112 protein-coding genes and 1 tRNA gene (2 of these 113 cut by a window edge) are annotated in these 111,615 nt (G+C 65.3%); 64 read left to right on the plus strand and 49 right to left on the minus strand.

Annotation, left to right across the window (positions count from 1 at the left end; genetic code table 11):
* Positions 1-274, plus strand: the 3' portion of a protein-coding gene (locus ACWIKC_RS01930; protein ID WP_454598453.1) for an AAA family ATPase. It extends 1,262 nt beyond the left edge of the window; 274 of the gene's 1,536 nt are visible here — the last part of the coding sequence; the start codon falls outside the window, past its left edge; its stop codon occupies positions 272-274.
* 275 nt (positions 275-549) lie between these two features.
* On the opposite strand, the gene ACWIKC_RS01935 is transcribed toward ACWIKC_RS01930, so the two are convergent.
* Positions 550-810, minus strand: coding sequence for a hypothetical protein (locus ACWIKC_RS01935; RefSeq protein ID WP_454598454.1), 261 nt, complete (start codon positions 808-810; stop codon positions 550-552).
* Between the two features lie 449 nt (positions 811-1,259).
* Between ACWIKC_RS01935 and ACWIKC_RS01940 the strand changes: the two genes are divergently transcribed.
* Positions 1,260-2,567: an Nramp family divalent metal transporter gene (locus ACWIKC_RS01940; RefSeq protein WP_454598455.1), complete on the plus strand. Its 1,308-nt coding sequence runs from the start codon at positions 1,260-1,262 to the stop codon at positions 2,565-2,567.
* Between the two features lie 67 nt (positions 2,568-2,634).
* On the opposite strand, the gene ACWIKC_RS01945 is transcribed toward ACWIKC_RS01940, so the two are convergent.
* Both ACWIKC_RS01945 and ACWIKC_RS01950 read right to left on the minus strand, forming a co-directional pair.
* On the minus strand, positions 2,635-3,918 hold the full coding sequence (locus tag ACWIKC_RS01945) for a spinster family MFS transporter (protein ID WP_454598456.1): 1,284 nt from the start codon (positions 3,916-3,918) through the stop codon (positions 2,635-2,637).
* Between the two features lie 13 nt (positions 3,919-3,931).
* Complete coding sequence (locus ACWIKC_RS01950) at positions 3,932-4,582, minus strand: TetR/AcrR family transcriptional regulator (protein ID WP_454598457.1); 651 nt, start codon at positions 4,580-4,582, stop codon at positions 3,932-3,934.
* A 121-nt stretch (positions 4,583-4,703) separates the two neighbouring features.
* Between ACWIKC_RS01950 and ACWIKC_RS01955 the strand changes: the two genes are divergently transcribed.
* Entirely contained in the window at positions 4,704-7,076 is a 2,373-nt protein-coding gene (locus ACWIKC_RS01955) for a TonB-dependent receptor (RefSeq protein ID WP_454598458.1), read from the plus strand.
* Positions 7,077-7,621: 545 nt separating this feature from the next.
* A complete protein-coding gene (locus ACWIKC_RS01960; protein WP_454598459.1) occupies positions 7,622-8,452 on the plus strand; it encodes a Crp/Fnr family transcriptional regulator in 831 nt (276 codons plus the stop codon).
* A 26-nt stretch (positions 8,453-8,478) separates the two neighbouring features.
* On the opposite strand, the gene ACWIKC_RS01965 is transcribed toward ACWIKC_RS01960, so the two are convergent.
* A complete protein-coding gene (locus tag ACWIKC_RS01965) occupies positions 8,479-8,778 on the minus strand; it encodes an OmpW/AlkL family protein (RefSeq protein ID WP_454598460.1) in 300 nt (99 codons plus the stop codon).
* A gap of 47 nt (positions 8,779-8,825) precedes the next feature.
* On the opposite strand from ACWIKC_RS01965, the gene ACWIKC_RS01970 reads away from it, so the two are divergent.
* From ACWIKC_RS01970 to ACWIKC_RS02015, 10 genes are all read left to right on the plus strand, one after another.
* Positions 8,826-9,551 (plus strand): Crp/Fnr family transcriptional regulator, encoded by a 726-nt coding sequence (locus ACWIKC_RS01970; RefSeq protein WP_454598461.1) that lies wholly within the window; start codon positions 8,826-8,828, stop codon positions 9,549-9,551.
* Between the two features lie 80 nt (positions 9,552-9,631).
* Complete coding sequence (ccoN, locus tag ACWIKC_RS01975) at positions 9,632-11,290, plus strand: cytochrome-c oxidase, cbb3-type subunit I (RefSeq protein WP_454598462.1); 1,659 nt, start codon at positions 9,632-9,634, stop codon at positions 11,288-11,290.
* A 10-nt stretch (positions 11,291-11,300) separates the two neighbouring features.
* On the plus strand, positions 11,301-12,107 hold the full coding sequence (ccoO, locus tag ACWIKC_RS01980; RefSeq protein ID WP_454598463.1) for a cytochrome-c oxidase, cbb3-type subunit II: 807 nt from the start codon (positions 11,301-11,303) through the stop codon (positions 12,105-12,107).
* Positions 12,104-12,268 carry a cbb3-type cytochrome oxidase subunit 3 gene (locus tag ACWIKC_RS01985; protein WP_454598464.1) on the plus strand — a complete coding sequence of 55 codons (165 nt, stop codon included), beginning with the start codon at positions 12,104-12,106 and terminating at the stop codon, positions 12,266-12,268. The genes ccoO and ACWIKC_RS01985 overlap by 4 nt, the downstream gene beginning before the upstream one ends.
* Positions 12,258-13,169: a cytochrome-c oxidase, cbb3-type subunit III gene (gene ccoP / locus ACWIKC_RS01990; RefSeq protein WP_454598465.1), complete on the plus strand. Its 912-nt coding sequence runs from the start codon at positions 12,258-12,260 to the stop codon at positions 13,167-13,169. The genes ACWIKC_RS01985 and ccoP overlap by 11 nt, the downstream gene beginning before the upstream one ends.
* Positions 13,156-14,715: a cytochrome c oxidase accessory protein CcoG gene (gene ccoG / locus ACWIKC_RS01995; RefSeq protein ID WP_454598466.1), complete on the plus strand. Its 1,560-nt coding sequence runs from the start codon at positions 13,156-13,158 to the stop codon at positions 14,713-14,715. The genes ccoP and ccoG overlap by 14 nt, the downstream gene beginning before the upstream one ends.
* Positions 14,712-15,161: a FixH family protein gene (locus tag ACWIKC_RS02000; protein ID WP_454598467.1), complete on the plus strand. Its 450-nt coding sequence runs from the start codon at positions 14,712-14,714 to the stop codon at positions 15,159-15,161. Before ccoG ends, ACWIKC_RS02000 begins: the two co-directional genes overlap by 4 nt.
* Positions 15,158-17,293, plus strand: a complete 2,136-nt coding sequence (locus ACWIKC_RS02005) for a heavy metal translocating P-type ATPase (RefSeq protein WP_454598468.1) — start codon at positions 15,158-15,160, stop codon at positions 17,291-17,293. The genes ACWIKC_RS02000 and ACWIKC_RS02005 overlap by 4 nt, the downstream gene beginning before the upstream one ends.
* On the plus strand, positions 17,290-17,442 hold the full coding sequence (gene ccoS / locus ACWIKC_RS02010; protein ID WP_454598469.1) for a cbb3-type cytochrome oxidase assembly protein CcoS: 153 nt from the start codon (positions 17,290-17,292) through the stop codon (positions 17,440-17,442). Before ACWIKC_RS02005 ends, ccoS begins: the two co-directional genes overlap by 4 nt.
* Before the next feature lie 903 nt (positions 17,443-18,345).
* The gene (locus ACWIKC_RS02015; protein WP_454598470.1) at positions 18,346-19,983 is read left to right on the plus strand and encodes a DUF4153 domain-containing protein; all 1,638 of its coding nucleotides are present in this window, start codon (positions 18,346-18,348) and stop codon (positions 19,981-19,983) included.
* A gap of 58 nt (positions 19,984-20,041) precedes the next feature.
* On the opposite strand, the gene ACWIKC_RS02020 is transcribed toward ACWIKC_RS02015, so the two are convergent.
* Together ACWIKC_RS02020 and ACWIKC_RS02025 are read right to left on the minus strand one after the other, a co-directional pair.
* Positions 20,042-21,322 carry an MFS transporter gene (locus ACWIKC_RS02020; RefSeq protein WP_454598471.1) on the minus strand — a complete coding sequence of 427 codons (1,281 nt, stop codon included), beginning with the start codon at positions 21,320-21,322 and terminating at the stop codon, positions 20,042-20,044.
* Positions 21,323-21,562: 240 nt separating this feature from the next.
* Entirely contained in the window at positions 21,563-22,387 is an 825-nt protein-coding gene (locus tag ACWIKC_RS02025) for a flagellin N-terminal helical domain-containing protein (RefSeq protein WP_454598472.1), read from the minus strand.
* A 221-nt stretch (positions 22,388-22,608) separates the two neighbouring features.
* On the opposite strand from ACWIKC_RS02025, the gene ACWIKC_RS02030 reads away from it, so the two are divergent.
* The 19 genes from ACWIKC_RS02030 (at position 22,609) to ACWIKC_RS02120 (ending at position 38,395) form a co-directional block, all read left to right on the plus strand.
* On the plus strand, positions 22,609-23,865 hold the full coding sequence (locus ACWIKC_RS02030) for a sigma-54 interaction domain-containing protein (RefSeq protein WP_454598473.1): 1,257 nt from the start codon (positions 22,609-22,611) through the stop codon (positions 23,863-23,865).
* Complete coding sequence (fliE, locus tag ACWIKC_RS02035; protein ID WP_454598474.1) at positions 23,862-24,227, plus strand: flagellar hook-basal body complex protein FliE; 366 nt, start codon at positions 23,862-23,864, stop codon at positions 24,225-24,227. The genes ACWIKC_RS02030 and fliE overlap by 4 nt, the downstream gene beginning before the upstream one ends.
* Before the next feature lie 3 nt (positions 24,228-24,230).
* Positions 24,231-25,841 (plus strand): flagellar basal-body MS-ring/collar protein FliF, encoded by a 1,611-nt coding sequence (gene fliF / locus ACWIKC_RS02040; RefSeq protein ID WP_454598475.1) that lies wholly within the window; start codon positions 24,231-24,233, stop codon positions 25,839-25,841.
* Positions 25,838-26,857, plus strand: a complete 1,020-nt coding sequence (gene fliG / locus ACWIKC_RS02045) for a flagellar motor switch protein FliG (RefSeq protein ID WP_454598476.1) — start codon at positions 25,838-25,840, stop codon at positions 26,855-26,857. Before fliF ends, fliG begins: the two co-directional genes overlap by 4 nt.
* The gene (locus ACWIKC_RS02050; RefSeq protein ID WP_454598477.1) at positions 26,850-27,425 is read left to right on the plus strand and encodes a FliH/SctL family protein; all 576 of its coding nucleotides are present in this window, start codon (positions 26,850-26,852) and stop codon (positions 27,423-27,425) included. The genes fliG and ACWIKC_RS02050 overlap by 8 nt, the downstream gene beginning before the upstream one ends.
* Positions 27,413-28,744: a FliI/YscN family ATPase gene (locus tag ACWIKC_RS02055; RefSeq protein WP_454598478.1), complete on the plus strand. Its 1,332-nt coding sequence runs from the start codon at positions 27,413-27,415 to the stop codon at positions 28,742-28,744. The genes ACWIKC_RS02050 and ACWIKC_RS02055 overlap by 13 nt, the downstream gene beginning before the upstream one ends.
* Positions 28,734-29,117, plus strand: coding sequence for a hypothetical protein (locus tag ACWIKC_RS02060; RefSeq protein WP_454598479.1), 384 nt, complete (start codon positions 28,734-28,736; stop codon positions 29,115-29,117). Before ACWIKC_RS02055 ends, ACWIKC_RS02060 begins: the two co-directional genes overlap by 11 nt.
* A gap of 56 nt (positions 29,118-29,173) precedes the next feature.
* Entirely contained in the window at positions 29,174-30,601 is a 1,428-nt protein-coding gene (locus ACWIKC_RS02065; protein WP_454598480.1) for a hypothetical protein, read from the plus strand.
* Between the two features lie 36 nt (positions 30,602-30,637).
* Positions 30,638-31,225 carry a flagellar basal body-associated FliL family protein gene (locus tag ACWIKC_RS02070; RefSeq protein ID WP_454598481.1) on the plus strand — a complete coding sequence of 196 codons (588 nt, stop codon included), beginning with the start codon at positions 30,638-30,640 and terminating at the stop codon, positions 31,223-31,225.
* Positions 31,222-32,124 carry a FliM/FliN family flagellar motor C-terminal domain-containing protein gene (locus ACWIKC_RS02075; RefSeq protein ID WP_454598482.1) on the plus strand — a complete coding sequence of 301 codons (903 nt, stop codon included), beginning with the start codon at positions 31,222-31,224 and terminating at the stop codon, positions 32,122-32,124. The genes ACWIKC_RS02070 and ACWIKC_RS02075 overlap by 4 nt, the downstream gene beginning before the upstream one ends.
* A gap of 1 nt (position 32,125) precedes the next feature.
* A complete protein-coding gene (gene fliN, locus ACWIKC_RS02080) occupies positions 32,126-32,434 on the plus strand; it encodes a flagellar motor switch protein FliN (protein ID WP_454598483.1) in 309 nt (102 codons plus the stop codon).
* Positions 32,434-32,730 carry a flagellar biosynthetic protein FliO gene (locus ACWIKC_RS02085; protein WP_454598484.1) on the plus strand — a complete coding sequence of 99 codons (297 nt, stop codon included), beginning with the start codon at positions 32,434-32,436 and terminating at the stop codon, positions 32,728-32,730. The genes fliN and ACWIKC_RS02085 overlap by 1 nt, the downstream gene beginning before the upstream one ends.
* A complete protein-coding gene (fliP, locus tag ACWIKC_RS02090) occupies positions 32,727-33,497 on the plus strand; it encodes a flagellar type III secretion system pore protein FliP (RefSeq protein ID WP_454598485.1) in 771 nt (256 codons plus the stop codon). Before ACWIKC_RS02085 ends, fliP begins: the two co-directional genes overlap by 4 nt.
* Positions 33,498-33,502: 5 nt before the next feature.
* A complete protein-coding gene (locus ACWIKC_RS02095; RefSeq protein WP_454598486.1) occupies positions 33,503-33,775 on the plus strand; it encodes a flagellar biosynthetic protein FliQ in 273 nt (90 codons plus the stop codon).
* On the plus strand, positions 33,772-34,557 hold the full coding sequence (fliR, locus tag ACWIKC_RS02100; RefSeq protein WP_454598487.1) for a flagellar biosynthetic protein FliR: 786 nt from the start codon (positions 33,772-33,774) through the stop codon (positions 34,555-34,557). The genes ACWIKC_RS02095 and fliR overlap by 4 nt, the downstream gene beginning before the upstream one ends.
* The gene (locus ACWIKC_RS02105) at positions 34,554-35,717 is read left to right on the plus strand and encodes an EscU/YscU/HrcU family type III secretion system export apparatus switch protein (RefSeq protein ID WP_454598488.1); all 1,164 of its coding nucleotides are present in this window, start codon (positions 34,554-34,556) and stop codon (positions 35,715-35,717) included. Before fliR ends, ACWIKC_RS02105 begins: the two co-directional genes overlap by 4 nt.
* Positions 35,714-37,132 carry a flagellar filament capping protein FliD gene (gene fliD, locus ACWIKC_RS02110; protein ID WP_454598489.1) on the plus strand — a complete coding sequence of 473 codons (1,419 nt, stop codon included), beginning with the start codon at positions 35,714-35,716 and terminating at the stop codon, positions 37,130-37,132. The genes ACWIKC_RS02105 and fliD overlap by 4 nt, the downstream gene beginning before the upstream one ends.
* Before the next feature lies 1 nt (position 37,133).
* Positions 37,134-37,514: a flagellar protein FliS gene (locus ACWIKC_RS02115; RefSeq protein WP_454598490.1), complete on the plus strand. Its 381-nt coding sequence runs from the start codon at positions 37,134-37,136 to the stop codon at positions 37,512-37,514.
* Between the two features lie 197 nt (positions 37,515-37,711).
* Positions 37,712-38,395 (plus strand): response regulator transcription factor, encoded by a 684-nt coding sequence (locus ACWIKC_RS02120; RefSeq protein ID WP_454598491.1) that lies wholly within the window; start codon positions 37,712-37,714, stop codon positions 38,393-38,395.
* 19 nt (positions 38,396-38,414) lie between these two features.
* Here ACWIKC_RS02120 and ACWIKC_RS02125 read toward each other — a convergent pair whose 3' ends face one another.
* The 8 genes from ACWIKC_RS02125 to ACWIKC_RS02160 form a co-directional block, all read right to left on the minus strand.
* On the minus strand, positions 38,415-39,140 hold the full coding sequence (locus tag ACWIKC_RS02125; RefSeq protein ID WP_454598492.1) for a sigma-70 family RNA polymerase sigma factor: 726 nt from the start codon (positions 39,138-39,140) through the stop codon (positions 38,415-38,417).
* Positions 39,137-41,170 (minus strand): flagellar biosynthesis protein FlhA, encoded by a 2,034-nt coding sequence (locus tag ACWIKC_RS02130; RefSeq protein ID WP_454599419.1) that lies wholly within the window; start codon positions 41,168-41,170, stop codon positions 39,137-39,139. The genes ACWIKC_RS02125 and ACWIKC_RS02130 overlap by 4 nt, the downstream gene beginning before the upstream one ends.
* 65 nt (positions 41,171-41,235) lie before the next feature.
* Positions 41,236-42,108, minus strand: coding sequence for a transglycosylase SLT domain-containing protein (locus ACWIKC_RS02135; protein ID WP_454598493.1), 873 nt, complete (start codon positions 42,106-42,108; stop codon positions 41,236-41,238).
* A gap of 80 nt (positions 42,109-42,188) precedes the next feature.
* The gene (locus tag ACWIKC_RS02140) at positions 42,189-42,524 is read right to left on the minus strand and encodes a hypothetical protein (RefSeq protein WP_454598494.1); all 336 of its coding nucleotides are present in this window, start codon (positions 42,522-42,524) and stop codon (positions 42,189-42,191) included.
* Entirely contained in the window at positions 42,521-42,805 is a 285-nt protein-coding gene (locus ACWIKC_RS02145) for a flagellar biosynthesis anti-sigma factor FlgM (RefSeq protein WP_454598495.1), read from the minus strand. The genes ACWIKC_RS02140 and ACWIKC_RS02145 overlap by 4 nt, the downstream gene beginning before the upstream one ends.
* A gap of 80 nt (positions 42,806-42,885) precedes the next feature.
* Positions 42,886-43,398 (minus strand): flagella basal body P-ring formation protein FlgA, encoded by a 513-nt coding sequence (locus ACWIKC_RS02150; protein WP_454598496.1) that lies wholly within the window; start codon positions 43,396-43,398, stop codon positions 42,886-42,888.
* A 24-nt stretch (positions 43,399-43,422) separates the two neighbouring features.
* Positions 43,423-43,854 (minus strand): hypothetical protein, encoded by a 432-nt coding sequence (locus tag ACWIKC_RS02155; RefSeq protein WP_454598497.1) that lies wholly within the window; start codon positions 43,852-43,854, stop codon positions 43,423-43,425.
* Positions 43,851-44,507 (minus strand): MotA/TolQ/ExbB proton channel family protein, encoded by a 657-nt coding sequence (locus ACWIKC_RS02160; RefSeq protein ID WP_454598498.1) that lies wholly within the window; start codon positions 44,505-44,507, stop codon positions 43,851-43,853. The genes ACWIKC_RS02155 and ACWIKC_RS02160 overlap by 4 nt, the downstream gene beginning before the upstream one ends.
* 184 nt (positions 44,508-44,691) lie before the next feature.
* On the opposite strand from ACWIKC_RS02160, the gene ACWIKC_RS02165 reads away from it, so the two are divergent.
* The 14 genes from ACWIKC_RS02165 to ACWIKC_RS02230 all read left to right on the plus strand — a co-directional run bounded on the left by ACWIKC_RS02165 (position 44,692) and on the right by ACWIKC_RS02230 (position 57,602).
* Positions 44,692-45,039: a flagellar basal body rod protein FlgB gene (locus ACWIKC_RS02165; protein ID WP_454598499.1), complete on the plus strand. Its 348-nt coding sequence runs from the start codon at positions 44,692-44,694 to the stop codon at positions 45,037-45,039.
* Between the two features lie 2 nt (positions 45,040-45,041).
* Positions 45,042-45,446 (plus strand): flagellar basal body rod protein FlgC, encoded by a 405-nt coding sequence (gene flgC / locus ACWIKC_RS02170; protein ID WP_454598500.1) that lies wholly within the window; start codon positions 45,042-45,044, stop codon positions 45,444-45,446.
* Entirely contained in the window at positions 45,443-45,733 is a 291-nt protein-coding gene (locus ACWIKC_RS02175; protein ID WP_454598501.1) for a flagellar hook assembly protein FlgD, read from the plus strand. Before flgC ends, ACWIKC_RS02175 begins: the two co-directional genes overlap by 4 nt.
* Positions 45,733-46,545, plus strand: coding sequence for a flagellar hook-basal body protein (locus ACWIKC_RS02180; RefSeq protein ID WP_454598502.1), 813 nt, complete (start codon positions 45,733-45,735; stop codon positions 46,543-46,545). Before ACWIKC_RS02175 ends, ACWIKC_RS02180 begins: the two co-directional genes overlap by 1 nt.
* Before the next feature lie 5 nt (positions 46,546-46,550).
* Positions 46,551-47,291, plus strand: coding sequence for a flagellar basal body rod protein FlgF (locus ACWIKC_RS02185; protein ID WP_454598503.1), 741 nt, complete (start codon positions 46,551-46,553; stop codon positions 47,289-47,291).
* 21 nt (positions 47,292-47,312) lie between these two features.
* Entirely contained in the window at positions 47,313-48,101 is a 789-nt protein-coding gene (gene flgG / locus ACWIKC_RS02190) for a flagellar basal-body rod protein FlgG (RefSeq protein ID WP_454598504.1), read from the plus strand.
* Positions 48,102-48,112: 11 nt separating this feature from the next.
* The gene (locus tag ACWIKC_RS02195) at positions 48,113-48,766 is read left to right on the plus strand and encodes a flagellar basal body L-ring protein FlgH (RefSeq protein WP_454598505.1); all 654 of its coding nucleotides are present in this window, start codon (positions 48,113-48,115) and stop codon (positions 48,764-48,766) included.
* Positions 48,767-48,781: 15 nt separating this feature from the next.
* On the plus strand, positions 48,782-49,879 hold the full coding sequence (locus tag ACWIKC_RS02200) for a flagellar basal body P-ring protein FlgI (protein WP_454598506.1): 1,098 nt from the start codon (positions 48,782-48,784) through the stop codon (positions 49,877-49,879).
* Positions 49,876-50,196, plus strand: a complete 321-nt coding sequence (locus tag ACWIKC_RS02205; protein WP_454598507.1) for a rod-binding protein — start codon at positions 49,876-49,878, stop codon at positions 50,194-50,196. The genes ACWIKC_RS02200 and ACWIKC_RS02205 overlap by 4 nt, the downstream gene beginning before the upstream one ends.
* A complete protein-coding gene (gene flgK / locus ACWIKC_RS02210; protein ID WP_454598508.1) occupies positions 50,196-51,536 on the plus strand; it encodes a flagellar hook-associated protein FlgK in 1,341 nt (446 codons plus the stop codon). The genes ACWIKC_RS02205 and flgK overlap by 1 nt, the downstream gene beginning before the upstream one ends.
* A complete protein-coding gene (locus ACWIKC_RS02215) occupies positions 51,533-52,444 on the plus strand; it encodes a flagellin N-terminal helical domain-containing protein (protein ID WP_454598509.1) in 912 nt (303 codons plus the stop codon). The genes flgK and ACWIKC_RS02215 overlap by 4 nt, the downstream gene beginning before the upstream one ends.
* Positions 52,445-52,472: 28 nt before the next feature.
* Positions 52,473-53,336: a flagellar motor stator protein MotA gene (gene motA, locus ACWIKC_RS02220; RefSeq protein ID WP_454598510.1), complete on the plus strand. Its 864-nt coding sequence runs from the start codon at positions 52,473-52,475 to the stop codon at positions 53,334-53,336.
* Between the two features lies 1 nt (position 53,337).
* Positions 53,338-54,162: a flagellar motor protein MotB gene (locus ACWIKC_RS02225; RefSeq protein ID WP_454598511.1), complete on the plus strand. Its 825-nt coding sequence runs from the start codon at positions 53,338-53,340 to the stop codon at positions 54,160-54,162.
* A 107-nt stretch (positions 54,163-54,269) separates the two neighbouring features.
* Positions 54,270-57,602, plus strand: coding sequence for an amidohydrolase family protein (locus ACWIKC_RS02230; protein WP_454598512.1), 3,333 nt, complete (start codon positions 54,270-54,272; stop codon positions 57,600-57,602).
* Positions 57,603-57,626: 24 nt separating this feature from the next.
* Here ACWIKC_RS02230 and ACWIKC_RS02235 read toward each other — a convergent pair whose 3' ends face one another.
* The 8 genes from ACWIKC_RS02235 to ACWIKC_RS02270 form a co-directional block, all read right to left on the minus strand.
* Positions 57,627-59,495, minus strand: coding sequence for a methyl-accepting chemotaxis protein (locus ACWIKC_RS02235; protein WP_454598513.1), 1,869 nt, complete (start codon positions 59,493-59,495; stop codon positions 57,627-57,629).
* Positions 59,492-61,030 (minus strand): putative bifunctional diguanylate cyclase/phosphodiesterase, encoded by a 1,539-nt coding sequence (locus tag ACWIKC_RS02240; protein ID WP_454598514.1) that lies wholly within the window; start codon positions 61,028-61,030, stop codon positions 59,492-59,494. Before ACWIKC_RS02240 ends, ACWIKC_RS02235 begins: the two co-directional genes overlap by 4 nt.
* 139 nt (positions 61,031-61,169) lie before the next feature.
* A complete protein-coding gene (locus ACWIKC_RS02245) occupies positions 61,170-62,048 on the minus strand; it encodes a CheR family methyltransferase (protein ID WP_454598515.1) in 879 nt (292 codons plus the stop codon).
* Positions 62,039-63,184 carry a chemotaxis-specific protein-glutamate methyltransferase CheB gene (cheB, locus tag ACWIKC_RS02250; RefSeq protein ID WP_454598516.1) on the minus strand — a complete coding sequence of 382 codons (1,146 nt, stop codon included), beginning with the start codon at positions 63,182-63,184 and terminating at the stop codon, positions 62,039-62,041. The genes ACWIKC_RS02245 and cheB overlap by 10 nt, the downstream gene beginning before the upstream one ends.
* A gap of 14 nt (positions 63,185-63,198) precedes the next feature.
* Positions 63,199-63,564: a response regulator gene (locus ACWIKC_RS02255; protein ID WP_454598517.1), complete on the minus strand. Its 366-nt coding sequence runs from the start codon at positions 63,562-63,564 to the stop codon at positions 63,199-63,201.
* A gap of 62 nt (positions 63,565-63,626) precedes the next feature.
* Positions 63,627-64,061 (minus strand): chemotaxis protein CheW, encoded by a 435-nt coding sequence (locus ACWIKC_RS02260; protein WP_454598518.1) that lies wholly within the window; start codon positions 64,059-64,061, stop codon positions 63,627-63,629.
* On the minus strand, positions 64,058-66,178 hold the full coding sequence (locus tag ACWIKC_RS02265) for a chemotaxis protein CheA (RefSeq protein WP_454598519.1): 2,121 nt from the start codon (positions 66,176-66,178) through the stop codon (positions 64,058-64,060). The genes ACWIKC_RS02260 and ACWIKC_RS02265 overlap by 4 nt, the downstream gene beginning before the upstream one ends.
* Positions 66,179-66,241: 63 nt before the next feature.
* Positions 66,242-67,585 (minus strand): MATE family efflux transporter, encoded by a 1,344-nt coding sequence (locus ACWIKC_RS02270; protein ID WP_454598520.1) that lies wholly within the window; start codon positions 67,583-67,585, stop codon positions 66,242-66,244.
* Between the two features lie 107 nt (positions 67,586-67,692).
* On the opposite strand from ACWIKC_RS02270, the gene ACWIKC_RS02275 reads away from it, so the two are divergent.
* Together ACWIKC_RS02275 and ACWIKC_RS02280 are read left to right on the plus strand one after the other, a co-directional pair.
* A complete protein-coding gene (locus ACWIKC_RS02275) occupies positions 67,693-68,247 on the plus strand; it encodes a (2Fe-2S)-binding protein (RefSeq protein ID WP_454598521.1) in 555 nt (184 codons plus the stop codon).
* A 70-nt stretch (positions 68,248-68,317) separates the two neighbouring features.
* On the plus strand, positions 68,318-68,662 hold the full coding sequence (locus ACWIKC_RS02280; RefSeq protein ID WP_454598522.1) for an arsenate reductase family protein: 345 nt from the start codon (positions 68,318-68,320) through the stop codon (positions 68,660-68,662).
* On the opposite strand, the gene ACWIKC_RS02285 is transcribed toward ACWIKC_RS02280, so the two are convergent.
* Positions 68,659-70,038 (minus strand): MFS transporter, encoded by a 1,380-nt coding sequence (locus tag ACWIKC_RS02285; RefSeq protein ID WP_454598523.1) that lies wholly within the window; start codon positions 70,036-70,038, stop codon positions 68,659-68,661. The genes ACWIKC_RS02280 and ACWIKC_RS02285 overlap by 4 nt on opposite strands.
* 166 nt (positions 70,039-70,204) lie before the next feature.
* Between ACWIKC_RS02285 and ACWIKC_RS02290 the strand changes: the two genes are divergently transcribed.
* Positions 70,205-70,777 carry a class I SAM-dependent methyltransferase gene (locus ACWIKC_RS02290; protein WP_454599420.1) on the plus strand — a complete coding sequence of 191 codons (573 nt, stop codon included), beginning with the start codon at positions 70,205-70,207 and terminating at the stop codon, positions 70,775-70,777.
* 28 nt (positions 70,778-70,805) lie between these two features.
* Here the strand turns inward: ACWIKC_RS02290 and ACWIKC_RS02295 are convergent, their stop codons facing one another.
* Positions 70,806-71,639, minus strand: a complete 834-nt coding sequence (locus ACWIKC_RS02295) for a glycerophosphoryl diester phosphodiesterase membrane domain-containing protein (RefSeq protein ID WP_454598524.1) — start codon at positions 71,637-71,639, stop codon at positions 70,806-70,808.
* A gap of 68 nt (positions 71,640-71,707) precedes the next feature.
* Between ACWIKC_RS02295 and lipB the strand changes: the two genes are divergently transcribed.
* Both lipB and ACWIKC_RS02305 read left to right on the plus strand, forming a co-directional pair.
* Positions 71,708-72,379 carry a lipoyl(octanoyl) transferase LipB gene (gene lipB, locus ACWIKC_RS02300; protein ID WP_454598525.1) on the plus strand — a complete coding sequence of 224 codons (672 nt, stop codon included), beginning with the start codon at positions 71,708-71,710 and terminating at the stop codon, positions 72,377-72,379.
* Positions 72,376-72,690: a hypothetical protein gene (locus tag ACWIKC_RS02305; protein WP_454598526.1), complete on the plus strand. Its 315-nt coding sequence runs from the start codon at positions 72,376-72,378 to the stop codon at positions 72,688-72,690. Before lipB ends, ACWIKC_RS02305 begins: the two co-directional genes overlap by 4 nt.
* A 39-nt stretch (positions 72,691-72,729) precedes the next feature.
* Here ACWIKC_RS02305 and ACWIKC_RS02310 read toward each other — a convergent pair whose 3' ends face one another.
* The gene (locus ACWIKC_RS02310) at positions 72,730-73,821 is read right to left on the minus strand and encodes an alkene reductase (RefSeq protein ID WP_454598527.1); all 1,092 of its coding nucleotides are present in this window, start codon (positions 73,819-73,821) and stop codon (positions 72,730-72,732) included.
* Positions 73,822-73,875: 54 nt separating this feature from the next.
* Here ACWIKC_RS02310 and ACWIKC_RS02315 point away from each other — a divergent pair, with 54 nt between their 5' ends.
* Entirely contained in the window at positions 73,876-74,781 is a 906-nt protein-coding gene (locus ACWIKC_RS02315) for a DMT family transporter (protein ID WP_454598528.1), read from the plus strand.
* Here the strand turns inward: ACWIKC_RS02315 and ACWIKC_RS02320 are convergent.
* The 6 genes from ACWIKC_RS02320 to ACWIKC_RS02345 form a co-directional block, all read right to left on the minus strand.
* Positions 74,778-76,094 carry a DUF2254 domain-containing protein gene (locus ACWIKC_RS02320; protein ID WP_454598529.1) on the minus strand — a complete coding sequence of 439 codons (1,317 nt, stop codon included), beginning with the start codon at positions 76,092-76,094 and terminating at the stop codon, positions 74,778-74,780. The genes ACWIKC_RS02315 and ACWIKC_RS02320 overlap by 4 nt on opposite strands.
* Complete coding sequence (locus ACWIKC_RS02325; RefSeq protein WP_454598530.1) at positions 76,091-77,410, minus strand: DUF2254 family protein; 1,320 nt, start codon at positions 77,408-77,410, stop codon at positions 76,091-76,093. Before ACWIKC_RS02325 ends, ACWIKC_RS02320 begins: the two co-directional genes overlap by 4 nt.
* A 106-nt stretch (positions 77,411-77,516) precedes the next feature.
* On the minus strand, positions 77,517-78,506 hold the full coding sequence (nadA, locus tag ACWIKC_RS02330; protein WP_454598531.1) for a quinolinate synthase NadA: 990 nt from the start codon (positions 78,504-78,506) through the stop codon (positions 77,517-77,519).
* 73 nt (positions 78,507-78,579) lie between these two features.
* Positions 78,580-79,281, minus strand: a complete 702-nt coding sequence (locus ACWIKC_RS02335) for a hypothetical protein (RefSeq protein ID WP_454598532.1) — start codon at positions 79,279-79,281, stop codon at positions 78,580-78,582.
* Between the two features lie 174 nt (positions 79,282-79,455).
* Positions 79,456-80,178: a DUF4230 domain-containing protein gene (locus ACWIKC_RS02340; RefSeq protein ID WP_454598533.1), complete on the minus strand. Its 723-nt coding sequence runs from the start codon at positions 80,176-80,178 to the stop codon at positions 79,456-79,458.
* Entirely contained in the window at positions 80,163-81,035 is an 873-nt protein-coding gene (locus ACWIKC_RS02345) for an MBL fold metallo-hydrolase (RefSeq protein WP_454598534.1), read from the minus strand. Before ACWIKC_RS02345 ends, ACWIKC_RS02340 begins: the two co-directional genes overlap by 16 nt.
* A 90-nt stretch (positions 81,036-81,125) precedes the next feature.
* Here ACWIKC_RS02345 and ACWIKC_RS02350 point away from each other — a divergent pair, with 90 nt between their 5' ends.
* On the plus strand, positions 81,126-82,589 hold the full coding sequence (locus tag ACWIKC_RS02350) for a glycerol kinase (protein ID WP_454598535.1): 1,464 nt from the start codon (positions 81,126-81,128) through the stop codon (positions 82,587-82,589).
* A gap of 6 nt (positions 82,590-82,595) precedes the next feature.
* Here the strand turns inward: ACWIKC_RS02350 and ACWIKC_RS02355 are convergent, their stop codons facing one another.
* Entirely contained in the window at positions 82,596-83,069 is a 474-nt protein-coding gene (locus ACWIKC_RS02355; protein WP_454598536.1) for a DUF1465 family protein, read from the minus strand.
* Between the two features lie 78 nt (positions 83,070-83,147).
* Positions 83,148-83,345 (minus strand): YdcH family protein, encoded by a 198-nt coding sequence (locus ACWIKC_RS02360; protein WP_305928731.1) that lies wholly within the window; start codon positions 83,343-83,345, stop codon positions 83,148-83,150.
* Positions 83,346-83,521: 176 nt separating this feature from the next.
* On the opposite strand from ACWIKC_RS02360, the gene ACWIKC_RS02365 reads away from it, so the two are divergent.
* From ACWIKC_RS02365 to tilS, 5 genes are all read left to right on the plus strand, one after another.
* A complete protein-coding gene (locus ACWIKC_RS02365; protein ID WP_454598537.1) occupies positions 83,522-83,677 on the plus strand; it encodes a YdcH family protein in 156 nt (51 codons plus the stop codon).
* A 58-nt stretch (positions 83,678-83,735) separates the two neighbouring features.
* A complete protein-coding gene (gene ptsP, locus ACWIKC_RS02370) occupies positions 83,736-86,006 on the plus strand; it encodes a phosphoenolpyruvate--protein phosphotransferase (RefSeq protein WP_454598538.1) in 2,271 nt (756 codons plus the stop codon).
* Positions 86,007-86,131: 125 nt separating this feature from the next.
* Entirely contained in the window at positions 86,132-86,986 is an 855-nt protein-coding gene (locus tag ACWIKC_RS02375) for a helix-turn-helix domain-containing protein (RefSeq protein WP_454598539.1), read from the plus strand.
* Between the two features lie 123 nt (positions 86,987-87,109).
* Positions 87,110-88,069 carry a tetratricopeptide repeat protein gene (locus ACWIKC_RS02380; protein WP_454598540.1) on the plus strand — a complete coding sequence of 320 codons (960 nt, stop codon included), beginning with the start codon at positions 87,110-87,112 and terminating at the stop codon, positions 88,067-88,069.
* Positions 88,070-88,154: 85 nt separating this feature from the next.
* Positions 88,155-89,042, plus strand: coding sequence for a tRNA lysidine(34) synthetase TilS (gene tilS, locus ACWIKC_RS02385; RefSeq protein ID WP_454598541.1), 888 nt, complete (start codon positions 88,155-88,157; stop codon positions 89,040-89,042).
* Here tilS and ACWIKC_RS02390 read toward each other — a convergent pair.
* The 8 genes from ACWIKC_RS02390 to rimO all read right to left on the minus strand — a co-directional run bounded on the left by ACWIKC_RS02390 (position 89,039) and on the right by rimO (position 99,756).
* The gene (locus ACWIKC_RS02390; RefSeq protein ID WP_454598542.1) at positions 89,039-89,710 is read right to left on the minus strand and encodes a L,D-transpeptidase family protein; all 672 of its coding nucleotides are present in this window, start codon (positions 89,708-89,710) and stop codon (positions 89,039-89,041) included. The genes tilS and ACWIKC_RS02390 overlap by 4 nt on opposite strands.
* 90 nt (positions 89,711-89,800) lie before the next feature.
* Positions 89,801-92,572 (minus strand): phosphoenolpyruvate carboxylase, encoded by a 2,772-nt coding sequence (locus tag ACWIKC_RS02395; RefSeq protein ID WP_454598543.1) that lies wholly within the window; start codon positions 92,570-92,572, stop codon positions 89,801-89,803.
* Positions 92,569-93,162: a bifunctional 4-hydroxy-2-oxoglutarate aldolase/2-dehydro-3-deoxy-phosphogluconate aldolase gene (eda, locus tag ACWIKC_RS02400; protein WP_454599421.1), complete on the minus strand. Its 594-nt coding sequence runs from the start codon at positions 93,160-93,162 to the stop codon at positions 92,569-92,571. The genes ACWIKC_RS02395 and eda overlap by 4 nt, the downstream gene beginning before the upstream one ends.
* 17 nt (positions 93,163-93,179) lie before the next feature.
* Positions 93,180-94,166, minus strand: coding sequence for a glucokinase (gene glk, locus ACWIKC_RS02405; protein WP_454598544.1), 987 nt, complete (start codon positions 94,164-94,166; stop codon positions 93,180-93,182).
* Between the two features lie 31 nt (positions 94,167-94,197).
* The gene (edd, locus tag ACWIKC_RS02410) at positions 94,198-96,012 is read right to left on the minus strand and encodes a phosphogluconate dehydratase (protein ID WP_454598545.1); all 1,815 of its coding nucleotides are present in this window, start codon (positions 96,010-96,012) and stop codon (positions 94,198-94,200) included.
* A complete protein-coding gene (gene zwf / locus ACWIKC_RS02415; protein ID WP_454598546.1) occupies positions 96,005-97,447 on the minus strand; it encodes a glucose-6-phosphate dehydrogenase in 1,443 nt (480 codons plus the stop codon). Before zwf ends, edd begins: the two co-directional genes overlap by 8 nt.
* Before the next feature lie 76 nt (positions 97,448-97,523).
* Entirely contained in the window at positions 97,524-98,324 is an 801-nt protein-coding gene (locus ACWIKC_RS02420) for a transglutaminase-like domain-containing protein (protein WP_454598547.1), read from the minus strand.
* Between the two features lie 58 nt (positions 98,325-98,382).
* Positions 98,383-99,756 carry a 30S ribosomal protein S12 methylthiotransferase RimO gene (gene rimO, locus ACWIKC_RS02425; protein WP_454598548.1) on the minus strand — a complete coding sequence of 458 codons (1,374 nt, stop codon included), beginning with the start codon at positions 99,754-99,756 and terminating at the stop codon, positions 98,383-98,385.
* A gap of 83 nt (positions 99,757-99,839) precedes the next feature.
* On the opposite strand from rimO, the gene ACWIKC_RS02430 reads away from it, so the two are divergent.
* Positions 99,840-100,238 carry a DUF1761 domain-containing protein gene (locus ACWIKC_RS02430; protein WP_454598549.1) on the plus strand — a complete coding sequence of 133 codons (399 nt, stop codon included), beginning with the start codon at positions 99,840-99,842 and terminating at the stop codon, positions 100,236-100,238.
* 31 nt (positions 100,239-100,269) lie between these two features.
* Here the strand turns inward: ACWIKC_RS02430 and ACWIKC_RS02435 are convergent, their stop codons facing one another.
* From ACWIKC_RS02435 to serS, 3 genes are read right to left on the minus strand one after another with little or no spacing between them, the layout of a single operon-like run.
* Positions 100,270-101,349, minus strand: coding sequence for a potassium channel family protein (locus ACWIKC_RS02435; protein WP_454599422.1), 1,080 nt, complete (start codon positions 101,347-101,349; stop codon positions 100,270-100,272).
* A gap of 43 nt (positions 101,350-101,392) precedes the next feature.
* Positions 101,393-102,157, minus strand: a complete 765-nt coding sequence (gene surE, locus ACWIKC_RS02440; protein ID WP_454598550.1) for a 5'/3'-nucleotidase SurE — start codon at positions 102,155-102,157, stop codon at positions 101,393-101,395.
* Positions 102,154-103,434, minus strand: coding sequence for a serine--tRNA ligase (gene serS, locus ACWIKC_RS02445; protein ID WP_454598551.1), 1,281 nt, complete (start codon positions 103,432-103,434; stop codon positions 102,154-102,156). The genes surE and serS overlap by 4 nt, the downstream gene beginning before the upstream one ends.
* Before the next feature lie 249 nt (positions 103,435-103,683).
* Here serS and ACWIKC_RS02450 point away from each other — a divergent pair, with 249 nt between their 5' ends.
* The gene (locus ACWIKC_RS02450; RefSeq protein ID WP_454598552.1) at positions 103,684-103,908 is read left to right on the plus strand and encodes a hypothetical protein; all 225 of its coding nucleotides are present in this window, start codon (positions 103,684-103,686) and stop codon (positions 103,906-103,908) included.
* Positions 103,909-104,032: 124 nt separating this feature from the next.
* Here ACWIKC_RS02450 and ACWIKC_RS02455 read toward each other — a convergent pair.
* A tRNA-Val gene (locus tag ACWIKC_RS02455) sits at positions 104,033-104,107 on the minus strand.
* Positions 104,108-104,201: 94 nt separating this feature from the next.
* Positions 104,202-106,082, minus strand: a complete 1,881-nt coding sequence (gene sppA, locus ACWIKC_RS02460; protein WP_454598553.1) for a signal peptide peptidase SppA — start codon at positions 106,080-106,082, stop codon at positions 104,202-104,204.
* Between the two features lie 96 nt (positions 106,083-106,178).
* On the opposite strand from sppA, the gene ACWIKC_RS02465 reads away from it, so the two are divergent.
* Positions 106,179-107,207, plus strand: coding sequence for an aspartate carbamoyltransferase catalytic subunit (locus ACWIKC_RS02465; protein WP_454598554.1), 1,029 nt, complete (start codon positions 106,179-106,181; stop codon positions 107,205-107,207).
* Complete coding sequence (locus tag ACWIKC_RS02470) at positions 107,204-108,436, plus strand: dihydroorotase (protein WP_454598555.1); 1,233 nt, start codon at positions 107,204-107,206, stop codon at positions 108,434-108,436. Before ACWIKC_RS02465 ends, ACWIKC_RS02470 begins: the two co-directional genes overlap by 4 nt.
* 59 nt (positions 108,437-108,495) lie before the next feature.
* Here ACWIKC_RS02470 and ACWIKC_RS02475 read toward each other — a convergent pair whose 3' ends face one another.
* Genes ACWIKC_RS02475 through ACWIKC_RS02485 form a run of 3 tightly spaced genes read right to left on the minus strand, consistent with a single transcriptional unit; the run spans position 108,496 to position 111,191 of the window.
* Positions 108,496-109,857 (minus strand): SPOR domain-containing protein, encoded by a 1,362-nt coding sequence (locus ACWIKC_RS02475; protein WP_454598556.1) that lies wholly within the window; start codon positions 109,855-109,857, stop codon positions 108,496-108,498.
* A gap of 36 nt (positions 109,858-109,893) precedes the next feature.
* Positions 109,894-110,451, minus strand: a complete 558-nt coding sequence (locus ACWIKC_RS02480; RefSeq protein ID WP_454598557.1) for a hypothetical protein — start codon at positions 110,449-110,451, stop codon at positions 109,894-109,896.
* 23 nt (positions 110,452-110,474) lie between these two features.
* A complete protein-coding gene (locus ACWIKC_RS02485) occupies positions 110,475-111,191 on the minus strand; it encodes an AAA family ATPase (RefSeq protein ID WP_454598558.1) in 717 nt (238 codons plus the stop codon).
* Positions 111,192-111,395: 204 nt separating this feature from the next.
* Between ACWIKC_RS02485 and ACWIKC_RS02490 the strand changes: the two genes are divergently transcribed.
* Positions 111,396-111,615, plus strand: partial view of an SPOR domain-containing protein gene (locus ACWIKC_RS02490; RefSeq protein ID WP_454598559.1) — the 5' end (the start) only. Its footprint extends 908 nt past the window's final position; 220 of the gene's 1,128 nt are visible here — the first part of the coding sequence; it begins with the start codon at positions 111,396-111,398; its stop codon lies off the right edge, out of view.

The following is a 111,615-nucleotide window of genomic DNA, read 5'->3' on the forward strand; positions in this document are numbered from 1 at the left end:
GCTCGCCGAGAATGTGCCAGAGGATGTGCTGGCGCCATATCTTACGATCGCCGCCGCCGCAGCGCAGGGCCGCGCCGGTCCAGATGAGGAGGAGGTGGCACGCGTGTATGGCAGTTCGTCGCCAAGCCGTGTCCGTCGCCTGCTCGACCACCTCGAGCGTCAAGGTCTCATAGCCGTGCGCGAAGAATTCGGCGGCGAGCGGACGATTACCGTATTCGGTCTGGATGGGTCCGGATTGCGAAACGAAAGCACTGCCGCGGCCGGTTGCGATTAGGGGAGATCGGCAATGAATGTTGCCCGCCGGCAGGTCTCGAATTTCCTCGAACTTAGCTGAAAAGTCCACATGCGGCCGATTACCTGCCAGACTGCAGCGCGCTAACTTATCGAAAGTAAGCTGAGCGGCAGCCTTGATGGCATGGAGCCCCTGCCTGACGCGGCTAGAGCCGAATTCAACCTTCAAGCGGCGGTTCACCTGCTTTTGGACCATGGAAGCCTGTTTCGACCTGCCATGATCCAAGGAAAGGGCCCTGTGCGCTGGACTGGGGCCTGTCAGGCAGGCGCGCGCTTAAGGAACTGGAGCAAGTTTTGTCCGAACAGCCGGTCGACCTTGTCTCGCCAGAACGTTTGGTTCGCCGCCACTGCGCGAATCTGCGCGAGGTAGCCGCCGGCGCGCGGCTCGCGGCCGAGCATGATCCAGTCCGAGCCGAACAGGATATGCCTGCCATCGTCCGCCGCAGCCTCGCAGGCACTCGCATAGAAATCGAGGACGCGCTTCGCATTCCCTCTCAGGATCCCGGCATCGAAGTTCATATCCCACGTAGATCCGCGCGTCCGGCATCCCGCCGCTGGAAAGCGGCCGGTTCAGTTTGAGTATCTCGATCAGGTGGTGCCTGTTTGCCTCGTTTTTGGAAATGGCCAAGGCACACGCGCATAGGCATGGTGCAAGCCCGGTGGGCGTATCGAAACAAGTGCTTTCCACACTGACCCGAGTGTTTCCCTGCAGCGGCTTTTCGTGTTTGTTCGAGCCTGGCGGCCAAGCTCACGGAGAGCCTGTAATCCGTTCCCCCACAGTCAGCGCTATCCGCTATCTCGACGCATTGCCTGGTTCGACCAGTTTCTCCAGTGTGACAGCGTCTGCCGCTGGGCAGATCGATCTCGCTCCATGGAGTAAGACTAGATCCGCAGTTACAGGAGTGAGAGCTTGCCGATCTTAGTTGCTCCAGCTTCAAGCGAGGCGAATACCCATGGGAGTTTGGTCGATGCCCGAGAAAGAGCGCCGCTTGCCTGCTGTAGATGAGGCTCGCGCCGAAGTGCCGAGTGAACCAGTGAACGCGTCCCCACCGCGCTCCGTGCGCTGGAAGCTGATCGGTCCCGGCATTGTGGCCGCGGCAACCGGAGTGGGGGCGGGCGATCTGGTTGCCACTCTCATCGCAGGCTCACGCTTCGGCTATGCCCTGCTCTGGGCCGCCGTTCTGGGATGCGTCGTGAAGGTCGCTTTGTCCGAAGGCGCCGCGCGCTATCACCTCTCGACCGAAACGACGATCTTCGAGGGGTGGCGCTCCCTGGGAGCATGGACGAGCTGGTATTTCGGTATCTACATCCTCGTCTGGGGCTTCATCTACGGTGCGACCGCGATGAGCGCGACGGCGCTGCCGCTCGCTGCCCTGTTTCCCATCCTGCCGCTTCCGGCGTGGGCCGTCCTTGCCGGGATCACCAGCTTCCTTTTCGTCGCGCTCAATCGATACGAGACCTTCGAGCGGGTGATGAAGGTGCTCGTCGCGATCATGTTCGTGGTGATGACCGGGCTCGCCATTCTGGTTGCACCGCGCTTGGGCGATGTGGTCGGCGGGCTCGTCCCTGCGCTGCCCGAGGGCTCGATCTTCTTCACGCTCGGCCTGATCGGCGGCGTCGGGGGAACGATCACCACCGCCGCTTACGGCTATTGGGTCAACACGAAGGGGTGGCACGGTCCGTCGTGGATTCCGATGATGCGGTTGGACAATTATACCGCCTACACGGTGACAGGGGTTTTCGTCGTCTCGATGCTCATCGTCGGGGCCGAACTCCTGCACAGCGCGCAGATCGCTCTCGCAGGGGGCGACCGGGGATTGCTCAACCTGACCGATGTGCTGGAGGAGCGGTTCGGGCGTCCGGTGGCGGTCGCGTTTCTTCTGGGATTCGCGGCGACCGCGATGTCGTCGCTATTTGGCGTCTGGCATGGGGTCAGCCTGCTCTTCTCTGACTTCGTGGAGCATGTTCGTGGTCGGAGCGAGCGCAGCGAGCGCCCCGAACGCGAATGGCCGTTCCGCGCTTTCCTGCTGTGGCTTACTTTCCCGCCGATGACGCTGCTGTTCTTCGAGGAGCCCTTCCTCCTGGTCATCATCTACGGAGTGGTCGGCGCGTTCTTCATGCCGTTCCTGGCCGTCACCTTGCTGCTGTTGCTGAACTCCAAGCGTGTCCCGAAGGCCGACCGAAACGGCTGGTTGTCGAATTCGGTGCTGAGCGTAGCCGCGCTCCTGTTCCTGGTTCTGTCCGTGCAGCAGATCTGGTCTTTCTTCGCCAGCTGAGCGGCACGCAGCTGCGATGGCGGCAAGGCCGAACCAGACAGCCGATCCAGTCAGGTTGCCAAAGCGGCTACTCTTCGACCCAATCGCGTCTCAAGCTCGGTCCGGCGAGCGCCATCAGCAGTGCGGCAATGGCGTAGAGACCAAGCGAATACAGCATCGAGTAGCGCAGCGCCTCGTCTCCGTAATAGGGAATCAGGAAATCCGACAATGCACCCAGCGCGAAAATTCCGCCGCCGAGCCCGATCAGATTGTTGATCAAAAGGAACAGTGCCGAGGCGGTCGATCGAGCGGCCGGTTCGACCAGATGCTGGACTGCGGAGAGTACCGGACCGAGCCACACATAGGAAAGGGCCTGGGGGATCAGGAACAGCAGAAAGGCAAGCTTCACGTCGGTGCTGAGAATTCCGGCGGCAAACAGGGGCGCCCCCAAGAGAAAGGCGATACTCGGCAGCCAGCTGTAATAGGCGCGGTCGCGCTTGCCCAATTTGTCGCCCAGCCAGCCGCCGGCCAGCATTCCCGTGACGCCGCCCAGCAGCAGCAGTGCACCGATGAATTGCGAGGTACCCACCAGATCGAGGCCGAAGCTGCGAATGAGGAGACTGGGGAGCCAGAAGCCGATCCCGTAGGCCAATGCGGAGGAGGTCGCCGCCCCGAATGCCATGAACCAGAAGGCGGGCTTGGCAGCGAGAATTCTGGCGGTCGAAGCCAGGCTGGCGGAATTCGCTCCGGGTGAAGCGGCTGGCAGCGGCGCGTGTTTGGGCAGATCCTTGACCAGCAGCTTGAACGCCGGCGCGACCAGCAGGCCGGCCAGGCCGACGACGAAAAAGGCCAGACGCCAATCGACCTTTGCCGCGATATAGCCGCCTGCGAGCACGCCCACTGCCGATCCCACGGGTATGCCCAGCGAATAGATCGCCAGCGCGGATGCGCGCCGCTCGCTGGGGAAATAATCGCCGATCAGGGCATAGGACGGCGCCACCCCGCCCGCTTCGCCGACGCCCACGCCGACGCGGGCGAACAGGAGGTGCCAGAAGTTCTGCGCCAGCCCGCACAAGGCCGTGAACCCGCTCCACACCACCAGCGAAACGGTGATCACCCAGCTGCGGCTGGTGCGGTCTGCCAACACCGCGAGCGGTACGGCCAGGGTAGAATAGAGCAGCGCAAAAGCCAGCCCGCCCAGAAGACCCATCTGGCCATCGCTCAAGTCAAGCTCCGCCTGGATAGGAGCAGCCAGGATCGCGAGGATCTGCCGGTCGACGAAATTGAAGATGTAGACGAGCAACAGCATCGCCAGGACGATGCCCCGGCGCGAACTGTCGCGCGATTCCGGCACAACGGCCCGGTCGCTCATTCCTTGTGCTCCATTAGCTGCGCTTCGGGGTTGGTGCGGCGATGCCGTTGCGAAGCAGGTCTTCGGCAGCGCCAGCGATCTCTTCGCTGGGCCGCGAGTCCTCCCAGACGCCGTAACGCAAGCCGAGGAAGACGTTCATGCCCATGATTGCCCAGGCACGCACTTCATTGTCGCCGGGCCGAACGGAACGGTCGGCCACGCCCTGTTCGAGACGAGCCGCGATGCGGGTGGCAGCACCTTCATAATGCGCGCGGTAGCTTGCTGGATCCGCGAACTCGGCCTCGTCGATGATGCGGTAGATCGCCTTGTTGTGGCGCGCGAAATCGAGGAAGGCGGTCAGCACTTCGCGCTCCCGATCGACGCCGCTTGAATCCGGAGATACCGCAGCCGCGGCGGTCCGCGCGACGGTCTCGCTCATGTCGCGCACCAGCGCGGAGAAGATCGCCTCCTTGCTGTCGAAGTAGGTGTAGAAGCTTCCCAGCGCGGTGCCGGCCCGACGCGTGATGTCGCTGATGGAAGCCTCGTAAAAACCCCGATCGCCGAACTCCTTCGCCGCCGCGTCCAGCAGCTTGCGCATGGTCGCGCGACCGCGCGCCGTGCGCGGCTCCTTGCCTGGGCTGGCGGATCGCGTGTCGGGAGGGTCGGGGCGCTTCGCTGTTGCCATCGTGTCACGCTAGCTAAGGCATGTTATCCGGGCACGCAATTCAAAAGTTGAAACCTGGTTCATCTTACAATAACAAGAGGGCAAGCGTGGTTCGAAGACACGCGCAGGAGGAGAGATCGAAATGAGAAAATTCACCAGCACCGTCAGCGCGCTTGGTCTTGCCGTACCGCTCGCATGGGGCGCGCTTGCAGCGCCCGTGCACGCGCAGCAAGCAGCACCGGAACAGCCGGTTCCCGAAGAAACGGTCGCGACCGAGGCTGGCGAGGGGATGATCGTCGTCACCGCCCGCCGCCGTGAGGAAAGTCTCCTCGACGTGCCGATCGCGGTCACCGCCTATAGCGGCGCGGCATTGGAGCAGGCGGGCGCGATCGACATTACCGATATCGCGCAGACGACGCCGAACACGACGCTAGAGGCGTCGCGCGGCACCAATTCCACCCTGAGCGCCTTTATCCGGGGCGTGGGTCAGCAGGATCCCGTCTCCGGCTTCGAGCAGGGTGTCGGCATCTATCTCGACGACGTCTATCTCAACCGTCCGCAGGCGGCGGTTCTCGACATCTACGACGTCGAACGGATCGAAGTGCTGCGTGGCCCGCAGGGCACGCTCTACGGGCGCAACACGATCGGCGGCGCGGTCAAATACGTCACCCGCAACCTGCCGCAGGAATTTTCGCTTCGTGCTCGCGCGACCTATGGCACCTACGACCAGATGGACGGCGTGCTGAGTGTCTCTGCACCCCTCAGCGACCTGATCCGGGTCGGCGGTGCGGTCGCAAAACTGACGCGCGACGGCTATGGCGAGAACCTGACGACGGGGCTCGACAATTACGACAAGGATGTCTTCGCTGCCCGCGCGACATTCGAGATGGGCGGCTATGACGAACCGGTCCTGATCCGCATTTCGGGCGACTATACCAAGGACGACAGCAACCCGCGCGGCGGCCATCGCCTCATTCCCGGTCGGGCGACCGGGGCACCGGTGCTCGACAATGTCTTCGACACCCGCGGCGGGCTCATCGATCCGGAGCAATCGGTAGAGGGCTACGGTCTGTCGATGAACATCACTGCCGAACTCACCGATACGGTCACGCTTCGCTCGATCAGCGCCTGGCGCAAGGACGACACCTTCACTCCGATCGATTTCGATGCGCTTCCCGCGGTCGATGTCGATGTGCCGGGGATCTACCTTAACGAGCAGATCAGCCAGGAATTCCAGGTGCTCTACGAAAGCGACCGGCTTTCGGGTCTGGTCGGCTTCTACTATCTCGACGCCACTGCCGACACGCTGTTCGACGTGCGCATCTTCAACACTTTCGCCGGATTGACTGCGTTTACCGAAGCGGATGTCGATACCGAGACCTACGCGGTCTTCGCCGACTTCACTTACGATCTGACCGACCAGTTGAGCCTGTCGGTCGGCGGCCGCTACACCTGGGACGAGCGGACGGCCAGCATCCTGCGGCAGAACTATCTCGGTGGCGGCTCGCCCGTCTTCGGTGGTGCGGGCGTCCCGTTCGGGGCGCCGGGCACCAATTTCGACGGCACCCGCGAATTCAAGAAGTTCACGCCGCGCGCTTCGCTCAGCTTCCAGCCGACGCCGGACCACAACCTCTATGCGAGCTTCTCGCAGGGCTTCAAGGGCGGCGGGTTCGACCCGCGCGGTGTCGGCGTCAACGCACCCGATCTGGACGGCAACGGCGTGCGCAGCGATGATGAGATTGCGGCTTTCCTGAGCTTCGCCCCCGAGCAGGTCGACAGCTACGAACTCGGGTACAAGGGCAGCCTGATGGACGGCGCGCTCTATCTGGCGGCGGCGGCGTTCTACGCCGATTACACCGACGTACAGATCCCCGGCTCGGTCGCATGCCAGGTAGGCGGCCTACCCAGCTTCTGCGGCGTGGTCTCCAATGCCGGCGGAGCCACGTTCAAGGGGCTCGAACTGGAAGCGAATGCCCGGTTGGGCCGCGACCTGATGAGCGCCGGGGACCGCCTCTCGCTCGCGCTCACCGGTGGCTTCATCGACGCCGAATACACCGAGTACATCACCAATATCGGCGGTGTGCCGACCGATGTGGCCGAGTTCCGCGAAGTGCAGAACACCCCCAAATACACAGGCAGCGCAACGCTGGCCTATTCGACCCCGGTTGGTGCCGGCGATCTCGATTTCACGACCACCCTGTCCTACCGCTCGAAGACCTATCAGTTCGAGGTACCCAACCCCTTTATCGACCAGGGCGGCTATGCGCTGTTCGATGCGAACCTGGTCTACTCCGCGCCCGGGCGGGCCTGGAGCATAGGTCTTCATGGACGCAATCTGACCGATAAAGAATACAAGACCTCGGGATACACCTTCATCGTCGCCGATCCCGTGACCGGGGCAATTCCAATCGGAGCGAATGGTTTCCCGACTCCCTCGCTCGGTACCGAAGGCACGCTGACGGCGTTCTACGGCAACCCGCGGCAGGTCTTCGTAACCGGTACCATCCGCTTCTGAGAGCTCGCAGGTTTGGTTCAACAGGAGGCGACCAAGCGGCCGCCTCCTGTTTTAACAGCCTAGTCGATCGTTCATGTCAGGCGGTCACACCCTCGTCGCTTTTCCGGTTTCATCGCCGCTCGACGTTCCGAAATCGTGTTGTGCAGATCACCCGCCTGCATAAAAGGCCGCGTCTGGGCCCAGACGGTCAAACGGTCCTTGACCAAAATTTGACCCGCAGCGGTATTTCGGCCCCTTAGTCGCAAGCTGCCGGTCCGGCACTTCGGGCGCCAAAAGTTGCCGTTCGGCAGCCCAGCAAGACGAACGGGCTTTGTTTACAGGCACCGCCGGTCGAAGGCCGGCATCAGTATTCCGCTCAAGACTGGTCGTGGCCCCTTCGAGAGGTGGGGCTGGTGTCGTCCGGCGAGCGTGCGGGGCGTGCGAGGCGTGCGAGGACGCAGATAATTCACGGGTCGTAGCCATCCATAGCGGTCGTATGCTAGAAGTCGGGCTAGCATTTAAAGGCGAATTTCCGCTCGATAGCTTAGGACTTTGGCCGAATTGGAATGAGCTGCAGCTGGAGTCGCATCGACAGGATCGCCTCCGATCGATGCCCAAGCACCGAAGAGCCCCTTAGTCTTCGTCAACGAGGGCGTAGGTTTCGTTATGAAAGATCTTCCGACCCGAATGCAATTGCTGTGAACTTCTGCCAGGCCTGCGCGGTGCGAAATCGGGCGATCTGCGCCGAACTCGAGGATGACGAGATCGCGCTCTTGAACGACATTGGCCGGCCTATGCATCTGGAAACGGGCGAGCGCCTGCTCTGGGAAGGCGAGGATGCGGTCCTGGTGGCAAATGTCGTGGAGGGCGTCATGAAACTGTCGACCCAGACTGCGGATGGGAAGGAACAAATCCTTGGTCTGGTGTACCCCTCGGACTTCCTCGGTCGTCCGTTCGGGCTGATCACGCCCTATGACGCGGAAGCCCTTACCAGCACGCAGGTTTGTGTGTTTCCGCGCGCCGAGTTCGAGCGCTTTGCTCGCGAACATCCACGGCTGGAGCACAAATTGCTTGAGCGGACCTTGACCGAACTCGATCGCACGCGCCGTTGGATGCTGTTGCTCGGGCGGATGAATGCGGAGCAGAAACTGGCCAGTTTTCTGCTCGAAACCGCCGAGCGCCTCGCGCCCCCTGCCTGCGGTCCGGTGGTCGAGGGAGCTCCGCGTGAGTTGATGCTGCCGCTGTCGCGTCAGCAGATCGCCGACATTCTGGGACTGACGATCGAGACCGTCAGTCGCCAGTTCACCAAGATGAAGAACGACGGGTTGATCGAAGTTCTCGGTCGCAGGGAGATCGCGATCCTCCAGCCAGAAGCTCTGGAGGATCGCGCCGGATAGGCCTCTCCCACTGGCCGGTGCGCTATCTAGAACCGATAGGCCAGGCCCGTACTGACGACCCAGGGATCGAGCTTGTGCCCGGTCTGGATCGCGACCGTATTGCCGATGAACCAGCGGGCCTTGGTGTCGATGAAATAGCGCTTGGCATCGACGCTGAGGCCAAGACCGCGATCGTTCAGGGGAACATCCACGCCGGCTTGCAGAGCCAGGCCGAACTCGTCCGACAGTTTGAAACCGGTCACGCCGAGCGGGAGGGTGGCAGCGCCGTGCGGCCTATTCGTTTGCATCGACGCGCGCTCAATCGCGCCGATCCGCTGCGAGTTCATTGACCAGGATCAATGACCGGCAGGTTTTGCGCCTGCATAGCTTGGGCATGCAATACCACCGGATCCCGGCGACAACGACCTTTCCCGAGCTGTTCGAGCGGTTCGTCCAGGCTATCCTCCCCGAAAATCTGGCGGATGCGGCCTATTTACGGCTCCAGGCTATGGGTCGCTATGCCAGCGCGAGTGCCGGGGAAGCCATCCTCGAAGATGGCGACCAGGACCAGATCGTCTTCGTGGCACAAGGGGCGACCAAGCTCGTGGCGCATGCTTCCGGCGGACGCGAGCAGGTGGTGGCCTTCCATTTCGAAGGCGATCTCGTACCGGTTTCGGCGCGCGGTGCGCATTCCTATACGCTGTCCGCGTTGCGGGACTGCGAGTTGATCGCCTTTCCCGCCGCCGAGTTCCTCGGCTTCGCGCGGAGCGAGCCCGGCCTGTTGAACGAAGTGCTCGATCGCGTCGTCACCTCCTTGCGCCGCAGCCGCGAGAAATCGATCACGCTGGGGCGCAAGACTGCCCAGGAAAGGGTGGCGGGGTTCCTCGTCACCATGGCCGAGCGGATAGGGACGCCGAAGGATGGCGGCTGTCTGCTGCACCTCCCGATGTCGCGCCGCGATATGGCGGACAGCCTCGGCCTGACGATCGAAACGATCAGCCGCCAGCTCACCGAACTGCGGGAAGCAGGCCTGATCGAAACCTCGGGCCGCTCGGACGTGCACCTTTGCGATATTGCCGCCTTGCAGGCTCGCGCCGGCCATCTTGCTGCAGCCGTTTGAATATTTTTACGATTTGACCTGGATCAATGCGGCCTGCCTCAGCCCGCCATAGACGCGACCCCATCAGACGGAGAAACTGAATGCAAGCGGAAGCTGCGCTTGGCCGCGTAGGCCTATGGTTCGGGGTATTGGTGCTGGCGATTGTCGCTGCGGCAACTGCGGTCGACAGCGGATTTGCGGCGCACGCCTGGATCGTCGGTACGGTCGCCTTCGTGCTCATGTGGATGAGCGCGGCGCGTTTTGACCCGGTGGGCAAGGCGCAAGGCTTCTTCCGCATGCCCGAAGGGCCTTCGCGCTATGACGACGACGTCATTCGCTGGGGTGTGCTGGCAACGACCTTCTGGGGCCTCGTGGGGCTGCTCGCCGGCCTGTTCATCGCCCTGCAGCTTGCCTTCCCCGAGCTCAATTTCCAGCCCTATCTCAATTTCGGTCGCTTGCGCCCGCTGCACACTTCGGCGGTGATTTTCGCGTTCGGTGGCAACGCGCTGATCGCGACCAGCTTCTACGTCGTCCAGCGGACCTGCCGCGCCCAGCTTGCCTTCCCCAGTCTCGCGCGGTTCGTGTTCTGGGGTTACCAGATGTTCATCGTGCTGGCGGCCAGCGGCTATCTGCTCGGGATTACCCAAAGCAAGGAATATGCCGAGCCGGAATGGTATGTCGATATCTGGCTGACGATCGTCTGGGTTGCCTATGCGGCGGTGTTCATCGGCACGATCCTGAAGCGCAAAGAACCGCACATCTATGTCGCCAACTGGTTCTACCTCGCCTTCATCATCACGATCGCGATGCTGCACATCGTCAACAATCTGGCGATGCCGGTCAGCATGGTGGGATCGCGCAGCTACAGCGCCTTTGCCGGGGTGCAGGATGCGCTCACGCAATGGTGGTACGGTCACAATGCGGTCGGCTTCTTCCTGACCGCAGGCTTCCTGGCCATGATGTATTACTTCGTGCCCAAGCAGGCCGAGCGACCGATCTATTCCTACCGCCTGTCGATCATCCACTTCTGGTCGCTGATTTTCCTCTACATCTGGGCCGGGCCGCACCATTTGCACTACACGGCGCTGCCCGACTGGGCGCAGACGCTGGGCATGGTGTTCTCGATCATGCTGTGGATGCCCAGCTGGGGCGGCATGATCAACGGGCTGATGACGCTCAACGGCGCGTGGGACAAGGTCCGGACCGACCCGATCATCCGCATGATGGTGATGGCGCTGGCCTTCTACGGCATCGCAACCTTCGAAGGGCCGATGCTGAGCATCAAGGCGGTCAATTCGCTGTCGCACTACACCGACTGGACCATCGGCCATGTCCATGCCGGCGCGCTCGGCTGGAACGGAATGATCACCTTCGCGGCGCTTTACTACCTCGTGCCGCGGTTGTGGAAGCGCGAGCGAATGTACTCGCTACAGATGATCAACTGGCACTTCTGGCTCGCGACTGTGGGGATCGTTTTCTACGCCGCCAGCATGTGGGTAGCGGGGATCACCCAAGGCCTGATGTGGCGCGAATACGGGGCGGACGGCTATCTGGTGAACAGCTTCGCCGATACCGTTGAGGCGCTGTTCGAGATGTATGTCCTGCGCGCGTTTGGCGGGCTGCTCTACCTCGCCGGTTCGCTCGTGATGACTTACAACATCTGGATGACCCTCGCCGGTAAGCTGCGCGAGGAGAAGCCGATGAGCGACGCTGCCTACGACGCGGAGAAAGACCGTCCGTTCGTTGCAACCGCGAATTGAAGGCCGACCAATGACCACTCCATCGAACCTGCCCGACGACAAGGATCTGGCGAACGAGCCGCCGGATGTCTCGGCGACCGTCAAGGCGCACAAGAAGATCGAGCGCAACGTCACCCTGCTCGCGGTCGGGACCTTCATTGCGGTCGCCATTGGCGGTGTGGTCGAGATCGCTCCACTGTTCTGGGTCGACAACACGATCGAGGAAGTGGAGGGGATGCGGCCCTACACCCCGCTCGAACAGGCCGGGCGCGACATCTATGTCCGCGAAGGCTGCTACACCTGTCACAGCCAGATGATCCGCCCGTTTCGCGACGAGGTCGAACGCTACGGCCATTACTCGCTGGCGGCGGAGAGTATGTATGACCACCCGTTCCAGTGGGGCTCCAAGCGCACCGGGCCCGATCTGGCGCGAGTTGGCGGGCGCTATTCGGACGAATGGCATGTCCAGCATCTGCAGAATCCGCAAAGCGTGGTGCCCCAGAGCGTCATGCCGCAATACGGCTTCCTGCTCGAAACCGATCTCGCGATCGACGATCCGGCGGCGGCCCTCGTGGCGCTGCGCCGCGTTGGCGTGCCCTATACCGACAGGGACATCGAACTCGCGCTCAACGACATCGTCATCCAGGCCGACCCCGATGTCGATCCGGGCGACCTCGCCGAACGCTATCCCAAGACGCAGATCCGAGATTTCGACGGCAACCCCGATCGGCTGACCGAGATGGATGCGCTTGTCGCCTACCTCCAGATGCTGGGTACGCTGGTCGATTTTAGCAGCGCCGCGGCCCAGGAAGAGCTGGCCGAGGAGACCGGCCGATGAGCTTCTACGAGCAATTGCGCCACTTCGCCGACAGCTATTTCCTGATCGCCATGTTCGCGGTGTTCGTCACCCTGTGCGCCTGGCCATTCCGGCCCGGTTCGCGCCACCATGTCGATGCGGCGCGCCATTCCATCTTCGAGGACGATCACGATGGTGAATAAGCGGATCGACGAAGTGACCGGCACCGAAACCGTCGGCCACGAGTGGGACGGGATCGAGGAACTCGACACGCCGATGCCGCGCTGGTGGCTGTGGACCCTCTACGCGACGATCGCCTGGAGCCTGGTCTATGTCGTTCTCTACCCGGCCTGGCCGATGGTGGAGAAGGCAACCGACGGGGTACTCGGATGGAGCAGCCGCGGCCAGCTGGCCGAGGAAATGAGCGCTGCCGAGCTGGCGCAGGCCGGCGTGCGCGAGCAACTTTCGCGAATTTCGATCGAACGGCTGCCCGACGACAGCGCCCTGATGGCGCAGGCGGTCGCGGGCGGCGCGGCGGCGTTCAAGGTCAATTGCGTCCAGTGTCACGGCTCGGGCGCCGCGGGAAGCCAGACGCTCGGCTATCCCAATCTCAACGACGATGCCTGGCTGTGGGGGGGCGATCTGCGCGCCATCGAATACACCTTGGTCCACGGCATCCGCCAGGCCGGTCACGACCAGACGCGGACCAGTCTGATGCCAGCCTTTGCCGGGGTGTTCGCGCCGCAGCAGATGGATGCGCTGGTCGATCATGTGTTGTCGCTGAGCGGCAAGGCCGAATCCGGCTCGGTCGGCGCGCAGATTTTCGCCGACAATTGTGCGCTGTGTCACGGTCCGCAGGGTGGCGGCAATCGGGAGCTGGGAGCGCCGCGGCTGAACGATGCGATCTGGTTGCGGGGCGGCAGCCGCGAGGCGATCGCGCGCCAGGTCATCGACCCCAAGATGGGGATGATGCCCGGTTGGGGCGAACGGCTCGATCCGGTGACCATCAAGATGCTGGCGGCCTATGTCCATTCGCTCGGGGGAGGGGAAGACTTCCTGGAGGTCGCCGAGAACCCGGCGGTACAAGTCGATGAAACACCGTGATGGCAAGAATGTTCTAGGGGAGGACGGGATCGCCAAACCCGGAGATCCCGTCTCCAGCGCCGTTGCCAATCCCGACGCGACGGGCGAGCGTCACGAACCGCACGAGCCCGCGCGCAAGCCCCTGCCGGCCAAGCTGTTCGAGAAGGGCAAGCAGGTCCACAACAAGCGGATCGACGGGCCCTTCCGCCGCTTCAAATGGGCGATGATGCTCGTCACGCTGGCGATCTATTACGTCACGCCCTGGATCCGCTGGGATCGCGGGCCCTACGCGCCCGACCAGGCGGTGCTGATCGATCTCGCCAACCGCCGCTTCTACATGTTCGGCATCGAGATCTGGCCGCACGAATTCTACTTCGTCGCGGGCCTGCTGATCATGGCCGGACTTGGCCTGTTCCTGGTGACCAGCGCGGTCGGCCGGGCATGGTGCGGCTATGCCTGTCCGCAGACCGTCTGGACCGATCTGTTCCAGCATGTCGATCGCTTCGTCGATGGCGATCGCAACGCGCGCATCCGGCTCGACGCGGCGCCGTGGGGGCCGAAGAAAGTCGCGAGGCGCGGGTTCAAATGGTCGCTCTATCTCGCGATCAGCTTCGTCACCGGCGGCGCTTGGATCCTGTATTTTGCCGACGCGCCGACATTGTTCGAGAATTTCTTCGCCGGCGAGGCGGCATTCGTCGCCTATGTCACCGTCGCGATCCTGACCTTCACCACCTTCGCGCTGGGCGGGTTCATGCGTGAACAGGTGTGCATCTACATGTGCCCCTGGCCGCGCATCCAGACCGCGATGCTCGACGAGAAATCGCTGGTGGTCACCTACAAGGACTGGCGCGGCGAACCGCGCGGCAGCGTCAAGAAGGCGCACAAGGACCCCGAGCATTTCGGCGACTGCATCGATTGCAATCTGTGCGTGGCGGTCTGCCCCACCGGCATCGACATCCGCGAAGGGCCGCAGATCGGCTGCATCACCTGCGCGCTGTGCATCGACGCCTGCGACAAGGTGATGGCCGATATCGGCCGCCCGCGCGGGCTGATCGACTACGCCACGCTCGATGATTGCGAGCGCGAGGCCAGGGGCGAGGAACCGCGTCCGATCTGGAAGGCGCTGCTGCGTCCGCGCACCATCGCCTATTTCCTGATCTGGGGATCGATCGGTCTCGCGCTGCTGTTCGCACTCGGCGTGCGAAGCCACACCGAACTGACGGTGTCGCCCGATCGCAATCCGCCCTTCATGCTGATGAGCGATGGCTCGGTGCGCAATTCCTACACGCTCAGACTGCGCAATATGGAAAGCCGCCCGCGCGAGATGGAAATCGAAATCGAGGGGCTGCCCGGTGCCATGATGTGGTCCGACACCATCCGGCGTAGCGATGCTGCCGCGAGGCAGACGGTCACCGTTGCCGCCGATCAGATCGAGACGGTCCGTGCCTATGTGATCGTCCCCGAGGGAACTCAGGCGCAGGACTTTGTCTTTCGGGTTACCTCGCTGGACGAGCAGCGCGAGACCGACACCGCCGAAACGCGCTTCTCTGCGCCGGGAGACGAATGATGAAGCGCGAGTTTACGGGTCGCCACATGACCGCAGTCCTGGTTGGCGGGTTTGGGATCGTGGTCGCCGTCAACCTGTACATGGCGAGCTTGGCGACGCAGGGTTTCGGCGGCGTGGTGGTCAAAAACTCGTATGTCGCCAGCCAGAAGTTCAACAGCTGGCTGGATGCGGCGCGCGAGCAGGAAACGCTCGGATGGTCCGCCAGCGTCGAACGCGGCGCCGATGGACGCGTGCTTGTCACCACCCAGGGCGTGCCCGCCGGCGTGACGGTCGCGGCCGAACTGCGCCGTCCATTGGGCGCTGCAGAGATCACCGGTCTGGATTTCGAGGCGTCGGGTTCGGGAGTCTTCGTTTCGACGACTCCGGTTGCTGAAGGGCGCTGGATAGTGCGCGTCGCGATCGCGAATGCCGAGCGGCAGTGGGCGGGCGAGAGCCGGATCGAATGAGCGCGCCCGCGATCCTTGCCATCCCCGACGAGAGCGCCTTCATCGACACGCGCTTCACCGTCCCGGGCATGCGCTGCGCCGGGTGTATCGCCAAGATCGAGCGCGGCCTCGCCGAGGTCGAGGGCATCGAGGCGGCGCGGGTCAATTTCTCGGCCAAGCGGGTCGCGGTCCGGCATTCCCGCTTGCTCGACGAACAGGCGCTGGTCGGCGCCTTGCGCCAGCTGGGCTTCGAGGCGCAGACTGCCGCGGACAATCCGCTGGCGCAGGACGACCGCGAGACGAAGATGCTGCTCCGCGCTCTCGCGGTGGCCGGGTTCGGCATGATGAACATCATGCTGCTGTCGGTCAGCATCTGGTCGGGTTTGGGCGGAGTGACGCGCGAGCTGTTTCACTGGCTGTCGGCGCTGATTGCGCTCCCGGTCGTGGCCTATGCCGGCCGCCCCTTCTTCGCTTCGGCCCTGATGGCGCTGCGGTATGGCCGCACCAATATGGACGTCCCGATCTCGATCGGCGTGATCCTGGCGACCGGGCTCAGTCTCTACGAAACGGTGACGGGTGGGGAGCACGCCTATTTCGACGGCGCGGTGATGCTGCTGTTCTTCCTGCTCGCCGGGCGCGCGCTCGATGCGACCATGCGCAATCGGACCCGGGCCGGAATTGGGGCGCTGCTTGGCCGGATGGGGCGCAGCGCCGGGGTGATCCAGCCGGACGGCACGATCGTCCGGATCGAAGCGGACCGGCTCGAGCCCGGCATGGTCATGCTCGTCGCTGCTGGCGAGGCACTGGCGGCCGATGGCATCATCGAGCAGGGCCGCGGCACGATCGACAATGCGATGCTGACCGGGGAAAGCGTTCCCGAACAGGCTGGGGCAGGCGACACGATCTACGCCGGGGCAATCAATCTGCTCGACCCGATCCACGTCCGGGTGACCGCCGTGGCGGACGACACCGCCCTTGCCGGTATCGCCCGGTTGATGGACGAGGCGGGGCAATCGCGCAGCCGATATGTCCGAATCGCCGATCGCGCCTCGCGTCTTTACGCCCCGGTGGTGCATTCGCTGGCCGCGCTGGCGTTCGTGGGATGGATGATTGCCGGGGCAGGGTGGCACCAGTCGCTGGTGATCGCGATCGCGGTTCTGATCATCACCTGCCCCTGCGCAATGGGGCTGGCAGTGCCCGCTGCGCAGGTGGTGGCTTCGGGTGCCTTGATCCGCAATGGGCTGCTGGTGAAGGACGGCAGCGCGCTGGAGCGCCTGGCCGAAGTCGACACCGTGCTGTTCGACAAGACCGGGACCCTGACGCTGGGAGAACTGCGCGCCGATGTCGGCGGGCTCGACGAGGAGGCGAGGCGCATCGCGCTGGCGCTGGCGCAGCAGAGCCGCCATCCGCTGAGCGTCGGCCTCACCAAAACGCTGACCGCCTTGCGGATTGCACCGATAGAGCTGTCCGATGTGCGGGAAACGGGCGGCAGCGGGATCGCCGGGCGCTGGGGTGAGGTCGATGTCGCGCTCGAGCGTCCCGCCGTGCCGACCGCGAAAACCAGCGTGGCGTTGCGCGTCGGACAAACCAGTTGGACCATCGCGTTCCATGACCAGTTGCGCTTCGATGCCATAGCCACCCTGGCATCGCTCCAGTCGCTGGGCCTGCGACCGGCCATTGTCTCGGGAGACGACCCGGCGGCGGTTGGAGAAGTTGCGCAAGAATTGGGTATCGAGGGAACGGGAGCGATGAAGCCGGCGGAAAAGCTGGCCGCGCTCGAGGACCTCAAGCGCGCAGGGAATCGCCCGCTGATGGTCGGCGACGGGCTTAACGACGGACCGGCGCTCGCGGCCGCGCATGCCTCCATCGCGCCGGGCACCGCCAGCGACGCCAGCCGGCAGGCCGCGGATGCGGTATTTATCGGTGAAAGCCTCATGCCCGTCGCGCTGGCGATCCAGGTCGCGAGGCGGACGATGGCGATCGTGCGACAGAATTTCGGCTTCGCCGTTGGCTATAATATCCTCGCGGTGCCACTGGCGATTTCCGGTCTGGTCACGCCGCTGATCGCCGCCGTAGCGATGTCGCTCAGCTCGCTGGTGGTGGTCGGCAATTCGCTACGACTCGCAAGCGCATCAAAGGCACCGCCAGCGTGAACGTTCTGGCCTTCCTGATCCCGATCGCCTTGGGCATGGGAGCGGCGGGTCTGGCGTTCTTTTTCTGGGCGATGCGCGACGGCCAGTTCGAGGATCTCGATGGCGCCGCCAACCGCGTCCTGATCGACGAGGATGAGGAGCCGGATTGAGCCCGGTTTGATCCAGCGCAATGACCCGGCTGCGTCATAACGCTCAAACGGTGACATGTGGCTCTATCATCCCGACCTGGGCCAATTTCGGGGACATCGATCCCGCTGCCTATCAGACGGCTTTGGAGAGAGTAGAGGACGATGTGTCGCTCTACGTCCATATCCCGTCCTACGAGAATATCTGTTTCTGCTGCGGCTGCCAAACCGGCGCAGTGGGACGCAGGAGCCGTCTCGATTCCTACCTTTCCGCCCTGCATAGCGAGCTCGAGACCGTGTCGGCGACCTTACCCTCAGGTACACGGATCGGCCGCGAGGCCTTTGGCTGGGGGAAGCCCCAATGCGAACGCGCCGGGGGATTTCACCCGGCTGGTTGAAGCCCTGACGCTTCGCTTCGCACTCGCCGATCCCGTCATCTCCATCGAGCCCGATCCGCACACAATGATTGCGCAATATCGCAATCACCGGGGATGGGCTGCCCTATGCAAGGACCATCGCAGCCCTGTTCGATCCCTACCGGCAAGAGTCGAAGCGTCGGTTCAGTTGCGCGTTTTGAACGCGAGCGCCAAGCTGCAGGCGGGGCAGCTTGTTGCGCCCCGACCAATGCGCGCAGGAGTTTGATCCGGTCGTGGCGCAAATGGAAAATCGTGCATTCCCCTGGGTACGCGAGATTAAGACCATCAAGCCGGCTGGACGAAGACGCCGTTCGCCCTCGACAGCATTGGGTCCGGATTCGATGGCCAACCGTCCCGCAATCCGGCAGATATACTCGAGTTGATCGATAGTGTCCGAACGGTTCTTCGAGGCTGGCTTCGGATTTGCGGGTTCCGGCGTCCGAGAGGAACATCCAGTTTGGCTGAACGACTGAATTCACAGGTGCCACAATGGCCTCTGCGGCCATGGATCATGGCGAGCATGTGCGGGATCGGCGGTCTCCTTTTCTGGGGCATCACCGACCACGATTACTCCACGCCGTTGCCCCCTATCAGACAGGCGATGGCAACCTTCGTGGCGGTGGCCACGATCTCATTCGTGCTGACTGTCGAGCGTTTGCGCTGGACCTGGTCTGTCGGGTTCGCGCTGCTCTGGGCGCTGATCACGGCTTTCGTCGGCTGGTTCAGCGCCAGCTACGACCGTTCGGGTGACGTCTTCGAGTGGCCCTACTTTGTCGGGCTGTTTGCGACCCTGCTTGCTGCGCCCTTGTTCCAGACCGTCCGGGACGAAGGCGCATGGCGGTTTCCCTACCCGCGACTGCACGCGCATGTGTGGACCGACGCCGTGATCGGAGCAGCTGGCCTCTTCTTCACCGGGCTGACCTTCCTCCTCGCGTGGCTGATCGCCGGATTGTTCGACGTCATCGGAATAGAGGCGCTTAGCGACCTCTTGGAAAGAGAGTGGTTTGGCTGGACCCTTGCAGGCTTCGCTTTCGGGGCCGCGGTCGGGATATTGCGCGAGCAGGACCGGCTTGTCCCGGGCTTGCAGCGGCTCGCAGTGGCAGTGCTTTCGGTCCTTGCTCCGGTGCTCGCCTTCGCGCTCGTCGCATTCCTGGTCTCTATCGGCTTCACCGGCTTGCAAGGATTGTGGGACAGCTGGATATCCGCAGCTGCCCTGTTGCTCGCGGCAAGCGCTGGCGCAGTCCTGCTCATCAATGCGGTCATCGCGGATAGCCGCGACGAAGGTTCGCATAACGCGGTTTTGCGCATTTCGGCTCTCGTCCTGGCTGTCGTAATCCTGCCGCTTACCATTCTCGCCGCGCTCGCCATGGGGCTGCGTATCGGCCAGTATGGCTGGACGCCGGAGCGAATTTGGGGCGCCATCGCAGTTGGTGTCGCCGTCATATACGGCATCGGAGGCTGGTGGGCGATCATCAAGGCTCGACGCGATTTCGATGAGCCCCTGTGGCCGGTTCAGACCAGGCTTGCGATCGGTTTATGCGCATTGGCGTTGTTTCTGGCTCTCCCCATCCTCGACTTCGGCGCGATTTCTGCCCGATCGCAGCTTGCACGACTGGAGGAGGGCAAGGTCGAGCCGGCCCGGTTCGACTGGGCGGCGATGGCATTCGATTTTGGCCCCGCCGGCCGCGAGAACCTTGCCGAAATCAGTCGGTCCGGGCCCGCCACCTGGCGTGACCACGCGACAAGGGCCCTTCAGGCCGATCAGCGTTGGGCCCTGGCGGATCCGGCGCTCACCGCCGACGAGGAATCGGATGTGGCAGCAAGAGTACGGCTTGCGTCTGACGATCTGGAGCTCACGCCAGAGATTTTGCGTCGGATTGCTGCCCAACGGCAATGCCTGCCCCGGTCAAAATGTGTCTTGGTCAGACTGGACCAGAATCGCGTGCTGCTGGTGAGTGCCGTGGAAGGTCAGCGAGGCGTCTCGTCGACCGTTTTCGATCTCGACCGGCCTGCGAACCTCGGCCTGGCCCCACCGGGCCCGCGCGCGCCAGGAAGCGTGGACCTGGACTCCGCGACCATCGAATTGCGCCAAGTCGAACGCCGACAGCTCTACGTCGATGGTATGCCCGTCGGGGAGCCTTTCGAATGAGAACAACAATCTGGCGCGAGCATAAACGCACCAGTTCGTGGGCGTAGAGCTCTTTTCTTCAACCCGCTTCACGCGGAATCGAGAGATAGGCCACCAGCGCCAGCACAAGCCCACCCGCTGCCAGGCCCAGAGCCAGATCGTAGGACAGCGTCGCGTCGTAGAGCATCCCGAAGCCGACCACGCCCAGAGCCGTGCCGAGCAGTGAAATGGTCAATAGCATGCCGAACATCAGGCCGAATTCGTCCCGGTCGAAATGGCGACCGACGAAATAGCCGATCGCATCGAGTTCGAGGCCCTGCATCAGTCCGACGCAGACGATCGCCATGATAACCATCCATCCCGGCGCGCCGGAGTAGAACATCAAGCATCCGGCCGCCGCCGCCATGGTGACGATGGCCGCAACATAGCGGGCATCGGTACGATCGAACAGCCAGCCGATCCCGATGCGCGCGATCAATACGACTGCGGAATACATTGCGATCAAAGGCGCGGTTCGTTCTATGCCGTTGTGCCGCAGGAGCGGTTCGAGCTGGGTCAGGATTCCGGAGGTCGGGATGTTGGTGGCGAAGACCGCAAGGGCTAGGGCAATGAAGCTGCGACTTCGCAGCGAGGCCCAGATTTTCGCACGGTCGCCCGGTGCAGATCGTTCGATAATGGTGAGCGGACCGAGTGAGCCAGCGCTGCTTTGATCGTGCAGCTCGGCTTCGGGAGCCTCGCTCTCGGCTACCCTGTCTCTGAGCCCGAACAGGATAACGGGCGCGCCGAGAAAGGCGGCCAACGCCGCCAGGGTGAGCAACCCGCCCTCGGGCCCATATTGCCAGATCATATGCGCGATCAGCGGGGTGAACAGTAGTGCGCCGATCGAGGCGCCCGCCGCCATAATGCCGAGCGCCTGCCCGCGCGCGCGTTCGAACCAGCCGGTTACCGCGCGGGAAAAGGTCATGCCCGTGGCTCCTGGGGCGACGATCCCGAACAGGGCGGAGAGCAGCACGAAATGGAAATAGGGGCCCGGCATTTGCGACATTGCGGCGAACACCGCAGCAATCAACACGAAGCTGACCGCAGCGATGATCCGGGCCCCGAAGCGGTCCGTCAGCCGACCGATCAGCGGCGCGGTGAGCGAGCCGAGCAGGCCGAGCGCCGCGCCCATGGCGATATCGCCGCGGCTCCAGCCGTATTGTTCGGATAAAGGAATGACGAAGAGGCTGGAGGTGTAGAAATAGAGACCCGCCCCGGTGGCCATTCCCACATGCGCGCTCGCCACGACCGAGCCGCCGCGCTTCCATTCCTGGAGAGCGGTGGGTCTTGCAGCGAACAGGGACGTTGGCTGCCGGTTCATTGCCCGGCAGGCTCGATTGTCAAAGGCAAGCCTGTCGCTCCCGCTCCGTCAGCCAATTGCCGAGCCGGGCTCGACTGCACTCTTGTGCTTCATTTTCAGGCTAAACCGGCAACCTCGGTTGGGCAAGGCGGAGGGCAGGGGCGGCGCAAACAATGGATGGGGGTCTCCGAACATCAAACGGAAAGGCCCGCCGCCCCAGGGGGACGACGGACCTCTCCGCGTTCGATTGCTGTCTCGGGATTAACGAAGCAGCGAAAGGACGTTCTGCTGGCTCTGGTTGGCCTGTGCGAGCATGGCGCCCGAAGCCTGGCTGAGGATCTGCGCCTTGGCGAGCTGGGTCGTTTCGGCCGAATAATCGGTGTCTTCGATCCGCGAACGCGCGTCGGTCAGGTTCGTGATGTTGTTGTTGAGGTTGTTCACCGCAGAATCCAGCTGGTTCTGCGACGCACCGAGCCCGGCACGCGTGCTCGAGATGGTGGAGATGGCATCGTCGAATGTCGCAAGATCCGCACCAGCGGCAGCAAGCGCCGTCACGTCGACAGCAGCGGCCGCCGCGATCGTGGCTTCTGTGGTCAGATTCACCGACAGGTCGAGCGTCACGGTGTCAGCCGCATTGGCGCCCGCCTGGATGCTGACTGAGCCGGCCGAGCCGTCGAACAGCTTCTGCCCGTTGAATTCGCTGTTCGTCAGCACGCTGGAGATTTGCGTGTTGAGAGCGGTCATTTCGGAGGCGATGTTGGTCAGGTCGTCGGCCGAGTAGGTGCCGTTGGAGGCCTGGACGGTCAGCTCGCGCTGACGCTGCAGCATGTTGGTGACTTCGTTGAGCGCGCCTTCGGCGGTCTGCGCCATCGAGATGCCGTCGTTGGCGTTGCGAATGCCCTGGCTCATGCCCTTGACCTGCGAGGTCATTGAGGTGGCGATGGCGAGGCCGGCCGCGTCGTCCTTGGCGGAGTTGAGGCGCTTGCCGGTCGACAGGCGTTCCATGGCGGTTGCAAGCGCCTTGCCGGCGGTGTTCGAAGCGTTGGAGGCCTTCAGTGCCCCGATGTTGGTATTGATGACGTTCATGACAGATATCCCTCTTGGTCTACGATCACTGCCCCTGGTCAGGATGCGGCAGCCGATAACCAGACCGACCGGATCGAACGGGAATTAAGGTAAAAAGCGTTTCGGTCGCAGGGTTCCGTTAACCATATCCGTATTTCTACGGGGTCTAAATTTATCCATTTCTTGGACGTCCCGGTGGCAAATCAGCGCCTGTCGATAAGACATGCCAATTGGGGGCAAAGATGGACGGGATCACCAAGACCACGAATTTCGCACGGCGGCACGCGACTCTCGAGTCACGGCTGGCGGGAATTGCGTCGTCGCTGTTCATGGATCGACCGGTCACTCTGGCCGATGAGGGCGAGCCCGCGGCCAACCGCGACGCCCGGACGATCACCCTGGCCCGCCGCGAGGCACCCGAACTCGCCTTTGCCGGTACCGGCGGCTCACTCACTTACAAAGACCCCATCGCCGAGAGCAGCATCGCGGCACTGGTCGCGATGATCTATTCCGGCCAGGGTCCGGTCGCGGCCGATCCCGCCTCGCTATCGGTGATCGCGCTGGCCGACCGGCTCGCGCGGACCGACATCCCTGTACTGATCAACGGCCCCACGGGCACCGGCAAGGAAGTCCTCTCCACTTTCATCCATCGCCGCAGCGAGCGCCGGGACAAGCCGTTCATCGCCTTGAACTGTGCCGCAATCCCCGAGGCCATGCTCGAAGCCATGCTGTTCGGGCACGAGAAAGGATCCTTCACCGGCGCCAGCGCAGCAGGCGAGGGCTTCTTCCGCGCTGCCGATGGCGGCACGCTGCTGCTCGACGAGATCGCCGAAATGCCGCTCTCGCTTCAGGCGAAGCTGCTTCGCACGCTGCAGGAAGGCGAGGTCGTCCCGATCGGCGCGACCCGGCCGATCAAGGTCGATGTCCGCATCATCGCCTGCGCCAACCGCGATCTGCCGCTGGAAGTGGCCGAGGGCCGCTTCCGCGCCGACCTCTATTATCGACTCAACGTCTTCCCGATCGCCATGCTACCGCTGCGCGAGCGCCAGGCGGATATCGCGCCGCTCGCCTTTACCATGCTCATGCGCCATTCGGCCAAGGGCGATCGGGTGCCGTGGATCGACGATGCCGCGCTCGCAACGCTGCGCGCCTACCCGTGGCCGGGCAATGTCCGAGAGCTCGAGAACGTGATGCGCCGCGCACTGCTGCTTTCGGAGGGCGAGACCGAGATCGGGCCGCAGCACATCATCTTCGACATGACCGCACGCGCCGTTGCGCCGACCGCGACGATGGAGACCGAGACGGTCCCCGAAGAAGCGCCTGCGAAGCTTTCCAAGATCGTCAAGCTGTCAGAGGCGCGTGCGATCATGGAGACGCTGGATTCGGTCGGCGGGCACCGCGCCAATGCGGCCCGCGCGCTCGGCATCAGCGAGAGAACCTTGCGTTATCGTCTGGCTTCCTTCCGTGAAGCCGGCATTGCAGTGGGAGGCACACGATGAACCCCGTAGGCGGCATCGGCGGAGGCGGATCGATCGACCAGATCATCGCGCTGCGCCAGCAAATCATCGACCGTTCGAAAGTCCTGTCGGAACTCCACGAAACCAAGCCGGCGTCCCCTGTCGAAGGCGCGGCACCGCAGGGGGCGAGCTTCGGCAATTCGCTGCGCGACGCGCTCGACAACGTCAATTCCACGCAATCGCGGGCCAGCGGGATCACCGAGGCCTACGAGCGCGGTGAAGTGACCGATATCGCCAAGGTGATGCTGGCCCGGCAGGAAGCCGGGGTCGCCTTCGAGGCAACCCTCCAGGTGCGCAACAAGCTGTTGTCCGCGTACCAGGAAACCATGCGGATGGGCATCTAAGCCATGAATGGACTCGTTCCCATTGGACCCACGAGCGGCGGCGCGCTTTCCGCGCTTACGAGCGGTTCGGGCAGTTTCGCCGATCGTGCGCGCGCCTTCGTGGCGCAACCCTCGGTGCGCAAGATGCTGCCCTGGTTCGCCGGTACGGCGGCCCTCGGGCTGATGGCGCTCACCTGGGCAGCGCTCTCGACCGCGCCGCAACGGGTCCTCTATTCCTCGCTCGACGATGCAGGGCGCGCCGGGGTGGTCGCCTCGCTCGACCAGGCAGGCATTCCCTATCAGATCGACAACGGCTCGGGCACGCTCACCGTCAACGAAGACGATGTCTACCGTGCGCGCATGCTGGTCGCCGCCGATGGTTCGCTGGCTGCCCCGGCGAGCGGGACGGACCTGATCGACAATCTGCCGATGGGTGCCAGCCGGACGCTCGAGGGCGATCGCCTGCGCGCCGCACAGGAGCGCGAACTCGTGCTCACCATCATGGAGATCGACGGGGTCGAGGCGGTCCGCGTGCATATCGCCAAGGCCGAACGTTCCGTCTTCGTGCGCGACGATGTGGCACCTTCCGCTTCGATCATGGTGCGAATGGCCTCCGGGCGCCAGCTCGCCGACAGCCAGGTGAGCGCCATCACCAACCTCGTCGCCGGCTCGGTGTCGGGTCTGGCGATCGATGCGGTCAAGGTCATCGACCAGCACGGCAAATTGCTGACCCAGGCGCGCGATCCCAACAGCGGCCGGCTGGATCTGCAGGCGCAGATGGAGGCCAAGCTCAACGCGCAGGTCGACCAGCTGCTTGCCCCGATGTTCGGCAGCAGCGCCTTTTCGTCGCAGGTGCAGGTCGAGCTCAATATGGACGAGGTCACCTCGGCCCGCGAAACCTACGACAAGGACGGGTCGGTCCGTCGCGAAACCACGCAGCAATCGCAAAACGTCGCGACGCAGGCCGGCGGCATACCCGGCGTGCTCGCCAATGCACCGCCCGACGATCCGGAAGCGCGCCCCGGTGCGCCCGAGGATGCCGCGCAGGCGGAGCCCAACGGCATCGGCGAAAGCAGCGCCACCCGGGTCTACGAGATGGGCCGCGAGGTCTCGGTTTCGAACCTCACCCCCGGATCGATCAAATATCTCTCCGTCGCCGTCGCGATCGACGAAGCCGCGCTGGCCAAGGCAAGCGCAGCCGATATCGCCAAGGTCAAGGAACTCGTCTCCTCAGCCGTCGGCGCGAGGGTCGATCGCGGGGACCAGGTCACCGTGATGATGCGTCCCTTCGAGAAGGTCGAGGCCGAAGGCATCCCCTTCTACGAAACCAGCTGGTTCGGCATGGCGGTGCGCAATGCCGTGGCCATTCTCGCGGTCCTGCTCGTCCTGCTGCTGGCCGTAAGGCCCGCGATCAAGGCATTGCGCGGCGCCGCTTCGACCGGTGATGGCTCAGAGGGGGCTGAAGGAACGCCTGCACTCGGCAGCCCGTCGCAAGCGCTCGTGCCCTACGACCGGGAAGCGCTCGACAGCCAGATCGAACTCGCCCAGCGGATCGCGCGCGAAAACCCCGACGATGCGGTCCTCGCCTTGCGGCGGCTGCTTTCCGAAGACGCCAGAGCAGGGGAAGCGGCATGAGCCTGACCACCCCGCTGCCGCTCGGCGGCACCGACAAGGCGGCCATCATGGTGATGCTGCTCGCCGAAGACGATGCCTCGAAAATCCTTTCGCAGCTGACCCCGGATGAATTGCGCCAACTGGCCGGGACTATGTGCGGTATCGGCGAGGTGCAGCCCCAGTCGATCATCGACGCCATCTCGGGCTTCTCCCGCTCGACCGAAGGCAGCGGAATTGGCGATCATGGCCGCGTGGCCAGCGTTCGGCGGATGCTCGAAGGCGCAGTCGGCGAAGTCAAAACCGAAAACCTGATGCGCCAGATCGCGCCCGGTGCGGACGACGAGGGCCAGCCGGCCCTTGGTCTGCTGCGCTGGCTTGATCCAAAGGTCATCGGCGAAATCCTGGCGGACGAACATCCGCAGGCGATCGCGGTGCTGCTGCTCCAGCTCGACACCGAAGTCGCGGCTGCCGCGCTCGCGGCATTGCCCGAGCACCTGCACACCCCGGTGCTCCACCGGGTCGCACGGCTCGGACCCGTTTCGCGTCAGGCGATCAGCATCCTCGAGCAAACGCTCAACGCCAAGATCGAGAAACTCCATGGCACGATCCCGCTCACCATGGGCGGGATCAAACAGGCGGCCGAGATCATCAACCGTTCGCATCGCAGCATGGAGAAGCGCGTCATTCCGTCGATCGGCAAGGTCGACAAGAAGCTCGCCAAGGAACTCGAGAACGAGATGTTCAAGTTCGAGCATCTGTTCGCGCTCGATGTGAAGATGACCGGCGTCCTGCTGCGCGAGATCGAGAACGACACGCTGATCCTGGCGCTCAAGGGAATCGAGCCCGAACAGCGCGAACAATTCTTCGGCGCCATGTCCTCGCGCGCGGCCGACGGCCTGCGCGACGATATCGAGGGTCGCGGCCGGGTGAAGAAATCCGAGGTCGAACAGGCGCAGAAGGACGTGGTCGCGATCGCCAAACGGCTGATGTCCGATGGCGAGATCATCATGGGGGATGGCGACGAAGATTATGTCTAGAATAGCCTACTCCTCGCTCGGCAAGCCCGGCGGTTTCACCCCCAGCGCGCGCTATGCGCGAGCGGTGGTCGAAGAAGCTCCGGCCACTCCGGTCGACGCCGCTGCCGAAGCCTATCGCAGCGGTTTCGAGGACGGGCAGATCTCGGCCAAGGCCGATGCCGAAGCGCAGCTTTCCCGCGAACGCGCCGAGCGTGCGACGATCGAACTCGCTTTTGCCCGCTTCGACATGGAGAGCGCGCAGGCGCTGCGCGAAAGCTTGCGCACCACCGTCCATGCGCTGTGCGACGAAGCGGTGCTGCCGCTCGCGCTCGACAGCGAAGCGCTTGCGAGCCGGATCGAGCTGGCGGCGGCGATGCTCCAGCGCAAGCACGACCAGCGGATTATCCATATCCATCCCGAAGACCTCGCGCTGGTGCGCGACAGCGTCCCGCCCGAACTCGAGCTGCGACCCGATGCGACCATCGAACGTGGGGGCCTGCGCGTCGAAACCGACGACGGCGGGGTCGAGGACGGACCCCAGCAATGGCGCCGCGCGATCGCCGAAGCGTTCGATTCATGCACGCCCTGATCGACAGCGTTCTCTCCGAGGTCGCCATGGCGCCGATCGACCTGGCGCCGCGCCGCTTCGGGCGAGTTGTGGCGTGCGACGGCGGGCTGATCGAGGTCTCGGGACTGGGGGTGCCGATCGGCAGCCTGTGCCGGATCGCCCAAGGCAACGGCACCGAACATCGCGCCGAGACCATCGGCTTCCGCAACGGCCACACGATGATGATGATGCTCGGCGATACCGTCCTGCTGCGCCCCGGCGCTGTTGTGCGGCCCGAGGGGCAGCCCGGCATGCTCTATGTCGGGGAGGAATTCCTGGGGCGCGCCGTGGACGGCTCGGGCAGTCCGATCGATGGACGCGGGCCGGTGGGGTCTACCACTGCCTGGCCAGCGGGCGGGCACCGCGTCAGCGCGCTCGATCGTTCGCGCGTGACCAAACCCTTCGACAGCGGGATCCGTTCGCTCAATGCGCTGACCACCTTCGGCGTCGGCCAGCGGATCGGTATCATGGCGGGTTCGGGTGTTGGCAAGTCGGTGCTGATGGACATGATCGTCGAGGGCGCGCAGGCGGACGCCGTTGTGGTCGGCCTGATCGGCGAACGCGCGCGCGAGGTCTCGGATTTCGTCGGTCGCCACATGTCCGGACCCCGCGCGGCCACCATGGCGATCGTCGCGGTTCCGGCCGATCATGCAGCCAATCTGCGGTTGCGCGGGGCATTGCTGGCGACCTCGCTGGCCGAACATCTGCGCGGCCAGGGCAAGCGCGTGCTGCTGATCCTCGATAGCCTCACCCGCGTCGCGCATGCCGCGCGCGAGATCGGCATTCTTCTTGGCGAACCCGGCGCTGCGCGCGGCTATCCGCCCTCTGCGCTCGCCACCATCACCAAGCTGATCGAACGGGCGGGCAATTCCGGGGAAACCGGAGGCGCCGTCACCGGTGTCTACACCGTGCTCGCCGATGGCGACGATCAGAACGACCCGGTTGTCGACACCGCGCGCGCGATCCTCGACGGACATATCGTGCTTTCGCGCGAGATCGCGCAGCGCGGGCAGTATCCCGCAGTCGATGTCGGCGCATCCCTCAGCCGGGTGATGAACGATATCGTCTCGCCCGAACATGTGAAGTCTGCGCGGCGCTTCCGCGCGCTGAGCGCGACCTATGAAGCCAACCGCGACCTCGTGATGATGGGCGCCTACCGCAAGGGCACCGATCAGCTGCTCGACGAGGCGATCGCGCTCAACGCCAGTATGGTCGATTTTCTATCGCAGGAGGTCGGCAGTCATGTCGATATCCCGACTGCGGTGACGCAGATGAGCGGGCTCTTCGCCGGTGAAAATTGATCCCCGCAAGCTAAAGCGCGCGCGGCTGCTCGAGCGGATAAGGACCGTCGAACGCAGCCGCTCCGCGCTCGCCGCCTCCGAAGCCGAGGCGACCCGCCAGCGGCTGTTCGGCGTGGCAGAGAGAACCCGCTCGCTCGCTCGCCATTACGCCCAGCAGGACGACGCGATGATCGGCACCGATCTGCGCGGCGCGAAGGCGATGCAGGATCAGCTGCAGCAGCTCTGCGCCTTGAGCGAACAACACGCCGAAGAGGCCGAACAACGGTCCGAAGCGACCATGGACGAACTCGCGAGTGCGGAACGCCGTATGCGCCGCGCCGAAGAAGACAGACGAAGCCTGGCCCGCGCGATCGTCGCCGACCTGGAGCACTGAGCCCTGGATTGGCACGGTTCTTGAAGAGAGAACCCTGAACAGCAAACGGACTCACGATGATCGCTCCTCTTTCCTTTCTCGCTGCATTCGACAAACCGCAAGCGAAGCGCATTTCGGGTGAGGCTGAAGCGCAGGAAAACACGGAAAACGCAGGAAACGACGGCTTCGCGGCGCTTATCGCGCAGCTCATCCAGATCATTCCGACAGCAAACGGGCAAGACGCCGAGGCGAGCCTGCCGGCAGATGGCCAGACCGGCAATCCGGCAAGCGGCAAGATCTTGCCGGTCGATGGCCACAACCTTGCCGCTGCAACCGCAAGTCAGGCCGTCGGCGAGGCGCTCGCCAGTGCGTCGCCGCTGCCGGTTTCGGCCACGCTGATGAATTCTTCCGCCACGATCATATCCTTTGAGCAGGCACAAACGGCGCTGGCCGCCAAGCAGGGCGACCCGATCGCACAGGGCGCAACTAGCGCCGATCTTCCGCAGGCAGCCGCGAAGGAAGGCCTCGTTGCCCACGCGACGCCGCGAGCGAATCAAATCCGCATGACGATTTCGATCGCGCCTGCCGAAACGGCTGTGCTCCGCACCGCCGCGCCGCAGGATGCGTCTGCGCCTGTCGAAAAGCAGCTTTCGGCGGCGATCGGATCCATTCCGAAAGCAGTTCCGGAAACGGCCTCGGCACCATTGCAACCGCGCCTTGCAGGTCGCGAGGATGGCGTGCCGCGCACAGATGGCCCGGTGGCCGCAGCGCTGCCGACAGAGCCGAAGCAATCCGGGCGCGAGCCGCAGGCAGCGGCTGCGATGCTTCCCGAACGGACGCGGTCGGTCAGGGCGGCATCGCTTGAGAAGGACGCAAGCTCGGGCGAGCGGTCGGGCCAATCGTCCGCCGCGGAAAGCCCCGCTGGCGCCGCCCGCGCGCTTGCATCCTCGGAGAGCGCGAAACCCTTCGCAATGCCGGTCATCGCTGCACTCGAAACCGCTCCAGCGAACAGGGGTGACGGAATGCGGATGGCCGCCGCAGCGCCAACCAACGCGCTAACCTCGATCGACAATATCGAACGGCTGGTGGAGCGACTCTCGGTGGCGCGCGAGTTCGACATGACGAAATCCGCCAGCATCGCCGTCACTCATCGCGAATTCGGCGCGCTGACCGTCACCTTCGACAACGCCCGCAACGGCCTCGATGTCGAGATCGCGGCGAAGGACAACGACATGCAGCGCGCGCTGGCTCTCGCTGTCGCCGCCGATCGGCCGGCTTCGCGCGCGGGCGAACCGTTGCAGCAGTCGTTCCAGCAGACTTCGCAAGCCGCCTCCGCCGGCTCGGAACGCGGTGCGGGTTCGACGGGGCAGGGCGCCAACTCTTCGGGCGCCGGGGCGGAAGGCGACCGATCGCAAAACCAGCGCGGTCGCAACCTCTCTTCCTCGCCGCAGGACCCTCGCAACCCGGCGCGCTCTTCTCCGGGTGACGACGCGCTCTACGCCTGACCAACGCCAATATTTCTGAACCAATAGGACTGCTCAATGTCGGATGACAACTCCACCCCTGACCCCAAGCCCAAGAAGAAGGGCGGCGTCATCAAGGCTGCGCTGATCGGTCTTGTCCTGCTCGGCGCAGGCGGCGGGGGCACCTATGCTGCCTTCGCCAGCGGGATGATCGGCCAACCCGCCGAGAAAGCGGAAGATCTGAAGCCCAAGCTCGTCCTGAAAGGTGCCGAGGATCCCTTTCCTTACGCCTTCGATGGAAAGGACAAGGACAAGATCGAAATCGTCCACGGGACGGGCGGCAGCAAGTACCGCACCGCCTATTACAATTTCGGCGACGAGTTCACGTCCAACCTCGCCGGCGGCGCCGCGCTGATCCAGATCAGCGTGGCCGCCTCGACCCATCATGATGGGCGCGTGCTCATGTGGTTGCACGAGCATGAGACGGCGCTGCGCTCGCGAATTCTCGTCGAACTGGCTTCAACCGATGAAGCCGAGTTGATGGGTGTTTCGGGCAAGGAGCAGCTTCAGGAGCGGCTGGCAGGGGCGATCAACGAAGTGCTCGAAGAACGCGAAGGCTTTGGCGGCGTCGCAAACGTCTATTTTCGTTCGCTTATCATCCAATGATCAGCGCGACTTTCCCCGAAGCTGCGGCGCGCGCCGCCAGTCACTGCGACGAGCTGCTCAGCCGCGCGGCGACTCCGCCCGACTTCGCCAACGAGTTCGAGCGTTTCGCCCGGCAATTCGCCGAGCACGCGCAGTCCTCGCTAGGTGAGCTGTGCGATTGCCGCGCCCTGCAGGCCGAGATCGGCGAATTGGCGCAGCTTCCCGCCAGCGACTGGCTGACCCAGGTCGCCACCGGCAGCGTCCATTCCTTCTATGCGCTGGGGCAGGAGCGCTGCGGCATCCTCGTTTCCACCCCGGTGGCGGATCTGGTCGCCCAGTTCGAACGCATCCTCGGCGGGACCGGGGAGATCGACGAGGACTATGCGGTCCTTCCGGCTTCGGCGGCGCGGTTCGCGCAGCAGTTCGAAGACCGCATCGCCGAGACGTTGCGCCGCACCTGCGACCGGCGCGAGATCGCCGCGTCCGCCAGCGGTTCGGTGGTCGATCAAGTCGCGCCGTTCGAACCGGACGAGCGCATCTGGACCGCTACACTCTCCGCGACGATTGCAGGAAGCAAGCGGGTCTGGCTGGTTCGCCTGGCGGCCAGCGAAGCGATGCTGGGGAAGATCGTCGGATCGCGCGCGGTGTCGCCCGCCACCGGGCGCACGATCGGCGCGCGCGGTCTCGAAGGCTCGGCAATCGCCGAGGTCGAAATGCCGCTGCGCGCGGTGCTGGTGGACGTGCCAATGTCGATCGCCCGGCTGTCCCAGCTTTCGCCCGGCTCGCTGATCCCCGTCGCGGTGCATCGCAATGTGCCGCTGCTGATCGGCAATACCATCATCGCTCACGGAACCGTCGGAGAAATCGACGACCGCGTGGCGCTCGAACTCACACAAACTTCAATCTCGAAGGATAACTGACATGTCGCTTCATTCAGACGGCTTCGGCCTCATCCAGGATATCGACGTCCGCCTCACGGTGGAACTCGGACGCAAGCAGATGCGCCTGCGTGATGTGCTGGCGCTGGGTGAATCGAGCTTCATCGAGCTCGATCGCCTCACCGACGAACCGCTCGATATCCTCATCAACGGCAAGATGATCGCACGCGGCGAGGTGGTCGCCCAGGGCAACCGCTTCGCCATCCGCGTGCTCGAGCTCGTCGGGGCCTCGGGCAACAGCGGCTCCGCGTCCAATGCGATCGCCGAACCCAAAGTGGAAGCGCACCAGTAATGTTCTGGTACGTCCTCAAGCTGCTGATCCTGCTCCCGGTCATCTGCGCGATGATCTGGGGGACGCTCAAGCTCGCCAAGCGGTTGCAGGGCCAGTTCGGCGTCCCCGCAGGCGGTGAGAAATCGGTCAAGATCATCGAGACCACAATGCTGTCTCCGACGCTGCGGCTCGCGGTGATCGAATTCCACGGTCGCGAGATCCTCGTCTCGACCTCGCGCAACGGCCTGACCCGGCTCGCCGAGGCACCTGCGCGTGCCCGCGACGCCGCTCCGGCACTCGCGGAGCCCACCCCATGATCGCCCGGCTTGCGAAATTCGGCGCGGCCCTCGCCGCAATGACCTATCCGGTCATGGTCAATGCCCAGACTGCGGCCGAGGGCGCCGTTCCCGGCGCGCTCGACCGCGCTTTCGGTCAGATGGCCGGCGCAGGCGGCGAACCCCTGAGTCTTTCGCTCCAGTTGCTGCTGGTGATGGGGCTGCTGACGATCCTGCCGGCGCTGCTGCTGATGATGACCAGCTTCACGCGGATCATCATCGTCCTGGCGATTCTGCGCCAGGCGCTGGGCCTGCAGCAATCGCCGCCCAACCAGGTCCTGATCGGGATCAGCCTGTTCCTCTCGCTGTTCATCATGGCTCCCACGCTCGAGCGCGTGAACGAGGCCGCCATCGCCCCCTATTCGGCGGGCGAGATCGGCGCCGAGGTCGCGATCGAACGGGGCGGGGACCAGTTCCATGCCTTCATGATCCGCCAGACCCGCGAATACGATCTCAGGATGTTCGCCGATATCGCCGATGCCCCGCAATTCGCCAGCCCGCAGGAGGTGCCGTTCTCGATCCTGCTGCCGGCCTTCGTCACCAGCGAGCTCAAGACCGCCTTCCAGATCGGCTTCATGCTGTTCCTGCCGTTCCTCGTGATCGATCTCGTTATCGCCAGCGTGCTGATGAGCCTGGGTATGATGATGATGAGCCCGATGATCGTCTCGCTCCCCTTCAAGCTGCTGCTTTTCGTCCTCGTCGACGGCTGGGCGCTGCTGATGGGTTCTCTCGCCTCCAGTTTCGCGTAACCGCCATGGATGAAGCCTCAGTTCTCCTCTCGCTCGCCGACCGCATGTTGTGGATCGCCGCCCTGGTGGCGGCACCGGTTCTGCTCGCGAGCCTCGCCATCGGGCTGGTGATCGGGCTGGTGCAGGCGGCAACCTCGGTCAATGAGCAGACGCTCACCTTCGTGCCGAAACTGGCCGCGGTCGCCTTCGTGCTGGTCGTCTTCGGCGCCTCGATGATGGCGCTGGTGAGCGATTTCATGCTCGATATCTTCGCCGAAATCGCACGGATGGGTCGGTGACGGGGCTCGATTTCGGTTTCGGCGCGCTCGAGCAGGACATGTGGCGGGTCGTCTTCCTGATGACCCGCATCGGCGCTGCCCTGCTTGCCGCGCCCTTTTTCGGCGCCTCGTCGGTGCCGATGACGGTGCGCGTCTCGCTGACCGGTGCGCTGGCGATCTTCACCTCGATCTGGTTGCCCGAGATTGCGACCCCGCCGGCGCTGCTGTCGCTCGAAGGGTTGATGGCGATCGCCGGAGAAGTGATTGTCGGCCTCGCGCTCGGCTTCGTTCTGCAGCTAGCCTTTGCCGCCCCGACGATCGCGGCCGAACTCATCGGTGGCGGAATGGGGATGAGCATGGCGATGTCGAGCGATCCGATGGGCGGCGGGACGACCACGGCCTTCGGTCAGTATTTCGTCATCGTCCTGACTTTGATCTTCCTCGCTACGGGGGCGCATCTCCACTGGATTGCACTCGTCACCGAAAGCTATCGGGCCTTTCCGCCCGGAGAAACCTGGCTTGAGGCCGAGCGCTTCGAGATGATCGCGGGCTTTGCGAGCAGCATGTTCGAGACCGCACTGCGGATAGCGCTGCCGGTCACGCTGATCCTTTTCCTGGTGCAGGTGCTGACCGGCATCCTGAGCCGCTCCGCCCCGTCGCTCAACCTGTTCGCGCTCGGCCTGCCGGCGGGCGTTCTTGCCGGGCTCGCCGCGCTCGTGATCTCTGCGCCCCTGATCTACGATCAGTTCCTCGGGATCGTCGAAGGCTCGCTCGAACAGGCCGAAAGCGTGATGATCCGATGAGCGAGGAAACCCCCGGCGAAAAGACTTTCGCGCCAACCGAGAAACGTCTCGCCGACGCCGCCAAGAAGGGCGATGTTCTCCGATCGAAGGAATCGGGCACGGCGGCGGTGATGCTGCTGGGCGGGGCCTGGCTGGTGTTCGCAGGCCCCTGGCTGCTCGAAGGTCTTGCCGGGTTGATGCGCGAGGCGTTCCGCTTCGATGCGCGCGACATGAACGATTACAACGTCAGCATCCTGATGATGGAAGGGTTGCTAATTTCGGTCCTCGCCATCCTCACGCTCGCGGTCCCGGTCATTCTCGTGACGCTGCTTACCCAATTGGGTTTCGGCCGCGGCCGATGGGTGGCGAAAAATCTTGCCGCCAAGGGCTCACGGATCAACCCTCTGTCCGGGCTGAAGCGCATGTTCGGCCCGACCGGTCTCATCGAGATGGGCAAGGGACTGCTCAAGATCGTCCTCCTGGGGGCAATCGCCTTGGCCTGGTGGTGGTCCAGCATCGACACCATGATCGGGCTGGGCCGCGGGTCGCTTTCGGTCCAGCTGGGCGCGGCTTGGGATGCAATCGTCTCGCTGGTGTTCGCGCTGTCGGCGGGCCTGGTGGTGATCGCGATGGTCGACCTGCCGATCTTGTGGCTGCGCCAGCAGAAACGGCTGAAGATGAGCCACCAGGAAATGCGCGACGAGAACAAGGAAGCCGAGGGCTCGCCCGAAATGCGCTCCGCTCGTCGCCAGCGCCAACGCGATATCGCGACCGGTTCGGTGATGGGGGCGATGCGCGAGGCGCAGTTCGTCATCACCAATCCGAGCCATTTCGCGGTCGCGTTGACCTACGACCAGACCAAGGCATCGGCGCCGATCGTGCTGGCCAAGGGCAGGGGCGACAAGGCCATGGCGATGAAGGAACTCGCGCGCGAAATGGACTTGCCAATGCTCGAGTTCCCGCAGCTGGCGCGCTCGGTCTATTTCACCACGCGCGAGCGGCAGGTGATCTGTGAGGACCTCTACGGCGCGATCGCGTCAGTCCTTGCCTATGTCATGTCGTTGAAGCGCGGGGAATCTCCGCAACGCCCGCAGATCGACGTGCCGGTAGCGCTGCGTTTCGACACCGATGGCCGCTTGGCGGTTAATTCCACAGCCGCTGCGTCGTTCTCAGAGCGATGAATGTTTCCCCCTCCTCGATCGCGACCACGCTCGGTATCGGCAGCGGTATCGACATGGCCGGGCTGGCAGTGCAGCTGGCCGAAGCGCAATTCGCGGGCCGCAACGAGCGCCTCACCGCCAAATCCGAAACGCTCGAACGCCAGATCTCGCTCGCCGGCTCGATCCGCAGCGCGTTCTCGGTCTTTGCCAGTGCGCTGGGCGACCGCTTGCGGACCGGCGACCTCGCCCCCGTTCCGACCATCAACAACCCGTCGGTGGCGAGCGTCTCGAGCCCGCCGGGCTCGCTCGGCAAGGGTAGCTATTCGCTCGAGGTCAACAGCGTGGCGAGCAATCAGACGCTGACCGGCCCGGCCTATGCTTCGGCGAGCGACATCGTCGGGGCAGGCACGCTGACCATTCGCTTCGGTGCGACATCGAACGCCGGCTTTACCGAGAATACGACGCGACCGGCGCTGGCGCTCAATATCGCACCCGGCTCAACCCTGGCGGACGTGGCGAAGGCGATCAACTCCCAGAACGCCGGTCTGACCGCCTATGTCGCGCAGACCGCTGCGGGCGCACAGCTGGTGATGAAAGGGGCCGAGGGCATCAACAACGGCTTCGTTCTCGAAGCCACCGAGGACGGTGCAAACCCTGGCCTTTCGGCGCTCGCCTGGCAGCCCGGCAGCGATCCCGCGCGACTGGTAAAGGCATCTGCCGACGCCGAATATCTGCTCGATGGCCTGCTTCGTCGCAGCAGCAGCAACACCATACCCAACGCCGCGCCCGGTCTGTCGCTGTCGCTTACGGGCACGAACGCAGGCGCCCCGGCGACAATCGGCTTCGCCAATTCGAACGGCGCGATCTCCAGCGTAATGCAGGACATCACCGGCGCGCTCAACGAGATTACCTCCGAACTGCGCGCCGCGACCAATCCGCTCGGGGGCGATCTGTCGCGCGATCCGGGGGCGCGGGCGCTCAGCCGGAACCTGTCGGCGCTGGGTTCGACAATCATCATGCCGAACGCTCCCGAGGGATCGCCGCGTACGCTGGCGGAACTCGGGCTGGCGATCGAGCGCGACGGCAGCTTTCGCTTCGACAACACCAAGCTCACCCAGGCGCTTGCGCGCGACCCCGCGGGGGTGGCGGCCATGTTCACCACCGGGATCCACGGTGTCTACTCGACAATCGACAAACTGGCCCGATCGAGCAGCGTTTCGAGCGACCCCGGTTCGCTCGCCGGATCGATCGTGCGCTACCAGTCGCAGTCGCAGCAGATTTCGAGCGACCTGACCAAGCTGGCCGAACAGCAGGAAACCCTGCGCGCCAGCATGGTCGCGCGTTTCGCCCAGGCCGACAGCCGCGTCGCCGCCTCCAAATCGACGCTGTCCTTCCTCCAGTCGCAGATCGACGTGTGGAACGCGCAAGGGAACTGACATGCTGGCCCGCTCCCAACCCGCCGACGCCTATCGCGAGGCCAATTTCGACGCTCGCCTGATGGGCGGCAGTCGCGACGACCTGGTGATTTTCTGCATCGAAGACCTGATCGCCAATCTCGGCGCGCTCGAAATCGCCGAGGCGCGAGGCGATCGGGCAGCGCGCAGCAAGGCGATAACCCGCTGCGTGACTGCGCTGACCGCGCTGGAACTGGGGATCGATCGCGACGCCGCGATGGCGGCCAACCTGTTGCAATTTTATGGCGCCGCCAAGGTCTCGCTGCTCGACTCGGTTCGTGAAACTGACCTTGCGAATATCGCCGCCATGAAACAGGATTTTCGCGAAATCGCCACAGCGATGCAGGCGACCAAATTCGCCTGAGATGAAAATAAATCTCGATTAGAAACTTTTCGATTGCGGTGCGTGAATCGATTGGGCTAACGCTTGCTAACGAAGATGATCAACCGTCTTCGACAAGTGGCTTCCGAGTGCGAAGTTGTTTGAGATAATATGCTGAAAAAAAGACCTATTGCGTAGGCGTCGCATTTTTGAGCTTGGTAGTCGGGGGCGTTTCATAGATGTCGAAAGTGTACGTCGTCGATGACGACGCAATGCGACGCGCGCAAATTTGCCGGCTTCTGGCGGGCGAGAATATCCACCCCGAACCGTTCGATTCGATCGACGAGCTCCTCCAGTTCATGCCTTCGCAGGGGTTCATACTCGTCCACGACCAGGGCGAGGGGGTTTTCGAGCTGATCCAGAGGCTCGAGCGCGAGACCTGGCTGCCGGTCATCGCCTATAGCGACGAGCCGGAAACCGCCCGGATCGTCAGGGCAATGCAATCGGGTGTCGCGTCCTATGTCACCTACCCGCTGAAGGCCGTCGAATTCCGCCGCGAATACGACAAGCTCAAAAGCGCCTTCGCAGCCAAATTCGCCAAGCAACAGCGGTCCACCGCGGCGCGCAAAATGCTCGAAGCGCTGAGCAATCGCGAACGCGAAATTCTCGCCTGCATGCTCGATCACGGCACGAGCAAGGCGATCGCCCGCCACCTCGGGATCAGCCCGCGCACCGTTGAGGCGCATCGCGCCAGTCTCATGGCTCGGCTGGAGGTGCGCACCGCAGCCCAGGCGATCCGGATCGCGGTCGAGGGCGACGCATTCGGTCTAGCGGCGGAGAATTCGACGCATCAGGACAATGCCACGCTGGGGATTGCCTGCGATGACCGGTATGAAGAGCTGGTTCAGCAGGCCGCCGGCTAGCGCGTAGACACTCGGGTCCTCAATCGCGATGTGCCGCCGCGATGGTCAGGCGAAGCTTTTCCAGCGCGGCCGACTTGAGCTGGTGGACGCGTGGGACGCTCACTTCCAGGACTGCGGCAATCTCGGTCAGATTGAGCTCTTCGACGAAATGAAGCTTCACGACGAGCTGCAACCGCTCGGGCAGGGCGGCGATCGCCTGCGCCAGGCCGGCGTGGTCCTCGACCTGCAGCAGGTTCGCTTCGGCATCGGGATCTTCCGACCGGAACGCTGGGTCGCTGTCGGAATAGCAATCCTCGATCGAGCTCATCGAGGTGTAGAGCTGGCGACGGATGTCGTGCAGTTCTTCCAGCGAGACATGAACTGCCCGCGCCAGTTCGGCTGCCGAGGGTTCGCGCCCCAGTTCGGCACGTAGACTGTCGGTCGCCTGCTCCAGCTTGCGCCGCATCTGCAGTGCTCCCCGCGTGTGATGCGATTGCGATCGCAACAGGTCGATCATCGCGCCGCGCACCCGCATCTTGGCATAGGCGGCAAAGCCGTCGTCGCTGGGCCGGTCGTGACGTTGCGCGCATTCGGTCAGCGCGATCAGCCCGGACTGCATCAGATCGTCGATATCGATCGAACCGCTGCAGCTACTCCCATAGTACCACGCCAGCTTGCGCACCATGGGTAGGAATTGCGCGACCCGGTCGTCGATGCCGCTGGTATAGGCGCGGCGCGCGTTGAAGTTCGAATGGTCGTGTTTCATGCCGCGAGAGCCTCCGTGTCATGGCCAAGTGCCGCGGGTTCTTCATGGGTTTCGCCGCCGACGACCGCGATCACCTCGATCGGTTGTGTGGGCGGGAGTTCGGTAATGGACAGTACGGTGCAGCCCGGCGCGCGCATCTTGAGCAGCGCGGCGAGGGCCCGGCGCGCGCGTGGCTGGACGATCAGCGCAGGCTGGGTAGAGCCCGGTTCGCGTGCCGCGATGATCGCCGCGATTCTTTCGCCGATCGAGCGCCCCAGGTCGGGCTCGATCACGAGTTCGCCAGTTGCGGGGTCTTGCATTCCGTTCACGACCATCTCCTCGAGTTGCGCCGCGAGGGTGATCACCGGCAGCTTGGTATGGGGTCCGCAAGTATCGCCCAGCAGCATGGAACCCAGATCGGCGCGGATGATGTCGATCAGGCGAGTGTGCTCATTCGTCTGCTGCGCGGCGAGCGAGAGGCTGGAGAAGATCGGCAGCGCGTGGCGCAGCGAAATTCCATCGGCGAGCAGCGCTTTGAGCACCCGCGTCACCGCGGCGAGCGAGAGCGGTTGTGGCGTGATCGTCTCGATCAGCTGGCCGTGACGTCCGCGCAGGTGATCGACGAGATCGCGAACCTGGTCGGGGCCAAGCAGATCCTGCGCCCGCGTCGCGAGCAGCTGGTGAAGCTGGGTGGCGATGACGCTTTCGGGATCGACCACGAGATAGCCTTCGGCCACCGCGAGGTCGCGCGAGCCGGCATCGATCCACAGCGCCGGGCAGCCGAAGCTGGGATCGACCGTGGCCTCGCCCGGGACCGCGTGCGAATGCATCACTTCGCCGGTGTCGATGGCGAGCAGGGAGCCTGGCTTGAGCTTGCCGCTGGCGATCGGGGTGCCGCCCAGCGTGATGCGATAGCCCTCCGGGTCGATTTCGAACGTGTCCTCGATCCGGAAGGGCGGGACCACGAACCCGAAGGCCTGGCACATCTGGCGGCGCAGGCCGGTCAGGCGCGCGATAAGTGTCGCTCCGTGACGCTCGTCGGTGAGATGGATCAGGCCGTAGCCAAGCTGGATCGTGACCATGGTCTGGTCGGTGACGTCGTCGATCGAGATTTTGGAAGGGTCGGGCGCGGCGACGGGTTCGATGAAATTCGCCACCGCCTCGCGCCGGTTCTTGAGCGTCCGCCAGAGCATGAAGGCACCGCCGGCAAGCGGCAGGAAGATCGCCTGCGGCATCGCGGGGATGCAGCCGATGGCGAACAGGATGCAGGCGACCGGCAACCAGATCTTGGGATCGGCCAGCTGGCCGCCGATCTGGCCGGTGAGATCGCGCGTGTCGGAAACCCGAGTGACGATGACCGCGGCGGCGATGGAGAGCAGCAGCGCGGGCACCGAAGCGACCAGCGCGTCGCCGATAGCGAGTGTGATGTAAAATTGCCCGGCCTCGCCCATTGACAGACCGTGGGTGGTCATCCCGAGCACCAGCCCGGCGATGATGTTGATGAACAGGATCAGCAACGCCGCGACGGCATCGCCCTTCACGAACTTGCTGGCACCATCCATCGAGCCGTAGAAATCGGCCTCGGTGGCGATCTCGCGGCGGCGCGCCTTGGCCTCGTCGGCGGTGAGCAGGCCTGCGGCGAGATCGGCGTCGATCGCCATCTGTTTGCCGGGCAGCGCGTCGAGGGTGAATCGCGCGGAGACTTCGGAGACGCGGCCCGCGCCCTTGGTGACCACCATCAGGTTGATGATCATCAGGATCAGGAAGACGAAGATGCCGACGGTGAAATTGCCGCCGATCAGGAAAGCGCCGAAGGCCTCGATCACCATCCCTGCGGCGGCTTCGCCCTCGTGCCCGTTGAGCAGCACGATGCGGGTGGAGGCGACGTTGAGCGCCAGCCGCAGCAGCGTGGCGAAAAGGAGGACCGAAGGGAAAGACGAGAAGTCGAGCGGCTTCTGCGCGTTCATTGCCGCCATCAGCACCGAGACCGACAGCGCGATATTGAGCACGAAGAACAGGTCGAGCAGGATCACCGGGATGGGCATGATCATCAACAGGATGATCGTGAGAATGCCGATCGGCAGGGCAAGCGCGGGGCTGAAAATCTGGCGCGCGTTCACAGGCCGAACGCCTTCAACTTGCCATATGCCGTGGCGATGGTCTCACTCGCGCGGCCTCCCATCGGGGCACCGGCGCCGCCGAATGTGGATTTGAGCGTTTCTGACATAGAGGGCCGCGACGCGGGGCCTGGCAGCGCGGGGGAGGACATAGCCCCGCCCGAAAAGCCGCGCGAGCCGAAATTGCCCTGGGCGGCGAAGGCCGCGAAGCGTTCGGGAGCGCCTGTCGGTCCAGCAGGCCCGGTCACCCCTGCAGGCATCGGGCTGTCGCCATAGGCCGAGGCGACCTTGTCGCGCATCACGCTCATGACTTCGCCGACCGATCGTGCGCGGCCGCCGTCGTAGAAGATCGGACGGTTGGCGCGCGCCGGCTGGGGCATCAGCGCCACCGCCGACTGGTCGGGATTGGCACCAAGGGCGCCGAGAAATTTCTGCGCTCCGCCCAGACCCAGGAAATGCGCGAGATAGAGCTCGGCGGGTTCGGGTTCGCGGCCCAGAGTGACGCGCAGCCCATCTGTGTTCTCGCGGGCGAGTTCGGCGGCCATCAGCGAAGAGGCGTCGGCATCGTAGCGCAGTGACATCACCTGCGCGCGGGTGGCGGGATCGGCGATCCGACCGCCGGCCCCGATCGCCTGGTCGGCCCATTCCATGCCGTGCTTCGCCCCATGGCGGTCGACCATGCGCGTCCAGGTGGAATCGATGAACTGATAAAGGCCGGTGGCGCTGGAGGTGGCAGCCTTGGCGCGCGGATCGAGGCCGGATTCCAGCTTGGCCTGCGCCAGGAGATAGTCGAAGTCGACCCCCGTGCGCACCGAAGCGCGCGCGATGGCAGCCTGCACCTCTGTGTTCTGAACGGAATTGACGGTTGGCACGAAACCTCCGGGGATTGCCTTCCCGGATGTTTAGCAAGGTCCGTGCCAAACCCGCTGGTCTGGCCGGGCCGGTTCTGGCGTCAGGCGAGCGCCACGCCCCCGCTCCTGCGCGGCAGGGCGGTGTAGGCTTCGCTGGTGTTGGTCAGCGTGCCGAGGCGGTTCTGGACGTTGGAGGCGATGAGGTTGCGCAGGCGGCGGTTGATCTCGTTGAGCCGCCGGACCGCGTCGAGCGCGCCGAGGCATTCCTCGTCGAGCTGCTCGCGTTGAACCGCTTCGAGCTTGGCGCACAGATCGAGCTTGCCGGTGGTGGACTGGACGATCCCGTCGAGATCGAGGGCGGCAAGCGCCTGCCGTTCGCCTTCGAGCAGGGCAACCATTTGCCGCAATGTGGCAATCGGGCTGGAGGTCAGTGTCATTTGCTGATCGTCCCGTAGAGGCCGGCGGCGATGATCGCATCGGCGATTTCGGCAGGAATGAGGGGATAGCGGTCGTCTGCGAGAGCCTTGCGGATCTCGGCGACGCGATCGTGATCGACGGGGTGCTCGCCTGCGGTGACCCGCGCGGTGGATACCGGAGCCTCGGATTCGCGCGTCTCGGCGGCAGCCTTCTGCGAAGCAGAGATCCGCTGCGCAGGCGCAACGGTTGCGCTCGCGCGCTGCACCGATCCTACAATTTCCGGCAATCCGACAATACGCATCGTTTCGCTCCACTATCTGGTCGATATGTAGAACGGCGGATGCTGCGCGGATTTAACCGCCCGGCAACAAATTTTGCCGTCTAGGGCAATTGGATGCCGACCTGGCCCGGGCGGATCACCATCGCGCGCAGGGTTTCGCTGCGCTTGCCGTCGGCGCGCACCTGGATCCATTCGCCCTGCGCGCCGTCTTCGGCCGCTTCGCCCTGACGCGTCAGGGTGAACCCCTTGCCGCGTACGAGGATGCTGACGGATTCGCCGCGGCGAACCAGCATTTCGGAAGGGGCGGGCGCCCCGCGCGAGTTGCCCACGGCGCCGCCATCGACCGCGACATAGATCTTCCAGCCCGCGGTGGGGCAGGCGACCTGGACAGAGCGCTGGTCGCGCCCGAACCAGGACAGGTCGAGCGGCGTGCGGCACGGAGAAAGCTTGAGGCGGCGATCGACCGGAAGTCTAGCACCGCCCGGCTGGCCGATCTGGGAACCGGTGAAATCGACCACCGCGCGGTCGATCATGTCGAGATCGGTGGTGGCTGCGACTGCCGCCGTGGCGAACAGGGCGGAGCCGATCAATCCGAGAGCAACAAACTGGCGCATGGCGTTTCCTTGGTCGTGAGAGGTTTAACCTCCCTCAGCAAGAATTGTGCCATCGTCCGGATCGCCCTCGTAGCCGATCAGCACCATGCTCTCGGCGCGGGCGCCCGGTTCGAGCACGAGGCGGGCCGCCGAACCCTGTTTCTCGATTTCCTCGAGCAGGTCGGATCCGGCGCGGAACGCGGCTTCCCGCCCTCCGGAAGGGTAGCGCATTAGCACGGTCGCGCCCTGCCGGTCGTCGGTCAGGGTCGTTTCGAGCCATTCGCCGAGATCCGTTTCCGGCCCCGGGCGATAGATCGCCAGCCCGGCGCCGCCGCCATCCGTCATCGCCGTCGAGGCAAGTTCGGACTCCTGCGGCGCGGCAGGGGTATCGCGGCTCGCCTGCGCAGTGATGAGAAACAGGATCAGCGCGAGGTCCGCGGTGACCGTCTGCCAGCCCGACCCGAGACGCACGATCATGCCGCCACCTGCGGGGGGCTTTCGACCGGGGATGCACCGCCGGTCTTGCGCACGCCCTCGGCGAGCCATTCGAGAACCTCGTCGCGGTCGCGTTCTTCCTGCCCCGCTCGGCGAGCGATGGCCGCAGCGATGGGGGCGAAAAGGAAATTGGCGGCCACCAGGCCGTAAAGCGTGGTGACCACCGCCATTGCGATCGCGTCGACCAGGCTGTCGCCCTCCGGTGTCGCACCGGGCGCCTGCCCGAGCGCGAACAGCGTGCCGGCCAGGCCCAAGACCGGAGCGAGCTCGGCCGCGCTTTCGAAGGTCCGCGCGGCGCGTTGTGCGGTGTCGAGCCGTCTTTGCTTATAGCTCTGATGCGCACCGTGGATCGATTGGATCGAACGCTGGCCGATCATGATATCGGTAATGCTGTCGAATTCGACATCGCCGATATGATGCGGTTCGGCACGGACGAAGCCGTCGTCGGCGATCTCGCGGACCTGTTTGGAAAGTTCGGCCTTGGCCTTGGATACGTCGAAGGCGGGACCGAACATGCCGCGGACGGCAGCCAGCGCCAACCGCATATCGGCAAAGCCGCAGCGTAGCAGCGTTGCCGCCACGGTTCCCATGAAGACGATGGCGATCGCGACGGGATCGATCCAGTTTTCCAGCATTGGTTCGGCTACTCCTCGCATCGAAGAACGACCGGCCCGAAGCCCGCTTTACCCCCGGGAAGAACTTTGCCGCCGACCGGCAGAAGCTTGCCGCAGTTTGCCGCAATCTGCGGTTCCGGTCGCTTCGAGTGAGTTTGGCACGCCACTTGCTATACCGTTTCCGTAATTTTTTGCGGAGGCTCTCATGAGCGAAGGTTTGTTCGGCATTCACGGTGCAGCGCTGGAGATCAGGTCGCAGCGCATGGGTGTGCTCGGTTCGAATATCGCGAACGCGGCGACGCCCAATTACAAGGCGCGCGACATCGATTTCGCGGCGGCGCTCGAAGCGCGGCTGGGCGGGGTCGACAGCGAACGGGCGGCAGGCTCAGCCGTCAGCTATCGCATCCCCACCATGGCAAGCCTCGACGGCAACACGGTCGAGATGTCGACCGAACAGGCTGCCTTCGCGGAGAACGCGGTCGCCTATTCGGCCACGCTGGGTTTCCTGCGCGGGCGGGTCGAGACGCTTACCCGCGCGATCAGGGGGGATTGATCATGGCCGGTCCGACATCTCTCTTCGAAGTAGGTCACCGCGCGATGTCCGCGCAGCTCGTGCGGATGAACACCGCGGCGTCGAACCTGGCCAATGCCGGGTCGGTCGCGGGCAGCGAGGAGGCGGCCTACCGCCCCATGCGCGCCGTCTTTGCGCAGGAACTCGATCGCGCCAGCGGTCTGTCCTCGGTTCGCGTCGATGGCGTCGTGCGCGAGGATGTCGCTCCGATCCGTCGCCACGATCCCGGCCACCCGCTCGCCGACGAGAATGGCGACGTCTGGGAAGCACCGGTCGATGAGAACGCCGAGATGGTCGAGATGCTCGAAGCATCCCGCCAGTATCGCAACATGGTCGAGGCTCTCTCGACCGCCAAGCAATTGATGCTCGAAACGATGAGGATGAAATGATCACACCAGTCACCAACCAGCCGGCTGCTTCCAACGCACCCGTCGCCGGACGCGGCATGGACCAGCTGGGGCAGGGGGATTTTCTCCGTCTGCTCACCGTCCAGATGCAGCAGCAGGATCCGATGGATCCGGTCGATAACAAGGAGATGCTCGCGCAGATGGCGCAGTTCTCCTCGCTCGCCGGCACCGCCGAGACCAATTCCATGCTCGAACGGATCGCCGACAAGCTCGATCGACTGATCGTTTCGACCGAATCCGCCAACGACCTTCGCAACGGAGAAAATTGATGTCCTTCTATACCTCGCTCAACGGCATGAAGAACGCGCAGACCTCGCTCGGCGTGATTTCGCACAACATCGCCAACTCGGAAACCTACGGCTTCAAACGCAGCCGTGCGCAATTCTCCGAGCTCGTCGCCGGTTCCGCGCTGACCAATCCGAAGATGATCCAAGGCATCGGTTCCTCGCTCGAGGCGATCAACCAGAACTTCGCGCTCGGTCCGGTCGAACAGACCGGCTCGGCGCTCGATCTCGCGCTCACCGGAGACGGCTTTTTCACCACCCGTTCCTCGGGCGACGGTGCGACGCTCTATACGCGGTCGGGATCTTTCTCGATTACCGGCAGCGGGCATATCGCCGACAGCAAGGGCAACCGCCTGCAGCTGTTCCCGACCGATGCCAACGGCACCGTCACCTCGAATGCGCTGATCGATGCCGTCATTCCCTCGGCCAATGCCGCCGGGGCGGAATTCGCCGGCGTCACCGTCTCCAACGAGGGTTTGGTCAACGTGTCCTATGCCGATGGCTCGGTCGAGCCGATCGGTAGCGTCGCGATTGCAGGCTTCATCGCCCCGACCGGCCTCAAGCGCGTCGGCTCGTCCAATTGGGAGAGCACCGGCCTGTCGGGTGTGGCGAGCTATGGTTCGCCTGGCACCGGCCAGTATGGTTCGCTGCTTTCGGGTGCGCTCGAGCGTTCGAATGTCGACATCGCCGAGGAGCTCGTCGGACTGATCACCGCTCAGCGCAATTTCCAGGCGAACGCCAAGGCAATCGATACCGCGACGCAGATTTCGCAGACCGTCATCAACCTGCGGAGCTGATCGCCATGGACCGCCTCATCCACACTGCGCTTTCGGGCATGCGGGCATCGATGGACAGCCAGCGCGTCATCGCGAGCAATATGGCGAACGCCAACACGCTCGGGTTTCGTGCCGAACTGGTCGATGCGCGCGCGGTCACCATCGAGGGCCTCCCCAACGAGGCTCGGGCGATGCAGACCGCCTGGGTGCGCGGTGCGGATATGACGGCGGGCGAGATCATCGAGACCGGGCGTTCGCTCGATCTCGCGATCAAGACCGACGCGCTGATGGCGGTCCAGGCGCAGGATGGCACCGAAGCCTACACGCGGCGCGGCGATCTCTCGATCTCGGCGACCGGCCTGCTGGTCAATGGCGAGGGGCGCCCGGTGATGGGAGATAACGGGCCGATTACGGTTCCGCCCACCGGCATTCCGGCAATCTCGCCCGACGGAACGATCACCATCACAGACCCGGCCGTGCCCGACCAGCCGCCTGCCGAAATCGGGCGGATCAAACTGGCCGGCTGGCAGGGTTCACCGATCCAGAAGGGTCTCGACGGGCTGTTCCGGGTCGAGGGCGGTGGTGTGCTGCCGCTCGACGAGACCGCCACCGTCCAGGTGGGCGCGCTCGAACAATCCAACGTCAGCACCACCGAAGTTCTGGTCGAAATGATCGATGCGCAACGCCTCTTCGCGATGCGCAGCAAGATGATCGCGACGGCCCGCGAAATCGACGAAAGCGGCGCGCAATTGATGCGCCTCGGCTAATCCACGAAAGGGATCCAGCACATGCCCACTTCAGCTCTCCAGGTCGCTCGGACCGGACTCGAGGCGCAGGACGCGCGGATGCGGGTCATCGCGAACAATCTCGCCAACGTCGGCACCACCGGCTTCAAGCGCGACCGCGCCAACTTCGCGACGCTCGCCTATCAGGATACGCGCGTCGCAGGCCAGCGCTCCTCCGGCGAGACCGCCTATGCCACCGGGCTCAACCTGGGCACCGGCGTGGCAGTCCAGTCGACCAGCCAGATCATGACTCAGGGCGCTCTCGCGACGACCGGAAATGCGTTCGACCTCGCGCTCGATGCTGACGGTTATTTCCAGATCGAGATGCCCGGCGGCCGCACCGCCTATACGCGGGCGGGAAATTTCACGGTTTCGGCAGAGGGGCAGTTGGTCACCCAGCAGGGCTTCGCGGTGCAGCCGGCGATCACCATCCCCGAAGGCGCGACCGCGATTGCGGTCGCTCCCGACGGCACCGTGTCGGCGACGCTAGCGGGCGAGGCCGAACCCGCCGAGCTCGGCCAGATTCAGGTCGCGCGCTTCACCAATCCTTCCGGCCTGCAGGCCATCGGCGACAACTTCCTGGTCGAGACGGCTGCGAGCGGCGCGGCCGAACTGGCTCCCGGGGGCGAGAACGGTCGCGGCAATATCCGTCAGGGAATGCTGGAATCTTCCAACGTCAACATCGTCGAGGAGCTGGTTTCGATGATCGAGACCCAGCGCGCCTACGAAATCAGCTCGAAGATGGTCTCGGCCGTCGACGAGATGCTGCGTAACGCCAACCAGACGCTGTGAGGATGACCGCCATGAAATCTCTCGCACTCGCCCTGCCGCTCGCGCTGATGTGCGGTGCCTGCGGGACCGGGGGGGCAAGGCCCGAGGGCTTCGCTGCCGCGCTGCCGCCCCCACCGGTTCAGCAGCAGGCGCAACCCGCCGATGGCGCGATCTTTCGCGTCAACCAGGGCTATGCCCCGCTCTACAACGGCAATCGCGCGTCGCAGGTCGGCGACCTCGTCACGGTGGTGCTGGTCGAGCGGACACAGACCACCAAATCGACCAGCGGCTCGACCGATCGCGAAGCAAACATCGGATTGTCGCTGCCGCGCTTCGTCGGAATCGACGATGCCGACCTTAATGCCTCGGGCGGGGGGTCGTTCAATGGTTCGGGCAATGCATCGCAGGCGAGTTCGATCCGAGCCGATCTCACCGTCACCATCGCCGAGGTCCGTCCCAACGGCACGGCCCTGATACGGGGGGAAAAACTCATGGGGCTGAGCCAGGGCGAGGAATGGGTCCAGCTCGCGGGCATCATCCGGCTTTCCGATATCGATCAGGACAACCGGATCCTGTCGATCCGCGTGGCCGATGCGCGCTTCTCCTATTCGGGAGCTGGCTCGGTCCAGCGTGCGAGCCGCGAAGGCTGGCTGTCTCGCTTCTTCGGCGCGATCTCGCCTTTTTAACAGGGAATGCCCATCATGATCCGCCGCCTCGCTCTTCTCTTTGCCGCGCTGCTCGCGCTGCTGCCGGTTCCGGCCGCAGCCGAGCGCGTTCGCGATCTCGGCCAGTTCCAGTCTGTCCGCTCGAACCAGTTGACCGGCTACGGCATCGTTGTCGGCCTCGACGGATCGGGCGACGACAATTTCGCCTACCTGACGCAGGCCATGCGCGGCGTTTCAGGACGGTTGGGCCTGCAGCTCGCGCCAGGCGTCAACCCGGCGCTCAAAAACGCGGCGGCGGTGATCATTACCGCAGAACTGCCCGCCTTCGCCAAGCCCGGGCAGCGTCTTGCGGTTACCGTCTCGACCATGGGCAAGGCCAAGTCGCTGCGCGGCGGGGCACTGGTGCTTACCCCGCTCTACGGTGCGGACGGGCAGATCTACGCCATGGCGCAGGGCAATCTGGCCGTGGGCGGGCTCGGCGTTTCGGGCAGGGACGGATCCAAGCTGACCGTCAACGTGCCGACCGTGGGCCGCATCGCCGACGGAGCGACCGTCGAGCAGGCGGTCGCCAGCAATTTCGACTTCTCCGAGGTCCTGCGCTGGAACCTCTACCGCGCGGATTTCCTCACCATCTCGCGCGTGCGCGATGCCGTCAACTCCGTCTATCCGGGCATGGCCCAGATCGAGGATGGCGTGACTCTCGCGCTCTTCCTGCCGCCCGGTGCCAATTCGCGCGCCGAGATCATGGCCCAAATCGAGATGCTCAATATCCAGCCCGCAGAGCGCGCGGCGAAGGTCGTCATCAACAGCCGCACCGGCACGATCGTGATCTCGAGCGCGGTCCGCCTGTCTCCTGCCGCGATCAGTCATGGCAGCTTGGTGGTGCGGATCGACGAGGACCCGCTGGTAGTCCAGCCCGAGCCCTTCGCGAACGGTCGCACCGCGGTCGAACAGAACACCGAAATCACCGCCACCCAGGTCGACAACGTCGTGACACAGGTCGGACCGGCGGCGTCGCTCGCCGAAGTGGTCGACGCGCTGAACGCGCTGGGTGCCAGCCCGGCGGATCTGGTCGCCATCCTCGAGGCGCTCAAACAGGCGGGTTCGCTCAACGCGGAACTGGAGATCATATGACGGTCCCGGCTATCCATATCAGCGGTCCGCAGGCGCCGCATACGCCGGTCAAGGCGCAGAGCGAGGCCGATCTGGCCCGTACCGAGCTGCGCGAAACGGCGCAGCAGTTCGAGGCGATCCTGCTGCGCCAGCTGCTGGCCAGCGCGCGCAGCGTCGACTTCGGCGGCAACGATCTGTTCGGCGGCGAGAGCGACGACACCTTCCACGAGATGCGCGATGCGCGGTTCGCGGAAATCACTGCGCAATCGGGCCAGTTCGGCTTTGCCGCAGCGATCGAGCAGCAGCTCGAGCGCTTCCTGCCGCAGGGTAACGACTAATGGCCTCCGACATGCTTTCGATCGCGGCCAGCGGTGCCCGCGCCGCCCGCGGGGCGCTCGACGTCACCGCGCAGAACATCGCCAACGCTTCGAGCGATGGCTATGTGCGGCGCAGCCTGCGGATCGAGGAGCTCTCCGCGTCGGGCGGGGCGGGGCGCAATGGCGACATTTCGCTATCGGGCGCGCGAATCGCGGAAATCAGCCGCAATGCCGACCCCTTCCTGCAGGGCGAAGTGCGCCGGACCGATGGCGATCTCCGGCGCGCCAACACCGAATTGTCGGGCCTGCGCAATATCGAAAGCGCGCTCGAACAGTCGGGCATCTTCACTTCGATCGTCGAGTTCGAGGCTTCGCTGCAGCAGCTTGCGGGCGATCCTTCCGATCCCTCGCGCCGGGCGGCGGCGCTTGCCGAAGCGACGACCATGGCGAGCAAGTTCCAGATCACCGCGACCGGGTTCGATTCCGCCGGCGATGGCCTGCGCTTCGATGCCGATGCGCAGGTCAAAGAAGCCAATATCATCGGCGGCGAGCTCGCGCGGGTGAACCTGCGGCTGACCCGCGCCGGGAGCGGCAGCAGCGATCGCGCCGCACTGCTCGATCAGCGCGACCAGCTGCTCGAGCGGCTTGCCGGATTCAGCTCGGTCACCACGTCTTTCGCCAGCGACGGCACGGTAGCCGTCTCGCTGGGCTCGACGCCGGCACGCAGCTTCGTGCAGGGCGGCGCCTCGGGTGTGCTCTCCTCGACCCAGGCAGCCGACGGAACCTTGAGCTTTGCGGTCGACGGCCAGGCGACCAATCCGGGATCGGGCAGTCTGGCCGGTGCCGGACTCGCACTCACCACGCTCGCGGCGACGCGCAACCGGCTGGACGCATTGGCGAACGGCCTGGCCAATACGGTCAATGCGGCGCAGGCGGCCGGCGTCGGCTACGACGGTTCGCCCGGGCAGCCGCTGTTCGCAGGGACCACCGCGGCTACCCTCAGAGTGGTCCTGACGAGCGGGCAGGGCATCGCCACCGCGCCGGCAGGTTCCGGGGCTGGCAGCCGCGATACGCAAAACCTGGCAAATTTGCGCCAGGCGCTCGCGACCGAGAATCCGGCGCAGCAGCTCAGCAGCCTGTTGTTCGATGTGTCGAGCACCGTGGCGGGGCGCAATGTGACGCAGAGCGCGCTCGAGACGATCGCGTCTTCGGCGCGCGTGTCGCTGGAGCAGCAATCGAGCGTCAACCTCGACACCGAAGCCACCAACCTCATCCGCTTCCAGCAGGCCTTCCAGGCTTCTGGCCGCGCCATGCAGGTGGCGAGCGATATTTTCGATACTCTTCTGGGGATCGGGCGATGATCAATCTGAGCACGGGTGCCTTCTTCGAGCGCAGCACACAGCAGATCGGAGTGTTGCGCGCGCGCGCCGAAACGCTGCAGCAGCAGATCGGTACGGGCGACCGGATCGAGCGGTCCTCCGACGATCCGGTCGCCGCCGCGCGGCTGCGGATGCTGGCGCGCAGCGAACGCATGGCGACGGTCGACACCCGCAATTCGCAGCTCGCCGAGGCGGATCTCAAGCTGGCCGACCAGTCGCTGGGTTCGATCGCCGATCTGGTGATCCGCGCACGTGAACTGGCGGTGCAGGGGACCGCGCCCACGCTGAGCGACGAACAGCGCGCAGCCATCGGGATTGAAATAAAGGGGCTGCGCGAGAACCTTATTCTGCTGGCGAACAGCCGCAATATCGCCGGCCATGCCCTGCTCGGCGGCCAGGCTACCGGCGCGGCCTATGTCGATGACGGAGTGACTGCACAATTCGTCGGTACCGCGGCTGTGGACCCCCTCGAAATCGGCGAGGGTCAGTCGGTCGTCCCGGGTCTCACCGGCCCCGAAGTCTTCGAATTCGAAACCGCCGATGGTCCGACCGACATATTCAGCGTGCTCGGCAACCTGGCCGCAGCGCTGACGACGGGGGGCGGCACTGCCATGCAGGCAAGCTCGGATGCGCTGGCATCGCTCGACGCCGGGCTGGCAAAGGTCACTACTTCACAGACAGTGATCGGTGCGCGGCTCAACTGGGTCGATCTCATGACCGAAAGGCGCGAGAACAATGCCGAACGCGTCGCCGAGGAGCGCGCCGATGTGGGCGGCGCGGATATTGCCGTCACCATGAGCCGGCTCCAGGAAACGCTCACCGTGCTTGAAGCGACCCAGGCCAGCTTCGTCCGTCTCGCCAATCTGTCCCTGTTCTCGATGTTGCGCTGATCGCGCAATCAGCTGGAGTAATTAGTCAATGTTCGCGATCATCGGAATCATCGTTCTGCTCGTCATGGTTTTCGGCGGGTTCACGCTCAGCGGCGGTGCGCTCGGTCCGGTTATGGCGGCGATGCCGTTCGAGATGCTGATCATTGGCGGCGCCGCCATCGGGGCGATGGTCGCCGGCAATTCGATGGACGGATTGAAGGCGATCGGCAGGGCCTTCGGCAAGATCTTCAAGGGACCCAAGCACACCAAGCAGGATCATATCGACGCGATCGCTCTCACCACGCAGTTGATGAAGACTCTCAAGAACGACGGACCGGTAGCGCTCGAAAGTCATCTCGAGAATCCTGCCGACTCGACCATCTTCAGTGCCTATCCCGGCCTGCTCAACAACAAACCGCTGATCGGTCTGATCAGCGATACGCTCACGCTGTTGGTGGTCTCCTCGGGCACGCTCGAAACGCATGCGGTCGAGGAAGTGATGGACAATGCGATGAAGACGCATTTCCACGAATTGCACGAGCCGCAGCATGCGCTGGAATCGCTCGCCGACGCCTTGCCCGCACTGGGTATCGTCGCGGCGGTGCTCGGCGTGGTCAAGACGATGGGCTCGATCAACGAACCGCCCGAAGTTCTCGGCAAGATGATTGGCGCGGCGCTGGTCGGAACCTTTCTCGGCGTACTGCTGGCCTATGGCATCGTCGGCCCTCTGGCAGGCCGGTTGAAGCAGGTGCTCGAACAGGACGAGATGATCTTCCATGCGGTTAAGCAGGTCATTATCGCTTCGCTCTACGGTCATCCGCAGCCGCTGGTAGTGGAATCGGCCAGATCGGGCCTCGGTCATGCAGTGCGACCTGAACTGACCGAACTGCTCGACGCCTTGCGAGGCCGCTGACATGGCCACCAAGGCGGGTCGCAACGATCCCACCCCGATCATCGTCAAGAAAGTCACCATCGTCGCGGCGGGGCACCATGGCGGCGCCTGGAAAGTCGCCTATGCCGATTTCGTCACCGCGATGATGGCGTTCTTCCTGTTGCTGTGGTTGCTCGGCGCGACCACCGAGGACCAGCGTCAGGGCCTTGCCGACTATTTCACGCCGACGCTGGTCAAGACCAAAGAACAAAGCGCGGGGTCCGATGGTCTGCTGGGCGGATCGTCGTTGACCGATGTCGACAGTTACCCGCACGCCGCAGGACAGACGGGAACCAAGACCCTTACCGTCCCGCGCGATACGACTGGCGGTCCGCGCGAAGGCGCAGCCATGATCAAGCGCATCGAGCAACGGGTGGAAGCCAAGATTGCCGAGGAGGAGCGGCTGCGTCGATTGATGCGTCAGGTGCGGATGGTCGACACGACCCAGGGTATCCGTATCGATCTGGTCGACGATGCCGATTTCTCGATGTTCTCGCTTGGCACCACCGCGCTCACCTCCGACGCGCGTGACCTGCTTCAGGTCATTTCGACCTCGATCGGTCCCGAACCCAGCAAGATCACTGTGCGCGGCCATACCGATGCGTTGCGCTGGCGCGATCCGAAGCGGGTCAACAATTGGTCGCTCTCCGCCGGGCGCGCCGAAGCCACCCGCCAGATGCTGATGCAACAAGGGGTCGCTACCGAGCGCTTTCGAAGGATCGAGGGGGTGGCCGACACCGAACCGTTGATCAGCGCTGATCCAAGCGATCCGCGCAACCGCCGGATATCGCTGACACTGGCGAAGTGAACCGGCGCGCCCTCGGCCCGCCCGATCACCTTGGATAACAATACCGGGCTGGCTTTGACTCTCGCGGATGTGCGCTTAAACCGGCGCCGATCAGGGAGAGCCAAACCATGAAATTCACTGTCGCATCCGTCCTCGCTTCGCTGTTTCTCGCGCAGGCCGCCGCCGCGCAATCCGACGCACCGCCACCATCGCCCAATCCGGTCGAGGAGCAGGAGGTCGATGCGTCGCAAGCCGATGAAGCCTTGCCCGAAGAGGGGACGGGCGAGGCGGTTCAGGCCGCTCCCGCAGTGGCCCAGCCGGGCGTCGCCGCTGAAGAGGAGCCTTGGGACGTTACGGCGCCGCGCGGGGCAACGCTGCGGGAGGTGCCCATCCGTACCGACGAGGGCACCTGGATGGATGTCGATGTGTCACCCGACGGTCGCTCGCTCGCGTTCTCGCTGCTTGGCGATATCTACACCATGCCGATCTCGGGCGGTACGCCGACCCGCATCGCCGAAGGGCTAGCCTGGGAAATCCAGCCGCGTTTTTCACCCGACGGCCAGCGCATCGCATTCACCTCTGATCGCGGCGGGGCCGACAACATCTGGGTCATGAACGCCAATGGTTCGGACAAAAGGCAGGTTACCAAGGAAGACTTCCGTCTGCTCAACCAGCCGACCTGGAGCCCCGACGGGCGCTATATCGCGGCGAAGAAGCATTTCACCACGCAGCGCTCCGCCGGCACGGGCGAAGTCTGGATCTACCATGTTTCTGGCGGTGGCGGGGTCGCACTCGTCGAGCGGCAGAACGAAGCCGCGCAGAAGGAATTGGGCGAACCCGTCTATTCCGCAGATGGAACAGCGATTTTCTACACGCGCAACGTGTCGCCCGGCGCGGTGTTCGAATATGCACAGGACTCGACCCAGAGCCTGTTCGAGATCGAGCGGTTCGACATCGCCACCGGTGAGGTGACAACTGCGGTGTCGGGCTATGGCGGTTCGGTCCGCCCGCAGCCTTCGCCCGATGGCAAATACCTGTCCTTCGTCCGCCGCGACAAGGATCAGTCGCAATTGTGGATCAAGGATCTTTCGACCGGCGTCGAACGGATGATTTACGACACCCTCGATCTCGACATGCAGGAGACCTGGGCGGTCTATGGCGTCTATCCGCTGATGGACTGGACCCCCGACAGCCGCGAGATCGTGTTCTGGGCAGGCGGCAAGCTCAACCGGATCGGACTCGATGGCGGGGCAGCGCGGGTCATCCCCTTCCAGGTCGATGACACGCGCAGCGTCGCCGACGCGCCGCATCCGGTCATTCCGGTGGCGCCCGACAGTTTCGAGAGCAAGATTCCCAAATTCGCCGCGCTCTCGCCCGATGGCCGCCGGATCGTGTTCGAAAGCCTCGGCAAGCTCTACGTTCAGAACGCCGCAGGCGGCACTCCGCAGCGGCTGACCGGCGAAGGCGACGCGCTCGAACTGTGGCCGACCTGGTCGCGTGATGGCGCGCGGATCGCCTTCGTGCGCTGGACCGACGAAGGCCTTGGCGAACTCGTCGTCTCGGACAGCAGCGGGCGCAATGCGCGGACCATCACCTCCATGCGGGGCCATTATGCGGTTCCGCAATTCTCGCCCGACGGTCGCACGCTGGTGTTCGAGAAGCGCGCCGGCGGCTATCTGACCTCGCCCGAATATTCCGAGAATGCCGGGGTCTATACCGTGCCGGTTTCGGGCGGCACGCCCGAGCTCGTCTCGCGCGGCAACCGTGTGCCGCAGTTCGGTGCCGAGAACGACCGCATCTTCATGATGGGCAATTCGGCTGGCAAGCTGCAACTGCTCTCCGCCGATCTCAACGGCGAGGCGGTTCGGGTCCACGCCGAAGGCGATCTCGCCAATGATTTCCGCGTCGCACCGGATGGCAATTACGTCGCCTTCCGCCAGAATTACGAAGTCTTCGCCATGCCGCTGCTGCCGGGCGGGCAGGCGGTCACCGTGGGCGAGAAGGCGAGCTCGCTCCCCGTGGTGCGCGCCAGCCAGGGCGGTGCCGACTATATCGGCTGGGCCAATGGCGGCGACACGCTCTACTGGTCGATGGGCCCGACGCTTTATCGCGCCAGCACGGCGGCGATGTTCCGGACCGTACCGGCGGGCGAAGATGCGCCCGAATTCGCCCAGCCCGAAACCGGCATTTCGCTGACCCGCACAGTCCGGGCGGACAAGCCCACCGGGACCTACGCGCTTATCAATGCCCGCATCCTCACCATGGCGGATGACGGGGCGGGAGCGATCGAGAACGGCACGGTGGTCATCCGCGGCGACCGGATCGTCGCGGTCGGCCCCTCGGCCAGCACGCAGGTGCCTGCGGGCGCCACGGTGATCGACGCCAGCGGCAAGACCATCATGCCTGGCCTCGTCGATGCCCATGCCCATGGTCCGCAGGGTACCGGCGATCTGGTGCCGCAGCAGAACTGGGCGGCGGTGCAAGAACTGGCGATGGGAGTGACCACGGTCCACGATCCCTCCTCGAGCGCCAGCGCGATCTTCGCCGCGTCCGAGCGTCAACGCGTGGGCACCTTGCTCGCGCCGCGCATCTTCTCGACCGGGGAAATCATCTACGGAGCCAAATCGCCGGGCGTCTATGCGCGGATCGACAGCTACGAGGATGCGCTTGCCCATGTCCGCCGGATCAAGGATCAGGGCGGCATATCGGTGAAGAACTACAACCAGCCGCGCCGCGAACAGCGCCAGCAGGTGGTTGCCGCAGCCCGAGCCGAGAACATGCTGGTGGTTGCGGAGGGCGGTTCGCTGTTCGGTATGGACATCAATCTCGTCGCCGATGGCAATTCCACGCTCGAACACAACCTCCCGGTCGATGTGATCTACGAGGATGTGCTGCAGCTCTTCGGCCAGAGCCAGACCAATTACACGCCGACCTTGACCGTCACTTATGGCGGGTTAGCCGGCGACCCCTATTGGCGACAGGCGACAGATGTATTCGCGAACCCGCTGCTCGTGCACACCCCGCCACGCATGCTGCTTGCGGAAACCGCTCGTCGCACCAAGGCACCCGACTGGGCCTATGTCGACGACAATTCGGCGCGCGAGGCGAAGAAGCTCGCCGAACGCGGGGTCAAGGTCAGCATCGGCGCGCATGGCCAGCAGGCGGGGATCGCGGCGCATTGGGAGCTGTGGAGCTTCGTGCGCGGCGGGATGAGCCCCGTGCAGGCGCTGCGAGCGGGCACGATCGAATCTGCCCGTTCGCTGGGGATGGATCGCGATATCGGCAGCATCGAGCCGGGCAAGCTGGCCGATTTGGTAGTGCTGACGGCCGATCCGGCCCAGGATATCCGTAATTCGGACGACATCGAACGGGTGATGATCGGCGGGCGGCTCTACGATGCGCGTACAATGAACGAGGTGATCACTGGCGATGCCCGCCGCCTGCCACACTGGTGGGAATGAACGGTTGAGGGCTGCGGGTGGAAGTCAGGCTTCCGCCCGCACCTTTTCAAGGAACGAGCCGACCTGATGGCGCAGCGCGCTGGCTTGCCCTTCGAGCTCCGTCGATGAATTGAGCACCTGGCTGGCGGCGGCCCCGGTAACGAGGCTGCTTTCGCGCACCTGGTCGATATTGGCGGACACTTCGCCCGACGCCCGCGCCGCGAGATCGATGCTGCGCGCCAGATCCTGGCCCGCGACCGATTGCTGATCGACCGCGCTGGCGATCGAGACCGCAGTTGTCTCGAGCTGCTTGATATGCTCGCCGATCGAGCGCAGCGCATCGACGCTGGCACCGGTCGAGTTCTGCATGGTGCGGATCTGTTCGGCGACTTCCTCGGTCGCGCGGCTGGTCTGGTTGGCCAGTTCCTTGACCTCGCTGGCCACCACCGCGAAGCCGCGGCCCGCCTCGCCGCCGCGCGCGGCTTCGATCGAGGCGTTGAGCGCGAGCAGGTTGGTCCGCTGGGCGATCGACTGGATCAGTTCGACGATCTTGCCGACCTGATCGGCAGAAGTGGAGAGGGCGGAAATTGTTCCATCGGCATCTGCCGCCGCTTCGGTTGCCTTGCGGGCGAGCGAAGCCGAATTGGCCGCCTGGCGGCTGATCTCGCCGATCGACATGGCAAATTCGTCCGACGCGGCAGCCGCGGCGGTAACGCCCGCGCTGGCTTGCTCCATGGATTTTGCAACCTGGGTACTCTGGCTGCTCGACTGGTCGGCGACGCTGGCCATCGAACCGGCGGTGGCCTGCAATTGCGTGGCTGCAGCAGCGACGCTGCCGACCACATTGCCTACCGTGGTCTCGAAGTTTTGCGCCAGCTCAAGAAGAGTACGCTCCTTTTGCAGGCGGACATCTTCCCGCTCCTGTTCCAGGGCGGCGCGTTCTTCCAATTCCTGCTCGGCGCGTCCCGCCTTTTCGGAAATCAGCTTCTCGAAGCGCCAGGCAACGCGCAGAAAGATGTGCATCGCGTTGGCCAATGCCCCGATTTCATCCTTCCGATTGCGCCCCGGAATGGAAATGGCCTTGTCGCCGCTAGCCAGCTTTTCGGCCGCAGAGGTGAGTTCGACGAGAATTTCCGACAGATCACGCGTCAGGTATCGCGAGCTGAAGAAAATCACTCCGACCATCAATGCGCAGATCAGACCCAGAACCGCGAAAATCCAGACAATTGCATTCGCCGAGCCGGCATCGATGGCCTGGCCTTGATCGGCCAGCTGTCCGCTAATGGCTTCTGCCTGTTCGGCAAAGCTGACGCCGCTGAGGAAAATGGCGTCGGCGATGGTCTGGGTGCGTTCACCCGTGCCATAGCGCGCATAAGATGATCGCAGCGCCTGCAGTTCGCGATCATAGCCCTCCAGCTGTTCGGCCAGATAATCGATCGCGGGGATGGTATCCGGAGAATATTCTGCGGCAGTCGTGTGGATTGATTGCACCAAGCTGTCGGTCGCATTCAGTGCTTCACGCGCGGTCACCAGATCTTCGAGGTCACCCGTAATTGCGTAGCGCTGGCTGTGGAGCCGCGCTTGTTCGATGCCTTTGGTCAGATGAGCCGCCGCGACCTGGGTTTCCGACACGGCTAGCCGGGCGTCGCGCATGTCGAGCGCGATCAAGCCTGCAATCGCCGTGGTGAACATTATGACAAATACCGCGGCCAAATTCGCCGTGGACAAGGTGCGTAGCTTGCCGGCGATCGTCATGTGGTGGAAGAACGCGCCGAACCGGCCAAGCGCGGCTTCCCCTTGCGCGGGTTCACCTTCCGTCGTGTCGTATCGTGCCGCATCGGCACCGACAACTTCGCGTTCGGAGATCTCGCTTTCGGCGACCAGCTCTTTCGCCACATCCTGTAGAGCGCTCATGCTACCTTGCCTTCCTTGGTCTCTATCGCTGCTGCTACCGTCGTGGCAGCGATATCGATCCGTCTGTCGAGATATTGCGGGATTTCACCGGCGGGCATGGCTTTGAAATAGAGCCAGCCCTGGATCTGGTCGCAACCCGCGGCGCGAACCATCTGGGCCTGTTCCTCGGTCTCCACGCCTTCGGCAGTGACCGCCATCTTCATGGCGCGCGCCACGGTGATGCTGGAGAGCATCATGGCCCGGCTGCCGTCGTCCTGCCCGGCCTGGGAGACCAGGCTGCGGTCGATCTTGAGCTTTTCGAAGCGGAACTGGCGCAGGAAGCCGATCGACGCGTATCCGGTCCCGAAATCGTCGAGCACGATGCTGACGCCGAAATTGCGGATCACCGAAAGGCTGCGCTCGGCCACCACCGGGTCGAGCACGAGGCAGGTCTCGGTAATCTCGAGTTCGAGCCGCTCCGGCGCGAAGCCAGTTTCCTCGAGGATATGGCCGAGCTGGATCGGGAATTCGGGATTGCGCAGCTGCGCTGCGGACAGGTTGACCGAGAGCGTGATCCCATTCCACGCGAGAGCATCGAGGCAGGCGCGGCGCAGGACCAACAGGCCGATCGGATTGATCAGACCTGATTCTTCCGCGACCGGAATGAATGTGTCGGGTGCGGTGAATGTTCCATCCTCGCGCGGCCAGCGGATCAGCGCCTCGACCGCGACGACCTTGCTCGAATTGCAATCGATCAGCGGCTGGTAATGAATCGTGAATTCGTCATTCGCGAGCGCGGAGCGCAATTCCTCGTCCATTTCGCGCGTCTGCTCGCGGCTGGCGTCGAATTCCTGGCTGAACCAGGTGCAGCGCCCCTTGCCGCCGCGTTTCGAGGCATACATGGCGACATCCGCCTGCCGCAGCAGTTCGGGAGAACCAAGCTGCTGGGCCTCTGTCGTCCTGGCAAGGCCGATGCTGGCGCCAAGCGTCAGGCGGCGTTCGTCCACACGGACCTGCTTGGCGAGGCGCTCGACGATACGGCGACACAGGCCTTCGAGCAGCGTCGCGGCAACGGGTCCGGATTTGAGAACGGCAAATTCGTCGCCCCCCAGCCGGTAAATCCGCGCTTCGCCCTGGCATATCTCGGAGATGATTTCAGCCGATACGCGCAAGGTGCGATCGCCGATTGCGTGTCCGTAGTGATCGTTGATGAGCATGAACCCGTCGAGATCGAGCAACGCGACGGCGAGTTCCTGCTCCTGTCGGGAAATCCGGGCGTAGTCGAGATGCAGGGCCCGGCGATTTGGCAAGCCGGTCAACGCATCGGCGAGGCTCATTTTTTCGAGTCGGCGAGAATGCCGAAGTCCATGCCACACAAGGGCGGCGACCACGGTGGCATAGGCCGCGATTGCGATGGAAACGAATACGGATGTGGAAACCTGCGAATTCGAGCGGCTGGCGGCATAGGCCAGCACGAGGGCGGCGAACACGCAGGACAGGATCGCGAGCGGGGCAAGAACCATGACCTGCGGAGAGAACCCTCCCTTGCCCGGCATATTCGTCACACTAGCCCCCAACAGAAGTCGAACTGACGCTGCCTGACTGGCTCTAGGCGGCGAGGTGCTAAGAATGGGTAAAGCGCAGGTTTACCTTCTTTGCGGAGTGACAAGGCGCGATCGAGCTCTTGCGGCGCGATCAGCCAGCCAGCCCGGCCAGCGCCGGAGCGACCGATCTGATCGGCAAGGACCGTTGGCTGGTGCCGGCCGGGTGATAGAGCGTGGCACCGCAGGGAGCGGGAACGAAGACGTCGGTCTGGCCGATCACAGTCTCGCCTGCTCCCAGCATCAACCAACCATCCGCTGCGGTCGCCTGCGAAAGGCGTTCGAAAACGGAGCGACGGGTCGGGGGATCGAAATAAAGCAACACGTTGCGGCACAGGACGAAATCGAAATTGCCCGGATGGGGAGGCGAATCGAGGACGCTGGCCTGCTTGAACCGCGCCATCGCGCGGATCGTGTCGCTGGCCTGCCAGCCCCCCGGTGTCTCACTGAAGAACTGCAGCATCTGCCCGATGCTGATTCCGCGCTGGATTTCGAATTGCGAGTAGAGTCCGGAATTGGCCACCGCGAGCGCCTTGGTCGAGATATCGGTGCCGAGGATCTCGATGTTCCAACCGGCCCACCGTTCGGGTTGCCCGGCGAACAGCATGGCAAGCGACAGCACTTCCTGCCCGGTCGAACAGCCCGCCGACCAGATGCGGATCCGCTTGCTCGCCGCGCGCTTGCTGGCGATGTCGGGCAGGACGGTGTCGGCCAGGATCGAGAAATAGGCGTGATCGCGGAAAAAATAGGTCTCGTTGTTGAGCAGCGCCTCGACCACCTGGGTGGCCAGCTCGGCCTGGTCCCCATCGCCGAGCAGGCAGACCAGCTGGTCGAGATTGGAAATGCCGCGTTCGCGAAACAGTCCGGCCAGCGCCGAGGAAATCCGCCAGAGGCGGCTATCTGTCAGTTGCTGGCCAGTCCGGGTACAAAGGAGATCGGCGACGATACGATGGGACGCGTCGTTCAAGGCCACGCCGCTGCTCCGCTTGCCACCAGCCCCGTTGCTGCGACCACGGCGTCGGCAAGCTGTTCGGGTGGCAGTACCACTGTGGCGATCCCGCTCTCGGTCACGCCGCGCGGCATGCCCCAGACAGCGCAGCTTTCCTCGTCCTGCGCGAATACGGCACCGCCAGCCCGCGCGACCGCGCCTGCCCCCTCGGTGCCGTCGCGTCCCATGCCCGACAGCAGAACCGCCGCGACATGGCCGTCGAAGCATTCCGCGAGGCTTTCGAACATCGGATCCACCGAGGGCATGCAGCCGCTCGTGGCGCGGTTGTGCGCCAGGCCGGTGACCGCGCCGGTGCCCGAGATCATGCCAGGGTGGGCGCGCCGGACCACCATATGCCCGTAGCCAGGTGCGATCACGATCCGTCCGCGCTCGATGCTGGTTCCCTCATCGGCGAGCACGGCTTGGCGCCCAGCGGCAACCTCCACCTGGCGAGCGAACACCGGCATGAAACTCTCGGGCAAGTGTTGGGTGATGAGGATGGGAAGGTCGAACTCGCGCGGAAGGCGACGCAGAAACAGGTTGAGCGCGTGAATGCCGCCGGTCGAGGAACCGATAGCGACGACCTGCGGAACTTTGGTGCGGCGGCGAAGGGGGATGTCGGTTGCGGTCGGCTCCGCGTCGTCTTCGACAATCTGCGCCTGGCCACCCAGAGCCCGGATCTTGGCGAGCAGAGCATCGCGATACTCGTCGTTGAACCCGCCGGGGCGGGGCTTGAGCATGGTGTCCGCCGCGCCCATCGACAGCGCAGTGAGGGTGTGTTCGGCCCCGTCCTGTGTCAACGACGACACGACCAGCACTTGCGCATCTGCAGCGCGCTGAAGGATTTTGGGCAGCGCCTCGATCCCGCCCATTCCGGGCATTTCGAGATCGAGCAGGATCACATCGACATCGGCCGACCGCAACGCGAGCAGCGCCTTCTCGGCCGTGTCGGCATCCGCAACCACGCAGAGATCCTCCTCGCGATCGATCATCCGCGCGAACACCGTGCGCACGGTCAGCGAATCGTCGACGATCATCACCCGGATCTTGTCCGCATGCGTCGGACGGGATTGCGGCGCCATTGCCGGAGGATAGCGTTCTGGGCGGAGGACGGCGGCCATGGATGCGGTCCTTCTCAGACCATGCCGACGAGCTGGAGCTTGATCTGCAAGGTCTCGTGATCGAACGGCTTCATGACATATTCGTCCGCACCGGCGCTGATCGCCTCGCGGATATGGGCGACGTCGTTCTCGGTGGTGCAGAACACGACCTTGGGCTTGTCGCCGCCTTCGCGCTGACGCAACTGGGTGATGAATTCGATCCCCGTCATCACCGGCATGTTCCAGTCCAGCAGGACGACGTCGGGCATCGACTCCTCGCATTTGTCGAGGCCGAGCTTGCCGTTCTCCGCTTCATCCACGGCGAAGCCGAGGGTTTCCAGTATGTGCCGGGAGACCTTGCGGATCACCCGGGAGTCATCGACGACCAGACATTTCTTCATTGCTTGCGCCCCTCGCGTTTCTTTTGCGAATCGCACATATATCGGGACCGGTAACGATTCACTTAAGCCGCCTGCGCCTGATGCCCGGCGATGAGCGTTTCGAGCGCGATCAGCAGGGTCGGGCCACTCGCGGTCTCGACCATGCCGATCGCCGCTTCGGCCCAGGATTCGCCGAATCCGCCGGGTACCCTCTCGGGGTCCCCCAGAGCATCCACGACATCGAAGGCCTGGTCGACCACCAGCGCGTAGGAATGACCTTCGTGATCGACCACCGCGGCGCGGCTGCCGACCGGATCGCCCCTGCTTTCGAAGCCGAGTGCGACCCGGCAGTCGATTACGGTCAGCGCCTGACTGCGCAGCGCGGTGATCCCGGCGATGTGAGGTGCAGTGCGCGGAATCGGCGTGATCCGCTCGATCTCGATCACCGAACGCACCTTCACCGCTGGAAAGGCGACCCGTCGCTCGGCGATCAGGCACATGAGCAGGGCCTCGGTCACAGCGCGTTGACCTTGCGGGCAGGGGCTGGTTCGGCGGAGACGGGGTTGCCGTGCTCGACGAACAGTCGGTGGGCGTCGATGACCGGCACCGGGCGCCCTTCGAGCAGGGCTACGCCCGCATAGCGCGGGTCCCTGCCATCGGCACGCATGTCCTGGTCGATTTGCGCCGCATCGAGCACTTCGGCGACGATCAGCGCAATCTCGCTTTCGCCATCGGACAGGCGCAACAGGCGACAGCGACCTTCGGGTAGCGGACCATCGTCGTGGCCCGCGAGAGCAAAGATCCGGTCCTCGATGACCACCTGCGCCCGCGCGCCCTCGATATCGATCGCCTCGCGCTCGACGGTGTCGATCCGCTGTACCAGGTCCAGCCGCACGGCGCGGCGGCGCTGGTCGAGCCCGGTGAACAGCATCACCGGAAGGCTCGGCTTCTCGGGTGCGGCGCTTTCTTCCTCGACCACGCTTTCCGATCTGGCGCGCAGATCCTCCAGCATCCCGCAATCGCGTGCGATGTTAGGCACGTCGAGCAGCATCATCGGACGCCCATCGTCGAGCAGCGTCGTCCCGGCATAGATACCGGTTTCCATGATGGCGGGCGGGATGGGCTTCACCACCACATCCTCGTGGTCGTGCACCCGATCGACCGCCAAGGCAAAGATCTCGTCCGTGGCGAGCCGGATGAGGACCAGAGTCGTTTCCGGCCAGTCGACCGGTTCTGTCTCGTTCCCTGCCAGCACATGCGCCAGCGCGATGCACGGCACGCGCCGGTTGCGGAAAGTCAGCAACTGACGCTCGCCGGCATGCGCGAGTTCGACGTCGCGCGATTGGGCGAAGACGATTTCCTCGATGTAGGACCGGGGAAGCGCGTAGAGTCGTCCCTCCGATTCCACCGTCAGCGCGGGCATGATCGACAGCGTGAGCGGCAGCTGGAGGTAGAAGGTCGTCCCTTCGCCGGGCTTGCTGAAGACGTCGATCGACCCGCCGACCTTCTCGATATTGGCGCGCACGACATCCATGCCGACACCGCGTCCCGATACCGAACTCACTGAATCGGCAGTTGAAAGTCCCGGCTCGAAGATCAGCAGGCGCTTTTGGCGCTCGTCCATCCGCTTGAGTTCGGCGCGGGTGTAGACCCCCGCCGCGAGTGCCTTGGCTTCAAGCCGGTCGATATCGATCCCGCGGCCGTCGTCGGAGATGGCCAGCGAAATGCGGTTGCCCGACTGGCGGGCGGCGAATTTGAGCAGGCCGGTCTCGCGTTTGTCCGCTTCGCGGCGCTTCTCGGGCGGTTCGATCCCGTGATCGATCGCATTGCGGATGATATGGGTGAGCGGGTCGCGGACCATTTCGACCATCTCGCGGTCGAGTTCGACATCTCCGCCTTCGAATTCGACTGCCACCTCCTTGCCGAGCTCGTGGGCGAGATCGCGCACCAGGCGCGGGAGAGCGCCGAACAGATGTTCGAGCCGCTGCATCCGCATCCGCGTGGTTGCGTTGCGGACATCGGCGAGGATTGCGGAGAGCCTTTCGAACGGACCGTCGATCGTCGGCTGCTGGCCGGCTTCGCGCAGGCGCCGCGCCAGATCGTTGCGCGCCAGCACCATGTCGGACACGCCCTTCATCACCTCGTCGAGCAGATCGACGGGGAGGCGGATCGAGCGCTGGACCGGGGCCGTTCGGATCGTACGGGCAGTCCCGCCCTCAGCGTTGTCGGGTTCGGTGGAGGCAGCCTCTTCGAGGCTGGCGCTCTCTGCATTCGGTTGCAGCGCTTCGATCAGCGCATCGTCGCCGCCGGCGGGGTATTCCTCGCCCGCCTCGATCGCGTCGTTCATCTGGCCGATCCGGTCCATGATCGCGAGCACGGCGGAAACCAGCGCCCGATCGGGCTTGCGCCGTCCGGCGCGGCAGTCGGCCAGCGCATCCTCCGCAGCGTGGCTCAGCCGCTCGAGGCGCGGAAAATCGAAGAAGCCGCAATTGCCTTTGACGGTGTGGACGAAGCGGAAAATCGTATCGAGCCGGGCCTTGTCGGAAGGATCTGCTTCCCAGGCGACGATTTCCTCGCCGCTCGCCTCGAGCATTTCGCGGGTTTCGGCGACGAAATCCGCCAGCAGGTCATCCATCTCGTCACGGCCCCTTTACGTATCAAGGTAGCTATGCCGGAGGATGGTTAACGATCGGTAAGGTCAGGCAGCTGTTTTCTTGCGCAGCACCCGCCAGACGATCAGCGCCGCCAGCGCGCCGCCAACGAGGTTCGCGACCAGCTCCGCCGCGTAGATCGCATCGGCGCCCCAGGCGCCGCGCAGCAGCCAGGCAAAGGGCATCATGACGAGGAAGACGCGAGCGGCGCTTTGCAGCAGCGCCAGTGGCGCGCGGTCAACCGCGTTGAGCACGCCATTGCCGGTAATGAGCAGGCCGAAACCGGCGTAGCCCCAGACGGCGATCGCGAGATAGGCGGCGAATTGCTCGATCACCGCCGGATCGTCGCTGAACAGGCTGGCGAAACGCTCGCCGAAAGCGAACAGCAGCACCGCTACCGCCAGCCCGTAGAGCAGGCAGAAGCCGCCGGCCCAGCCGACCGCGCGCCGCGCCCGGTCGGGCAGGCCCGCGCCCCAGTTCTGGCCGACGATCGCGCCGATCGAACCCGAAAGGGCGAGCAGTGGTACGACCGCGAAGCTCTGCAACCGCCCCGCTGCCCCGAAGCCGGCAACCGCAGCCTGACCTTCGACCGCCACCAGCGCAGTAAGCACCGATAGCCCGATCGGGTTGATCGAATTCGAGAAAGATGCCGGTCCGGCGACCCGCAGGATCGCGACGAGCGGTTCGATCACCGCGCTCTGGCGGATCAACATCGGTTTGAATGGGAGCGCAGTGCTGCGGATCAGCCAGAGGCCGAGCGCGATGGCGATCGCCCAGCCTGCGAGCGTGGCATAGGCCGCGCCGACGATGCCGAACCCCTCGAACCCGAACGCTCCGGTAATCAGGATCGGATCGAGCACCCAATTGGCAGCGGCGTAGCAGATCGAGATGTAGCTGGTCTTGCGCGCTTCGCCCTGTCCGCGCAGCACGCCGTTGAAACCCATGATGGTCATCAGCAGCGGAAAGCCGAGCGCGAAGGGCTGCATATAGGCGCGGATGAAGGGGCGGGTCTGTTCGTCGGCATTCATCAGGCCGAACAGCGGATCGAGCAGCGCGAACAGCATCAGCCCCATCGCAATGCCCAAACCCACCGCGAACACGATCCCGAGATTGGCGCGCCGCGCGGCCTTGGCACTGTCGCCTTCGCCCAGCGCCCGGGCGACGACCGAATTGATCCCCACCATCACCCCCACGCCCATGCTGGTGAGCGCCACGCTGATCGGGAAGATGAAGGCGATCGCGGCGAGCTGCGTGCTGCCCAGCTGGCCGATGAAATAGGCGTCGACCAGACCGATCGACATGATCGCGGCGACACCGATGATCATCGGCGTTGTCTGCGTCACGAGATGGCCGCGGATCGATCCGCGCGTCAGTTTGGCCGTCTCGCTCATCTGCTCGAGCCCCTATACCGGTGGGGGGAGCTTGGGAAGCGCGGCTTGCCGATCCGCGGCGACCCGTGCGAAGGAGCACACCGCGCCAATTCGCAGGAGAACGCCGCTTGCCCCGCATGACCGTCAACGGAAGGCCGGTCGAATACCTGATGGAGCCGGATACGCCGCTGCTCTGGGCGCTGCGCGACGCCTCCAATCTGACGGGCACGAAATATGGCTGCGGGGTCGGCGATTGCGGGGCCTGCATGGTCCATGTCGATGGCGAGGCGCTGCGCAGCTGCCTGATCACCATCGCGGAGGCCGAGGGACGGTTCGTCACCACCATCGAAGGCCTGTCGCGCGACCGCTCGCATCCGGTGCAACAGGCGCTGGTGGCCGAACAGGCGATCCAGTGCGGTTACTGCACCCCGGGCATCGCGATGGCGGCAAGCGCGCTGCTCGACCGCAATTCCGCGCCGAGCGAGGAGGAGATCATCGCGGCGATTCCGAACCTGTGCCGCTGCGGGGTCTATCCCCGGCTGGTCCGCGCGATCGAACGGGCCGGGCGGGTGGCGCGCCGCGAGGAAACGATCAGCGCCGCGCCTGCACCCGGTATCAGCGCCGAAGACGCCGCGCGCCTGGTGCCCGCGATGACCCCGCCGGACAGCGCGGACGCTGACTGAACGGCGCGGTGTTTCCGCGGGCGTTGCTCTCGCCTAGAGGCCCGGGCGCAATCCACAGGAGACCGAATCGATGAAAGCGACGATCTGGCACAATCCGAAATGCGGCACTTCGCGCAAAACCCTGGCGATCCTCGAGAACCTTTCGAAGGTCGAGCTTACCGTGGTCGAATATCTCAAGGATCCGCCGAGCCGCGAAAAGCTCGAACAGCTTTACAGGGATGCCGGCATCGCGCCGCAGCAAGGACTGCGGCTGCGCGGCACCGATGCCGAGGAACGCGGTCTGCCCGATGCCGTTGCAGCGACCGTGATCGAGGCGATGGTGGCGGACCCGATTCTCATCAACCGCCCGCTGGTCGAGACCGAGAAGGGCGTCCGCCTGTGCCGCCCGCAGGACACGGTCTTGGAAATCCTCTAGTTGCGGTCTCGGGTCAGCTTCTCGTCGGGCTGGAGCGTGCGCAACCCGATCACGAAGACTGCGAAGCAGAGCAGGAGGATGAGCCCGAAGCCAAGCCAGTCTGAGGTGTTGTAGAGAAACACGCCGAGCGCAGGCGCATAGATGAAGCTCGCGCCCGCGACCGAAGCGGTCACCCCGCTGGCGCGACCTTGCTCCGCGCGGCTGACCGCTAGCGATGTGCCCGCGGTGGTGCCCGGGCGGAACAAGCCGAAGCCGAGCGAGGCGATGGCATAGCCGAGCGCGATGCTGTGCAGATCCTGCGCCCCCCCGAGCACCGCGACACCAAGGCCCGCCACCGCGATGCCCCACAGCGACGCCGCGCGCGGACCCAGATGCAGCCGGGGGATGAGCCCCCATTGCGCCAGCAGCGTGGCAAGCGCGCCCGCCATCAGCACCAGACCGACCGGTCCTGTGCCTTCCGCCGGAGTGTCGCGCAGGCCCAGTCGGTCGAGCACAAGAAAGCCGGAAATACCGAGAATCATCGCCTGCGCATGACCGCCGAGAAGGCCGACGGTGACCCAGGGGCGCAGGCGCGGGTCCATCCAGCGCAGCTTGCCTTCGGGAAGAGTGTCGTCTTCTCCGTCGGTTTGCTCCCTGGCGTCCGCTCCCGTGCCGTCATGGCGGTGCCCGGCGGTCGAGCCGCCGGCGTAGGGCGCGTCATAGGCATTACCTCGTGCCGGGAATTGCGGCTCGTCGTTTGGCAGGCGAAGGCGCAAGGCCACCAGCGCCACCACGCCGATCAGCGCGAAGATGATGAAGGGCCCGGTCAACCCAAGAAACGGCAGCACCATCAGCGGCGCCAGAGCGGGACCGATTACCGTACCCAGCCCGAAGCTCGAGGCGATCAGCGAGAGCGCCTGAGTGCGTTCCGAGCGCGGGGTGCGGCTGGCGACATAGGCCTGCACTGCAGGCGGTGCGGCGCTCCCGAAGCCGCCATAGAGACTGCGCGCCGCGGCGAAGGCGATCAGCGCCCAGATCGCGGGCAGCGCGTTGGTCAGCCCGAGCCACAGCGCCAGCCCACAGAAACTCATCGAGACGATGAAGCCCGACAGTCCCAGCGCCATCATCGCCTTGCGGCCGCGCTGGTCCGAACGATCCGCCCAGATCGGCGCGCAGACCACCCACAGCAGTGCCGACCAGCTGTAGGCGAGGCTGATCCAGACATCGTTGACTTCCAGCGCGGTGCCGATCGAGGGCATCACCGATTGCATCGCGGTGTTGCCCGCCGCGGTGACCAGCATCACCATGAACAGCAGCGCCATCCGTCCGCGTGGAATGGCCTGCGGAAGCGCGGCGGGCAGGGGCGCTACGGAGTGGGAAGGGTCGCTTTCGGCCATGGTGATTCCGCGCTAGGCCTGCCCCCGACGGGTTGCAATGCCGCGTTGAAGCTGTAACCCGTCGTCGCCTCGTGGGTCGCTGACCACAGACAAGGGTCGATTAGTGAACGATTATCAGGGCACAAGCGCGCTCCGCCGCGACGATCTCAAGGCGCGGACAGGTCGTTTGTTCGGACAGTGGGGGGTGTTTTTCCGGGGTTTTCTCGAGCATCCCAAGATGGTCGGTTCGATCATTCCCTCGTCGCGCTTCACCATCGAAAAAATGCTGGCGCCGGTCGAATGGGACGAGTGCAAGCTGTTCGTCGAATACGGCCCCGGGGTCGGCACCTTCTGCCAGCCGGTGCTCGACAGGCTGCGGCGCGACGGGACGCTGATCGTCATCGACACCAACCCGCTCTATATCGACTATCTGCGCAAGACCATTACCGACAGCCGCTTCCACGCGGTGCTTGGCTCGGCCGCCGAGGTCGAGGAAATCGTTGCCGCGCATGGCTTCGACCAGGCCGACTATGTGCTGTCGGGGCTACCGTTCTCGACATTGCCCGATGGTGTCGCGCCAGCCATCGCCGAGGCGACCCACCGCGTGCTGCGCCCGGGCGGCGCCTTCCTGGTCTATCAGTTCACCGCCCGCGCGCGCGATTATATGGCACCCCATTTCGACCGCATCGACAGCGGCTTCGAATGGCTAAACGTGCTACCGTGCAAGCTGTTCTGGGGATGGAAGCGCGAAGAGGGTTGAGCCCCAACCTAGGTCGAGGCGCTAACCCCTAGTCCTCTCCGCCAGCGCGCGGAACCGATGCGCTGGTCTGCCCGGCCAGTTGCTGGTGGACCGAAGCAAGCACCGCATAGGCGACGACGGAGAAGATCGCGTTTATCAGCGCCCCGGTGATCGCCAGCCCGATCAGCTGCAGTTCCTCTCCCAGCAGTGCCAGCACCAGGCCGATGATCAGGTTGAGGACCGTCGAGGCCACCACGAAGGCCACGATCAGAAGCAGGAAGAAGAAGAACAGGCGAAAGCTGTTGCCCTTGGTGAGGCGCCACGAGCGCGCCAGCGCGGCCAGCGGATTGCGCATCTGGTCGACCGCGATAGCGGGCGAGGTGAGCGAAAACTTGACCACGATGTAGATCACGACCGGCAGGGCGATCAGCGGGAGCAATCCGGCCAGCGCCGCGGACCCGGTCGCCACGCCGATGGCGCCGGCCAGCACGATGGGGGCGAAGATCGCCAGGGCGGCAATGATCTGCGCCCCCAGCTGGGTCGGCAGCAGCATGACGCCGCGTCTTATGGCATCGCCCACGGTGGGGCGCGCATGGTCGCCCAGAACCGCGAGGCTGGCGATCGCGCCGACCGACTGGATCAGCGCCAGCAGCAGCAGCGCCCACCAGAACTCCGCGTAGAAATCCTGGATCAACCCGGCGATGGCATCCATGTCGGGCTGCTCCGAAGCCGAGGCTTCGGCGACGCCCATGTCGGGCAGGAACAGCGAGAAGGCGAGATAGGGCAGGAAGAAGAACACGCCTGCCAGAACCAGCACGACTTCGCGATTGGCGCGGATCATCGCGATCGCTCCATCCCATCCGGCGCTGAGGTCCAATTTCATTCGCTTTGCTCCCCGATCTGGCTCTTTGGCCCTTGATAACCGCCCGCAGTCTCGCCACGCAATCTCCCATGACCGCCGCGTCCCCCGAAACAGTCGAAATCCGTCGCAGCGCGAACCGCATCCCCTATCGCGAGGCGCTGGCAACCATGGAAGCGCGCAACGAGGCGATCGGGCGGGGCGAGGCGAAGGAGCTGGTCTGGCTGCTCGAGCATCCGCCGGTCTACACCGCCGGGACCAGCGCGGTGGCGGGCGAACTGCTCGACCCGCGCTTCGAGGTGGTCGAGGCCGGTCGTGGGGGCCGCTACACCTATCATGGGCCGGGGCAGCAGATCGGCTACGTCCTGCTCGATCTGAGGAAGCGCGAACGCGACGTGCGGCGCTTCGTCCAGGCGCTCGAAGGCTGGGTGATCGCCACGCTGGGCGACATCGGCGTCGAGGCGTGGCGCGCCGAGGGCCGCATCGGCATCTGGACGAAGGATATCGACGGTCGCGAGGCCAAGATCGGCGCGATCGGCGTGCGGGTTCGGCGCTGGGTGACGATGCACGGCTTCTCGGTCAATCTCGATCCCGACCTCACCCATTTCACCGGCATCGTACCCTGCGGCATCGAGGAGTTCGGCGTCACCAGCCTTGCAAGACTGGGCAAACCGCTTGCGCCCGAGAGCTGGGATGAGGCATTGCTCGCGCGTCTCGACGATTTCCTCGCCGCGCTGAACGGAAAGATGAGCGCCCTGCCATGATCTATCGCCTGCCTGCCGCCCTGCTCCCGCTCGCCCTGCTGGCGGGCTGCGGGGACGAACCCGTCGCCGAACCGACCGACAATGACGGCCGCTCAGCCGAGGGGGAAGTCATCGGTGGGACGATCAGCGATGCGATGCTGCCGCTCGATACGGTGCGCTCGCAGGCACCGCCCATGACAGAGATGAGCGAGACGGAGGCTGGTGCCCCGAGGGGCAATGCAGCGGCTCCTGCGGACTCCGAGGAGGCCGAGCCGGCTGCAGCCACCGATGAGCCGGAACCCGAGGGCGAAGCGGGCGAAGACGCCACCTGACGGATCAGGCGACGTCTCCGTCCTTCTCAACCCAGCGACTTATTCGCCCAGCTTCGGGTAGTCGATATAGCCTTCGGGCCCGCTTCCGTACCAGCTGCGCGGCACGTCGACATTGGGCGCGATCTCGGCCCCGGTGTGGATGCGCTCGGGCAGATCGGGGTTCGAGATGAACCAGCGGCCCCAGGCCACAGCATCGCAACGGTCAGCCTCGATATCGGCGACCGCTTCCTCGGCGGTGTAGTCCGAATTGAGCACCAGCGGCCCGGAATAGAGCTTGCGGATCAGCGGGCTCTGCTTGGGGACGTCGGTCTGGCCGAAGGTGCCATCGGGGCCGGGTTCGCGCAATTCGAGGAAGCCCAGCTTGAGCTGCTCGACCACGCGCGCAGCGGCGCCGAAGGTCGCCGCCGGATCGCTGTCGTCGCAGCCCTGCGTTTCGCCATTGGGCGACAGGCGGACGGAGACCCGGTCGGCACCCCAGACATCGATCAGCGCCTCGAGCACTTCCCGCAGGAAACGCACCCGGTTCTCGGGCGAGCCGCCGTAATCGTCGTCGCGCAGATTGGTGCTGTCGCGCAGGAACTGGTCGACCAGATAGCCATTCGCGCCATGCAGCTGAACCCCGTCGAATCCGGCCTTCTTGGCATTCTCGGCGGCGTGGCGATAGTCGCCGACCACTCGCGAGATTTCCTCGAGCCCGAGTTCGCGCGCCGGCTCGTAATCCTTGCGGCCTTCGAAGGTGTGCGCATGGCCCGGGGCCGTGGTCGCGCTTGCCGAAACCGGCGGATTGCCGTCGAGGAACAGCGGGTGGACCAGCCGGCCCATGTGCCACATCTGCAGGATGATCTTGCCGCCTTCTTCGTGCACGGCCTTGGTGACTGCTTTCCAGCCTTCGACCTGCTCATCGCTCCAGATGCCCGGCGCGGCGGGCCAGCCGAGGCCTTCGACGCTGATGCCGGTGGCTTCGCTGATGATCAGCCCGGCGCTGGCGCGCTGGCGGTAGTAGGTGACCATCATTGCATTCGGGACCGAGCCCGGCTGGGTCGAGCGGCCGCGCGTCAGCGGCGCCATGATGACGCGGTTCTTGGCCTCGATCGCACCCAATTTCAGCGGTTCGAAAAGCTTGTCGTGCATATGCTTGTATCCAATTTTGCTGGTGTGTTGTGGCATGCGAGCTAGGGACCGCCCATGGGTGTGACAAGCGCGGCTCCGGCAAAGAAAGCCTATCAGGCCAGTGCCTGGCACTTGGCCGCGCTGCTGGCCGGCAATGCCGCGCTGGCTTTCGGCCCCTGGTTCGTGCGGGTGGCCGATACCGGCCCGGTCAGCGCCGGGTTCTGGCGGCTGGCGCTGCCGATTCCGCTGATCGCCTGGCTCGCCTGGCGCGAACGCAGCGGTGCGCCGCTCGACCGGCGGCTGCTTTGGCTGGCTGCGGTCGCGGGGGTGTTCTTCGCGGTGGATCTCGCCAGCTGGCACATCGGTATCGAGATGACCCGGCTGGGCAATGCCGTACTGTTCGGCAATTCGGGCAGCGTGATCCTGATGTTCTGGGGGCTGGTCGCGCTGCGCCGCAAACCTTTGCCGCGCGAAGGACTGGCAGTGTTGGCGGCGCTGTCGGGGGCGGCGATCCTGTTGGGGCGCAGTCTGGAGATCTCGCCCGCGAGCGCGCTGGGAGACCTGTTCTGCCTGTTCGCGGGGCTGTGCTACGCCTTCTATCTGCTGCCGGCCCAGCGTGCGCGGGCGACGCTCGGCGCCTGGACCGTGCTGTTGCTGGTGTGCTGCGTGGCTGCGCCGATCATGCTGGCGATGGCATTCGCCATGGGGGAGCCGATTCTGCCCGGAGCCGCAGGGTGGAGTCCGGTCGTGGGTCTCGCGGTGTCGAGCCAGCTGGTCGGTCAGGGGCTACTGGTGTTCGCGCTGCGCCATTTCCCGCCGCTGGTTATCGGCATGGCGCTGCTGACCCAGCCTGCCATCGCCGCATGCGTCGGATGGTTTGCGTTCGGGGAAATGCTGACGGTGATGGATGTGGCGGGGATGGCGTTGCTGGCGGGGGCACTGGTGCTGGCGCGCTCCGCCCCGCCGCCGAAGCTCGCCTAGCGCTCGATCCGTTCGAGGAAACGCCGGTAGCGCGCCTCCACCGCATCCAGCTCGGGCCCGACGAGATGTTTGCGGGCCTGCTGCGCGAGCAAGTCGCCCTCCTTACGGATCAACGCCCGCCGGCTCTCGTCGTCGACCATGCTGGCGGCATCGACCAGGGCATCGAAGGTCACCTGCGTCGCGATGCGATTGGTGGCGATGCCGCCGCGAACCGCACCGAAGCCGCGCTCGAGATAGTGTTGGAAATCGTCCTCGAGCAGGACGAGATGCGGTTCCTCGCCATCCTTCGCGTAGCTGCGTGTGAGATCGCGATAGCCGAGTTCGGCGGTGGCGGCGCCCAGCCAGTGAACCGCGGTCACCGCGGTGAAGGGATCGTTGATGCCCGGCGACAGCGCGCGCAAGGCGATCTCGACCAGCTCGTCGATCAGGAACTGCATGTCCTGGCTGGGTGTGCGCATGCTGCCGAGCGTGAAGCATTCGCGCACCTCCTTGTCGGGGCAATCCTCGACCACGTCCATGTCTGCCCAAAAGGCGATCGTCACTCCGGGATGGACGAAATCACCCGTCCGCAGCGCCAGCTTGAGCTTTCCATCCTCGCGCTGGGCGATCCGTTCCAGCCGGGCGAAAGCGATCGCCTGGATATAGCCGGTGTCCTTCGCGACGATGGGTGAGCCTTCCGGTGCCGATCCAGCGCGCTCGCCGGTGTTCCGGTCGGGAAATCGCTCGACAATGTCCTTGAGCAGACGGGCGCCGATGCCCCTCAGTACCGAATTGACCCGGATCGAGGCGGGAATATGGTTGAGGAAATAGACCAGCACCGCGACCGACAGGCCCATCAGCGCGAAGGCAACCAGCAGCGACAATTGCGGGACGAAGCCGGCGTCGGTTGCCACAGCGAGCCCGAGGCCGTTCGTGGTCTCGTCCTCGGCGCGCACGGTGCGTAGCACGGTGATCGCATAGACGAAGGTGCCGATGAAGGTCGCGAGGCTGAACTGGTTGCCGCGATCCTCCATGAAATTGGTCAACAGCCGGGGCCCATAATTGCCACTGGCATAGGCCACCGCCGCGATGGTGATCGAGAAGACCGTTGAGGCGACCCCGATCATCGCGCCTGCGATGACGGTGAGCATATTGCTCGCGCCCTGAGGCCGCGCCGGTTGCAGCCAGCTGATTTCACTCAGGAACTCTGCCCAGCCGCTGCGGTCCAGCCACAGTGTGACCATGGCGAGCGCGAGCGAACCGACCGAAAAGAGCGCTGGCAGAAACCAGTAGCTGGCGTTGATGCTTTGCCAGAAGACGCGCAACCGGGTCATGAGGCACTCCTTTTTCGGGTGAGCGACGCGGACTCTCGCTGCGCCAGCCGCGCCATGGCGCTGGCGATGTCGTCGCGATCCGGCGCGAAGCCGGTCCTTGTCAGAGCTTCGTCATGCAGCTCGCGACCAGAGGATTCGAGAAAGGCAAGCAATCCGGCCGGGGTCTGGCGGCTATCCAGCAGCGCCACCAAGCGGGCGTAATTGTCGATCATGCGGATGGCGACTGCCGGATAGGCGCTGGCCGACTGGCGGAAGGCCTTGAGCGGCGCCTCGAACAGGCCGCGAAAGTCCTGACCCGGCAATTCGAACCGCGGATCGGTCCGGCAGGCGGCGACCATGCCGTCGTCGACCCAGGTCTCCGCATGACCCGCGATCGCGGCTGCAAGCTGGTCGGCGCAGGCCATCGCGGTGTAGAAATCATTGATCCCGGGTGACATCGCGCGCGCGGCCACTTCCACCAACAGGCGCACCTGAAAGACAGTGGATTCGATGCTCGATCGGAAGTCACTGATCGGCGTCGCCGAAAGCGTTGCGTCGTCGTCCGGCGCCGCGTCCTCGAAACGCACCAGCGGCTCGCCCTCGAGGACATGCTGGCCGGGGGCGACGCAGAAGCGAACCGCCCCTTTGTGGCCGTCAAGTTCCTGTGCGATCGTTTTGAGGTCGATGCTCTGGACGTAGCCCGAGCGGGGCGCAGCAATGACATGCGCCCATTCGCCCCGATAGGGGATCGTCGGGACAACGGGCACCGCGACCGTGGACGCCTCGCGTCCGATATGCGCGACCGAGCGATCGATGAACATGGTCCTGCCAAGGTCGTGGATGGCGACGCCCAGCATCCCGATGTTGACCGCAGCCAACACGAGCACGGCGGCAAGAGCGAAATGGGGCACCAGCGCGATTGGCGCCTCGGCATCGATCCGGGCGAAGACGATCACCGAGAACACGAGGCAGAAGGTGAGGCCCGCCATCGACAGCCGTACCAGCCCCTTGTCGAGCCAGCGGTCGACCAGCCGGACGCCCAGATTGCCGGTGGCCAGCGTCAGCACGATCAGCACGATCGACCAGTAGAGCGTCAGGAAAGCAGCGTTGACGCCGACGATGGCGGCGGCGACATCCTGCGCAGTGTCGGCCGAGGTGAACAGCGCCAGGCCACGGTCGTAGACCCAGCGCCCGGCGCCTTGCGCGTCGACCCAAAGCACCAGCCACGCCACCAGCGGCGCGGCGACCACGGCAACCAGCGGCAGCGACCAGTAATTGGCCACCAGCCGGTAGATCACCCAGTCCCTGATGCCCCCGATCGGGCCTTTTGCAGCCAAGTGCCTATGCCCCCTGTGAACACTCTAAAGTCGAGAAGACGCGCCAGTCAGGCAAGCGTTCAACCTGGCAGGCCCGTACAACTCGCCTATAACGACAGGATCTAGCTCATATCTTTCCGAGATCGCCATGGCCAATCGTCCCGCTGGCCATTTCGAGCATCCGGTCGAGGCTGCGCTTGGCCTGCAGCCGGAGCCCTTCCTCGATTTCGATCCGCGGTTCCAGATCGCGCAGGCAGGTGTAGAGCTTCTCCAGCGTGTTGAGCGCCATATAGGGGCAGATGTTGCAGCTGCACTTGCCGTCGGCGCCGGGCGCGCCGATGAAATTCTTGTTCGGCAGCGCCTTTTCCATCTGGTGGATGATGTGCGGCTCGGTGGCGACGATCAGCGTGTCGCCCTCGAAGGTCTCGGCGAATTGCAGGATGCCGCTGGTCGAGCCGACGTAATCGGCGTGATCGACGATGGTCGGCGGACATTCGGGATGCGCCGCCACCGGCGCGCCGGGATACTGTTGCTTGAGCTTGAGTAGCTCGGTCTCGCTGAAGGCCTCGTGGACGATGCAAACCCCGGGCCACAGCAGCATCTCGCGGTCGAACTTGCGGCTGAGATAGCCGCCCAGATGACGGTCGGGGCCGAAGATGATCTTCTGGTCCTTGGGAATCTGCTGGAGGATGGTCTCGGCGCTCGAGCTGGTGACGATCACGTCGGAGAGCGCCTTCACCTCGGTCGAGCAATTGATGTAGGTCAGCGCGATGTGGTCGGGATGCGCTTCGCGGAAGGCCTTGAACTTCTCGGGCGGGCAGCTGTCTTCGAGGCTGCAACCGGCATCCATGTCGGGCAGCACGACGATCTTCTGGGGGCTGAGAATCTTGGCGGTGTCGGCCATGAACTTGACCCCGCAAAACGCGATTACATCGGCGTCGGTTTCGGCGGCCATCTGGCTCAGCTGAAGGGAGTCCCCGACGAAATCGGCGAGATCCTGGATCTGCGGGCTCTGGTAGTAATGCGCCAGGATCACCGCGTTGCGCTCCTTGCGCAGGCGATCGATCTCGGCAAGCAGATCGGTGCCGGTGGGGGGTGAGGTAAGCTGTTGAGTCATGCAATTCCGTCCTGTGCTCGCTTCATGGCGGGCATATAGTCAGAACGGCTACCCTGGCGAGGGGGTTCCGCTTTCACATGGTGAAGCCAGGAGGAAGGTACGCTTCCATGGGCCGTTCGGCGCCGGAGGTGCCGGCGATAATGCTCTCGGTGAGCGCGAAGCCCCAGGGGCTGTAGGCGAAAAGCATCGAGCCGACGAAAGTCGCGGCGTAGATACCCGTCCCCCACCAATAGGCGGGATGGATGCGGCCATCCCGGCGCAAATCGGCCAGCATCCCGACGAGCGGGAACAGCATGGTGACGGCGGTGGTGATGGTCCATGAATAGGGCATCATCAGCGGCAGCGGCAGAATCCGGCCCAGCCCGGGCCCGGTGAGGATCGCCATGGCGACAAGCATCAGCCGGCGGTGCCAGCCGGTGTAGCGTTGCCGCCGCAGCGCCCAACAGGCGAGACCGCCGAAACACAGCAGCAAGGCCAGATTGCTGATCAGGAACTCGTTGACGTCGAAGAAAAACGGTCCGCCGGTGCGGCGGGCGACCGTGATCAGGATCGTGAAGCCGGTCGCGACCATGGCGGCGATCCAGACATAGGCGAGCTTGCCGAGGCGCCCATGAAGCGCCCAGTTCCCGCTCGCCGCCGAGATGTGTTGCGCCAGATAGAGGGCGATCCATCCCATGAAGGTCACGGCATGGATGTGATAGGCGGCAGGGGCGGCGAAACTCGACCGGCCCATCGCGAGCTGGAGTGAGAAACCGGCGACGATGATGGCCGACATTGCAAATGCCATGACGGCAAAGAAGCGGGCATTGCCCCTTGCCGGTGCGCTCCGCGGTGACGCGATAGTAGCCATTTTGCCCGTCCTCCCCCCCCAGAGGGTAAGTCGAGCGACCCAACCAATCTTATCGCAATTTACCCGAGCCTCCGCGCGCCCGTCAATTCGATTGTGCGCCTAGCTTGCCTCGGCTTCGTCTTCGAAGCGGACCAGCACGCGGACATCGCCATAGCCCGCCACCTGCATCGGAATGGTGAGGTTCTGGCGCACAGCAGCCTTCGCGGCCTGCCGCGCAAGCGCGAGGATTTCGGGATTTCTGGCAAAGGCGCTGGCCTTGGCTTCGGCCTGGCGCGAATTGTTGCGCGCCAGATCCTGCGATGCGTCGCGGGTCACCCAGGCACCTTCGGTGAAGACGCGCGCCTGCGCCTCGTCGAGATTGGGGGTGGTGGTCTGGATCTGGGGAAGGGTGACGTTGAGCGTATCGCCCTCGGCATCCCAGGCGAAATCGCCCCGATCCATGCCCGATAGGTCGAGCCGGTATTCGACCGAGGCGGGGATGATCGTCGCCTGGCGCGAGCGCAGCACGGGAACGCCCATCACCCCGCGGGTGTCCTCGCTTTCGGCGACCACTTCGAAGCGCGAGCTGAAGACGGTGAGCGAATTCTGCCGCTCGAACGCCAGCATGGCACTGCCGACCGGATCGCCTTCCTCCTGATAGAGGAACGCTCGCCACGCCAGCCAGATGGTGGCGGCGAGCAGGATGAATACCACCAGCCATGGCGCGCCCTGCATGCGGCTGCGCCGAGACACCGGGGCGTCGCGCGCCACCTGCGGTTCGAGCGTGCTGCCTGTCTTCACGCTGCCTGTCTTCACGCTGTCGGTGTTCAACTGGTCTGCCATATATCCTCCGAACGGGCGACGAGGCCGCGCCGTTCCAGATCGATGAGATGCGCGGTGACCGAGAGAGCCGCAGCCTTGGTGAGCCTGGGGTCGAGCCCCTTGTACATCTGCGGTACCAGCTCGCCGACTTCCTGCCGGTCCTCGCCGAGCAGCCGCAGGATCTGGTTCTCGCGCTGGCGGCGGTGGCCGATCATCGAGCGCACCAGCTGGCGCGGGTTGGTTACCGCGGGCCCATGCGCCGGATAGAGCACGCGATCGTCGCGTTCGTGGAGCAATTCCAGGCTGTTCATATAGTCGCCCATGTCGCCATCGGGCGGGACGACGACGCTGGTCGACCAGCCCATCACATGATCGCCGCTGAAGAGCGCACCGCTTTCTTCCAGCGCGAAGCAAAGATGGTTGGAGACATGGCCCGGTGTGGCGACCGCGGTGAGCGTCCAGCCCGGACCGGTCATCGCCTCGCCATCCGCCAGCACGCGGTCGGGTTCGTAATCGGGATCGAAGCCCTCGTCGGCGCGCGGTCCGGTGGTGTCGAAGGCCACCGGCGCGCAGCCGACGATCGGCGCGCCGGTGCGGCGAGCCAGCGGGCGCGAGGCGGGCGAATGGTCGCGATGCGTATGCGTGCACATGATCGCGCAGACATGCTCGCCGCCGATCGCGGCTTCCAGCGCGGCGAGGTGCGCGGGCTCGTCCGGCCCCGGATCGATCACCGCGCAGCCGTCACCCAGCCCGACGATATAGGTCTGGGTGCCGGTGTAGGTGAAGGGCGAGGGATTGGGCGCGAGCACGCGGCGCACCAGCGGCTCGATCTGTTCGGCCTGGCCGGTGGGCCAGGGTTTGGGCGGTGCCTTTGCCATGCACCGCATATGGGGACATGGGGCCCGTTAGTCGAGGACGGGATATGCCGCCTCGACTTCGCGCGCCCGCTCGGGATAAGGCTGCCCGCCATGGGAGAAACAATTCTGGTCCTCGACGAGGGCACCACATCCACGCGCGCAATGGTTTTCGCACCCGACGGCACGATGCAGCGGGTCGTCCAGGCCGAGATCACGCAATATTATCCGCGGCCCGGCTGGGTCGAGCATGATGCGGGCGAGATCTGGGACAAGACGCTGCGCTGCGCGCGCGAGGCGATCGGCGGTGACGCCTCTAGGATTGCGGCGATCGGAATCACCAACCAGCGCGAGACCGTGGTCGCCTGGGACAAGGCCACCGGCGAACCGCTCACCCGCGCGATCGTGTGGCAGGACCGGCGGACCAGCGGCTTCTGCGCCGAGCTCAAGGAAGCGGGGCACGAGGGCGAAATCCAGCGGCGCACCGGGCTGCTGCTCGATCCCTATTTCTCGGGCACCAAGATGCGCTGGCTGCTCGACAATGACGAGGCGGTGCGCGGCGCGGCGCAGGCCGGCACGCTGGCTTTCGGCACGGTCGAGAGCTGGCTGGTGTTCAAGCTGACCGGCGGGGCGCATCTCAGCGATGCGAGCAATGCCAGTCGCACCCAACTGCTGCCGCTCGAGGGCGCGCAATTCGATGCCGGACTGTGCGATCTGATGGGGGTGCCGCTGGCTGCGCTGCCGCAGGTCACCGACACCCATGGCGAACTGGCCCGCTGCGACGCGAGCTGGTTCGGGCGCGATATTCCGATCTGCGGGCTGGTCGGCGACCAGCAATCGGCGACCATCGGCCAGGGCTGCCTGTCGTTCGGCGAAACCAAGGCGACCTATGGCACCGGCGCCTTCGTGCTGACCAACAAGGGCGGGGATATCCCGCGCTCGGCCAACCGCCTGCTCGGCACCGTCCTCAACCAGCGCGACGGCAAGAGAACCTATGCGCTCGAAGGCTCGGTCTTCGTCGCCGGAAGCCTGGTTAAATGGCTGCGCGATACGCTGGGGCTGATCGAGAGCTCGGCGCAGACCGAGGAACTGGCGCGCTCGGTGGCGGACAGCGGCGAGGTGGTGATCGTGCCCGCATTGTCGGGGCTGGGCGCGCCGCATTGGCAGCCCGAGGCACGCGGGGTCATCGCCGGGCTCAGCTTCGCCAGCGGCCGCGCGCAGATCGCGCGCGCCGCGCTCGAGGCGATGGCGCACCAGACCCACGATCTGGCCGAAGCCTTCGCCGCCGATGGCGCGCCCTGGACCGCGCTGCGGATCGACGGCGGGATGAGCGCCAACGACTGGATGGCGCAGGATCTGGCCGACATGCTCGATATCGCGGTCGAGCGCCCCGATTTCGTCGAGACGACCGCGCTGGGTGCGGCGCTGTGCGCGGCGGTCGGGGCGGGACTCTACGCCACGCTCGAAGAGGCGGCCAAGGCAATGCGAGGACCGGCGCAAAGCTTCGTGCCGACCTCGACCGACGCTGTCCGGCAGGAACGGCTGGCGCGCTGGCGCAAGGCGCTCGCCGCCGCCTGACGCGGTCTAGCCGGCCAGTGACTGGGGCGCGAAGGCCTCGGCGATGCGGCTGCGCATGGCATCGACGGCATTCTGCTCCGCCGCCTGCGCCTGCGGCCAGTCGCGATCGAGCCGCGCGACCCGCTCGTGCAGCCGCTCGCTCTCGCGCACCAGCTGACGCGTTTGGGGCAGCAGCTTTTCCATCATCCCGGGCATCGAGGGGCGTTCGGCGGGCAGGCGACCATGGCGACGCAACTGGTTCTCGTTGAGCTCTCCCGAAAGAAAAGCGCGCTGGTTGAGCAGCCAGGCGAGGATATGCATCAGCCGCGTAGTGGTCCGCAGCCCCTCGATCGACAGCGCGATCCGCGCATCGTTGCGGTCGGCGTCGGGGGTCATCTCGCCGCGCATGTCGAAGGCGTCGCGCGCCTCGTCGGCCAGCACCAGCGCCTCGGAGTAGAGGTCTTCGATGATCGTTCGGCGAGCGGTGGTCGTGGCGGTCATGGGTTCGGGGCTAGCCCCGCCCGTGGTTCGGCTCCAGCGTCATGAACGGGCTGTCCCAATTCCGTACTGTGGACCCGTTCAGGCAATGATGTCGGGGAGGAGATTGTCTTCCAGATCGGCGATCTGGTCGCGGATCCGCAATTTGCGCTTCTTGAGCCGCGCGATCTGCAGCTGGTCGGTCGATCCGGACTGAGTCAGCGCATGAATCGCCGCATCGAGATCGCGATGCTCGCTGCGAACCACCTCCAGCCGTTTTCTCAGCTCCTGCTCGGTCACGCATCCATCCTGGTTGATGCCGCGAATCCATTCGCCGCGATTACAATCCGCCCGAGCGCTAAAGCAATTCTGGCCCTTCGCAAACGCGGGCGAATATGTTTCAGTGTTGTGACGCGGTTCGCCCGCGCTGGCGAGTCGCTCTTTCGGGGTCATCCACCCTCCAAGGAGACAGCCTTATGCAATCACCTCATGTCGAAGCGCTTCGTACCAGGCACGCCGGGCTCGAGGCCCGCCTGCGCAAGGAACAATCCCGCCCCGCTCCCGACGATGTGATGATTCAGCAGATCAAACGGCAAAAGCTTCAGATAAAGGAAGAAATCTCCCGCTGCTGAGCGGGCGCAGGCGCTGCGGCGGCTTTGCACCGTGCCCGGTCTGCGATAGACCGGCGCGATGAAAGCCGCCGCCAGCGCCCGCCTCATCCTCACCCGCCTCCACGAGGTGATGGCCTCGCGCCTGCATGCCCAGGCCAAGCTCGACCAGGTGGTCGAGATTATCGGCGAAAGCCTGACCAGCGAGGTCTGTTCGATCTACCTGCTGCGCGAAGGCGCGCTGGAGTTGTTCGCGACCCGCGGGCTCAACGCCGATGCGGTCCATGTTACCCGGCTGGGGCTGGGCGAAGGGCTGATCGGCACCATCGCCAAGAACATCGAGACGCTCAACCTCGCCGAGGCCAAGGCGCATCCCGACTTTCTCTATCACCCCGAAACCGGCGAGGAGAAGTTCCATTCCTTCGCCGGGGTGCCGATCGTCTATCGCGAGCGCGCGGTGGGGGCGCTGAGCGTCCAGCATGTCGATCCGCGCCGTTACGAGGATGTCGAAATCGAGGCGCTGCAGACCACGGCGATGATCCTGTCCGAGCTGATCGCGCACAAGGAGCTGGTCGATCTGGAGCACCCGCTCGATCTCGCCGAACTGCCGAGCGGGCCCGAGCTGATCGAGGGGCTGGCGCTGGTCAAGGGCCTGTCCGAAGGGGTGGCGGTCTTCCACCAGCCGCGGGTCGAGATCGACCAGGTGGTGGCCGAGGACACCGAGGCCGAGCGCCAGCGGGTCTATCGCGCCTTCGACAAGATGCGCGACCAGATCGACGCGATGGGCAAGGAGCCCGAATTCGGCAAGGGCGGCGAGCATGACGACGTGCTCGAGACCTACAAGATGTTCGCCTATGACGAGGGCTGGAGCCGCCGGATCAACGAAGCGATCGATTCCGGCCTGACCGCCGAGGCGGCGATCGAGCGCGTGCAGCAGCGCACCCGGATGCGCATGCGCGAGATCGACGATCCGCTGCTGGCGGACCGGATGCACGATCTCGAAGACCTCTCCAACCGGCTGTTGCGGATCGTCTCGGGCCAGCTAGGCACCGCGGCGCGGCAGGGTTTGCGGCGCGATTCCATCCTTGTGGCCCGCAATCTGGGGCCGGCCGAACTGCTCGAATACGATCGCCGACGGCTGAAGGGCGTGGTCCTCGAGGAAGGCTCGCTGACCGCGCATATGGTGATCGTAGCGCGGGCGATGGACATCCCCGTGCTCGGCCGTGCCAAGGGCGTTCTGCGCCGCGTCAACGAGGGCGACGAGATGCTGCTCGATGCGGACAAAGGTAGCGTCACGCTGCGCCCCAGCCCACCGATGCGCGAGGCCTTCGACGCTCGCTTCGCCAAGAAGCGCGAGCGTCAGGCCGCCTATGCCGAATTGCGCGATGTCGAGCCCTTCACCCGCTGCGGCACGCGCATCAACGTAATGATGAACGCCGGGCTGCGCGACGACATGAGCGCACTGGCGATGACCGGCGCCGACGGAGTCGGGCTGTTCAGGACCGAATTCCAGTTCCTGGTCTCATCCACCCTGCCGCAGCGCGAGCGCCAGACCCGGCTCTATCGCGACGTGCTCGACGCGGCGGGCGACAAACCGGTAATCTTCCGCACCATCGATATCGGCGGCGACAAGGCGGTGCCCTATATCGAAGCGTCGATGGGCGAGCGCGAGGAGAACCCGGCGATGGGCTGGCGCGCGCTTAGGCTGTCGCTTGAGCGCGGCGGGCTGCTCAAGGCGCAGGCGCGTTCGTTGCTTGAGGCTGCATCGGGGCGCACGCTCAACGTGATGTTCCCGATGGTCAGCGAGCCGTGGGAGTTCGACGCCGCCAAGGAAGTGTTCGACGAACAGCTCGCCTGGCTGAAAGACCGCCGCAAGCGGCTGCCCGAGGAAATCCGCTACGGCGCGATGCTCGAAGTGCCCGCTTTGGCGGAAGTGCTCGACCTGATGCTGCCGAAGCTCTCGTTCCTTTCGGTAGGAACCAACGACCTCACCCAGTTCCTGTTCGCCGCCGATCGCGCTAATCCCAAGCTGGCCGAACGCTACGACTGGATGAGCCCCTCGATCCTGCGCTTTCTCCAGCGCATCTCCAAGGGTGTGGTCGGCTATCCGGTCGACCTCAGCGTCTGCGGCGAGATGGGCGGCCGCCGGCTGGAGGCGCTCGCGCTGCTCGGCATCGGCTACCGCCGGCTCTCGATTACTCCCGCTTCGGTCGGTCCGATCAAGGAATTGGTGCGCAAGATCGATCTGGAGGAACTCACCGGCGTGATGCAGGGCTGGTTGGCCTCGCCGCCACCCGACATGCGCGCCGCGCTGCAGGACTGGGCGAGCGAGCGCGACATCGAAACCGACTGAGTTTGAACGCTTATCAGGACCGCTTCGGCGTTCCTGACGTTACGGAAGCATGGCACAGCGGTTGACTTCGACCTCAACCTGTCGCTTTTGTACAGGATAAAGGCCGGGTCGGCATCGGGGATTTGATGGAAGAAGAAACGCTCGTCGAAGAGGAAATGAACGCGCCCGAGCCTGAGCCGGCGCTTACAGCGGGCGAGCGCCTGCAGGCCGCGCGCCGGGAAAAGGGGATCGAACTGTCGCAGATCGCGGCCGAAACCCGGATTCCCCAGCGCCACCTCGTCGCCATCGAAAACGGCGATTATTCGCCGCTTCCCTCTCGGACCTATGCGATCGGGTTCACCCGGACCTATGCCCGCGTGCTCGAACTGGACGAGGACGCGCTGCTAGACCAGCTGCGCGGCGAGCTCGGCGACGATAAGGACCGCCACAACACGGCGCCGGCGCGGTTCGAGCCGGGCGATCCGGCGCGCGTGCCCTCGCGCAAGCTGGCGTGGTTCGGGGCGCTGGCTGCGGTCCTGCTGCTGATCGGCGGCTTTGCCTTCTACAGCACCTATTTCGCGCCCGGCCTCGGCCCGGCACCACTGCAGGAAGATCGCGCCCCCGCCATCGCCGCCACGGATCGCGCACCTTCTTCGGCCGGTACGCCTGCGGTCGCTCCCGACGCCGAAGTGGTATTCACCGCAGAAATGAACGACACCTGGGTCAAATTCTACGACGCCAGCGGCGAGCGGCTCTACGAAGCGCAGATGGCTGAGGGCGAAAGCTTCACCATCCCCTCAGATGCCGAAGGGCCGCAGGTGTGGACTGGCAGGCCCTATGCGCTCGCGATCACGGTCGATGGCCGCTCGGTGCCCAAGCTCTCCGAGGAAGACGAGATCGTGCGCGACGTACCGGTGACCGCCGAGGCGCTGATGGCGCGGTCCGAACCTTCCGCGACGTTAGGCAGCGATAGCTCCGGATCCGATGTCACGGTGAACTGAGGCGGTATTGCCTGCCGCAGCCTGCGCACGATCCGCTGGGTAAACTTGCGCTTCATCCCCTCGACAGCCAAGCATGGTTAAGGCATCGCAATGCCAACACTCGCCCGAAGGAGCCATGCGACGATGACTGTTCGGACTGCCCGTATTGCCGGGTCAAGCAATTGGGGACTGCGCCTTATCGGCGTCGGGGGCGCTGCGCTCGCCCTGATCGCACTTTCCGCGCCTGTCTTGGCGCAGGACGGCAATGACGAAACGCGCCTGCGCAAGCTGGAAGCCGAAGTGCGCGCGCTGCAGCGCCGCGTCTTTCCCGGCGGCGACGGACGCTATTTCGAACCCGAGATTACCGGCCAGCCGCAGACCAACACCATGGTCACGCAGCCCTCGACGACCGCCGTCACCGATATCCTCGCCCGGATAGATGCGATGGAAACCCAGCTTCAGCGGCTGACCGGCCAGACCGAGCAAAATACCTTTGCCTTGCGCACGTTGAGCGAACGGCTCGATGCGCTCGAGGCCGGGGCGGTGCAGGGCAATTCGTTGGCTGGCGGTTCGAACGGCACTGCGGCTCGCGGCCCGTCCGCGCCGACCGCGCTCAACACGCCCGCTGCCACCCCGACTCCGACCCCCGCCGCGGTGGCGCCCGATCCCGAACGGCTGGCCGCGGTCTCGGCGATCGCCAAGCCGCAGACCGAGGATCCGGCGGATGACGAATATTCCTACGGGTTCCGGCTGTGGGAAGCGGGTTTCTATCCCGAAGCGCAGCAGCAGTTGACGATGTTCGTCGAACAGAACCCCGCCCACTGGCGCGCGACCTATGCGCGCAACCTTCTCGGCCGGGCCTATCTCGACGACAGCAAGGCGCGCGAAGCGGCACCGTGGTTCCTGCGCAATTATCAGGCCGACAAGACCGCGGCGCGCGCCGGCGACAGCCTGCTCTTCCTCGCCGAAGCGATGATCTCGCTGGAAGACACCAGCCGCGCCTGCATCGCGCTGGCCGAGTTCGCTGAGACCTATCCGGCGCTCGCCGCCGGGCGGTTGCTGGATCAGTACGAGCGCAACCGCGGGCGGGTGACCTGCAATTGACCGGGCGATCGATCCACAACTGACCGCCCGGTTCCGGGCCGACCTCGCCGCGGTCTGGCCCGAAGCTCATGGCCCATCGCAAAAGTTGGGGGTCGCCGTCTCGGGTGGGCCCGACAGCATCGCACTCCTGCTGTTGGCCCATGCGGCGCGTCCCGGGTCGGTCGAGGCCGCAACAGTCGATCACGGCTTGCGCCCCGAAAGTGCCGCCGAAGCGCAGTGGGTGGCGCAGCTGTGTCAGGAACTTGGCGTCCGGCACGAGACGCTTCGGGTCGCTGTCGAGGCGGGTAATCTCCAAAGCAAGGCGCGCGAGGCGCGCTACCATGCGCTAGACGATTGGATGGGGCGCTCCGGCCTGATTGTCGTAGCGACGGCGCATCATGCCGACGATCAGGCGGAAACCTTGTTGATGCGGCTCAATCGCGGGAGCGGCCTGCCCGGGCTGACCGGGGTTCGACCCTCGGGGGCGGTCCCCGGTGGCAAGGGGCGCTTGCTGCGACCGCTGCTCGGCTGGCGCAAAACCGAGCTGGAAGCGCTGGTGCGCGCGGCGGGTATCGAGCCGATCGCGGACCCTTCCAATCGCGACAGCCGGTTCGACCGGGTCCGGATCAGGCAGGCGCTGGCCGGGGCCGACTGGCTCGATCCGCTGGCGCTGGCGCGCAGCGCGGCACTGCTCGGCGAAGCGGAGGCGGCGCTCGAAGGACTGGTCGCGGAGATCTTTTCGAAACAGGTGACGCGCGTGAAGGATGGTTTCCGCTTCGCCGCATCCCAGACCGACTACATCCGGCTCGAAGTGGTTGGGCGCATTTTCGGCGAAATGGGTGCCGAGCCGCCGCGATCGGAGATCGCGCGATTGGTCGCGCGGCTGGGGGCCGGGGAAAACGCTTCTCTGGGGGGAATTCTGGTCACCCCTTCATCCGAGAATGGCATAGACTGCTGGACCTTCCGGCCCGAACCACCGCGAAGGGCCGGCTAAAGCAGGCTGTCGCCCATGCCGATCCGCTGGCCCTTGGTGATCACCACCAGATCGCCCTTGCGCGCCGCGTCGAACAATTTGTCGGCGAAGGGATCGGGCACCGCGATGCAGCCGTGGCTGGCATAGCCGTTCTCGACGACATTGCCGCCGTGGATAGCGATGCCGTCCCAGGTTAGGCGCAGAGTCCACGGCATCGGCGCATTGCCGTATTTCTCCGAAACGTTGTGGCGTTCCTTGGTCAGAATCGGAAAATTGCCGGTGGGTGTGGGGTGGCTGTCGGTCCCCAGCATGGCGACCGCCGCGCCGATTTCGTAGCCATCGCGAAACACGGAAATCACGCGTGCTTCGAGATCGACGGTGACGACCAGCTTGCCGTCCTGCGGGACCCCCTCGGTATCCCAATGCCATTCGCCGTATTTCATCGGCCCTTCGATGGGCAGGACCCGCTTGATGGTGAAGCGCTCGGCAGCGCGGCGTTCGGCATCGGCCGCGATCTTGGCGTGGATCGCGGGCTTGGGATCGATCCGCGGCTTCTCGGTGACTGCTGCGGCGACGGAATCATCCGCAGTGGCGCTTTCGGCCATCAGCCCGCCGCCGAAGGCCAACGCGCCAAGCGCCAGCAAAACCGCAAGCGTCGTTCCGCCAATCCATTTCAGAGTCGCATCCATGGATCACGAAATAGCGATTTCGGGTGAAAAAACCAGCGGCAGGCCCCTGCCGTCCCACATGGGGACCGGTTGCAGACGAAGAATTAACCGCTAGCCATGCGCGCCGAACAGGTTGGCGATGGCGGTGCCGATCCGCAAATTGAGCGCCTGCGCGCGCTCGATCGGGTCGATATAGTCGCGCCCGATCTGCGCATAGCCTTCGCCCGCGCCATCGGGGTAATCGCTCGGCTCCGCGACCGAGAAATCGGTCAGCTGCGGGAAACTGGTGGGATAGGCGCGGCGCATTTGCGCGAGCGCCTCGTCCACCCGCAGCGTAAAGACCATCTCCAGCACATCGTCGCGGTCGATGTCGTTGGCGCGGCTGAAGGCGGGGATCGACACTGCTTTCAAGAACATGTGCTTGAGCAGCGCCAGCCGCAGCGCCTGCAGTGCGCCGATGGTCCGGCGGATCTCCTCGCGCCCCTCGAGCGGGGCCTCGTCGGGCACGAGCGCGAACAGCCGGTGCAGCTTGAGCGCATCGACCCGCAGCCGCGAGGTCAGCCGCCGGAACACGCCGTTGCGATCGTCGCCGGTGAGATATTCGGCCAGCGTTTCGCAGGCGGGGGCGAGATGCTGCTCCATCCCGCGATAGGGGCGACTCGCCCAATAGGCGGAATTGAACAGCTCGCCATAGGCGGCCACCGTCTTGATGCTGGCGAGCGCATTGGAGGCGCGCACCAGCCGCATGATCTGCCGTCCGCGCTCGCTCTCCTGTAGCAGCGCGGCGACATCCTCGTAATTGCCCTCCGCGGCGCTGCCGATCCCAGAGATGATGTTCACCGGGTAGCCGAGCTGCTGGAGGATCGCGTTGTGCGGGATCGCCCGGATCTGGCGCAGGCTCATGTCGCGATCGTTCGAGAGGTCGCCCTGCCGCCGCGACACCCGACTGCCGGTGGTGTTGAGCAGGCCGAGCCCGAAGGCGGTCACCGCGCGGGCGTAGGTCCGGCTTTCGAGATGGTCGCGCTGGTCGCTGCGGACCGCGCGGTAGAAGTCGAGGCTTAAGTCGGTGCGGCGGTAGAACGGGTCGGGTTCGGCATCGGGATCGGCGTGGCCGGGGCGCAAATGCGCGATCCGCGACAGCGTCGCCAGCGCCAGTTCGGGAGTGGCGAAGAACAGATAACCATCGCCACCCTGGAAGCTCGCCTCGGGCTCGAGCGCGATCCCTGCGCGGGCGAAGCGGCGCCGTGCCCAGGGGCTGAGCGGCCAGGCGAGCCGGTCGGCGAAGTTGGCGGGGTGAGCGCCGCGGCCCATGCCCTCGCCATGGGTGTTGAAGATCAGCGCCGCGACATCGGTGAGCCCGTTGGCGGCCATCGCATCCGCCATGCGGCCCTGCAGCCGCTCGATCGCGAGGCTGGCGGGGATCTGCCCGACGAAACGCCCGGCGTCGGAAAAGCCGGTCTGGATGCAGACCCGCGCGCGCTGGCGCGCATAGGTCTGGTAGGCGGGTTCGGCGCACAGCGCGTCGAGGAAACGCCCGCCGTGTTCGAGCGCGTTCTCGGTCTCGAACAGCGGCGAGACATCGACCTTGCCCTCGATCCCGAACAGCTTGGCGAAATAGAGCGCGGCCAGCACGGTCGAGGGCTGTTCGCATTCGGCGACAAGCATCCGGATCGGCGCGTCGGAATCGATATGCTGGAGGATCTGCGCCATCACCAGGAACTGGCGGATCGCGGTGCTGCTTTCGATCGCCAGCGCGGCGAAATTGGTCCGCAGCGGCTGCACCCGTTCGAGAATATCGCGCAGCACCACCATCGCGCCCTTGCTGGCAAGGTCGAGCGTGTTGTCCGGGTCGACCCGGCGGCGGATCGCGTTGTGCAACTGGCTGGCGTTGACGCGGAAGTGGACCCAGCCCATCCCCAGCCCGTCGGCGCGCATCGCCGCGGCGAGCGTCTTGCGGGCGAGCGCGCCGTCGCGGTCGGCCTCGGCGGCTTCGTTTTCGAGCGCATCGACGATGGGGGCGAGGCTGGTGAGCTTGTCGGGATGCCCGGCGGTCAGGCGATTGGCGGCGGCGGAGAGCGCTTCGGGATCGGTCAGGTCACCGCCGAAGTCCTCCGCGCGCTCCGCAGCAAAGGCGGCGCCGCGACGCAAGGCATCGAGCTGCGCATGGTCGGGCGCGAAACCCGCCAGAGTCTCGGCGTAGCGTTCGAGCCGCTGCGATTTTTCGGCGAGGCGAAAGCCGATCGAGTGATACCATTTGATATCGGTCCGCCCGTCCATGTCGTAGCCGACCCAGGAAGCGAAGCGGAACGGCAGCGGGGCGAGCGATTGCCACTGGTCGGGCCAGCGCCGCTCGGCCTCGCCCAGTACCTTCCCGACTATGGTGTCGCGCGCATCCTGCGCCCGCGCGATCGCCGCCATCGCGCGACCGTGCTCGTAGGGCAGCGTGATTGCGGGACGCTCGCTCGCCTCCGCGCAGGCCGCCTCGTCGATGGCGCGCTCGCCGCTTGCCGCGTCGGCGATCGCCTCGGTCTGGCCGGGGGTGAGCAGGAAGGTCGGGTGCGCGGTAAAGACCGCATGCAGCGCGGGCGATTCCCAGCGCGCGCGGAAGCCGTCGAAATCCTCTTCGGTGGCTTTGAACGCGGCGAGATTGTCCTCGCGCGCCACCGGCGCGACGAGGGACCGCAGCCGGTCGGCGCGGCTCTGGAACGAGGTGCATTCGAGCTCCTCGACCAGCGCAGCGCAATCCTCGAGCGTCAGCTCGCCCGATTCGAGCTGCCGCGAGAGGTCGAGCGAAAGCTGGAACACCGGGTTGAACAGCGGCGTCTCGCGGGTCCGTTCGTGGAGCTCGGCGAGGCGGGCGGAGAGTTCGGCGGTGGTTTTCATCGTTTCAGTCCAGCGGCTTCGCGGGCGAGGCGGGTGACTTTGTCGCGGTTGACCGGGCCGCGGGGCGCGACCCAGCTCCCCCCGACACAGAGCACCGGTTCGAGCGCGAGCCAGTCGCGGGCGTCGTCGGGGCCGATCCCGCCGGTGGGGCAAAAACGGCATTGCGCGAAGGGAGCAGCCAGCGCTTTCAACGCCGGAATGCCGCCCGCGGCGACCGCAGGGAAGAATTTGAAATGGGTCAGCCCGAGGTCGAGCCCGCGCATGATGTCGCTCGCGGTGGCGATGCCAGGGAGGAAGGGGACTTTTTCGCGCACCGCCGCCTTCGCCAGCGGCTCGGTGAGCCCGGGCGCAACGATGAATTGTGCGCCCGCTTCGAGCGCCGCGGCCAATGTGCGTTCGTCGATAACCGTACCCGCGCCCACCACCGCGCCATCGACCTCGCGCATCGCGCGGATGGCGTCGAGCGCCACCGGGGTGCGAAGCGTGACCTCGAGCGCGGTGAGACCGCCCGCCACCAGCGCCTCGGCCAGCGGGCGGGCGTGTTCGAGCTCGTCCACTACAATGACGGGGATGACCGGTGCGGCCTGCATGATCGCGGCGATACTCGTCACGGCGTCGTCTCCAGATGTTCGCGGGCGAAGGCGGCGGCGGCGCCGAACAGGCCCGGTTGCGGATGGGTGATGAGCTTGACCGGGATGCTGGCCATCAGTTCCTCGTAGCGCCCCTTGAGCGCGAAGCGATGCGCGAAGCCCGATGTGCGCAGGGTCTCGCGGATGCGATAGCCCAGCCCACCGGCAATGACGACGCCGCCGAACCCGCCCTGGACCAGCGCGACATCGCCCGCCACGCTGCCCAGCGCGAGGCAGAAGCGCTCGATCGCCGCCATCGCTAGCTCGTCCTCGCCGGACAGCCCCCCCTCCCAGATCGCGACATCGTCGAGCTCGGTCGCGCTGCGCCCATCCAGCTCGGCGAGCGTGCGATAGATATCGACGATGCCGGGCCCTGAGACCACCCGCTCAACCGAGACGCGTCCATAACGCTCGCGCAGCCGGGCGAGGATCGCATCCTCGACCGCGTCGAGTGGGGCGAAACCCATATGGCCGCCCTCGGTCGCCTGGACCCTGTAGCCACCGTCGCCGTCGCGCGCGAGATGCGCCACGCCCAGCCCGGTGCCGGGGCCGAGGATGCTCACCGTGCCGCGTGTCGCCAGCGGCTGATCAGGGCCGGCCAGGTGGAGGAAATGCTCCGCGCCCGCGCGCGCCACCGCATGGGCCACGGCCTCGAAATCATTGACTACGGTCAGGCGTTCGATGCGCAAGTGTTCTGCCAGCTCTGCAAGCCGGATGCGCCACGGATTGTTGGTCAGCTGGATGACGTCGCCCTTTATCGGTCCTGCGAAGGCGAGCGCCGCGGCTGCGGGCAGGGTGCCGCCCTGCCGGGCGCGAAATGCGTCCCAGGCCCCCTGAAAATCAGCGTGCTCGCGCGTCCGCAATGTCTCGGGTTCACCCAGTTTGATCGCGCCCTCGGCACCGATGGCGGCGAGCGCGAAGCGGGCATGGGTGCCGCCGATGTCCACCGCGACGAGTTCGGTCATGATGCCCGGCCTCCGGTGTCGTTCAGGCGTGTCACAGTCCCGCAAGCGCCAGCATCGAGGAGCCGCCGCGCTCGGCCTCGTCGGCATGGGCGCGGAACATCGCGAAGAGCTCGCGGCCCACGCCTTGTTCGGGTTGCGGATCGGCGGCGGGTTCGCGCGAAGCGAGATCGGCACCGGTCGAAAGCTCGCCACTCGCGGCGCAGACCCGGACCACATCTCCGTCGCGCAAGCGCGCCAGCGGGCCGCCGCCGCGCGCCTCGGGGCTGCAATGGATCGCCGCCGGCACCTTGCCGCTCGCGCCCGACATGCGCCCGTCGGTGACGAGGGCGACGCGATAGCCGCGATCCTGGAGCACCCCGAGAGCGGGCGTGAGCTTGTGGAGTTCGGGCATGCCGTTGGCGCGCGGGCCCTGGAAGCGGACGACGACGACGACATCGCGGTCGAGTTCGCCTTGCGAGAACGCCTCGGCCACCGCGTGCTGCGTGGCGAACACCCGGCAGGGCGCCTCGACCGTCCAGCGCTCGCGTTCGACTGCGGAGGATTTGAAACAGGCGCGCCCGAGATTGCCCTGCAGCAGCCGCATCCCGCCATCGCTCTGGAACGGGGCGGCGGCGGGACGGAGCATCTCGGCATCGCCGCTCTGTCCCGGATCGCGCCAGTCGAGCGCCTCGTCGCGTTCGTAGGGTTCGCGGGCATAGGCAGGAACCCCGCCATCCCAGACGGTGAGCAGGTCGCCATGCGCCAGCCCCTCGTCGAGCAGCGTGCCGATCACATAGGCCATCCCCCCTGCGTCGTGGAAATGGTTCACATCGCCCGCGCCGTTGGGATAGACGCGCGCGACCAGCGGAACCGCGGCCGACAATTCGGCCAGATCGTCCCAGTCGAAGGCGATCCCCGCCGCGCGCGCCATCGCCGGGATGTGGATCGCGTGATTGGTCGAGCCGCCGGTGGCGAGCAGACCGATCGCGGCGTTGACGATCGCCTTCTCGTCTATGACGCGCGACAGTGGGCGGTAGTCATCGCTCTCGATCCCGATCGCGGCGAGGCGGTGGACCGCGGCGCGGGTCATCTCCTGCCGCAGCTTCTTGCCCGGCTGGACGAAGGCGGCTCCGGGGACATGCACCCCCATCATTTCCATCATCATCTGGTTGGAATTGGCGGTACCGTAGAAAGTGCAGGTGCCCGGCGAATGATAGCTCGCCATCTCGCTCTCGAGCAATTGCGCGCGGTCGGCCTTGCCCTCGGCATAGAGCTGGCGGACCGCCTGCTTCTGCTTGTTGGGGATGCCGCTGGGCATCGGCCCGGCGGGGACGAAGATCGCGGGCAGATGGCCGAAGCGCAACGCGCCGATCATCAGACCCGGCACGATCTTGTCGCAAATCCCGAGCAGCGCCATGCCGTCGTACATCTGGTGGCTGAGCGCGACGGCGGTCGAGAGCGCGATCACGTCGCGGCTGAACAGCGACAGCTCCATCCCGTCCTCGCCCTGCGTCACGCCGTCGCACATCGCCGGGGTGCCGCCCGCGACCTGCACGGTTGCGCCGACTTCGCGCGCCCAGATCTTCATTCGCTCGGGGTAGCGGTAATAGGGCTGATGCGCGGAAAGCATGTCGTTGTAGGCGGTGACGATGGCGAGGTTGGGCCCGCTCGAGGCGCGCAGCGCCTGCTGGTCCTCCTCCGCCCCGGCATAGGCATGCGCGAGATTGGAGCAGGAAACCTGCGAGCGTTCGGGCCTGCGCTCGCGCTCGCGCTCCATCAGTTCCAGATAGCGGGTTCGCCCGTCGCGCGAATTGGCGATCACCCGCTGGGTGACGCGGTGGATGGTGTCGTGGAGGGGTTTACTCATCGTGCCAGCTCACTCCGTCGCGTTCGGCGAGCGCGATCGCCGCGCTCGGCCCCCAGCTGCCCGCGGTATAGGGCTTGGGCGTGCTGCCCTTGGCGTCCCATTGCGCCCGGATCGCGTCGATCCATTCCCATTGCGCCTCGACCTCGTCGCGGCGGACGAACAGCGTCTGGTCGCCCTCGACCAGATCGAGCAGCAGCCGTTCGTAGGCGATCCGGCGGATCGTGTCGGAAAAGGCATCGGGCATGGTCACGTCGAGCGGGACCTGCCGCAGCCGCAGCCCCTCGCGGTCGAGCCCGGGCAGCTTGGCCATCAGCGAGAACTGGATGTTCTCCTCGGGCTGGATGCCGATCACGAGCCGGTTGGGCTTGGTGGTCGCGCCCTTGGCCTCGAAGATCGAATGCGGGACAGAGCGGAACTGGATGATGATCTCGGTCACCCGCTCGGGCAGCCGCTTGCCGGTGCGCAGGTAGAAGGGCACGCCCTTCCAGCGCCAATTGTCGACATGCGCCTTGATCGCCACGAAGGTCTCGGTGGCGCTTTCCTCGCCCAGCTCCTCGTCATAGCCTGGCACCGCCTCGCCCGCGACCGCACCGGCGCGGTATTGCCCGGTGACGGTCTCGCGCTCGGCCACGGGGCGCAGCGCGCGCAGCACCTTGACCTTCTCGTCGCGCACCGCGGTGGCATCGAAGCTGGTCGGCGGCTCCATCGCTACCAGCGCCAGCAGCTGCAGCATGTGGTTCTGGACCATGTCACGCAAGGCCCCGGTCTCGTCGTAGAAGCCCACGCGGCCTTCGAGCCCGACCGTCTCGGCGACGGTGATCTGGACATGGTCGATATAGTTGGAATTCCACACCGGCTCGAACAGCAGATTGGCGAAGCGCAGCGCGAGCAGGTTCTGCACCGTCTCCTTGCCGAGATAGTGATCGATGCGGAAGATGCGGTCCTCGCTGAACTCGCGCGCAACCGCATCGTTGATCTCGCAGCTCGAGGCGAGATCGGTGCCGAGCGGCTTTTCGAGCCCGATGCGCGTGCGTGTCCCGGTCAGCCCGGCATGCGCCAGCCCCTTGATGGTCGGCTCGAACAGTTTCGGCGCGGTGGAGAGAAAGATGGCGAGGCCCTGGCAATCCTCGCCGACCTGCTTGGCCAGCCGGTGATAGCCGTCCACCGTGGTGGCATCGACCGCTTCGTAGACCAGCCGCGCGAGGAATTCCGCCACCCCGCCGCGCCGCGTGGCGGGGAGATATTGCTCCAGCGCCTCGCGCGCGAACTCGCGGAACTGCTCGTCGGACATCTCGGTGCGCGCGGTGCCGACGATTTTGAGGTCGGGAGCCAGCAACCCGTCCGAATGCAGCGCGCAAAGCGATGGGAGCAGCATCCGCTGCGCGAGGTCGCCAGTCGCGCCGAACAGCAGCAGCCGGTCCGCAGTGAAGCTCATCGCGGTGTGGTTCCTCCCTAGTGTCTGTGCTCTGGCGTAACACCCCGCCGGGGGTCGTGCCAGTGCGCCGCGCGCGTTAGTCGGTCCGCGTGACCTTGACCGAGCTGCGGCGGAAATTGTTCGGCCCGAAGCTGGTCAGGAAGCTGACATCGGCGGCATCGCGGCCGACGCCGATCTTCACCGTCTCGGCGGGATCGGCCATCTTGGTCGCATCGACCAGTTGCCAGGTGCCGCCGCCGGGCGTGTCGGGATCGTCGAGGAAGACCTCGGCGATGGCGTGGAAATCGGGCGGCTCGACCCCGGGGGCGTAGCAGGCGACATAGCGCGCGGGGATGGTGCTGGCGCGCGCCAGCGTCACCAGCACATGGGCATAGTCGCGGCATATCCCGCGCCGCTCGACGAAGCTGTCGAGCGCGGTGGTGCGCGCGTCCGAAGTACCTGGCTCGTAGCTGAAGTGTTCGGCGATCCAGTCGCGGATTGCGACGATCCGCGCGCCTCCCTGGGTGTCGCCGAACTCGGAATTGACGAAGGGCTGGAACTTGTCCGCCTGGCAATAACGCGAATCGAAGAGGTACTGAACCGCCTCGCCCGGCATGTCGTGCGGATCGAGCCTTTTGAGGCTGCCGAGATCGGGAAGCTGGCGTTGCGGGCGGACCAGCGCGGTATAATCGACCTCGAAATCGCCCTCGGCACGCACCCAGATGCGTTCGCCGATATCGTCCTGCGCGGGGACCCATGCGCAATGCTCGGCATCGGTCATCCGCGTGTTGCGCTCGATGATCTCCTGCTCGGGTATGGCCGCGGCCTCGAACTGGAGCAGGACATCGGTCGGCTGGTCGAGCGTGAAGGCGAAGCTGGTTTCGATTTTTATGGGCATGCGCTGTTGGAACGCCTCCTGGTCACCGCGGTTTCTGCCCGGTAGAAATATAGTCTGGTCAGGCGGGAACGCCGAACAGATCATGCGCGTCGGAATCCTCGATCTCGACATCGATCACCGCGCCCGGGACCAGCGTGGCGGGGACATTGCGCAGATAGACCTGCCCGTCGATCTCGGGGGCATCGGCCTGGCTGCGCGCGGTGGCGCCGATATCGCCGTCCTCGTCGGGCTCGCCGACCTCGTCCACGATCACCGGGATGCGCTTGCCGACCTTGCCCGCGAGCCGTTCGGTGCTGATCCGCTCGGTCACTTCCATCAACCGCGCGTAGCGTTCTTCCTTGAGCTCCTCGGGGACATGGTCGGGCAGCGCATTGGCGCGCGCGCCCTCGACCTGTTCGAAGCGGAACCCGCCGACGCGGTCGAGCCGGGCTTCCTCGAGCCAGTCGAGGAGATAGCGGAAATCCTCCTCGGTCTCGCCGGGGAAGCCGACCACGAAGGAGGAACGGATCGCGATATCGGGGCAGATTTCGCGCCAGGCCTTGAGGCGTTCGAGGACCTTGGCCTCGTTGGCCGGACGGCGCATCGCCTTGAGCACCTTGGGGCTGGCGTGCTGAAACGGGATATCGAGATAGGGGGTCAGCAGCCCATCGGCCATCAGCGGGATCACCGCATCGACATGCGGGTAAGGGTAGACGTAATGCAGCCGCACCCAGGGGACCTGCCCCTCGGGAGTGCGCAAACCGCCCAGCTCGCGCGCCAGATCGGTCATGTGCGCGCGCACCTCGCGGCCCTTCCACTCGCGCGCGTCGTGCCTCGTGTCCACGCCATAGGCCGAGGTATCCTGGCTGATCACCAGCAGTTCGCGCGTGCCCGCCGCGACCAGCTTCTCCGCCTCGCGCAGCACCGCGTCGATCCGCCGGCTGGCGAGCTTCCCGCGCAATTGCGGGATGATGCAGAAGGCGCAGGAATGGTTGCAGCCCTCGGAAATCTTGAGGTAGGAATAGTGCCGCGGGGTCAGCTTGATATCGGGCTGCGGGATCAGATCCACATAGGGTCCCTGGCTCGGCGGGGCATGGGTGTGAACCGCTTCGACCACCGCCTCGTATTGATGCGCGCCGGTAATCGCCAGCACCGCGGGGTGCGCGGCGCGGATGGTCTCGGCTTCCTCGCCCATGCAGCCGGTCACGATCACGCGCCCGTTTTCGGCGATCGCCTCGCCGATCGCCTGCAGGCTTTCCTCCTTGGCGCTGTCGAGAAAGCCGCAGGTGTTGACCAGCACCACATCGGCGCCGGCATAATCGGGGCTCATGGCATAGCCATCGGCGCGCAGCCTTGTGAGGATGCGTTCGGAATCGACCAGCGCCTTGGGGCAACCCAGGCTGACCATGCCGATCTTCTTCTGGTCGGGAAGGATGGTGGTGGCGGTGTTCATGATTGCGCGCGCCCCTACACCCGTCAGCGCAAATGCGCTAGCGTTGCGCGCGTCGTGGCGCAACGAGCAGCAGGGAGCGGGCAATGGGTGAATTCAACTGGCTGGCGGTGGTGTTAGGCGCGCTCGCCTTCTTCGTGGTCGGGGCGCTGTGGTACGGGGTGCTGTTCGGCAAGGTCTGGCAGAAATCCGCGCGGCTGAGCGACGAGACGGTCCGCTCGGGCAATATGGCGCTGATCTTCGCGCTGACCTTCCTGTTCGAACTGCTGATCGCCTCGACGCTGTGGCACGGAATCGAACGCAGCGGCGCCAGCTCGCGTGCGACGATGATGATGGCGGTCGGTTTCGGCGTGACGGTGATGGTCCCGGCGCTGGGGATCCATTACCTCTACCTGCGCAAGACGCTCGCGCATTTCCTGATCGATTCCGGCCATATCGTGACCGGCATGGCCGCGATGGGCGGGGTGTTCCTGCTGTTCCGCTAGCAGCGCCGATCCGGCGCCAAGGGCGGCGGGCCTAGTCTCCCGGTTGTGGGCGACCGTCGCCCAGCGTCGTGCCGTTGGGGGTGGGGATAATCTCGACCAATATGTCGCCCGTTTTCAGGGTCTGGCAGGCGTCTTCCCAGAACCCCAGCGCCTGCCCGTCGCGATAGACGCGCAGGCCCCGGCCGCCGGTCTTGAGATCCGCCAGCGTGATGCCGTCTTCCTCCTCGGTGATCTCGCGCTCGACCAGCTGCACCCGGCCCGAGACCGAGGCCAGATCGGCGAGATAATCGGCGATGTGTTCGCCCTTGGCCGATCCGGCCAGCAGCAGCCCGGTGAAGCGCACCGGGTTGATGACGTTGGTGGCACCCGCCTGCAGCGCGAGCGATTCATTGTCGTTGGCGCGCACCACCACGCTGATCGGCACCTTGGGGGCGAGCGCGCGGACGGTCAGCGTGATCAGGATCGTGGAATCGTCGCGCCCGGCCGAAATCAGCACGTTCTTCGCCTGGTCGATCCGGACGGCTTTGAGCGTCTCGTCGCGAGAGGCATCGGCCGCCATGATGTTGCAGCCCAGCGCCTCGGCATCGGCCAGCCGCTCCTCGCTGGGGTCGATCACCACGATGCAATTGGGATCGGTGCCACGATCGATCAGTTCGGCGACCGCTTCCGACCCCGAGATACCATAGCCCAGCACCACGATGTGGTCCGAGAGTTGCTCCTGGATACGAGCCATGCGCCATTTCTCCCAGCTGCGTTTCATTATGAAATTGTAGGCGGTGCCCACGAAGATGAAGAATACCGCAAAGCGGATCGGGGTGACGATCACCGCTTCGACCAGCCGCGCGCGATCGCTGATCGGCGCGATATCGCCGAAGCCGGTGGTGGTGATCGAGATCATGGTGAAATAGACCACGTCGAGGAAACTGACCTCGCCGTCGAGATTGTCGACCAGCCCCTCGCGGTCCCACCAGTGGATCATCACCACGATGAAGATCAGGAACAGCGCCAGCCCCAGCCTGATGCCCAGATCGCCCCAGACCGGGATCTTGACCGCGCGCCGCAGCGGCGTGTGGCGCGCGCCACGATAGGCGGGCTTGGCCTTGCCGGGCATGATCGTATCGAGCTGCTTTTTTTCGCTCATCCGGTCGGATTTCTCACGGCTGGTAGCGATCGGCAAGTGCGCCGAGCGACGAATGATGCGTCAGGTCGAGCTGGAGCGGGGTTACCGAGATGAAGCCATCGTCGATCGCTTCCAGATCGGTGCCATGGTCGAGCGTGTGCTCGATCGATTCGAGCCCGAACCAGTAATACTGGAACCCGCGCGGATCGCGGCCCTCGACCACTGTGCCGCGAGCGTAATCATGGAACCCCTGCCGAACCGCGCGGATGCCCGCGACCTTGGCGCTGGGCAGCGCGGGGAAGTTGACGTTGACCAAGGTGCGCTTAGGCAGCGGGGTGTCGAGCAGCGGGCCCAGCACCTTGGCGCCCCAGCCGCGCGCGGCGTCGAAAGTGTCGGACCCGGCCTCGCCATTGCGGCTTGTGACCTGGCTGAAGGCGATCGAGCGGATGCCCGCCAGCGCGCCCTCGATCGCCGCTGAGACGGTGCCGGAGTAAGTGACGTCGTCGCCCAGATTGGCGCCGCGATTGACGCCCGAGAGGATCACGTCGGGCGCGCCCTGCATCACCTTGCGCAGGCCCAGCGTGACCGAATCGGTGGGGGTGCCGGTCACCGAAAAGCGGCGCTCGCCATGCTGGCGCAGCCGCACCGGGCGGGTGAGGGTGAGCGCATGACCCATGCCCGACTGCTCCTCGTCCGGCGCGCAGATCCAGATGTCGTCGGTGAACTCGCGCGCGATGGCTTCGAGGACCTCGAGCCCGGGCGCGTGGACGCCGTCGTCATTGGTGAGAAGGATTTTCATGCCTGCTGCTCCAGCTTGGTCACGCCGTCCATGTAGGGCGCGAGGACTGCGGGCACCGCAACGCTGCCGTCGGCCTGCTGGTAGTTCTCCAGCACTGCCACCAACGTCCGCCCGACCGCGAGGCCCGAGCCGTTGAGCGTGTGGACGAAGCGCGCCTTCTTCTCGCCTTCCGGGCGATAACGAGCCGCCATCCGCCGCGCCTGGAAATCGCCGCAGTTCGAACACGAGCTGATCTCGCGATAGGCGCCTTGGCCCGGCAGCCAGACTTCGAGATCGTAGGTCCGCTTGGCAGTAAAACCCATGTCGCCGGTGCACAGCAGAACCTTGCGATAGGGCAGCTCGAGCGCCTGCAGCACGCCCTCGGCGGCCCCGGTCATGCGCTCGTGTTCGGCTTCGCTGTCCTCGGGGCGGGTGATGCTGACCAGCTCGACCTTCTCGAACTGGTGCTGGCGGATGAACCCGCGGGTGTCGCGCCCTGCGGCGCCCGCCTCGGAGCGGAAGCACTGCGTCAGCGCGGTCATCCGCAGCGGCAGCGCGGCATCCTCGAGGATCTGCTCGCGCACCGAATTGGTCAGGCTGACCTCGGCGGTGGGGATCAGCCAGCGGCCATCGGTGGTCTGGAAATTGTCCTCGGCGAATTTGGGCAATTGCCCGGTGCCGAACAGCGCTTCCTCGCGCACCAGCAGCGGCGGCGCGCATTCGGTGTAGCCGTTCTCGCCGGTCTGATGGTCGAGCATGAACTGGCCCAGCGCGCGATGCAGCCGTGCCATGTGCCCACGCAGGAAGGTGAAGCGCGCGCCCGAAAGCGCCGCGCCGGTCTCGAAATCGAGCCCCAGCGGCGGGCCGAGATCGGCGTGTTCCTTCGGGTCGAAATCGAACTCGCGCGGGGTGCCCCAGCGCGATAGCTCGACATTGGCGGCCTCGTCTGCGCCCTCGGGGACGTCCTCGGCGGGAATGTTGGGCAGCGCGGCGAGCAGGGCGTTGAGTTCCGCACCCAGCGTCCGGTCTTCCTCCTCCAGCGCGGGCATCGCCTGCTTGATCTGGGCGACCTCGGCCTTGAGACTCTCGGCGGTATCCGTGTCGCCCCTGCCCATTGCCTGACCGATGGCCTTTGAAGCCTCGTTGCGGCGGCTCTGGGCCTCCTGCAGCCGGGTGGTGATTTCGCGGCGGCGGGTGTCGAGCGTCAGGATGCGATCGGCGGCAGGTTCGGCGCCGCGGCGCTTCAGGCCGGCATCGAATTCACCCGGATGCGAACGGATAAAGGCAAGGTCGTGCATGGCCCGCGCCTATGCCCGCTCGCCCGGCACTTGGCCAGAGGGCTTGGCCAGCGGAATGCGGGTCGGGCGGCGGCGGCGCCGCGCCGTCCCGACCGAGCATCGGATCTCGCACGGCAAGATGCGAGTTCGACACGAGAAATGGGGGTCCAGGTGTCGAAAACCTCGGATGTCGAATCGACATGTCGAACCGGGGGCTTTTTTGGAACGGCTTCACGGTCAAGCCGTTGATCAGACAAAGGAGATTTCAGTATGATTGGCAAGATTATCGGAGCATTCGTGGGCGACAGGCTCGCCAAGCGGACCGGCGGACTCAGCGGAGCGCAAGGCGCGGCTCTGGGCGTTGTCGGCACAGCCGTGCTGCGCCGGATCAGCCTCCCCGCCATGGCGGCGATCGCTGCGGGCGGCTATGCCGCGAAGAAGCTTTCGGAAAAGAAGGCCAACGGCAGGTCCGGCGTGTCCGACACGGTAAGCTGACCGGATTAGGCCGCTAGGACCTTTTCCAAATCGAACAAAGGGCGTCGGAGGAAACTCCGGCGCCTTCTTTGTGGGGCGCCTTGTTTGTGGATCGGGCTGGCCGACTTGTCGCGTTATCGAGAAGTGGTGGGCGCGGCAGGGATTGAACCTGCGACCCCACCCGTGTGAAGGGTGTGCTCTACCACTGAGCTACGCGCCCGCCCGGGGCCTCGCGGCGCCTCTTGGCAGCCGGTTCGGGCAGGGGCGCGCCTTTACTTGGGCCGGGCGCGCTTGGCAAGCGGTTGCGGGTCGGTTCAGCGAGCGAACAGCGCCACCAGTTTCGCCAGCCAGCCGGACAGTTCACGGCCCCCCGCAGCGCCCTGCTGCGGCGCCGGCGGACATTCAAGGCAATAGGCCTGCGCACCGCGCGTGGTCAGCAGTCGTTCGAGATCGCCGACCAGCTGACCGGCAAGCGCCTCCTGTTGGCGCGAGAACAGCGTCGCGACATCGGCGCGTTCGCTCTTGCCATCGTCCACCAGCAATTGGCGCAGCAGCGTATCGTAGGTCCCCGGTTCACGGCCGAGATAGTCGACGAACCACTCGCCTTCCTCGAGGCCCGCCTGTGCCGCAGCCCAGGCCAATGCGGTGTCGAGACCGCCATACTGATCGACGAGGCCGATCTGTCGTGCCGCGCCGCCATCCCAGACCCGGCCCTGGCCGATCCGGTCGACCTGTTCGGTGGAGAGATTGCGCGCCGCGGCGACCTGGCCGATGAAATCGGCATAGCCGTCCGCGACCGAGGCTTGCAGAATGGCATCGACCTCAGGGGTGAAGCCGCCAACCAGATCGGGCTGACCCGAAAGCGGGGTGGTCCGCACCCCGTCGACGCTCACGCCGATCTCGTCTGCAAGGTTTTCGAAAGTGGGAATGACCGCAAAGATGCCGATCGAGCCGGTGATGGTCTCGGGTTCGGCGAAGATGCGGTCCGCGGGCGTTGCGACCCAATAGCCGCCGCTCGCGGCGACATTGGCCATCGACACCGCAATGGGGATGTCGCGCGCCTTGTGACGCAGGATGGCGCGGCGGATTTCCTCGCTCGCCAGCACCGAACCGCCCGGCGAATCGACCCGCACCACGAGCGCGGCCAGATCGGCCTCCAGCGCTTCGTCGAGCAGTTCGGCGATCCGCGTGCCGCCTGCGGTCCCCGGCCCGGCGTCGCCATCGACGATCTGACCGGCGATGGTGACCACGCCGATGGCGGATCCGGTCTCGGCAATTCGATTGTCCTGCAGCCAGGGCTCGAGCGTGGTGCGGGGATAGGCGTTGAGCGCGCTGCTCCACTTGTCCTCGCCGACCAGTTCCACCAGCCTGGCGTCGAACTCCTGCCGGCTGCCCAGCTTGTCGACCAGCCCGGCGGACAGCGCCGCCTTCGCCAGATCGCCGCCCGCGGCTTCGATCCATCCGACCGGATCGCTTGTGACTCGCGCGATATCCGCCTGCGGGCGCGCCTTTTTCACATGCGCCTGCCATTCTTCCCACAGCGCGCCATAGAGCGCCGCGTAATTCTCGCGCGCCGGCTCGGACATGGAATCGCGTTCATAGGGTTCCACCGCGCTCTTGTAGGTGCCGACCCGATAGACGCGGGCATTGACCTTCAGCCGGTCGAGCAATTCGCCGTAATAGAGCCGCCCGCCGCCGGGCCCGGTGACAATGGCGCCGCCCAGCGGGTCGAGCCAGATCTCGCTGGCGTGGCTCGCGAGCATCACTCCGTCGTCGGCATAGGCGGAGGCGAAGGCGAGCACCGGCTTGTCCGCCGTGCGGACGCGGTCGAGCGCTTCGCCCACCGCCTGCAGGTGCACCTGCCCGCCGCCCAGGAAGCCGCCGAGATCGAGGACGACCGCCTCGATCCGGTCGTCGGCGGCCGCCGCGTCGATCGCACGGACCAGCTCGCGCGCCTCGAATTCGCCGGTCGGTGCGGTCTGCGAAAGCAGCGCGGCGATGGGATCGATCTCGGTACGTTCCTCGACGATGATCCCGTCGAGTTCGAGCAGCAGTGCACCCTCGCGAACCTGTGCCGGGCTCGGTCGCGCCGTCAGCACCGCGAACAGCAGCGTGAAGAACAGCAGCATGAAGACGAGCACCAGCCCGTCCTTCAATCCAACCAGCAAGCGCCAGACCCGGCCCGCGAATTTCATAGTCGATCCTTCAGGAATGTGGGCCCCTAACTAGGCACTCGAAGCGGAAACACCATGCAATTGTGCTTGAGCGGGTGATGGAGCTCGACTAGGGGCATGGCTTTAATGACATCGTCGCCGCTCCGCCCCGCCTCCGGCCGCTATCCCGCGGGCCGGCAAGCCTTTCCGCATCGCGACCTGACCGGCATCGGCCAGCTCGAACGGCACGAGATCCTGTACCTCCTCGACGAGGCGGAACAATGGGTCGAACTCAACCGCCGCTCGAACAAGCATCACGATGCGCTGGCTGGGCTGACGATCATTAACGCCTTCTTCGAAAACTCCACCCGCACGCTGCTGTCGTTCGAGATCGCGGGCAAGCGGCTTGGTGCGGATGTGGTCAATATGCACGCCGCGCAATCATCGGTGAAGAAGGGCGAGACGCTGATCGACACCGCGATCACTCTCAATGCGATGAATGCCGACGCGATCGTGATCCGTCACGGCTCGAGCGGGGCGACCCAGCTGATCGCCAGCAAGGTCGATTGTCCGGTGCTCAACGCCGGCGACGGCCAGCACGAACACCCGACGCAGGCGCTGCTCGATGCACTGGCGCTGCGCGAGGCGCTGAGCGACCGGGGTGAGCCGAGCGAGGATTTCACCGGCCTCACCGTCGTGATCTGCGGCGACATCATGCACAGCCGGGTTGCGCGTTCGAACCTGCTGTGCCTCCAGGCGCTGGGCGCAAGCGTGCGCCTGTGCGCGCCGCCGGCGCTGATGCCGCTGGGGGTCGAGGCGATCGGCGCGCAGGTGTTCCACGATTTCGATGCCGCGCTGGCGGGCGCGGATGTCGTGATGATGTTGCGCCTCCAGAACGAGCGGATGAGCGGCCAGTTCATTCCCTCCGAGCGCGAATATCGTCATCTCTACGGACTCACCCGGGCACGGCTCGATGCCGCGGCGCCCGAGGCGCTGGTGATGCACCCGGGACCGATGAACCGCGGTGTCGAAATCGACAGCGATGTCGCCGATCTGGTCGATCGCTCGCTCATCACCCGGCAGGTGGAAATGGGGGTCGCCATCCGCATGACCTGCCTCGACGTGCTCACCCGCAGCGTGCGCGGCGTGGAGGGATGGGCGGCATGAAGCAGGTGAAGCCGCTAACGATCACGGGGGGGCAGCTGGTCCTTGCCGATGGGTCGCGCGAAGGTGCTGTCCGGCTGGTCGATGGCCGGATCGAGGCGCTGGGCGATATCGCTGCGCAGCCGGGCGAGGATATTCTCGACGCCAAAGGGAAGCTGGTGGCACCCGGGCTGGTCGATTACGGCGTCTTCGCGGTCGACAAGCCGGCGTTCCATTTCGGCGGGATCACGCGTGCGGCGCTGATGCCCGACCAGTCGCCGCCGCTCGATCTGCCCAGCCGGGTCGCCTACATCGCCAAGAGTGGGAAGCCCGATTTCTGGGTCCATCCGCTCGCCGCCGCGACGCGCGAGCTCGAGGGCACGCAACTGGCTGAAATCGGATTGATGCGCGAAGCCGGCGCGCGCGGGATCGCCACCGGGCGGCGTTGGATCGCCGATACCGGGATGATGCTGCGGCTGCTGCGCTACGCCGCCATGCTCGATCTCACCGTCGTCACCCATGCCGAGGATGGGGCGCTGGCGGGCGATGCGGTGGCGACTGCGGGCGAGATAGCGACGCGGCTCGGCCTGCCGAGCGCACCGGCCGAGGCCGAGGCGCTGGCTCTGGCGCGCGATATCGCGCTTGCCGAGATGGCGGGGGCGAGGGTGCATTTCCGCCAGGTGACCACCCGCGCCGGGCTCGATCTGGTCCGCACGGCCAAGACGCGCGGGTTGCCCATCACCGCCGGGGTCACCCCGGCGCATTTCATGCTTTCCGATCTGGCGACCGCCGACTTCCGCAGCTTCATGCGCCTGTCCCCGCCGCTGAGGATCGAGGACGACCGCCAGGCGGTGATCGAGGCCATCGCCGACGGGACGATCGATGTGATTGCCAGCGGCCATGATCCGCGCGGCCCCGAGCAGAAACGACTGCCCTTCGCCGATGCCGCTCCGGGTATGGCGGGGGCGGAGACGCTGCTGGCGATGGTGCTGACGCTGGTGCGCGACGGCACGATCGATATGGCGCGCGCCTTCGCTCTGGTCGCGGCAACGCCCGCCCGCCTGCTGGGGGTAGAGGCTGGCGCGCTGGTGGAAGGCTACGAGGCCGATATCGCGCTGATCGATCCCGAGAAGCCCTGGGTCATCGACAGCGCCAAGATGGCAGCGACCGCGGGCAATACGCCCTTCGATCGCCAGCCGACGCAGGGACGAGTGTCCGCGCTGTTCAAGGGCGGAATGCGGGTTGGCGGCTAGCTGAAACGAAAAACCCCTCCCGCAAGCGGGAGGGGTTTTGGTGTTCTAAAGGCTCGAAATCAACGCGTCGCGACGCGGACGTTGTTGTCGATCGTGCCGGGCAGCGGATTGCTGGCGGCATAGGCGAGGCAGCCTGCGCCACCGCGCTTGACCGACTGGCACAGGCCCTGCGCCGAGGTCCTGGCGAAACCGCCGGCCGCAACGCGGTAATAGATATTGCCCTTGACCTTGGCCTTGGTGATGACCTTGTCCGCGCCGTCGAGCTCGGGGTGGCGCTTGAGGAACACCTTCCACGCCGCCTGGGCGTCGGACATCGAGAAATAGGAACCGAGCTGAACGCGATAGTCGCCCGAGGCCATCGCGAGTGCGGGCTTGGCCGCGGGCGCGTCGGCCCGGGCAGCCGGGCGCGCGACCGAGGTAACGGCTCGCGTAGCTGCGGGAATACTCTGGACCACTTCGCGGCTGACGAAGCGAGCGCCCGGGGACACGGCTGCAACCGGCTCTGCCGAGGCGCGAGTCGGCACCGCTCTTTGCGCAGAGGGGAGCAAGGCGAGCGCCGGGGCCGGGCGATCCGACTCGGAAACCGGCGGAAGTTCGCCATTGCCGAAGCTGCTGGCGAAATCTCGGCCCTGTGTGGTCTCGGCAGGTCCGTCCTGCTCCAGTGTCTCGGCGGCAAGCTGGTCGACGCTGTCGAAATTATGCAGTGCGAGCATGGTCGGCTGGCCGGGATCCTGGACCAGTTTCACGCTGAGCAGGTCGGCGATCCGGCGCTGGTACATTTCCGGCGCGGAAAGGACCGCCCATTTGCTCATCGTGTCGCCCAGCTTGTCGGCGGCGACGTCCTCGGCGGCCATGATCCGAGCGTTGCGCCAGTCGCCCTGCAGCGCGAGGCTGTAGGCCAGGTTCTGGCGCACCTTCATGGTGTTGGTGCCGTTGCGCAGCAGATTGCCGAGCACGTGGACGGCTTCCTGCGGACGACCGGCGAGCGCGATCGCGAGGCCGTAATCCGCCGGATCCAGCGCCGCCTTGTGGCGGTCTAGCGTGGCGAGCGCGGCGGCCTGCTGGCCGGCGGCGATCTGCGCCAGCGCGAGCCTGGTGAGCGTGCCCGAGGAAGCGTCGCCCAGCGACACGGCTTCGGCCAGCGTGGTGGCGGCAGACTGGAACCGCCCCGCTTCGATATAGGCGGTGCCCAGCAGCGCGCGCGCGGCGGTGTCGCGCGGCGTCGCCAGCACGGCGGCCTCGGCATGGGTGACGGCCTTGTCGCCCTTGCCCTTGGCGAGCGCTTCCTGCGCCTTCGCGGTGGAGGCCTGCGCCGGGGGCGCGACATTGGCGGTGCAACCCGTCAGGGCCACCGTGGCAAGCGCCGTCGTCAGGGCCAGGCCCAGCATCCGGTTGCTCTTCGCTGTGATCGTCTTGCTCATTCTACCCCTCCTGAGGGTTCGGATATGCGGCAAAGGTCAATCGCGCTTCACCTGCGCGGCGAGAAGGTCGATTTCGGGCATCTCGGACAGCAGTGCATCGAGCGCTTCGGTCACTAGTTGCTGGGCGCTGCGCCCCTTCACCGTACAGGCGAGACGCAGTTTGAGATGGCGGTTCTGGTCGAGCCGCAGGGTAAAGGCGGCGCGTTTGCCGCCTCCGTTGGTTGCGGATTTCGTGGATCGGGGCTCGGGAGCGGTGCGCGCCATCGGCGTTTCCAGCTTCTGTGCAATGCGTTCGATCGTGTCGCGCACCGGGCTTTGCGCCTTGCGCTGCAACAGCGGTTCGGGATTCGCTTGGCGAACCGGTGCGTCGTTCCTGGTGGCGGGGGACAGCGAAACGACCTCGCCGCCCGATGTCGGGGCTTTGACGATCGGTTCCTCGCCCATGTCGTTCCAGCCCAGATCTTCCAGGCTGGCGGCGGCTTCCTTGCCATCGACCACGCCCGGCGCACCATTCTGCGGGCGCATGGCCGGGCGCGCGCCGCCCTTGCGGGCCAGCAGCGTGGAGGAAAGAGAGGCGAAACCCGTGTCGCTCATGGCCTAATCCTGCAGCCTTCCGGTTACTGGGCCACGCGGCGGCCGAAGCCGCCTGCGGGTCGGTGGGCACCTGCCATCGGGGCCTGGTGGTTGGGCGCTGCGAAGATGGTGCGGCGAAAGTTCTTCTCGAGCCGGTCGGAGACGTATTTCCACAGTGCGGTCACTTCGGCGGCGCTGCGGCTGTTTTCGTCCACTTCCATAACCGTGCGGCCGTCGATCATCGAGGCGGCGAAATCGGTGCGGTGGTGGAGCGTGATCGGTGCGACAGTGCCGTGCTGCGATAGCGCGACTGCGGCCTCGGAGGTAATTTTGGCCTTGGGCGTCGCGCCGTTGACCACAAACACCAACGGCTTGCCGGCGCGCTCGCAAAGGTCGACCGTGGCGCCCACGGCCCGCAGATCGTGCGGGCTGGGGCGGGTGGGGACGACTATGAGTTCGGCCACCGCGATGACCGACTGAATCGCCATGGTGATGGCGGGCGGCGTGTCGATGACCGCGAGCTTGAAGCCCTGCTGGCGGAGCACATTGAGATCGCTGGCGAGCCGCGCCACGGTGGTCTGCGCAAAGGCGGGATATTCCGCCTCGCGCTCGTTCCACCAGTCGGCAAGCGAGCCCTGCGGATCGATATCGATGAGAACGACCGGGCCGGCACCCGCCCGTTGGGCCTGAACAGCCATATGACCGGACAGGGTTGTCTTCCCCGATCCGCCTTTTTGCGATGCCAACGCCAGTACTCGCACGGCCTGGTCCCCTTGAATTGCGCCCTAAATCGTCGTCGAATTCGCTCGCCACACGCGAGGTCTCCACAGGGAATTCGCAGACTACCCTCAATTTTGGGTTAATGGGGCGGGGTTAAATGCGCCGCTCGACTGCGCAAAATGCCGCCAAGATTTTGCTAATGCCGGCTTTACTATATGTTCAGCGGGGTAAATGTAGGCGAAAGCATGAAATCCATGGAGATGACGATGCGCGACCCGATAGCGAAAAAAACAGGATTGATTGCGGGCGCCCTGGCGTTTGCCGGGCTGCTGATGGTTGGTGCGACACCGGCGCTGGCCGATGTGAAAGCCGGCGTCGATGCCTGGGCGGCGGGTGATTACGCCACCGCGGTGCGCGAATGGTCCGACCCGGCCGCGCAGGGAGACCCCGATGCGCAGTTCAACA

This window comes from Qipengyuania sp. SM2507 (genome assembly GCF_053714505.1).

Bases quoted from the DNA above. Each gene is read 5' to 3' on its own strand.
- ACWIKC_RS01935 (WP_454598454.1), bottom strand. From the start codon at position 810: ATGAACTTCGATGCCGGGATCCTGAGAGGGAATGCGAAGCGCGTCCTC.
- ACWIKC_RS01940 (WP_454598455.1), top strand. From the start codon at position 1,260: ATGCCCGAGAAAGAGCGCCGCTTGCCTGCTGTAGATGAGGCTCGCGCC.
- ACWIKC_RS01945 (WP_454598456.1), bottom strand. From the start codon at position 3,918: ATGAGCGACCGGGCCGTTGTGCCGGAATCGCGCGACAGTTCGCGCCGG.
- ACWIKC_RS01950 (WP_454598457.1), bottom strand. From the start codon at position 4,582: ATGGCAACAGCGAAGCGCCCCGACCCTCCCGACACGCGATCCGCCAGC.
- ACWIKC_RS01955 (WP_454598458.1), top strand. From the start codon at position 4,704: ATGAGAAAATTCACCAGCACCGTCAGCGCGCTTGGTCTTGCCGTACCG.
- ACWIKC_RS01960 (WP_454598459.1), top strand. From the start codon at position 7,622: ATGAGCTGCAGCTGGAGTCGCATCGACAGGATCGCCTCCGATCGATGC.
- ACWIKC_RS01965 (WP_454598460.1), bottom strand. From the start codon at position 8,778: ATGAACTCGCAGCGGATCGGCGCGATTGAGCGCGCGTCGATGCAAACG.
- ACWIKC_RS01970 (WP_454598461.1), top strand. From the start codon at position 8,826: ATGCAATACCACCGGATCCCGGCGACAACGACCTTTCCCGAGCTGTTC.
- ccoN (WP_454598462.1), top strand. From the start codon at position 9,632: ATGCAAGCGGAAGCTGCGCTTGGCCGCGTAGGCCTATGGTTCGGGGTA.
- ccoO (WP_454598463.1), top strand. From the start codon at position 11,301: ATGACCACTCCATCGAACCTGCCCGACGACAAGGATCTGGCGAACGAG.
- ACWIKC_RS01985 (WP_454598464.1), top strand. From the start codon at position 12,104: ATGAGCTTCTACGAGCAATTGCGCCACTTCGCCGACAGCTATTTCCTG.
- ccoP (WP_454598465.1), top strand. From the start codon at position 12,258: ATGGTGAATAAGCGGATCGACGAAGTGACCGGCACCGAAACCGTCGGC.
- ccoG (WP_454598466.1), top strand. From the start codon at position 13,156: ATGAAACACCGTGATGGCAAGAATGTTCTAGGGGAGGACGGGATCGCC.
- ACWIKC_RS02000 (WP_454598467.1), top strand. From the start codon at position 14,712: ATGATGAAGCGCGAGTTTACGGGTCGCCACATGACCGCAGTCCTGGTT.
- ACWIKC_RS02005 (WP_454598468.1), top strand. From the start codon at position 15,158: ATGAGCGCGCCCGCGATCCTTGCCATCCCCGACGAGAGCGCCTTCATC.
- ACWIKC_RS02015 (WP_454598470.1), top strand. From the start codon at position 18,346: ATGGCGAGCATGTGCGGGATCGGCGGTCTCCTTTTCTGGGGCATCACC.
- ACWIKC_RS02020 (WP_454598471.1), bottom strand. From the start codon at position 21,322: ATGAACCGGCAGCCAACGTCCCTGTTCGCTGCAAGACCCACCGCTCTC.
- ACWIKC_RS02025 (WP_454598472.1), bottom strand. From the start codon at position 22,387: ATGAACGTCATCAATACCAACATCGGGGCACTGAAGGCCTCCAACGCT.
- ACWIKC_RS02030 (WP_454598473.1), top strand. From the start codon at position 22,609: ATGGACGGGATCACCAAGACCACGAATTTCGCACGGCGGCACGCGACT.
- fliE (WP_454598474.1), top strand. From the start codon at position 23,862: ATGAACCCCGTAGGCGGCATCGGCGGAGGCGGATCGATCGACCAGATC.
- fliF (WP_454598475.1), top strand. From the start codon at position 24,231: ATGAATGGACTCGTTCCCATTGGACCCACGAGCGGCGGCGCGCTTTCC.
- fliG (WP_454598476.1), top strand. From the start codon at position 25,838: ATGAGCCTGACCACCCCGCTGCCGCTCGGCGGCACCGACAAGGCGGCC.
- ACWIKC_RS02050 (WP_454598477.1), top strand. From the start codon at position 26,850: ATGTCTAGAATAGCCTACTCCTCGCTCGGCAAGCCCGGCGGTTTCACC.
- ACWIKC_RS02055 (WP_454598478.1), top strand. From the start codon at position 27,413: ATGCACGCCCTGATCGACAGCGTTCTCTCCGAGGTCGCCATGGCGCCG.
- ACWIKC_RS02065 (WP_454598480.1), top strand. From the start codon at position 29,174: ATGATCGCTCCTCTTTCCTTTCTCGCTGCATTCGACAAACCGCAAGCG.
- ACWIKC_RS02070 (WP_454598481.1), top strand. From the start codon at position 30,638: ATGTCGGATGACAACTCCACCCCTGACCCCAAGCCCAAGAAGAAGGGC.
- ACWIKC_RS02075 (WP_454598482.1), top strand. From the start codon at position 31,222: ATGATCAGCGCGACTTTCCCCGAAGCTGCGGCGCGCGCCGCCAGTCAC.
- fliN (WP_454598483.1), top strand. From the start codon at position 32,126: ATGTCGCTTCATTCAGACGGCTTCGGCCTCATCCAGGATATCGACGTC.
- ACWIKC_RS02085 (WP_454598484.1), top strand. From the start codon at position 32,434: ATGTTCTGGTACGTCCTCAAGCTGCTGATCCTGCTCCCGGTCATCTGC.
- fliP (WP_454598485.1), top strand. From the start codon at position 32,727: ATGATCGCCCGGCTTGCGAAATTCGGCGCGGCCCTCGCCGCAATGACC.
- ACWIKC_RS02095 (WP_454598486.1), top strand. From the start codon at position 33,503: ATGGATGAAGCCTCAGTTCTCCTCTCGCTCGCCGACCGCATGTTGTGG.
- ACWIKC_RS02105 (WP_454598488.1), top strand. From the start codon at position 34,554: ATGAGCGAGGAAACCCCCGGCGAAAAGACTTTCGCGCCAACCGAGAAA.
- fliD (WP_454598489.1), top strand. From the start codon at position 35,714: ATGAATGTTTCCCCCTCCTCGATCGCGACCACGCTCGGTATCGGCAGC.
- ACWIKC_RS02115 (WP_454598490.1), top strand. From the start codon at position 37,134: ATGCTGGCCCGCTCCCAACCCGCCGACGCCTATCGCGAGGCCAATTTC.
- ACWIKC_RS02120 (WP_454598491.1), top strand. From the start codon at position 37,712: ATGTCGAAAGTGTACGTCGTCGATGACGACGCAATGCGACGCGCGCAA.
- ACWIKC_RS02125 (WP_454598492.1), bottom strand. From the start codon at position 39,140: ATGAAACACGACCATTCGAACTTCAACGCGCGCCGCGCCTATACCAGC.
- ACWIKC_RS02130 (WP_454599419.1), bottom strand. From the start codon at position 41,170: ATGATCATGCCCATCCCGGTGATCCTGCTCGACCTGTTCTTCGTGCTC.
- ACWIKC_RS02140 (WP_454598494.1), bottom strand. From the start codon at position 42,524: ATGACACTGACCTCCAGCCCGATTGCCACATTGCGGCAAATGGTTGCC.
- ACWIKC_RS02145 (WP_454598495.1), bottom strand. From the start codon at position 42,805: ATGCGTATTGTCGGATTGCCGGAAATTGTAGGATCGGTGCAGCGCGCG.
- ACWIKC_RS02150 (WP_454598496.1), bottom strand. From the start codon at position 43,398: ATGCGCCAGTTTGTTGCTCTCGGATTGATCGGCTCCGCCCTGTTCGCC.
- ACWIKC_RS02155 (WP_454598497.1), bottom strand. From the start codon at position 43,854: ATGATCGTGCGTCTCGGGTCGGGCTGGCAGACGGTCACCGCGGACCTC.
- ACWIKC_RS02160 (WP_454598498.1), bottom strand. From the start codon at position 44,507: ATGCTGGAAAACTGGATCGATCCCGTCGCGATCGCCATCGTCTTCATG.
- ACWIKC_RS02165 (WP_454598499.1), top strand. From the start codon at position 44,692: ATGAGCGAAGGTTTGTTCGGCATTCACGGTGCAGCGCTGGAGATCAGG.
- flgC (WP_454598500.1), top strand. From the start codon at position 45,042: ATGGCCGGTCCGACATCTCTCTTCGAAGTAGGTCACCGCGCGATGTCC.
- ACWIKC_RS02175 (WP_454598501.1), top strand. From the start codon at position 45,443: ATGATCACACCAGTCACCAACCAGCCGGCTGCTTCCAACGCACCCGTC.
- ACWIKC_RS02180 (WP_454598502.1), top strand. From the start codon at position 45,733: ATGTCCTTCTATACCTCGCTCAACGGCATGAAGAACGCGCAGACCTCG.
- ACWIKC_RS02185 (WP_454598503.1), top strand. From the start codon at position 46,551: ATGGACCGCCTCATCCACACTGCGCTTTCGGGCATGCGGGCATCGATG.
- flgG (WP_454598504.1), top strand. From the start codon at position 47,313: ATGCCCACTTCAGCTCTCCAGGTCGCTCGGACCGGACTCGAGGCGCAG.
- ACWIKC_RS02195 (WP_454598505.1), top strand. From the start codon at position 48,113: ATGAAATCTCTCGCACTCGCCCTGCCGCTCGCGCTGATGTGCGGTGCC.
- ACWIKC_RS02200 (WP_454598506.1), top strand. From the start codon at position 48,782: ATGATCCGCCGCCTCGCTCTTCTCTTTGCCGCGCTGCTCGCGCTGCTG.
- ACWIKC_RS02205 (WP_454598507.1), top strand. From the start codon at position 49,876: ATGACGGTCCCGGCTATCCATATCAGCGGTCCGCAGGCGCCGCATACG.
- flgK (WP_454598508.1), top strand. From the start codon at position 50,196: ATGGCCTCCGACATGCTTTCGATCGCGGCCAGCGGTGCCCGCGCCGCC.
- ACWIKC_RS02215 (WP_454598509.1), top strand. From the start codon at position 51,533: ATGATCAATCTGAGCACGGGTGCCTTCTTCGAGCGCAGCACACAGCAG.
- motA (WP_454598510.1), top strand. From the start codon at position 52,473: ATGTTCGCGATCATCGGAATCATCGTTCTGCTCGTCATGGTTTTCGGC.
- ACWIKC_RS02225 (WP_454598511.1), top strand. From the start codon at position 53,338: ATGGCCACCAAGGCGGGTCGCAACGATCCCACCCCGATCATCGTCAAG.
- ACWIKC_RS02230 (WP_454598512.1), top strand. From the start codon at position 54,270: ATGAAATTCACTGTCGCATCCGTCCTCGCTTCGCTGTTTCTCGCGCAG.
- ACWIKC_RS02235 (WP_454598513.1), bottom strand. From the start codon at position 59,495: ATGAGCGCTCTACAGGATGTGGCGAAAGAGCTGGTCGCCGAAAGCGAG.
- ACWIKC_RS02240 (WP_454598514.1), bottom strand. From the start codon at position 61,030: ATGCCGGGCAAGGGAGGGTTCTCTCCGCAGGTCATGGTTCTTGCCCCG.
- cheB (WP_454598516.1), bottom strand. From the start codon at position 63,184: ATGGCCGCCGTCCTCCGCCCAGAACGCTATCCTCCGGCAATGGCGCCG.
- ACWIKC_RS02255 (WP_454598517.1), bottom strand. From the start codon at position 63,564: ATGAAGAAATGTCTGGTCGTCGATGACTCCCGGGTGATCCGCAAGGTC.
- ACWIKC_RS02265 (WP_454598519.1), bottom strand. From the start codon at position 66,178: ATGGATGACCTGCTGGCGGATTTCGTCGCCGAAACCCGCGAAATGCTC.
- ACWIKC_RS02270 (WP_454598520.1), bottom strand. From the start codon at position 67,585: ATGAGCGAGACGGCCAAACTGACGCGCGGATCGATCCGCGGCCATCTC.
- ACWIKC_RS02280 (WP_454598522.1), top strand. From the start codon at position 68,318: ATGAAAGCGACGATCTGGCACAATCCGAAATGCGGCACTTCGCGCAAA.
- ACWIKC_RS02285 (WP_454598523.1), bottom strand. From the start codon at position 70,038: ATGGCCGAAAGCGACCCTTCCCACTCCGTAGCGCCCCTGCCCGCCGCG.
- ACWIKC_RS02295 (WP_454598524.1), bottom strand. From the start codon at position 71,639: ATGAAATTGGACCTCAGCGCCGGATGGGATGGAGCGATCGCGATGATC.
- lipB (WP_454598525.1), top strand. From the start codon at position 71,708: ATGACCGCCGCGTCCCCCGAAACAGTCGAAATCCGTCGCAGCGCGAAC.
- ACWIKC_RS02305 (WP_454598526.1), top strand. From the start codon at position 72,376: ATGATCTATCGCCTGCCTGCCGCCCTGCTCCCGCTCGCCCTGCTGGCG.
- ACWIKC_RS02310 (WP_454598527.1), bottom strand. From the start codon at position 73,821: ATGCACGACAAGCTTTTCGAACCGCTGAAATTGGGTGCGATCGAGGCC.
- ACWIKC_RS02315 (WP_454598528.1), top strand. From the start codon at position 73,876: ATGGGTGTGACAAGCGCGGCTCCGGCAAAGAAAGCCTATCAGGCCAGT.
- ACWIKC_RS02320 (WP_454598529.1), bottom strand. From the start codon at position 76,094: ATGACCCGGTTGCGCGTCTTCTGGCAAAGCATCAACGCCAGCTACTGG.
- nadA (WP_454598531.1), bottom strand. From the start codon at position 78,506: ATGACTCAACAGCTTACCTCACCCCCCACCGGCACCGATCTGCTTGCC.
- ACWIKC_RS02335 (WP_454598532.1), bottom strand. From the start codon at position 79,281: ATGTCGGCCATCATCGTCGCCGGTTTCTCACTCCAGCTCGCGATGGGC.
- ACWIKC_RS02340 (WP_454598533.1), bottom strand. From the start codon at position 80,178: ATGGCAGACCAGTTGAACACCGACAGCGTGAAGACAGGCAGCGTGAAG.
- ACWIKC_RS02345 (WP_454598534.1), bottom strand. From the start codon at position 81,035: ATGGCAAAGGCACCGCCCAAACCCTGGCCCACCGGCCAGGCCGAACAG.
- ACWIKC_RS02350 (WP_454598535.1), top strand. From the start codon at position 81,126: ATGGGAGAAACAATTCTGGTCCTCGACGAGGGCACCACATCCACGCGC.
- ACWIKC_RS02355 (WP_454598536.1), bottom strand. From the start codon at position 83,069: ATGACCGCCACGACCACCGCTCGCCGAACGATCATCGAAGACCTCTAC.
- ACWIKC_RS02365 (WP_454598537.1), top strand. From the start codon at position 83,522: ATGCAATCACCTCATGTCGAAGCGCTTCGTACCAGGCACGCCGGGCTC.
- ptsP (WP_454598538.1), top strand. From the start codon at position 83,736: ATGAAAGCCGCCGCCAGCGCCCGCCTCATCCTCACCCGCCTCCACGAG.
- ACWIKC_RS02375 (WP_454598539.1), top strand. From the start codon at position 86,132: ATGGAAGAAGAAACGCTCGTCGAAGAGGAAATGAACGCGCCCGAGCCT.
- ACWIKC_RS02380 (WP_454598540.1), top strand. From the start codon at position 87,110: ATGACTGTTCGGACTGCCCGTATTGCCGGGTCAAGCAATTGGGGACTG.
- ACWIKC_RS02390 (WP_454598542.1), bottom strand. From the start codon at position 89,710: ATGGATGCGACTCTGAAATGGATTGGCGGAACGACGCTTGCGGTTTTG.
- ACWIKC_RS02395 (WP_454598543.1), bottom strand. From the start codon at position 92,572: ATGAAAACCACCGCCGAACTCTCCGCCCGCCTCGCCGAGCTCCACGAA.
- eda (WP_454599421.1), bottom strand. From the start codon at position 93,162: ATGCAGGCCGCACCGGTCATCCCCGTCATTGTAGTGGACGAGCTCGAA.
- glk (WP_454598544.1), bottom strand. From the start codon at position 94,166: ATGACCGAACTCGTCGCGGTGGACATCGGCGGCACCCATGCCCGCTTC.
- edd (WP_454598545.1), bottom strand. From the start codon at position 96,012: ATGAGTAAACCCCTCCACGACACCATCCACCGCGTCACCCAGCGGGTG.
- zwf (WP_454598546.1), bottom strand. From the start codon at position 97,447: ATGAGCTTCACTGCGGACCGGCTGCTGCTGTTCGGCGCGACTGGCGAC.
- ACWIKC_RS02420 (WP_454598547.1), bottom strand. From the start codon at position 98,324: ATGCCCATAAAAATCGAAACCAGCTTCGCCTTCACGCTCGACCAGCCG.
- rimO (WP_454598548.1), bottom strand. From the start codon at position 99,756: ATGAACACCGCCACCACCATCCTTCCCGACCAGAAGAAGATCGGCATG.
- ACWIKC_RS02430 (WP_454598549.1), top strand. From the start codon at position 99,840: ATGGGTGAATTCAACTGGCTGGCGGTGGTGTTAGGCGCGCTCGCCTTC.
- ACWIKC_RS02435 (WP_454599422.1), bottom strand. From the start codon at position 101,349: ATGCCCGGCAAGGCCAAGCCCGCCTATCGTGGCGCGCGCCACACGCCG.
- surE (WP_454598550.1), bottom strand. From the start codon at position 102,157: ATGAAAATCCTTCTCACCAATGACGACGGCGTCCACGCGCCCGGGCTC.
- serS (WP_454598551.1), bottom strand. From the start codon at position 103,434: ATGCACGACCTTGCCTTTATCCGTTCGCATCCGGGTGAATTCGATGCC.
- ACWIKC_RS02450 (WP_454598552.1), top strand. From the start codon at position 103,684: ATGATTGGCAAGATTATCGGAGCATTCGTGGGCGACAGGCTCGCCAAG.
- sppA (WP_454598553.1), bottom strand. From the start codon at position 106,082: ATGAAATTCGCGGGCCGGGTCTGGCGCTTGCTGGTTGGATTGAAGGAC.
- ACWIKC_RS02465 (WP_454598554.1), top strand. From the start codon at position 106,179: ATGGCTTTAATGACATCGTCGCCGCTCCGCCCCGCCTCCGGCCGCTAT.
- ACWIKC_RS02470 (WP_454598555.1), top strand. From the start codon at position 107,204: ATGAAGCAGGTGAAGCCGCTAACGATCACGGGGGGGCAGCTGGTCCTT.
- ACWIKC_RS02475 (WP_454598556.1), bottom strand. From the start codon at position 109,857: ATGAGCAAGACGATCACAGCGAAGAGCAACCGGATGCTGGGCCTGGCC.
- ACWIKC_RS02480 (WP_454598557.1), bottom strand. From the start codon at position 110,451: ATGAGCGACACGGGTTTCGCCTCTCTTTCCTCCACGCTGCTGGCCCGC.